The following is a 110839-nucleotide window of genomic DNA, read 5'->3' as shown; positions in this document are numbered from 1 at the left end:
AGGTGAACAAGGCTCATCGGTGTCTCCGTATCGGGGGTGCGCTGGAGCACAGACCTTACACGCAGCGCCGGGTAGCGTGTCTGCATGCACTGGAGCGAACCCATTGCTCAGTGCCTGACAAGGAGTCTCATGAAAAAATCGCCTGCCATTCTGGTCCGCACCGCGTTGCTCGCGGCTTGCGCCCTGTGCACCGCCGCAGCCTCGGCCCAGACCACCTACGAACAGGACCGCGCCGCGTGCCTGCGCAGCGACTCGCAGCACGAGCGCACCAGTTGCCTGCGGGAAGCCGGCGCGGTTCGAGCCCAGGGCAAGAACCGAAAGCCTGCGACGGGTGAAACGACGGAGTCGCGCCTGCAGAACGCCCTGAAACGCTGCACCGAACTGCCCCCCGAGAACAAAGCCATCTGCGAGCGCATGGTGCGCGGCGAAGGCAGCGTGAGCGGCTCGGTGGAGGGCGGCGGCGTGATCCGCGAGCTGGTCACCCCGGTGCCGGCGATCCCGCCGATGCAACCCATGCCGCCTGCGCAGCCGATGCTTCCCGAGCAGCCGATGCCGCCTGCACCGGCGGTGCGTTAAGCGTTCAGCCCGGCAGCGCGCAGGAACGCATTGTTCTCGTCCACGGTGCCCACCGTCACGCGAATGCAGCCTTGCAGCCCGGGCAGGCTGTCTTGCCGGCGCACGAGCACGCCTTGCGCGAGCAGGCTTGCGTGCGCCGCCGCCGCGTCTGGCGTGCGGATGAGCAGGAAGTTGGCGTGCGAAGGCAGCACCTGCCAACCGGGGTGCGCCTGCAGCGCGCTGGCCATGCGTTCGCGTTCACGCAGCGTCGTCGCCACACGCTCCTGCACATAGCCCGGGTGCTCCAGCGCCACCTGCGCGCACACCGTCTGCATCAGCGACACACCAAACGGTGGCACCAGCTTGCGCAGTTGGCGCGCCACCGCGCTTGAGGTCAGCGCATAACCCAGCCGCGCACCCGCCAGCCCCCAGGCCTTGGAGAAAGTGCGCAGCAACACCACGTGTTCATGCCGCCGCGCGAGTGCACGCGCATCATCGGGCGCAAAGTGGTGGTAGGCCTCGTCCACCACCAGCAGCCAGCTCGGGCAGGCCTGGGCCAGGCGCTCCAGCTCGCCCAGCGCACAGAGCGAGCCGGTGGGTGCGTGGGGACGGGGAATGTAGATGACGCCGTGCGGACCCTCGCCCTTGCTGGTCTCCAGCGCAGCGATCACCGCGTCCATGTCCAGCGAGGCGTCGTCGCGCAGCGGTACCTCGGTGAGCGATGCACCGAGCAGTCTGGCGTCCAGCGCATACAGCGCAAAGTTGGGCGTGACCGTGACCACCCGCCCGCCCAGCGCACACAGCTGGATCAACAGGGCGATCAGCACATTGCTGCCGGTGGTGACCACCGTGCCCGAGGCCGACCAGGCGTCGTGTGCTGCGATGGCTTCGCTCAAGGCTTCGGCATTGAGATCGGTGTAGCGGTGCCACGGCAGATGGCGCAGCCGCTCCAGTGCGATGGCCTTCAGCTCGTCGGGAAAGTCGGCAAACGACTCGTTCTGATCGAGCTTGATCGGGGCGTTGACGGGAGTGAAGGGGTAATCCGGGCTGTTGAGCACGGCGCGGCGGATCGGCAGGGTCATGGCCCGATTGTCGGATGACCGGGCTGACCCCCTTCAAGTCCCCGCGTCGTGCTCCCGAGGCTCTGTGAGTGTGAGCAGGATGTCCGCATACCAGGCGCAGTTCAAGCCCAGCGATTCGTCCAGCACCAGATCCCTGTCGCCCATGTCCATGCGCGCCGAGTGAACGCCCAGCAGCTTCCAGGGCAGGGCGGCGGTTGCGTCGCCGGGATTGGGGTCCCGCGCGACCACGGCTGCGCCACTGGTGCCGCGGTGGGTCCGGGCGTCGGTCAGAAAGTAACCCTGGCCCTGGAAACGGATGCCGTAGGGAGAGGCAATCACCGCGTGGCGCAGCACCGGCAGGTGGTGCAGCGCATCGTGGAAGCCCAGCGGGAAGCCCACGACCAGAAGCGATTCACCCGGGTGCACGTCGTTGAATTCGGTGGTCAGGTGGGCCGGGCTGAACGCGCGGATGACCGACTCGGACGGCAGCGCGCTGCGATCGAGCTCGATCACGGCCACGTCGATCTCGCCGCCGCTGTCCTTGCCCTGGCGCCACACGGCCTCGCCTTCGTCGTACAGCAGCATCGAAAAGCCGGTGGAGCGCGTGAGGTTGGCGGCGTCCAGGTGCAGCTCGATTTCCAGCCGGTCGGGGAAGTGCTGCGTGTCTTCGTCGATCACCACGTGGCGGCTGGTCACCAGAAACAACCGGTCGTCGCTCTCGAAGAAGAAGCCGCTGGCGTTGGTGAGCGGCTGCTTGCCGTGGAAGGTGGAGACTCGAGGCGCTGCGAGGAACAGCGGGTCGACCTGCGCGGTGATGGGCGCGATGGCGTCACCAGCCGTGTTACCGGTGGAGGGAGCACCCATCGGCGCGGGTTCGGAGTAGATCGGGGGGCGGTTCATCGGTGGAGTGTCGCACCCTTCAACGGCGGGAGCGCGGGGGCATTGAAGGGCCAGGACAGGTTGAAGGCTGGGCGTGCGGCGGACACCACCCGCTCAGGGGGCTGCCCCACGGCCTGCACCGGCGCAAAGTGTCTGGAAACAAATGCCCAGACCATGCGTGAGGCGTCTGGCCCCTGAGCATCGCTGAAGGGCTGGTTGGCCGCGCCGCCGCTCCACGCGTGGCCAAGTTGCGCCACATGAACCAAGGTGGCGGCGGTCCGGCCCCGGTGTTTGAAGTCGGTCACCTGCGCGGGATGGCGCTGGCCACGCTGCTGGCTGCGCGAGGTGCCCCCCACGGCACCACCGGCCAGGGCCCACGCGCTGGCGGCAGCGGCGCCGTTGCTGGCCGCCACCACCGCGTCGCGCCCGCCCTGGATCACCAGCAGGGGCGGCAGCGCCTGGCCAGGCGGGGTCAACAAGGGCGCGGGCAGACGGTGTCCGCGCATGGCGGCCAGGGCGGTGGCGGTGGATTCGGCCGCGCCCGGCGCTATGCCCGAGTGCATCACCACCGCCTTGAAGCGCGCGGGGTGACGCGATGCAATGAGCGCGGCCATGCTGGCCCCTGCCGACATGCCTGCGAGTGCCACGCACGTGCGGTCCACCGGGTGCAGCAGGCCCACTTGGTCGATGGCGGCCAGTACCGATGCCACCTCGGCGTTTGCGCGCCCGTTGCGGGTGTCAAACCAGTTCCAGCAGCGCTGTGCGCTGGCCAGGCGGTCTTGCTCGGGGTAGAGCACCAGAAATCGCTCGCGCCGGGCGATCGCGTTCATGCGTGTGCTCGACGCAAAGCCGGCAGCGTCCTGGCCGCAACCGTGCAGCATCACCAGCAGCGGCAGACGCTCTCCGGCCAGCAGGTCGGGCGGTCGGTAGAGGTGGTAGCGGCGTGCACCGCCGAGGCCGATCGCCATGCCGCTGAGCCAGTCGCCCGGCGTGGGCGGCGGCTGTTTCGCATTGGCCTTGGCATGCTTCACCACGGCATTCGCGGTGCGCGTCTGCGCTCGCAGCGCGTTGCGGGTGAGTGTGGCCAGGTTGCGCTTGAACACCAGCTCCCAGCTGGACATGGCCGTGCGCTTGCCCATGGTGACGGAGTCCTCAGGCTTTCAGGAACGCCAGCAGGTCCTTGGCCAGACGCTGCTTGTGGCTGACGAACAGGCCGTGCGGTGCGCCTTCGTATTCGATGAGCTGGGCACCCTTGATGCCCGCCACGGCCAGCCGACTGGACGCTGCGATCGGGACGGTCTTGTCTTCGGTGCCGTGGATCAGCAGGGTCGGCACGTCGAAGGCCGCGAGGTCGGGGCGGAAGTCGGTGCTGGAGAAGGTGCGCATGCAGGCCACCGTGGGTCGCAGGCCGGCTTGCATGGCGATGCTGTGGGCCCAGCGCAAGGTCTCGTCGCTGACGCGGCTGTCGGGCGAACCCAGGCCGAAGAAGTCGCGGAAAAAGCCGGTGAAGAATTTCGCGCGGTCATCCGACAAGGCTTTGGCCGTTTTGTCGAAGGCGGAAGCGTCGGCGCCGGTGGGGTTGTCGGCGGTCTTCAGGCGAAAGGGCAACACCGAGGAGATGAGCGCAGTTCTGGCCACGTTTTTGCCGTTGTGGCGCGACATGTAGCGCGCCACCTCACCGCCGCCCATGGAAAAGCCCACCAGCGTGGCGTCCTGCACATCCACTTGTTCCATCACCTCCCACAGGTCGTCGGCCAGCGTGTCGTAGTCGTAACCGTTCCAGGGTTGCGACGAACGCCCGAAGCCGCGCCGGTCGTAGGCGATGACCCTGTGGCCGGCTTCCACCAGCGAGACGGCGAGATCGTCCCAGGAGTCGGCGCTCAGGGGCCAGCCGTGGACCAGCACGACCGGGCTGCCTTCGCCCCAATCCTTGAGGTAAATCGATGTCTGGTCGCTGGTGGTGATGCGGTGCATGCTGTGGGGGCCCGAGTGTTGACGGTTCCCAGTGTTGGATTTGGCTGCTCTTTGCGTCTGTTCGACAGCGCACGCAGCTTCGGTATTTCCGGGACCGCTTCGACAAGGTTCCGGGCGTTGTGCTGAAATTCAACTCCCCGACGAGCATTGACATGAACCTCAACGACGACTTTTCCGTGCGCGTGACCAATTTTGCAGACGCAGCCCCCTGGCTGCCGTCCCCCCTGCCCGGGGTGGATCGCCGTCTGCTCGACCGCGTGGGTGGCGAGGTGGCGCGAGCCACCAGCGTGGTGCGTTACGCGCCCGGCGCGCGCTTCGATGCGCACACCCACGGCGGCGGCGAGGAGATCCTGGTGCTCGAAGGCGTGTTCTCCGACGAGCGCGGTGATCACCCGGCCGGCACCTACCTGCGCAACCCGCCGGGGTCGCGCCACGCGCCTTTTTCAGAGTCGGGGTGTGTGCTGCTGGTAAAGCTGTGGCAGTTCGCCGCGGACGACCTCACGCCGCTGCGCATCGACACACACGCAGAACCCTGGCGCCGTGGTCTGGTACCCGGCATCACGGTGCTGCCCCTGCACGACCACGATGGCGTCAACACCGCGCTGGTGCGCTGGGCGCCCGACACGCAGTTCAATCCCCACCGCCACTCCGGTGGCGAGGAAATCTTCGTGCTCGAAGGCGTGCTGCGCGACGAGCACGGGGTTTATCCCAAACACAGCTGGCTGCGCAACCCGCGCGGGAGCCAGCACACGCCATTCACCGGGCCTGAGGGCGCACTGATCTACGTGAAGCTCGGCCACCTGGGTGCCGTCTTCCTGGAACCAGCGCCGGCAGCCTGATCTGGTGCCGCCGCGCAGCGGCAAGCTGCAACCCGATTCACCCGCGCGGGCTGGATTTTTTGCGTGCGGTGGACCCGGGTGTTGCGCCTTCGTGACGCACAGGCGGCGGCCGGGCCCTACACTGGCCGGGGTATGTGCAACAGGATGTTGCAGGCGATCCTGTGGTGACTGGCCGGACTACAACACGTTCTTATGACTCATGGCTCACGCCCGTCCAGGGCCAGCGACAGGGAAGGACACGATCCGCGAGGCGGTTGGTGCCACCGTGCGTGGCGTTGTGCCGCCGCCGTGGCGCTGCTCGCGCTGGCGGGCTGCGGTGAGCCTGCCACGCCGCCCTTGACCGTGGGCATGAACCCCTGGGTGGGGTACGACCCGCTGGTGCTGGCGCGCGACCGCGGCTTGACCGATCCCAGGCAGCTGCGGGTGGTGGAGCTGCCCTCGGCTTCCGAGTCCTTGCGGCATTTGCGCAATGGCCTGCTGGACGCCGCCACACTCACACTCGACGAAACCTTGCGGCTGGCCGACAGCGGAATCGACGTGCGCATTGTGGCCATGCTGGACGCCTCTGACGGCGGTGACGTGGTGATGGCCGCGCCCCGGATCACCTCGCCGGCGCTGCTCAAGGGCGAGTTCATCGCGGTGGAAAACTCCGCGGTGGGCGCCCTGCTGCTGCAGCGCATGCTGGAGAAAGCCGGTCTGACCCGCGCCGACGTGCGCGTGACCAACCTTGAAGTGGCCCAGCATCTGGCGGCCTTGCAGGCTGGTACGGTGGCAGCGGCCGTGTCCTTCGAGCCCCTGGCCGGCTCCATGGAGGTCGCTGGGTACCGGCGTATTTTTGACAGCAGCCAGATCCCGGGCGAAATCCTGGACGTGCTGGTGGTGCGCGCCGAAGTGATGGAGCAGCGCCCCGGATCGGTGGACGCCCTGCTGCGCGCCTGGTATGCCGGCTTGAACGCCTTCCAGCTCGACATCCCGGGTGCGGCGCAATCGCTGGCGCTGGGCACCGATCTCACACCCAAGGCCTACGAGGCGGTGCTGGGTGGTCTGGCGTTTTATTCTCGGGACGCCTCCGAGCGCGAACTCTCGGGCAACCCGGCCCCGCTGGTGGCTCAGGCCAGCAAGGTGGCCGACGCGCTGATCAACATCGGTCTGATCCAGCAAGCACCGCGCTGGGACCAGCTGATCGACGGCTCGGCCATGAAACGCATTCGCACCAGCGGGTCGGCGCCGTGAAGTCGCTCTCCTCGCGCCTGACCCTGCCGGGGCGCTGGTTGGCGCCGCTGATGCTGGTGCTGTTCGCGCTCACGGCATCGACCATCAACTACGTCGTGCAGGTCCGCAAGGTGGGCGACCAGGTGCTGGATGTGGAGACGCGCCGCCTGCGCGAGCGCCTGAGCGTGGAGCAGAGCCGCCTGAGCGCGCAGACCAACATGGAGAACCGGGCGCTTGTGCGCCGGCTGGTCGGGGGGCTGGGCCTGTACAGCGGCATGCAGCACACCTACCTGCTGCAGCCCGACGGCCTGGTGCAGGCTTCCCTGGTGCGATCCGACATCGGCCAGGCCTTTGGCGAGGTGCTGCGCCAGCGCGCCGATCTGGCTGGCGTCAGGACCCTGGTCTTCAACGGTCCCTCGGATGTCGCCATCAGCGTGGTGCACCTGCCGGCCACGCAGCAACTGGCCGGCGTGGTGCCCTTTGCCAGCGGGCGGCGGCTGATCGCCGTGACCGACCTCAAGCTGCCGCAGGCCGTGCGCTTTGCGGACATGCAGCAGGAAGCCGTGCGCGAGGGCCTGCTGCTGCTGGGCCTGACCATCCTGCTGGCGCTGGTGGTGCACCTGGTGTGGTTTCGCCGCGCGCAGCACCTGGCCCTGGCCCTCAAGCGCATGGGCAATGGCGAGTTGCACTCGCGCGCCGGACTGCACGGCAACGACGAACTGGCCATGATCGGCACCGAGGCCGACCGCATGGCCGAGCGCCTGCAGGCGGGACAGGCGCAGCTCCGGCACCTGTTCGACCTGGTGGACCGCTCGCCCGTGGTGGTGGTCGAGTGGCGCAACGAACCCGGCTGGCCCATGAGTTACGTCAGCCAGTCGGTGGACCAGTGGGGCTACCAGCCTTCTGCGCTGTTGCATGGTGAACTGCGCTACGCCGACCTGATCCACCCGGACGATCTCGCCCGCGTGACGGTCGAGGCGACGCGCTACTTCAAGGACGGACCCGATGATCACCGCCAGGAATACCGGCTGCGCTGTGCCGACGGCAGCTGGGTCTGGGTGGACGACCGCACCACGCTGACCCGCAACGCGCAGGGCGCGCTCACCGGCATCAGTGGCGTACTGCTCGACATCACCCTTCAGAAGGAAGCGCAGCTCGCGCAGCAGGAGCAAGCCGAGTTCCTGCGGCTGTTTTACGAACTGCCCTTCATCGGCATGGCAATCTCTTCGCCGCATTCCACCCGCTGGATCCAGGTCAACAGCCATCTGTGCGAGATCCTGGGCTATACCAGGGACGAGCTGCTTGGCCGCAGCTGGGCCGAGATGACGCCCCAGCCCGATCTGGATGAGAACCTGGCGCTGCGCGACCAGATGGCCGCCAACCTCAGTGACAACTACAAGATGCGCAAGCGTTTCGTGCGCAAGGACGGCAGCTTTGTGCACACCGAGATCGACGTGCGCGCGGTACGCCACGCCGACGGCTCGCTCAAACACCTCTTTTCCACCATCAAGGACGTCACCGAACGGCTGCAGGCCGAGGCGGCGATCCGCGAGCAGACGGATCTGCTGGAACTGGCCGAATCCATGGCGGGGCTGGGCAGCTGGCTCTACGACACGCAGACCCGCAGCATCTGGTGGTCGCGCCAGATGTACCGCAACTTCGGCCGCGAGCCAGCGCTGGGGCCACCGGTCGATCTGAAGGCCTACCTCGATTGCATCCACCCCGATGACCGCGCGCGGGCCGACCACTTCATGCGCTCGATTCCGCGCAACGAGGAGATGATCACCGCCGAGTTCCGCCGCCACCCCGATCTGGGGCCGCTGCGCTGGTTTCGGGGCAGTGTGCAGAGCAAGCCCTTGCCCACCGCCGGCCACTACCGGTACAGCGGCACCGTGCTCGACACCACCCAGCTCAAGCTGGCCCAGACCAGCCTGGAGCAGACCAATGCCGTGCTGGAGCAACGCGTGACCGAGCGCACCGCCCAGTTGAGTCGCCTCAACGAAGAGCTCGAAGCTTTTTCGTACACCGTTTCCCACGATCTCAAGGCGCCGCTGCGTGGCATCGACGGTTACAGCCAGTTGCTGCAGGAAGAACACGGCAACCAGCTCGGCGAAGAGGGGCGCCAGTTCCTGGCCCGCATCCGCCGGGGCGTGCAACAGATGGGTGACCTCATTTCGGGCCTGCTGGACTATTCGCGCATGGAGCGACGCACCATGGAGCACCAGCAGGTGGATGTACCGGCTCTGGTGGCGCAGGTCATCGAGGGCTTCAGCGCCGACATTGAAAGCACCCGCGTGCGGTTGACTTTGTGCCTGGAGCCCATGGTCTTGCAACTCGACCGCGAAGGCATGGCCGTGGTGCTGCGCAACCTGTTGGGAAATGCCGTGAAATTCAGCCGTGCCAAGGATCACCCCGAGGTGGAAATCGGCGCCCGCACCGAAGGCGGGCGGCGTATCCTTTGGGTGCGCGACAACGGCGTGGGCTTCGACATGAAATACCACGACCGCATCTTCGGCATCTTCCAGCGCCTGCAGCGCGCCGAGGACTACCAGGGCACCGGCCTGGGTCTGGCGCTGGTGGCCAAGGCCGTGCAACGCATGGGCGGCCGTGTCTGGGCCGAGAGCCAGCCAAGACACGGCGCCACCTTCTTTCTGGAGTTCCCCGCATGAACATGCCCGCGTCCCCGCCGCCGATCCTGCTGGTTGAAGACAACCCGATGGATCTTGACCTCACGCTGCGTGCCTTCAACAAGAAGAAGCTCTCCAACACCATCCAGATCGCGCGCGACGGTGAAGAGGCGCTGGCGTACTTTGCGCGCTGGGAAGCGGGGGAGACCATGCCGGCGGTCATCCTGCTCGACATCAACCTGCCCAAGGTCAATGGCCTGGAGGTGCTGCAGCGGCTCAAGTCACACCCGGTGTTCCGCCGCATCCCGGTGGTGGTGCTCACCTCGTCGCGTGAGAATTCCGATCTCAAGACCGCCTACGACCTGGGGGTGAACTCCTACATCGAGAAGCCGGTCAGCTTCAACAAGTTCATCGAAGTGGCCGAGCACATCGAGCTCTACTGGTGCCTGCTCAACGAACGACCTGTCTGACCCTTCTTCGAAAGTTGCCATGATCAAGTACCTCATTCCCGTCGATGGCTCTGCCCAGTCCATGCATGCCGCCTACCATGCGATGCGCCTGGTCAGCTCGGGCCTGAAAGCCCGCTTCGTGGTGGCCAATGTGCAGGAAGCCCCCAACCTCTACGAACTGGTGGTGGCACACGATCCCGACGTGCTGCACCAGGTGAGTGATGCAGCCGGCCACGATCTGGTCCGCCCCGCGGTGGCGCTGCTGACGTCGGCCAGCCAGCTGGTGGAGGCGGTGGTGGCCAGTGGCGACCCGGCCCACACGCTGGCCGAGCTGGTCGAGAGCCACGAATGCGACGCGGTGATCATGAGCGCCCACGGTGGTGGTGAAAGCGAGCGTGGTCTGGGTTCGGTGGCGCAGCACATGGTGCAGCATTGCGCGGTGCCGGTCACCATCGTGCGGCCAGCCCCCCTGGAGGCGCCCGACCTGACCTGAGCCGGGCAGGCCCGCCGGTCGTCAGGCCTGCAGGGTGAACAGGAAGGTGGAGCCTTCGCCTGGAACCGAGTGGGTCCAGATGCGCCCGCCGTGGCGCGAAATGATGCGCTTGACGATGCTCAGGCCAATGCCCGAGCCGCTGTACTGGCTGTGGCTGTGCAGCCGGTTGAACGGATCGAACAGGCGGTCGGCGAACTTCATGTCGAAGCCGCAGCCCTCGTCGCGCACGAAGAACACCGGGCAACCGTCCTGCGCGAAGCAGCCCACCTCGATGGTGGTCGTTTCCTTCTTGGAGCTGAACTTCCAGGCGTTGCGCAGCAGGTTGTCGAGCACGCAACGCACCAGCACCGGGTCGGCCAGTGCCCTCAACCCGGGAGCAATCTTCACCTGGGCCAGTCGCCCCGGTTCGGCCTCCATCAAGGCGGCCATCTGCTCGCTGGCCATCTGGCTGAGGTCGACCTCGGCCAGGTTCATGGTCGAGCGCGACAGGCGCGACATCTCCAGCAAGGCATCGATCAGGTCGCCCATGCGCAGGGCCGATGAGCCCATGGTCTGCAGCAGCCGCGTGCCTTTGTCGCCCAGGCCCTCGGCGAATTCCTCCCGCACCACCTCGCTGAGTCCGGCAATGGCGCGGATGGGGGAGCGCAGGTCGTGGGCCGCGGAGTAGGTGAAGGCTTCCAGCTCGCGCAAGCTCTGGCTCAGCTCGCCGGTGCGTTCGTTCACCAGGTGCTCCAGGCCCTCGTTGAGCTTGCGCAGGCGCAGCTCGGCGGTCTTGCGCTCGGTGATGTCCTGCACGATCCCGCTCACGCGGTTGTCGGTCAACGGGCTGGCGTCGATCTTGATCCAGCGCACATCCTGACCCGCTGGCAGCACCCGGAATTCTTCGCTGAACTTCTGCATCGGCACGCCACGCTCCTCCATCTGCACCGCGATGCCCGGCCGGTCGGCATCGTCCACGATGGACAGGAATTCGTTGAGCGAGAGCGCGCGATCAACCGGTTTGCCCATCAGGCTCGCCGAGCGAGGCGAGAGCCGCAGGTCGCCGGTGGCGGTGTTGATCTCCACCGTGCCCATGCTGGCGGCGTCCAGCGCCTGCTGCAGCAGTTGCTGGTTTTCGGCCAGGGCCTTTTCCACTGCGTGGCGCTCCAGCGCCATCTGGATGGTGGCGTGCAGTTCGCGCTCGGAGAACGGCTTGATCAGGTAGCCGTAGGGCCGCGTCTTGCGCGCGCGCTCCAGTGTGGAATCTTCCGAATACGCGGTGAGGTAGATCACCGGTACCGGGTTCGTTTCATGGATGCGCGCAGCCACATCGATGCCATCCATGGCGCCTTCGATGTGGATGTCCATCAGGATCAGGTCCGGACACGACTGCGACAGCAGCTCGAAGGTCTCGCTGCCAGAGACCGCCACGTCGGGCACGTGGTAGCCCATGTGGGAGAGCCGCTGCTGCAGGTTGAACGCGACGATGCTTTCGTCTTCGACGATCAGGATGTGGGCGGAAGAATTCATGTCTTGTCGCCCATGCGAAAGCGCAGGGTGAAACGGGTGGGGTCGCTGCGTCGGACTTCCAGCTGTCCGTGCAGCTGGCGGGTGAGCAGGTTGACCAGTTGCAAGCCGAGCGATTCGGATTTGCCCAGGTCCATGTCATGCGGGATGCCCTGGCCGTCGTCGCTGATGGCGAGCTCGACCACCTGATCCGCGTCCTGGCCGATCTCCACCAGCACCGTGCCCCGGCGGTCCTCGGGGAAGCCGTGCTTGAGCGCGTTGCTCACCAGTTCGTTGACGATCAGGCCGCAAGGAATGGCGTCGTTGATCGGCAGCTTCACATCGGTGGATCGGATGTCGATGCGCACCTGCCGCGAACGCGCGCCGTAGGACTCGGTGAGCCTGGGCAGCAGCTCGCCCAGGAAGCGCTGGAAGTCGACGTGGGCAAAGTCTTGCGACTGGTAGAGCGTCTGGTGAATCAGCGACATGGAGCGGATGCGGTTCTGGCTGTCGCGCAGCAGATCGACCATGTCGGAGTCGCTGATCTTGAGGGCCTGCAGGTCCAGCAGGCTGTGGACCACCTGCAGGTTGTTCTTCACACGGTGGTGCACTTCCTTGAGCAGCAGTTCTTTCTGCTGCAACGCGTCCTGGATGCGTTTCTCGCTGAGCTTGCGCTCGCTCAAGTCCAGGATCACCGACAGGATCATTGGCCCTTCACCGGTCTCCACCGGGTTGATGCCGATCTCCACCGGGAATTCGCTGCCGTCCTTGCGCAGCCCGCTGAGGTCCCGGCCCGCGCCCATGGGCCGGGCACTTGGCTCGGCCAGGAAGCCGCTGCGGTAGCCGGGGTGTTTGTGGCGGTAGCGAGGGGGCAGCAGCACCTCCACCTTTTGACCGATCAATTCTTCGCTGGCGTAGCCAAAGGTGGTTTCCGCCAGCTCGTTGAGGCGGACGATGGTGCCTTCCTTGTTGACCACGATCATGGCCACGGGGATGCGGTTGAATGCCTGCCCGAGGTACTCCCCCAGCGCGATACGAAGGGCCGTCATCTGTTGCCTTTTCTGGTCCGAGGCACCTCTGCCAGCGAGGGGTTCCTCATCGTTATTTTCGGTACGGGTCAGTGTACGCTGGAGAGCGCATGAAGGTTGTGACGCAGTCCACGTGGCCGGGGTTCATGCACCGAAGTACGAACAAATTTTCAGACCGCCTGCTTGCGGTTGTCGAGCCGGAAGATCTTCACGGCGTCGTTCATCACCCGGGCCTGCGCCTGCAGCGAACTCGCGGCGGCCGAGAGCTCTTCGACCATGGCCGAGTTCTGCTGGGTCACCGAGTCGAGTTGGCCCACCGCCTGGTTGATCTGCGCCAGGCCCATCGACTGCTCGTGCGTGGCGCCGGTGATCTCGGCGATCAGGCCATTGACCTGCTCCACCGAGCCCACCACATTGGCCATGGTCTGCCCGGCGCTGTGCACCAGCTGGCTGCCGTGCGACACCTTGGCGGCCGACTCGTCGATCAGCACCTTGATTTCCTTGGCCGCGCTCAGCGTGCGCTGGGCCAGGTTGCGCACCTCGCCGGCGACCACGGCGAAACCGCGACCCTGTTCACCCGCGCGGGCGGCTTCCACCGCAGCGTTCAGCGCCAGGATGTTGGTCTGGAAGGCGATGCCGTCGATCACGCCGATGATCTCGCCGATGCGGCGTGATGATTTGCTGATGTCGTCCATGGTGGTGACGACCTGGCTCATGGCTTCGTTGCCTTCGCGCGCCACGGTGGCCGAGCGCTGCGACAGCACCGAGGCCTCGCGTGAGGAGTTGGCGCTTTGCTGCACGGTGCTGGTGAGCTGCTCCATGGAGGCGGCGGTTTCCTCCAGGCTGCTGGCCTGCGATTCGGTGCGCGAGGACAGGTCCGAGTTGCCGGCGGCGATCTCGTTGGACGCCACCTGCACGCCTTCAACCTCGTGGCGCACGTCGGACACCACCGCCTGCAGATTCACGTTGAGCTGGTTGAGCGCGCGGGCGAGTTCACCGAACTCGCCGCCGCTGGCGCCCTTGAAACGCGCCGAGAGGTCGCCCGCGGCCATCTGGTTGGCAAAGGCCACCGATTGCGCGAGCGGACGCAGGATCTGGCTGCGCAGGCTCAGCGCGGCGAGCGCGGCGATCACCAACAACACCGCACCCGCGGCCACGTGCACACCGGTGCCGTGCGCGGCGGCGTATTCGCCAATCACCAGGCCGGCCGCCGCCAGCCCCACCGACGAGATGCCGATGCGCTTGCCCAGCGTGAGCTGGGCCATGCGCTGCAGCCGGCCTGCCAGGCCGGTGCGCACCACGCGGCCATGGTGCAGCGCCATGCTGGCGTTGCCCGCCGCGTGCTCGCTGCGCATGCGGGCGTAGAGCGCCTCGGCCTCCTGCACCTGCTCGCGCGAGGGGCGGGTGCGCACCGACATGTAGCCCACCGCCTGGCCGTTTTCCATCACCGGGGTGGCGTTGGCCACCACCCAGTAGTGGTCGCCGTTCTTGCGCCGGTTCTTCACCAGCGCCGACCACGGCGAGCCACTGGCCAGCGTGGCCCACATGTCGCGGAAGGCCTCGGCGGGCATGTCGGGGTGGCGCACCAGGTTGTGCGGCTGCCCGATGAGTTCCTCGCGGTCAAAGCCGCTGACCGCCACGAAGGCGGGGTTGCAGTAAGTGATGCGGCTCTGCAGGTCGGTTGTCGACACAAGGGTCACCCCCTCGGGAATGACGAACTCCTGGTGGGTGACGGGCAGGTTGGTGCGCATGGGGATCTCGCAGATACGTTGAGGGTGTGGCCCCTTCAATGCAGTTGCATGTTTCAGGAACCGTACACACCCAGTATCGGCAATACCCACAAGATCTAAAGGGCTGATATTGGCGGCAATACCGGTCCAGTACCGCCCCTTGCGGTCGGTGACCCGGCGGTCTTGCCATTGCCATGCGCCGGGCTGGCGCGATGAACTCAGCCCGCGTAGCCGGGAGGCAGGAGGTTCAGGCGCCCGCGGGCCCTGGCCAGTGCCACCACCTCCGCCTTGTCTGGGGGCAACAGGTCAAGCCGGGTGTGAACCATGGTGTTGATCAGCGCCCGGCAACGCTCTGAATCGTTGCTCCGGATGTGCTGCTTGAGGGCTTCGCGCAGGCATGCGCTGCGCAACTGGACGCCGCTGGCATGGGTGGCCTTGCACAGCAGGGCCATGACGGGGCCGCAATAGACGCGCTCCACGGGGGTGGGCGCAAGGTGGGTCCCCACCAGCGTGCCGAGCTCCCGGGGCGTGCCCATGAGCCGCATGAACGCTTCTGCCGAGCCCAGGATGAACTCCGCCGTGAACCTGAAATGCTGCGCCTGGTTGCGCCGGATCGGTGCCGGCGCGCGCATGTTGAACACGTCCAGCGGCGCGAGTGCGGTGACCGTGTGGTTGTTCCACAGGTCGTCGGTGAATTGCTGCAAGGCGGCGCCCGAGCACATCTGGATGCCCGGGATGTCCAGCGCCTGGAGGGTGGTGTTGGTGGCCAGGCAGTCGGCGACGAGCTGCAGGCACTGGTCATCGAAGTCTGCGTGTTCCTCGTTCGCCAGCCGCAAGGTCAGCTGGGTCACTCCGGTGCGGTCCTGTTTGAGCGCATTGAACAGCAGGGCAGGGTCGGTCTGCGGATCCGGCGCGGGGTGCTCGTCGGGCGCGGGGACTTCGTCCGATGCCAGGAACATGCTCCGGATGCGCTGGTTGGCCAGGAGCACCTGTGTCACCGCCCCGAAATTGATGGGCGCGCCCAGGCTCATCAGCCGCAGGACTTCCAGCCCGGTCCAGGTCGTGGCGGCGGGCAGGAACTGGGACATCTCCAGGGCGGCAGGGGGAGCGTCGTAAATATTGACCCAGCCCATCTCCTGGACCGTGGGTGCGTGGGTGGGAAAGCGCACTTGCGGGTCGGCGAAGTGGCAGTTGGCGAACGACAGGCGGGTGAGCGTGCAGCCCGGGGCCTGCAGCAGGGCCTGGAGCCTGGCGCAGGCCGGCGCGGTCAGGTCCGCGCTGGCGACCATGAGCGAGGTGACCCACGGCACTTCGGGGAGGTGCTGCACCACGTACTCCAGGAGTCCGTCGGGCAGTGAATGCGGGTCGGCCATGCCGTCGAGCGCGCAGTCGAGCTTCACGAAGTCGCTGCGGGTGACCCGGATGAGCTCCAGCAGCAAGGCGGGTTCGTTCGCCAGCACGAACCTGCGCTCCAGGTGGCGGTGGTCGATCTGTTCGGCCCCATGACCGTCCAGAAAGGCGGCCACGTCGGGGTCCGCCAGCAGGGCGGGAACGTGGTGCAGGAGCAGTGCGCGGCGGTTCGATGGGGGTGTGGTCGGGACGGTATCGCTGGAACGTTTCATGGGTGCTTTCAGGCGGTTGATGACACCACTGAGTCACTTCAACGCGGCATGGGTGCCGCTACCCGGCGATCGAGCCCAGGGACGCCCAGAGACCGCCCCCGGCATGGTTCGCAGGCGCTCGGTGGGGTGGATGTGGTCTGAAAAATTCCGGAAAGAGGGCTCAAGTCAGCCTCAAGGGCGCCGATAGAGAGCCAAGAACACCGGGCATGTTTGCGCCTGGTGGCCACTTGAGAGGTCCGCCATGATCAACATCTCCACGTCCAGTCCCGTGTCCTGGCCAACACCGCCGTCCGCTGCCGTGGCGCCGGTGGTGGCCACGCCGGCGGTCAAGCCGGTGCAGTCGGTCGGGCAAGAGTTGCAGACCGATGTGCAGGCCCGGCGTGAGGCCCGTCGGTCCCCGGTCAAGGCCGATGACGAGGCCAGCCCTGCCGCGCCCCTGCTGCCCCGGCCGGCTGCGACCGATCCTCAAAGCCAGGCCGCCGTGCAGGCGCGCCAGGAAGCCGCCGCGCAGCGCGCGGAGCAGGCACTCAAGAAGGCCGAAACCGACAAGGCGAGCCACAAGAAGGCCATGGAGCGGCTGCAGGAAGTGTTTTCCAACATGTGGGCGGCCAGCGCCGCGGTGGTTGACCAGGCATTGGGCGTCGATTCCAGGGGCGAGGCGCTGCCTGGCAACCAGAGCGACACCGCGCCCGACCTCTCGGCCGTGGCCGCCTCCACCCTGTCACGCCGGCTGTTGCCCGGCACCAAGGCCGCCGCATCTCCCGAGCAGGCCACGGCCGACAACATGCCTTGGCCGTTGACGCCGCAGGCTGCCGAAGACGCCGCGGCTGAGGCCGCGCCCGAGGTGCCCGGTGGTGAGGTGATTGCCTACGACGAGCATGGTCAAAGCAGCCTTGCCCCACTGGAAGTGGGCACGCTGCTGAGCGAAAAAGTCTAAGGGTTGAGGAAGCCCCCTCGGGGGGCAGCGACCCGCGCAGCGGGGGAGCGTGGGGGCAACAGTTTCGCCGCCGGGCCGCCCCAAGGCGAATCAGCCCCCTCGGGGGGCAGCGACCCGCGCAGCGGCGGAGCGTGGGGGTGTTCCCCCCCCTCACCCCCGCAGCTTGAACACTGCCACTGCGCTCACCAGATCGGCCGCCTGCGTGCTCAGGCCTGTGGCGGCCGCTGCCATCTGTTCCACCAGTGCCGCGTTTTGCTGCGTGGCCTGGTCCATCTGGGTGATGGCTTCGCCCACCTGACCGACACCGGCGCTCTGCTCGGCGCTGGCGTTGCTGATCTCTTCCATGATGGACGTGACGCGACGGATCGCGGCCACCACCTCGTTCATGGTCACACCGGCGCGGTCCACCAGGGCGGTGCCCTGGCCCACGCGCTCGGCGCTGGTGGAGATCAGTCCCTTGATCTGTTTGGCCGCCTCGGCGCTGCGCTGTGCGAGGTTGCGCACCTCACCCGCCACCACGGCAAAGCCGCGGCCCTGTTCGCCGGCGCGCGCCGCTTCCACCGCCGCATTGAGCGCGAGGATGTTGGTCTGGAACGCGATACCGTCGATCACGCCGATGATCTCGGCGATCTTCTGGCTGCTGTCGTTGATGTCCTTCATGGTCGTGACGACCTGACCCACCACGTCGCCGCCCTGGGTGGCCAGGTTGGATGCCGACTGCGCCAGCTGGTTGGCGGTGCGGGCGTTGTCGGCGTTCTGCCGCACGGTGGAGCCCAGTTCTTCCATGGAAGCCGAGGTTTGCTCCAGCGCGCTGGCCTGGCTCTCGGTGCGGCCCGACAGGTCGGAGTTGCCCGATGCGATTTCCGAACTGGCGTTGGACACGCCTTCTGCCCCCACGCGCACCCGGCTCACCGACTGGGCCAGCCGCTGCGTCATGGTGTGCAGGGCGGACATCGTGCTGGTCGTGTCGCCCGGCTTCAGTTCGATCGTCACGCTCAGGTCGCCTTGCGCCACGGCATCGGCCACGCGCTTGAGCTGGTCGGGGTCGGCGCCGAGCTGCTGAGTGACCCGGTTCAGGTACCAGGTCATGCCCGCCATCGCCAGGGCCACGATCAGCACCGCGCCAATGACCACATCGCGGTCCAGCTCGGAGAACTCCTTCACCTCTTCCACACGGAAATGCAGCCGTTCGCCCTGGCGCTTTTTCTCCTGGGCCAGGGGCAACAGCAGTGCATTGCGGGCGGGGATCGTCTTGTCCACCAGGAAAGCAAAGGCTTCCTCCTTCTTGCCTTCCTGGATCAAGGCCACGTTGGCCGTGCCTTGTTTCCAGAACTCGTCCATCAGTCCGGGCAGCGGGGCAAACGCCTTGCTCCCTTCCTCATCGATCATGCCTTTGCCGAACGCGTCGAGTTTTTCAAACAGAAACTTCTTCTTGGCACCGATGTCGTCCAGCGTGGTCTGCAGTTCCTGCGGATTGCGCGAGAGGATGGCGTGGCGCACCTGCAGCGAGGTTCGGGTGACGTTGAGTTCCAGCTCGGCGATCAGCTCCAGCTGTGGCACGTTGGTCTTGCTGATGCGGTCGGCCGCGGCCATGACCTTGTCCATCATGAACCAGACCGTGAGGGTCACGATGATCAGCAGGCCGATCATCGTGGCGTTGACGAGAAACAGGCGTTTGGCGAGCGTCATGCGATTGGACATGGGGGTTCCTTGGTAGGGCTACCAGGGTTGCCCCCGGGCGGCACTTCGGGTGCCTGGCCAGATCATCCTGCCGTCGTAAACCCGCAAAACCCCGACAAAACAGGATTTCACGGCCCAGATCCTGCGGTAACCCCGGTTACCAGAGGTTTCGACCCACCAGGCGCCAACTTGATGGCCTGGCGCCATTTATATGTTGTGCGGCGAACGCACGGGGTCGTGAACTTGTTCCTCAAGCCCCTGGCGGCGGGGGCCGAAATACAGGTATTTCCCGTCTGTTTTCTGCTCATGACCAACCTGATCCAGCCCCCGGGCGATGCCTCTCTGTTGTTGCTGGGGCACTACGATCCCGCGTTGGTGGTGTTGTCGGTGGGGCTGGCGGTGCTCGCGGGCGTGGCCGCCATGGTGGTGTCCTCGCAGGCAGACCGGTTTCGTGGCGTGCCCGCCCTGGGCATGGTGCTGGCCGGCGGCCTGGCGCTGGGCTCGGGCGTGTGGGCCATGCACTTCGTGGGCATGCTCGCTCTGGACCTGTGCCGGGCAGCAGGCTACCGGCTGGACTTCACCGTGCTGTCCATGCTGCCCAGCGTGCTGGCCTCGTCGCTGGCGTTGTGGTTGCTGATGCTCAAGCGGCAGAGCAACGCCACGCTCTGGCTCGGCGGTGGCTTGTTCGGCCTGGGCGTGGGCGCCATGCACTACACCGGCATGCTGGCCCTGGAAGGCATGGATGGCCTGCACTTCGACCCGCTCCTGGTGGCGGTGTCGGTGGTGGTGGCGGTGCTGCTGGCCGTGTTTGCACTCTGGGTGCGCCAGGCACTGCAGCGTTGGCGGCCCGGGCTCCCGCAAGCCTGGCGCCATGCGGTCTCGGGTGTGCTCATGGGTTTGTCGGTCTCGGCCATGCACTACTGCGGCATGGCCGCTGTTCACTTCGCCGGCACGCCTTCACCCGGCGATGCGTCACAGGCCGGCTCGCCCTGGCTGATGACCGGCATCGCGGTCACGGTGGCCGCGATCTCGCTGCTGGTCGTGCTGCTGTCCATGGTGATCCGTCTGCGCGCCCTGACCGCCCAGCTGCGCTACATGCAATCCGCGGTGGCCAGTTCGCACGACGCGATCGTCACCAAGACCACCGAGGGTGTGGTGCTGACCTGGAACCAGGGCGCCACCGACATCTTCGGCTACAGCGCCGACGAGATGGTGGGGCAGCCCATCACCCGCCTGTTCAAGCCCGAAGACGTGCACACCGAAAAAGACTTGCTGCGTCGCGTGCTGGCCGGTGAATCGGTGCCCAACGCCGAAGCCGTCCGCCTGCGCAAGGACGGAAGCGAGGTCCACCTGTCGGTGACGATCTCGCCCATCCGCGACGAAGCCGGTCGCATCATGGGCGCGTCCAAGCTGGCGCAGGACATCTCGGATCGCAAGGCCATTGCCGACCTGCAGCTGGCCAAGCTGCAGGCCGAGAAGATCGCCGAGGCACGCGGCAGCTTTCTGGCCAACATGAGCCACGAGGTGCGCACGCCCATGAACGCCATCCTGGGCTTCATCAGCGTGTTGCTGGCCGGCCCGCTGCAGACCGAGCAGCGAGAACAGTTGAAGGTCGTCGAAGACTCCGCCCGCTCACTGCTGCGTCTGCTCAACGAAATCCTGGACACCGCCAAGCTCGACAAGGGCCTGGTGGAGTTCGAGATTTGCCCGTTCAGTGTGGACGCCCTGGTCAGCGAGCTCGCCCTGGTGTACGGGGCCTCGGCGCGCTCCAGGGGCATCGAGCTGCAGGTGGCGCAGCAGCCCGGGGTGGCGCCGTGCTACGAGGGAGACGGTTTTCGCATCCGCCAGGTGCTGGGCAACCTGCTGGACAACGCCATCAAGTTCACCCCGGTCGGTCGAGTGAGCCTGGACATCCGTGCGGAGCGCGGTGGCCTGGTGTTCGAGGTCGGCGACACCGGCGTGGGCATGCCCGCGACGTACCTTGACCAGATCTTCGAGCCGTTCAGCCAGGTCGATTCGTCCACCACACGGCGCTTTGGTGGCACCGGCCTGGGCACGACCATCTGCAAGAAGCTGGTCGAGCTCATGGGCGGCACGATCGACGTGGTGAGCGCGTTGCACCAGGGCAGCACCTTCACCGTGTGGCTGCCCTTGCCCGTGGCCTCGATCGAGGTGCAGGCCGACCTGCCAGCGGCGGGAGCGGTGGCCTTGCCGAGGCTCAACATCCTGATTGCCGACGACGTGCTGCTCAACATGGAGGTGCTGCGCCTGCTGCTGGGCAAGGCGCACCACGTGACCTGCGTTGGCGGCGGTGCCGAGGCCGTCCGTGCCGCGGCCGACGAGCGTTTTGATGTGGTGCTGATGGACATGCAGATGCCCGAGGTCGACGGCCTGGAGGCCAGCCGGCGCATCCGGGCCCAGGAGAAGGCCGAACACCGCCTGCCTGTGCCCATCATTGCGCTGACCGCCAGCGCGCTGGCGCAGGACATGGCGGCCGCCAGTGCTTCGGGCATGAACGGCTTTGTCACCAAGTCCTCGAAACTGCCCGTGTTGCTCGCCGAGATCGCCCGCGTGCTGGACCTTGCGAAGGCCGTGCCCGAGGCCGTGTGCTGACCGGGCTCAAAACCCCGGTCAGCCCAGGCTGCGCACAGCCCGGGCCGATCTCAGGCCGGTGACACCGTCTGAAACTGGCGCAGGGCTTGCTGCGTGCGTTCCATGTCGGCCCGCAACTGCGTGCTCAGTTCGGGTGCGAACGTGGCGCCTTCCTGCTTGGCCAGTTGCTCGATCTGGCCCGAGATGCGCACCAGCGCCCGGAAACCCAGCAGCATGGCCGTCCCCTTGAGCTTGTGCGCGTCGTAGCCAATTTGTGCAGCCTGGCCCGAGGCCAGTGCCGCCAGCAGCACGTGCACGCTGCCTTCGGGCGGCTCGAACAGGGTGCGCAGCAACTCGTCCATGGTGTCGGCGGGCATCATCGAGACGATCTCGGTGTAGGACTCGGAGTCGATCAGGCCGGCTGCGCTGGAGCGGATGTCCTGCTGTTCAGGCATCACCGGCGCGGGCGCTACAGGGGCTTCATCGCCCACCAGCACGGTGGAGCCGTCGAGCAGGCCGCAGTGTTCCAGTGCGCGTTGCAGGTCCTGCGCCTGCAGGGGTTTGCTGGCGAACTCGTTGACACCCACGTCGAGCGCGCGCTTGCGCGTGTCGTTCACCACGTCGGCTGTCACCAGCACGATCTTGATGTCCTTGTTCGTGCCATCGAGGGCGCGGATTGCCGCCGTGGTGGCCAGGCCGTCGAGCACGGGCATGTGGAAATCGAGCAGCACCACGTCGAAGCGCTGGAGTTCGAGCAACTGCAGGGCTTCCTGGCCGTTTTCGCAGAACACCGCCTCGTGGCCCATGCGATCGAGCAGGATGTGCATGTACTTGAGGTTGATCGGGTGGTCTTCGGCCACCAGCACCCGCAGCTTGCGTTTCTGTCCAGTCTGTTCGGGTGAACGCGCCGCCTGTGCGGGGGCTTCGGTCGTGGGCAGGACCAGCTTCACGGTGAACAGCGAACCGCGCGCGGGCTCGCTGCTGACATCGATGCTGCCGCCCATCATGCGGGCCAGGTTGCGCGAGATCTCCAGGCCCAGCCCGCTGCCACCAATGCGCCGGCGCACCGAGTTGTCGGCCTGGTAGAAGCGGGTGAACAGCTGCGCCACCGTGGCGGCGTCCATGCCCATGCCGGTGTCCTGCACGGTGATGCAGATGCCGCCGGGCGTGTCGGCCAGGGGCCGCACGCTGGCCGTGATGCTGCCTTCGTGGGTGAACTTGACCGCATTGCCCAGCAAGTTGAAGAGGATCTGGCGCACCCGCGTCGGGTCGGCCATCACCCATTCGGGCAGGTCGGGCGCGGCGTCGACTTCCAGCGACACGCCTTTTTCGCGAGCGGCGGCGCGCATCAGGCCCTCCACCTCTTGCACCAGTGTGCGCAGGCGCACCGGCTCGGGTGCCAGGCTCAGGGTGCCCGACTCCATGGTCGAGACATCCAGGATGTCGTTGAGCACGCCCAGCAGGTGTTGCGCCGAGTCGCGCGCGGTCTGCACGTAGTCGCGCTGCTGGCCCGAGAGCTGCGTCTCGTCGAGCAGGTTGAGCATGCCCAGCACCCCCTGGAACGGCGTACGGATTTCGTGGCTCATGTTGGCCAGGAACACGCTCTTGCCGTGGTTGGCGGCATCGGCCTGGTCCTTGGCCACGCCCAGTTCGCGGGTGATGTGCTGCAGTCTTTCGTACTGCGTCACCTGGCGGCGCAGGTGGCGCACCAGCAAAACCACGAACAGCAGCAGCACAGCGGCCTGCACGCCGGCCAGGCCGATCACCAGCCGGCCCTGGTCGCGCAGCTGGTCGTTGCGTTCGTCCACGAAGCGCGCGGTGGCGCGGTTGGCTTCACGTGTGAGGTCGCCCAGTGCGGGTTCGAGCTGTTCGATGGACCGGATCAGCGCCAGGCGCAGGTCGCGCTGGGCCAGCTTGCCCTTGGGATCTTCAAACACCGGGTCGGCCTGTGCGACGAATTCATTGACCTGGCGCATCGCGTCCAGGTAGGCCTTCGTGGTGTTGAGCAGGTCGCTGCGCGGCATGTCGGTCACCAGCGAGATGCGGCTGACGAACACCTCGTAGCGCTCCACCAGGTCGTCTCCGCTCACGGTGGATGCGGGATCGACCGACGCGTGCACCGCGTAAGCGAGGTGGCTGAGTTCGCGCTCAAGCTGGTAGGCCTGCCACATGATCGAGTCGATCTGGTTGATCGCCACGTCCTGCATCAGGTTGAACTGTTTCCACTGGATGTAGCTCAGCGGCGTGAGGGTAACGAGCAGCGCAGCGCCTATGGCCGCCACCCAGTGGACGACCCGCCATCCACTCAGGCCAGTGGGCTGGGCGTTCATTGCAGGTCCAGTGCCTTGAGCTGCCAGATCGAGCGTTCGTAATAGACGGAATTTCGCAGCTCGGCGGCGTTGTCGAACGGGTAGACCACGAACAGCGGGCCCTTGCTGCGCACGGGGATCGGCTTGTCGTCCATCAGACGGGCCATGAGGATGCCGTGCTGGCTCACGTCCTGCATCGGGATGTTGATCTTGTAGTCGTTGATCGCCACCGCGCTCAACGTGGTGCCGCTGGCCTTCACGGCGGCCAGCACGTCGGCCAGCAGCGGGCCGGTGAACTTCACCGGCTTGTCGTACCACGGCGTGCGGGTGGTGAAGCTGTGCTGCGGCAGGGCTTCGATCATGGCCATGTCGAACACGGCGATGTCACCCTTGTTCTTCACGCCGATCTTGCCGCTCACGCTGAGGATGGTCTTGCCCTGGGGAGCGCTCAGGCCCTGGGCGAATGTCAGGGGGGTGGCTGCGACCAGGGCCAGCAGCACGGTGAAGAGGCGACGTGTGTTCATGGGAGTTCTTGTTGAATGGGATGGGGAAGTGGATGGATCCGATGCGCTGGCGCCCGGTCCGCAGGGTGGAACTTGATTCAATTTCGTATCGGCCATCTGGACTGCAACTTGAGCCCGTATGGCCTGGTCGGCGAGCAAGAGACAGGCGGTACAACCGCCGTGAATGCAAGGGTAAAGACCACTGGCTTGTGGTCGATAACACTTTGAACCCTGCAGAACATGCAATTGCAAGGCGGTGAACATTGAACATTCAGACGCAGGTCGAACGAATCGCGACCCGCTCTCACACAAGGCAGGTGGCCCATGAAAATCCTCATCGTGGATGACGACGAAATCTCCCGATTCCCGCTCGTGTCGTTGGTCGATCGCATGGCGGGCGTCACCGAGATTGTTCAAGCTTCGGACGGTGAAGAGGCGTGGTCCCTGCTGCGGGAGGGGTTGCGCCCATCGCTGTGTTGCTGTGATCTGGCCATGCCGCACCTCGATGGCGTGGGGCTGCTGCAGCGTGTGAAAGGCGATCGCTTGCTGGCGCCCACTCCGTTCGTGATGATTTCCTCGTCGGCGGACCGGGAGTCGGTGACCTGCGCGGTCCAGGCCGGCGCGGTTGGCTTCATCGTCAAGCCGTACTCTTTCGCGGTGACCACCCGAACGCTTGAACGCGTGCTGCGCGAGAGCCAGGCCGGTTTGGTGGAGCCGGTCGCCCAGGTGGCTCGCCGGCTCGGCATCACCAAGTTCGAGGTGGCTCGCCTGATGCGCAAGCTGCAATCCGATGTGTCTGTCTGTGCAGACCTGCTCGATGAAGCAGGGGCGACTGCGGCGCCGCACATGGCGGAAATCCAGCGCATGCAGGGCAGTTGCGCCATGCTGGGCCTCAAGCACTGTGCGAACCTGTTGCGGATCCGTCCGGGCGAGACGCCCTCGCTGGAGGACACCTGCCTCACCTCCCTGCGCGAGGTCAGTCTGCAGCTGTCGCTTGTGATGGAGGGGGCGTTGCTGGAGGCATAGGCGGGGCCGTTGCGCGCCTGCGGGGCTCAGCCGCCGCTTGCCTGCACAGACGCTTGCCACGCGCCGATCTGGACCAGCAAGCTGTGCAGCACATCGCCCACGCGCTGCACCGCTGCCTGAGGCTGCTCCTGGTCTTCCTTGAGGGATTGCTCAACCTGGCCCGCCACCAGGGCGAGGCGGTACGCCCCCATCAGGCCGGCGCTGCCGCGCAGTTTGTGCAGGCTGGCGCACAAGGCGGCCTTGTCCGACGCATGGCCGGTGCTGGTGGCCAGGAGCCATTGCTCGCTCCAGCCGCCGTAGTTCTTCTGCAGCAACCCCAGCAGTCGCTTGAAGAGTTCGAGGCTGTCGCCGCAGCACTGCCGAGCCGCGGCCGTGTCGATGTCGGGCAGCTCGGGCCACGTGTCGGCCTCGGCGGATGAAGGGCGAAGGGTGGTGGGGTTCATGCAGGCCTCGCGTCGGGCATGGCCCGGGTCGTCAGATGCGGTGGCGCACGCCCGCCGGTGCGCTGGCCAGGCGGGTCAGCACGGCGGGCGCGATCTGCGAGAGCGGCAGCACCTCGTGCGCCGCACCGCACTGGATGGCCATGCGCGGCATGCCGAAGACAACGCAGCTGGCCTCGTCCTGCACGTAGTTGTAGCTGCCGGCGTCCTTCATCTCGCGCATGGCCTGCGCGCCGTCGGCGCCCATGCCGGTGAGCATGATGCCCAGCGCGTTGGGGCCGAGCACGCGCGCGGCCGACTTGAACAGCACCTCCACCGAAGGGCGGTGGCGGTTGACGGGTTCGGTGTCTTCCACCACGGCCACGTAGTTGGAGCCGCTGCGGTCGATGCGCAGGTGGTGGCCACCCGGTGCGATGTAGGCGTGGCCGGGCAGGATGCGCTGGCCGTGCTGGGCTTCCTGCACGCGGATGCGGCACAGCGTGTTGAGCCGGTTGGCAAAGCTGGTGGTGAAGCCCGGCGGCATGTGTTGCGTGATCACGATCGCAGGTGCGTCGGCCGGCATGGGCATGAGCACCTCGCGGATGGCTTCGGTGCCGCCGGTGGAGGCGCCGATGCAGATGATCTTTTCGGTGGACACGCGCGGGAGCGCGGCGCGCGGCTGCTCGGTGGTGCCGCTGACCTGGGGCGCGGCCGCAGCGGCCGGCGCCGCCGGCAAACGCTTGACGTGGGCCGAAGCCGCCACGCGGATCTTGTCCACGATGTCACCGGCCAGCTCCTGCAGGCCACTGCTCACGCCGATACGTGGCTTGGCCACGAAGTCCACCGCGCCCAGTTCGAGTGCGCGCATGGTGGATTCGGCGCCTTGCTCGGTCAGTGTGGAGACCATCACCACCGGCATGGGCCTCAGTCGCATCAGGCGGGAGAGGAACTCCAGCCCGTCCATGCGCGGCATCTCCACGTCCAGCGTGATCACGTCGGGGTTGGTCTCGCGGATCATCTCGCGCGCCACCAGCGGATCGGCCGCTGCGCCCACGCAGGTCATGTCGGCCTGGCGGTTGATGATTTCGGTGAGCAGGCTGCGCACCAGTGCGGAATCGTCCACCACGACCACTTTGATTTTTGCCATGGTCCTCTCCTTGTCTTCTTGTCGATTCGTTCAGAACAGGTCGACCGAGCCGCCGGTGATCGCCTTGGCGACCACGGACGCGCTGCTCTTGCGTTCCTGCGTTTCCAGTGTCTCGGGGTGCGAATGGGCCAGCCGCTTGACCATGGCCTTGCCGGTGGCCGGGAAGTAGCAGACCTTGCGCGGGTGGATGTCCAGCACGTCCTTGGAGATGACGGCGATGCGTTCGGTCTGCAAATAGTCCAGCACGAACTGCGTGTTGCGCTCGCCGACGTTCATGGTGGTGAAGGTGTGCATCACCTGCCCGCCGCCAAACACCTTGGCCTGCATGGTCTCGCGCCGGGCGCCGAGTTTCATCATTTCGTTGATGAGCAGTTCCATGGCGTAGGAGCCGTAGCGCCCACCCGCGTCATTGCCGCCATCGGGCAGCATGAAATGGTTCATGCCGCCAACCCGCACGCGCGGGTCGTAGATGCAGGCGGCGATGCAGGAGCCCAGCACCGTCATCACCATCATGTCGTCGTCGGTCACGAAGTACTCGCCGGGCAGCACCTTCACTGCGTCCTGGTGGAAGTGGTGGTCGTGGTAGAAAAAACTGGCCTCGCCGGGCTTGCCCTTGCGCGCCTTGAGGGCGTCCAGGTTGGAGCGCGCGGGCGCCGCGCGCGCGACGAGGATGGCGTCAGAGGCGCTCATACACCGTCTTTCCACGCAGCGCGAACAGATTGCGTGCGTCGCTGAAGTTCTCGGCGTGTCCCACAAACAGCATGCCGCCGGGCTTCATCACGCGGTGGATGCGCTCCAGCACGGCGCGCTGCGTGGCGGCGTCGAAATAGATCATCACGTTGCGGCAGAACACCACGTCGAAGGGTTCGCGAAACGGCAGGTCCTGGATCAGGTTGACGGTCTGGAAACTCAGGCTTTTCTGCAGCTCGGGTTTCACGCGCATGAAGCCTTCGTTGCTGCCTTTGCCGCGCATGAAGAAGCGCTGCATGCGCTCGGGGCTCAGGCCCTTGGAGCCGTCGGCCTTGTAGACACCGCGCTGCGCGGTGGCCAGCACCTTGGTGTCGATGTCGCTGTTGACGATTTCGTACGAACCACTGGTGCCGAGGTTCTCCTGGGCCGTCATGGCGATCGAATAGGGCTCTTCGCCGGTGGAAGCCGCCGAGCACCAGATGCGCCAGTTGTGCGAGCGTTTGGCCGCAAACATCTGCGCCAGGATCTCGAAGTGGTGCTGCTCGCGGAAGAACGCCGTGAGGTTGGTGGTCAGCGCGTTGATGAACTCCTGCCACTCCGCACCGTCGTGGTGTTCGAGCCAGTCGAGGTAGGTCTTGAAGCTGTCGTGGCCGGTTTCGCGCAGGCGGCGCGAGACGCGGCTGTAGACCATGGCGTGCTTGCCGTCGTGCAGGCTGATGCCGGCCTTCTTGTAGATCAGCGCCTTGATGCGCGAGAAGTCGGCGTCGGACCAGACGAACTCACGCCCCTCGGCCAGCGGGCCGTCTTCGGAGGCCGCCGCGCGTGGCGGAGGCACCGGGCGCGCGGCGCGTTGTGGGGTGGTGGTCGGGTGCAGCATCGGGAGTCCTGGCCAGTGGTGGGCGGGAGCGCGCAGGGCGCGCTTGGAAGAGAACGGGAGCCGCTCAGTGTCTTGAGCGGCGCACCAGGCTGGAGGTGTCCAGGATCAGTGCGACCTTGCCGTCGCCCAGGATGGTGGCGCCCGACACATTGGGCACGCGCCGGTAGTTCGACTCCAGGTTCTTGATCACCACCTGTTGCTGGCCGAGCAGCTCGTCGACCATCAGCGCCACGCGCTGGCCGTCGGCCTCCACCACGACCATGATCGGGCTGGCGCCGTTGTGCTCGAAGCGCGGCACGTCAAAGACGCGCTCAAGTTCGATCACCGGCATGTATTCGTCGCGCACCTTGACCACCTGCGCGCCTTGCGCGAGGGTGTTGATGTCGGTGGGCTTGATCTGGAACGATTCGATCACGCTGGACAGGGGCAGGATGTAGACCTCGTCGCTCACGCGCACCGACATGCCGTCCATGATGGCCAGTGTCAGGGGCAGGCGCACCGAGACGCGCATGCCGTAGCCTTCGGCCGAATCGATTTCCACCGTGCCGTTGAGCGCGGTGATGTTTTTCTTGACCACGTCCATGCCCACGCCACGGCCGGACACGTCGGTCACTTCCTCTGCGGTGGAGAAGCCGGGCGCGAAGATCAGGTTCCAGACCTCGGTGTCGGTGAGCGAGTCGGGTGCATCGATGCCCTTTTCGCGCGCCTTGGTCAGCAGCTTCTCGCGCGAGAGGCCCTTGCCGTCGTCGCGCACCTCGATCAGGATCGAGCCGCCTTCGTGCGTGGCCGACAGGGTGATCGTGCCGTGCTCGCTCTTGCCCTTGGCTCGGCGGTCTTCCGGCATTTCAATGCCGTGGTCGCAGCTGTTGCGGATCAGGTGGGTCAGCGGATCGGTGATCTTCTCCACCAGGCCCTTGTCGAGTTCGGTCGATTCGCCCTGCGTGACCAGCTCGACCTTCTTGCCCAGCTTGCTGGCGAGGTCGCGCAGCATGCGCGGGAAGCGGTTGAACACCACCGACATCGGGATCATGCGGATCGACATCACCGCTTCCTGCAGGTCGCGGGTGTTGCGGTCGAGGTCGGCCAGGCCGGCCAGCAGCGGCTGGTTGGCGCCGTCGTCGAGCTCGCGGCTTTTCTGCGCCAGCATGGCCTGGGTGATGACGAGTTCGCCCACCAGGTTGATGAGCTGGTCCACCTTGCTCACCGAGACGCGCAGCGTGCTCGACTCCATCGCAGCCGGTGCGGCGGCGCGGACCTCGGGCTTGGGGGCAGCGGGCTTGGCGGTGTTGTCCGTGGCGGTGGTCACTGCCGAAGTTGAGGCCACGGCCGCATGGGCGGGCACGCCGGGTGCGCCGTCGAAGAAGCCGAAGTCCTGACCGTCGGCCAAGACCGGCACGGCGTGCACCGCTGCGTCGTCGGCGGGCGCCGCGCAGTCAATGATGCGAATCTCTTCCTTGCTCACATGGAAGGTGAAGAGGTCCATCAGGTCGGCGTCGGACGAGGTGGTGGTGGCGCGGTAAACGCGCTTGTCGGCCTGGTCGCAGGGCAGGGGCTCGATGGTGCCCAGGCCGGGGATGTCGCGGAAGAGCTCGGCCACACCGTCGGCTTGTGCCACGTTATCCAGCGGGCCGATGTGGATTTCGAGTTCGCGGGTGGCCTTGGCCACCGGCTTGTTGATCACGCGGGCCGGGGCGGGAGCGGGTGCTTCCACCACCACGGGTGCGACCAGCACCGGAGCGGGCGCCGCTGCTTCGGTCTCTTCGCCGTTGGCCAGCGCATAGATGCGGGCCACCAGGCTGCTGGTGACAGGTGTGTCGTTGCCGCGGCCCTGGTGGTGGGCGAGCTGCAGGCGCAGCGCGTCACTGGATTCGAGCAACACGTCCACCATGGCGGCGGTCGGGTTGAGTTCGTGGCGGCGCAGCTTGTCCAGCAGCGACTCCATCTGGTGCGTGAGTTCGGCCACGTCGGCAAAGCCGAAGGTGGCAGCGCCCCCCTTGATGGAGTGGGCGCAGCGGAAGATCGCGTTGAGCTCCTCGTCGTCGGCCTTCTCCACGTCCAGCGCGAGCAGCATCTGCTCCATCTGGTCCAGGTTTTCACCCGCCTCTTCAAAGAAGATTTGGTAGAACTGGCTCAGGTCAATGTCGTTGGCCAGGCTCTGGCCTTCGTTCATCATTTCACCCATGTGGGATCTCCTTGGCTGCTTGAGAGCGGCGCGCGTTTATCGGATGACTTTTTGAATCACTTCGATCAACCGGCTGGGATCGAAGGGCTTGACCAACCAGCCTGTGGCGCCCGCGCTGCGGCCGGCCTGCTTCATCTGGTCGCTGGACTCGGTGGTCAGGATCAGGATGGGCGTGGTCTTGAATTTGGGGTGCTCGCGCAGCTTGCGCGTGAGGCTCAGTCCGTCCATGACAGGCATGTTCTGGTCGGTGAGCACCAGATCGATGCTGTGGGTCTGGGCTTTCTCGAAGGCGTCCTGACCATCCACCGCTTCGACCACGTGGTAGCCCGCTCCAGTGAGGGTGAACGACACCATTTTTCGCATGGAAGCCGAGTCGTCGACGGCAAGAATGGATCGCATGGCTTACTCCGTGTTTCGGTCAAATATCGGCAGATACCGAAGGGTCTTGAATCGGGGATTCGGGAAAATCAGAACAGGTCGATGGAGCCGGCGTCCATCTCGCTTTGGGTCACCGGGCTGGGGCGCTCGGGCATCGGGTCCAGCCCCAGCGGTATCTCGCCCTCTTCGGGCTCCATGGCTTCTTCGGCCAGGCGCCAGGCGCAGCTCTGCAGCACCTTGCCGGTGTGAACGATCAGCTGGGTGGCCATGTCGTGGAACTGCAGCTCGGTCACGGCCTGGTGCAGGCTGTTCCTGATCGGACCCAGTTCACCCTGGCGCATTTCGGGCAAGGCGCCCAGGGCCTGGTTGGCGGTGCCAAAGCGCTCCATCAGATTGGCGGTGGCGTGGTCGAGCAGGCCTTCCAGGCGCTGCAGGTCGGTCACGGCCATGAGCAGCGAGTCCTGGAGGTTGGCCACCAGATTCACGGGCAGGGAGACGCACGGCGGGGGATGCTGCATCGTCAGGTGGTCCATGTTGTTGCTCGGGTAGGGCGGAACGGAATAGGGGGGGCAGTACAATTTTCAAGGTCTGTAAGAAGCTGTATCGGCAGATAACCGCCCAAATTCAGCACCATTTCCCGGGTTGTCCCTTCGCTGTCGCCAGCCACCGGAGAACCCCGGCCGATTCCGACACCACCGCAACATTCCACCAGGCATGTCCGAGAACCTCGATAAACCACCGGTTCACATCCTGCATCTGGAGGATTCGCGCGTGGACCATGCGCTGGTGAAGTTCGCCCTGCAGCGCAGCAAGCTGCCCAGCGAAGTGGTGCTGGTCGACACCATGGACGACTTCAGGCGCGAACTGCTCAGCGGGCGTTTCGACGTGGTGCTGGCCGACTACCACCTGCCCGGCTTCACCGGCATGGACGCCTGGGACGTGGTGCGCGAATTGGGCATCGAGATTCCCTTCGTCATCCTCTCGGGCGCCATTGGCGAGACGGCGGCGGTGGACGCCATGCACCGTGGCGTGAGCGACTATTTGCTCAAAGACAGCATGCACCGCCTCTCGCATGTGATCGAGCGGGCGATCGAGGTTTCCGAGACACGGCGCGAGCGAGCGCGCGCGGCCGCCGAGCTGGCCGAATCGCGCCAGCGCCTGGCCGAGCTGGCCGAGCACCTGCAGACCAGCATCGAACAAGAGCGCGCCAACATCGCGCGCGAGATCCACGACGACATCGGCGGTGCACTGGCGGCTGTGAAGCTCGACCTGGCCTGGGTGGGCCGGCGTGAAACCGCCCCCGAGGTGCTCAAGCATGTGAGCACCGCCATGGAAATGCTCCAGCACGCCCTGGGTGCGAGCCAGCGCATCATGATGAACCTGCGCCCGCCCATCCTCGACCAGGGCCTGGTGGCCGCGGTGCAGTGGCTGGCTGGCGGCTTCGAGCGCCGCAGCGGCCTGCGGGTCACCATCCGCCGATCGTCCGACCAGATCGATGTCCCGATGGATGTGCAACTCGTGGCGTACCGCACCGCTCAGGAAGCCCTCACCAACATCGCCAAGCACACCAAGGCCACTGCGGTCGAGATCGATCTGAGCGACGGCGAAGGCGTGTTGACCCTGGAGGTCACCGACAACGGCCAGGGCATGGGCCCGGAGGCCTTGCGCAAGACCAAGTCGTTCGGGCTTCTCGGCCTGCGCGAGCGCGCCGCCAAGGTCGACGGCTGGCTCGACGTGAGCTCTTCCAGCAAAGGCACGTCGGTCATTCTGTCGGTGCCCCTGACATCACCCCAAACCCCGGACAACGCGGCGAAAGCCACAGAGGAAGCCCATGATCAAGGTGATTTTGTGTGACGACCACGCGGTGGTGAGACGCGGCATCCGCGACACCATCTCGGAGGCCACCGACATCCAGGTGGTGGGCGAAGCCGGCAGCTACCCCGAACTGCGCGAAGCCATGCGCAAGACCGAGTGCGACGTGCTCGTGCTCGACCTCAACATGCCCGGACGCGGTGGGCTGGAGGTGCTGGCGGCCTTGAAGGAAGAGGGCTCCACCGTGAAGGCGCTGGTGGTCTCCATGTACCCGGAAGACCAGTACGCCATCCGCTGCCTGCGCGCGGGTGCGCGCGGCTACCTCAACAAGGCGGGTGAACCGGCCGAGCTGGTGGCCGCCATCCGCACCGTGATGCAGGGCCGCAAATACGTGACCGCCGACGTGGCGCAGATGCTGGTGGACAACCTGCACGCGCCCGAGAGCGAGGAGCTGCACGCCAGCCTGTCCGAGCGCGAATTGCAGACCCTGCAGAAGATCGCGTCGGGCAAGAAGCTCTCGGACATCGCCGAAGAACTCATGCTCAGCCCCAAGACCGTGAGCGTGTACCGGGCCCGCGTGCTGGAAAAGCTGCACCTGGCCAACAACGCCGAACTCACGGTGTATGCGATCCGCAACGGCATCGTGTGAATATCCGGCTCGGGTGGCCCGGTAAGTGTCGGAAAACTTGACACTTACCGGTTGTTTCTTCCGTTTCAAAGTGCCTTGAATTCGCAACTGGTTCGTACATAGAAGAAATAGTTCGCTGGCACGCAACGTGCGCTACGTGTCTGCAGTTGGTTTCCTCTGATTTCCAGAGCGGCCTCAATTGGACTTTGAGGACATCTCACGTGAACATTCTTTTCAAAGCAGCTTCGGGCGCGGTCCTGTCGGCTGTGACCTTGTCGGTCGCAGCGCTGTCGGTGCCTTCCATCAAGGCACAGGCGTTGAAGTTGATCGAGGCGTTTCCCACCGTCCAGGCGCTGGTGAAGCAGGTCACGCTGGATCTGAAAGTTGTTTGGGGTGCAGAAGCGCTGGGCGAATCCGTCGGGCTCGCAGTTTCAGATCTGGACCTGGGAGGATTGCTCTCTGTCGCCGACGAAAACGCCGCTGGTGTCGCGAATGTGTATGCCGGGGTGGTGGCGGCAGGGATGTCCAGCAACCTGGACGCCGCGCAAGGTGGCTCCGGCTTGATCCGCCTGGACGGCATCCCTGCGGCCAGCGGGCTCGTGGTGGCTGGTCCGGGCACTGGCGGCCTCGGCAACAACCCGGCTGGCTCCGGTGTTCCGCTGGTCGAGGCGATTGCCCCCGATGAGATCGTGTCGCTGGCCCGTGATGCGGACGCCCCGTCTTTGCCCGGCGGTGTCGGCCCCCAGGTTCTTGCACCGGAGGAAATCGCCAGCGGCGCTCCTGAAAATGACATCTTTGAGGACGTCGCTGCCCTCCCGCTGTTGCCCAGCGATGATTTCGGCATGAAGCCCGACGGCGATCTGGTTCTTGTTGCGGCAGCGCCCTCCCTCGCCGCACTGTCTGAAATTCCGGAACCCGGCACGTTGGCCTTGCTGGGTGTCGCATTGTTTGGGTGGGGCGCATTCCGTCGCCAACGCACCCACCGCTGAGGCGGTCGGTTGGATCGAAAAATGGCGGCCCCAGGGCCGCCATTTTTTTGGTTCAAATGGATTTCGCTTCGCGCGGAAACGCCAAGGCATGACTGGATTCATGGCGGCATTGGGAGGTGCCGGGCGTTGGGGGCTGTGCCCGGGCAGCGTGCGGAATAATGTCCCATGACCACCTCCCCCTCGATCTGGAGCCCCCTGCGCCAACCCGCCTTTCGGGGCCTGTGGATTTGCGGAGCGGTTTTCTTCATCGGCGCCGGCATGCAGACCATGGCGGCTGCCTGGCTCATGGTGGAGCTCACCGGTTCGTCGTTTCTCGCCGCGCTGGTGCAGACGGCGGTGTTCCTGCCCATGTTCCTGCTGGCCTTGCCCGCGGGTGTGCTGGCCGACACCACCGACCGCCGTCGCCTGATCTCGGGCGCGTTGAGTGCGCAGGTGGCGGCCTGTGCCTTGCTGGCTGCGCTCGTGCTGGCCGGTTGGGGCGGGCCGGGGTCGGTGTTGTTTCTGGTGTTCGTGTGCGGTTGTTGCACAGCGGTGCTCACGCCGGCCTGGAATTCCTCGGTGGTCGATCCGGTGCCGCGAGACGAATGGCCGCAGGCCATCACCGCCATCGGCATCGCCTACAACGCGGCGCGCGCCATCGGCCCCACGCTGGCTGGTCTGCTGTTTGCGCGGCTGGGCGCGGGCTGGGTGTTCGTGGTCACCGTGTTCACCACGCTGGTGATGTGGGAGTCGATCCGGCGCTGGCCGCCGCGGGCGCACCCACCGTCCAGTCTGCCGCCCGAGCGGCTGTGGGGCGGCACGCTGAGCGGCCTGCGCTTTGCCTGGCACTCGCGCATCATCCTGGCGCAACTGGTGCGGGTGATGGCGTTCAGCGCGGCCGGCTCGGCGCTGTGGGCGCTGCTGCCCGTGATCGCGCAGCGCCAGCTGGGCACCGGCGCCGAGGGTTTTGGTCTGCTCATGGGTTGCCTGGGCACCGGCGCGGTGGCCTCGGGCCTGGTGATTGGCCGGTTGCGCGCGCGGTTCGCGCTGGACGTGATCGTCTCCATCAGCTGCGTGGTGTTCGCCGTGGTCATGCTGCTGGCCGCGTGGGTGCGAGTGCCCTGGGTGGTCTACGTTGCCATGGCCTTTGGCGGTGCTGCCTGGATGGCCACCATGTCCACCTTCAACACCGCCACCCAGGCCAGCGCGCCGCCCTGGGTGCGCTCGCGTGCGGTGGCGCTGCACATCGTCTCCGCGCTGGGTGCGTTCGCCATCGGCTCGGCCTTCTGGGGGGCGGTGTCCGACATCGCCGGGCTCACCGCCGCGCTGGTGGCCGCGGGCGTGGTCATGGCCGCGGGCTTGTTGCTGGTGCGCCCGTTTCCGCTGCGCATGGGCGCGCTGCACGAGGTGACGCAGGGCACGCCCTGGGACGAACTCTTCGTGGTGGACGAGCCCAGCCCGGCGGCCGGACCGGTGGCGGTGGAGGTGGGCTACCGCATCCAGTCCGGCGTTGATCAGGCCTTTCTCGACACCATCAGCCGCATGAAGGACCCGCGCCGTCGCGACGGCGCGAGCTTCTGGCGCGTCTACCGGGACCTGGGCGAACCTTCGCGCTATGTGGAGCGATTCATCGTGGACTCGTGGGCCGACTACCTGCACCAGCGCGCCCGCGCCACCGTGGCCGACCACGCACTGGAGACCGAGATCCGTGCATTCCTCGCCGAGGGTGAGAGCGCGACCATGTCGCACTACATCGCCGAGCGGTGAGGACGCACCCGCCGGGCATCAGGTGGTCGTGCCCGGTGGCAGGTCTTCGTGAAGGCAGAGGTAGTTGCCCTCGGTGTCCTTGAACCAGGCGGCCTTTTCCGAGCCCAGCACGCACACGTGATCGATCGTCTTCAATCCCGGGAAGTCGTAGTTCTCGAAGACCACACCCTTGCGCTGGAGCTCTGCGATGCTGGCGTCGATGTTGGTCACCTGGAAGCTGATCGCGGTGTGGTCGGCCTTGGTTCCTTCAGGCTTGGGAAACAGCGCCAGGGTGCTGCCTCCCACCGCGTAGACAAACTTGCCGTCGGGCTTGAAGCCGCCGGGTTGCAGACCCAGCGAGCCCTCGTAGAAAGCGCGGGCGCGTGCCATGTCGATGACAGGCAGCATGGTCGTGACGGATGCATTGGTCAGCATGTGCAATCCTTTCGCCCAGCTCGGTCACACCGGCTGCAGACAGCAGACCACCGGTTGCTTTGCCGGGTCTGCGAGCATAGGCCGAACGGCTGCGCGTGACCAGTGCCGGCAGCGGCAAGAATGCGGTGATGCCTTCGCCTTGTTCGTTCCCTCGTTCAACGCCTTCTTCTGAAAGTCCGCCCATGATTCGCCGCATGTTCCTGAACCTCCTGTTCCCCGCATGACACCCGAACTCTGGTTGCTGGTGGTTGGCGCGGCCGTGGCCGGTTTTGTGCAGGGGCTCTCGGGCTTCGCCTTCAGCATGGTGGCCATGTCGTTCTGGGTCTGGGGCATCGACCCGCGCGTGGCCGCGGTGCTGGCGGTGTTCGGTTCGCTCACCGGGCAACTCGTGGCGGTGTTCACCACCCGGCGCGGCTTTCGCTGGCCCGCGCTGTGGCCTTTTCTGGCCGGCGGGGCGGTGGGTGTTCCCATCGGCGTCGCCGTGCTGCCGCACCTCAATGCCGATCTCTTCAAGCTGATCCTGGGCGGCGTGCTGGTGGTGTGGTGCCCGGCCATGCTGGTGTCGTCGCGCCTGCCGCGCGTTTCGCGCGGGGGTCGCCTGGCCGATGGCGTGGCCGGCGCGGCGGGCGGCTTCATGGGCGGCATCGGCGGCTTCACCGGCGTGGTGCCCACGCTGTGGTGCACGCTGCGCGGCATGGAGAAAGACCGCCAGCGCGCCATCGTGCAGAACTTCAACCTCGCGGCCCTGTCGTTCACCATGCTCGGCTATGTGGCCACCGGCGCGGTCACGCGCGAGATGTTGCCGCTGCTGCCGGTGGTGGCGGTGGCGCTGCTGGTGCCGGTGATGCTGGGCGCCCGGCTCTACGTGGGGCTGAGCGAGGTGGCGTTTCGCAAGCTGGTGCTGTCGCTGCTGGCGCTCTCGGGCGTGACCATGCTGGTGGCGGCGGTGCCGCGCCTGCTGTCTTAGCCGCCAGTGAAGATCTCGGTGGCCAGCTTCATGAGCGCGAGCACCGGTGCGTCCAGCATGGGCAAGGTGAACGCGATGCCCACCAGACCGGCCGACAGCGTGAGCGGGAAGCCGATGGCAAAGGCGTTCATCTGCGGTGCGATGCGTGAGACGAAGCCCAGCACGATGTTGACGAAAAGCAGCATGCCGATCATGGGCAGGGCGATCCACAGGCCGTAGCGGAACACCACGGCGCCCAGCTCGTGCAACTGCATGCGGTTGATCGAATCGAGCGCGCCGCCGCCCACGGGAAAGGTGTTGAAACTGGCGATCACCGCCTGCAGCAGCATGAGGTGGCCGCCCATGACCACGAACAGCAGCATGGTGGTATTGCCGAAAAACCGGCCTACGGTGCTCGACTGTGCGTTGGTCGAGGGATCGAAGAAGCCGGCGAAGTTCAGGCCCATCTGCAGGCCGATGATCTCGCCGGCCAGCTCCACCGAGGCGAACACGATGCGCACGGCCAGACCGATGGCGATGCCCACCACCACCTGCTGCATGACCACCGAGAACGCCTGCGGATCGTTGATCGCGATCATGGGCTGTCCGGACAGGCCAGCCTGGGCGCACACCGCCACCAGGAAGGCCAGCGCCACACGTGTGCGCAGCGGCACCGAGCGCGAGGAAAAGATGGGCGCGCTGGAGAAGACGGCGAGGATGCGCAGGAAGGGCCAGAACACCGGGGAGACCAGCGCCATCACCTGCGCTTCGGTGAACGTCGGCATGGTCAACCTGCCCGGAGCGAAATGTCCAACCCAGTGGCACCGAGGAACCGGCTTTGCCGGGCCTCAGGTGCCGCCCCCTGGAGGGGGTCGCGCGCAGCGCGGCGGGGGTGTTCCATCTAGATGGCGTAGTTGGGGATCGACAAAATCGTGCTGCGGATGAACTCGACCATGGTGGTCATCATCCAGGGCCCGGCGATGGCGAACACCGCGATGGCCGCGATCAGCTTGGGCACGAAGGCCAGCGTGGCCTCGTGGATCTGCGTGATGGCCTGGAACAGGCTCACCACCAGACCCACTGCCAGCACCGTGGCCAGCACGGGCGCGGCCACCATGAGCAACATGAAGAGCGCGTTCTGCGCCATCGTGAGAGCGGCTTGGGGATCCATGATTCACCTACTGTGCAAACGAAGCAGCGAGAGAGCCAATGAGCAGGTTCCAGCCATCGGCCAACACGAACAGCATCAGCTTGAACGGCAGCGCCACCAGCACTGGCGACAGCATCATCATGCCCAGCGACATCAGCACGCTGGCCACCACCATGTCGATCACCAGGAAGGGGATGAAGATCATGAAACCGATCTGGAACGCGGTCTTGAGTTCGCTGGTGACGAAGGCCGGCACCAGCACCCGAAACGGCGCGTTCTCGGCGGTCACATCGTTTGGCAGCTTCGCCAGCTTGGCGAAGAGCTCAAAGTCGGACTGGCGCGTCTGCTTGAGCATGAAGGCGCGCATGGGGCCCTGGCCGCGCTCCAGCGCCTGGTCAAAGGTGATGGCGTTGCGCGAGTAGGGCTCGTAGGCGTCGGCATACACCTTGTCCAGCGTGGGGCCCATCACGAACAGCGTGAGGAACAGCGAGAGACCCACGATCACCTGGTTCGGCGGGGCCGACTGCGTGCCCAGGGCCTGGCGCAGCAGCGAGAGCACGATCACGATGCGGGTGAAACCCGTCATGAGCAGCAACACGGCCGGCAGGAACGACAGCGCGGTGAAGAACAGCAGGGTCTGGATCGGCACCGAGTAGCTGGTGCTGCCACTGCCCTGGCCGATCATCAGGGGCAGGGACGGTCCGGTGCCTGCCGCCGCCGCGGGCACGGCGGGAATGGGCAGCGCCTGCGCCCACGCACCGGCGGCGCACAGCGCCAGTGCGCCAAAGACAAGACCGCCTTGCAGCCAGTTAACGCGGCGCATGGGGAGCCTTCATGAGTTGGGTCAAACGTGCCGCGAAGCCGGCGGCGGGTGCCGTGGGATCTGCAGGCACCACAGGCAGTTCGGCCGGCAGCGGCATCTGGTGCAGCGCGGTCACGCTGCCCGAGGCCACACCCAGCACCAGGCAGATGCGCTCGGCGCCGTCACCCACCTGCACCGTGACCACGCGTTGCTGTGGTCCCAGCGAGAGACTGGAGAGCACGCGCAACGCCGGGCCGCTGTGGCCGGCGATGCCGGGCAGGCGGCGGCGTGCCCACTTCAGGGCGAAGGCCAGGCCCACCATCAAGGCGAGCAGCAGCAGCGCGGGCATCGCGTTTTGCAACATGGGTGTACTCGGTTGGGACAATCAGGTCCGGCTCACACGCCGCATGCGTTCGGAAGGGGTCACGATGTCGGTCAGGCGGATGCCGAACTTGTCGTTGACCACCACCACCTCGCCCTGGGCGATCAGGTAGCCGTTGACCAGCACGTCCATGGGTTCACCGGCGAGCGCATCGAGCTCGACGATGGAGCCCTGCGCGAGCTGCAGGATGTACTTGATCGGCACGCGCGTGCGACCGAGTTCCACCGAGAGCTGCACCGGGATGTCCAGCACCATCTGGATGTCGTGCATCGGGTTGCCGCTGTTGTTGCCCGTGCCCGCCGGAACGGTCGTGGCGGTGGCGTCGAACACGTGCGGGCCGTCGTTGCCGGCGCTGGTGATCGACTGTTCTTCCAGGGCCTGGGCCCAGTCGTCGGCGATGGAGTCTTGAGAGGTGTCAGTGGACATGGTTTTCTCCGAGCCAGTTCGTATCGATGCCGCGCAGATTGCGCTCCACGCGAAGTGCGTATTTGCCTTTGTGGGTGCCGTATTGGCCTTCAAAGATCGGAACCCCGTCCACATGGGCCTGGATGGTGGGGTTGCGATCCAGTTCGATGAAGTCGCCGATCTGCATGGCCAGCAGCTGCTCCACCGTGGCCTCGGTCTGGGCCAGCTCGGCGACCATGGTCACCTCCGCGGCCTGGATCTCGTGGCTGAGCAGCTTGACCCAGCGACGGTCCACCTCGATGGCGTCGCCCTGCACGCTGGAATACAGCACGTCGCGGATCGGCTCCAGCGTGGCGTAGGGAATGCAGATGTGCAGCGAGCCGGTGATGTCGCCAATCTCCAGCGTGAAGCTGGTGGAGACCACGATCTCGCTGGGGGTGGCGATGGTGGCGAACTGGGGCTGCATTTCCGAGCGCTGGTAGTGCAGCTCGATCGGGTACACGCCGCGCCAGGCCTTCTTGTATTCCTCGGCCACCACGTCCACCAGGCGGTTGATCACGCGCTGCTCGGTGGGCGAGAAGTCGCGGCCTTCGATGCGGGTGTGGAACTTGCCGTTGCCGCCAAAGAGGCTGTCGATCACGCCAAACAGCAAGGTGGGCTCGCACACCACCAGACCGTTGCCGCGCAGGGGGCGGATGGCCATGATGTTGAAGTTGGTCGGCACCACCAGCTCGCGCAGGAACGCGCTGTACTTTTGCACCTGCACCGCGCCCACCGAAATCTCGGGGCTGCGGCGGATGAAGTTGAAGAGGCCCAGGCGCAGGTTGCGCGAGAAACGCTCGTTGACGATCTCCATGGTGGGCATGCGCCCACGCACGATGCGCTCCTGACTTTGCAGGTTGTAGTCGCGCACGCCGCCGCTGGGCGCGTCTTCCTTGGCGAGCTTCTGGCTCTCGCCGGTGACGCCTTCGAGCAGGGCGTCGATCTCTTCCTGGGACAGAAATGCGTCGGCCATGGTGTGTCGTTCCGGTTACTGAACGATGAGACTGGAGAACAGGACGGCCTGCACCGGGTTCGGCGGCGCCTTGGATTTTTTCTTCTTCTTCGGCGCGTCTTCGCCGGCTTCGGCCTCGTGCGCGGCCACGTCGTAGCCCATCTCCTGGGAGATCACCGCGATGATGTCGCTGGCCAGCTTGGCCTTGCCCTGCACCTGCAGCATCTCGTCGGCCGTGCGCTGCGAGATCAGCAGCAGGATGTCGCTGCGGATGCTGGGCATGTAGGTCTTCACATCGGCTTCGGTCTTGGCGTCCTGCAGTTGCAGCGTCAGGCCGAGCTGGATGAACCGTGCGCCGCCCGGGTCGGCCAGGTTGACCACCATGTTCTCCAGCGGCAGGAAGGCCGGGGCATGTTTCGGGTCCTTGGCCTGGTGGGTGACCTCGGGTTCCTCGTCGCCCATGTCCTCGTCGGCCGCGGCGTTCTTCTTCATGACGAACAGGGCAGCGCCGGCACCGATGGCGGCCAGCAACACCACGCCGACGATGATGAACAGCAGTTTCTTGCTTTTCTTCGGCTTCTCGGCGGGAGCAGCGGTGGCGGTGGCGGCAGCAGACATGGGCATCCTTCAAAGAGCCCTCGCTGGGAGGAGGGCGTCACACGCGGAAGACGTGTGGGGTTTGAAGAATTATTGGGCGGGGGGCTTGGCGGTGGTCGCCAGATAAGCGGCTGAAAAGGCGCTTATTCCCGGTTTCGCCTGGGGGGGTCAGCGACCCGCGAAACGGCGGAGTGTGGGGCCGGTGAACCTGTTCAGGCGAACACGTCCAGCGGCTGGCTGCCGTCGGCGCGGGGGCTGGTCTGGGCTTGTCTGGCTGGCGTTGCTGATGATGCGTTGATCGCCTGTGCCACCCCCCGCACACCGTTCTGCCGCGCTGAGCCAGCCTCGCTGCGCGCTCCTGGCTGACCCTGGGCGCCCACCGACACGCCACCCAGCTGAATGCCGCTCCTGCCCAGCAGGTCGCCCAGCGATTCGCCAGCGTTCTCGCGCAGCGAGGCGCGCGCTTCGGCGCTGTCGGTCTTGAACTCCACCTGCACCTCCTGGCCCTTCATGGAGAGCTGGATGTCGATGGCTTGCTCGCCCGCTTCGCCGCCCACTCGCAGGCTGGCGTGGCGCAGGTGCTGGTTGCCCCAGTGGGTCACGGTGGGTTCGTCGCCGGCGTTGGCCTCGGCAAAGGGGTTGTCGGCTTGTCCATCCGACTGGCTGGAGGTGCCGGCGTCCGCGCCGGTGTTGTCCGAACCGGCCGCGCCCTCGCCAGAAACAGCGCCGGGCAGGGCCGTGGTCGCTTCCGGTGCTCGGCCGCCCGCCGAGGTGGTCAGGCCAAAACCTTCGGTGGTGACTTCGCGCTGTTCGGTGGAGGCCAGTGGCACGCCGGGGGCCGCGCCAAAGCGTTCGTCGAGCGCCACGGTGCTGCGCACGGAGGCGGTTTGTGCGGCCTGGTGGGCCGCTTGCTGGATGGCCAGGGTCTCGGTGCTGGCCAGTGAAGCGTGGCGCCACGGCGTGCCCGCCAGGTTGCCGGCCGCCGCGTCGGGCGCGCGCACCGTGGGCACAAAGGCGGAGCCCGGGCGCACGGCGTTGGCCGGCAGGGCTACAGCGCCCTTGGGGGCGAACTCCAGCGGGGTGGACTCCACCGGGGTCATGTCCGAGATGTCGATCTGGCCGTCGGCACGAAGGGTGGCGCTGTCGATGGTGGCGGTGGCGGTGCGGTCGATCGACCAGGCCGCGCCGGGCAAACCGATGTTGTCATCAGCGCCCTGGCCTGCGGCCCGGTGGCCCAGGGCGGCGTCGGCCGCGCCGGGCAGGCCCCAGCCCAGGAGCGCTGCCAGCGGGTTCTCGGTGCTGTCCGGTTCTTCCTTGTCGTTGGTGGCGGTGGCGTCCAGCGTTGTGCCGGGTGCCGTGGCGGCCTCGGGCAGCACCTGGGTGTTGGCCAGCAGGCTGAGCAGGCTGGCAAAGATGTCGCCGCCCTCGGGCTTGTGGTCCTGCGCGCGCGCGCCGGCCTGGGCCGGCTTGGCGCTGGCTTCCACGGGCCTGGGTGCGCTGGAAGTAGCGGTGGTGGTGCTCATGTGCGCATGCCTTCCTGTTGTGCCCGCGCCAGACTCTGGCGCAGGTGGATGGCCAGAGCCATCTCGTCGGTGTTTTTCTGGTCCTGGCGCTGCACGCGGTGTTGCACCGCGAGCTGTTTGCGTTCGGTGAACTTGCGCAGGCCGGCCACGTCGCGTTCGCACACGTGCACCTGCCCCTGGGCGTGCTCGATGAGACCCGCACGCTCGCGCAGCACGCCGCGCTGGAAGTCCAGCGCGTGGTCGATCTTGGCCATGAACTGGCGGTGGTGCATCAGCAGCGCGGTGTCGATGCCGGCCGCGGCGCGCATGGCCCAGCGTTGCTCGGCCTCCTGTGCGTAGGCCTGCAGCTGGTCCATCTGGTCCTGCGCCTGTTGCAGTTCGCGCTGCATCTGGCCCAGCGCACCCAGCGCCTCGTCGCGGCGCTTCTCGGCGATTTCAACGACCTTGTTGAGCGTCTGGATCGTGGTCATGCCTGCTTGCCTTCATAGGGGTTGTGGTGGGGGCGGGACTGGCGCTGCGGGTTGCCCGGCCGGTCTTCCTGCAGCGCGCCCTGCAACTGCTGCAGGCTCTCGGGCAGGGTGGCCGCTTCGTTCATGTCCTGCATCAGGAAGCGCTGCAATGCCGGATACAACACGATGGAGCGGTCGGTCTCGGGGTCGCTGCCCGGCACATAGGCGCCGAGCTGGATCAGGTCGCGGCTCTTGATGTAGCGCGAATACGCACCGCGGAACTTGCGCGCCAGCTCCAGGTGCACGGCACCCGCCACGTTGTGCATCACGCGCGAGGCCGAGGCCTCCACGTCGATGGCCGGAAAGTGGCCCGACTCGGCCAGCGAGCGCGAGAGCACGATGTGCCCGTCCAGGATGGCGCGCGCCGCATCCGCGATCGGGTCCTGCTGGTCATCACCCTCGGAGAGCACGGTGTAGAAGGCGGTGATCGAGCCCACGCCGTTGAGGCCGTTGCCGCTGCGCTCCACCAGCTGCGGCAGCTTGGCGAAACACGACGGTGGGTAGCCCTTGGTGGCGGGCGGCTCGCCAATGGCGAGCGCGATCTCGCGCTGTGCCATGGCGTAGCGGGTGAGCGAGTCCATGAGCAGCAGCACATCGAGCCCGTCGTCGCGGAAGCGCTCGGCAATCGCCGTGGCGTAGGCAGCGCCCTGCATGCGCACCAGCGGTGGCGCGTCGGCCGGAGCCGCCACCACCACCGAGCGCTTGCGGCCCTCCACACCCAGGATGTCTTCAATGAATTCCTTCACCTCGCGGCCGCGCTCGCCGATCAGGCCGACCACGATCACGTCGGCCTTGGTGTAGCGCGCCATCATGCCCAGCAGCACGCTCTTGCCCACGCCGGAGCCGGCGAACAGGCCGATGCGCTGGCCACGGCCCACGGTGAGCAAGGCGTTGATCGCGCGCACCCCGGTGTCCAGCGGCGTGCGCACCGGGTCGCGGTCCATCGCGTTGAGTGGCGCGCGGTCCATCGGCTCGATGTCCACGTTGGTGATCGGACCCTGGTGGTCCATCGGGTTGCCGTGCGAGTCGACCACACGGCCGAGCAGGCCCTTGCCCAGCGGCAGGCGCAGCGTGCCACGGTCGTCGGGCGAAGGGGGCTTGTTGGCGTGGCCCACGCGCGGCACCGTGCGGTAGGGCGCCAGCGGGGTCACGCTCGCGCCGCTGGACAGGCCATGCGTGTCGCCCGCGGGCATGAGGAAGGCGCGGTCGTTTGAAAAGCCCACCACCTCGGCCAGCACCGGCGCCTTGCTGCCGTTGCTGATCAGGCACTGCGAGCCCACCGGCACCTTCAGGCCCACGGCCTCCAGCACCAGACCGGCCAGGCGGGTGAGTGTGCCGCGCACCTCCAGCGGGGTCTCCACGCTGGCGTTGACGCGCACGTCGTCCATGAAGTTGCCCCAGCGGCTCTCGGTGCCAAAGGTGCTGTCAGACATCGGTATTTCCCGGGTTCCAGGCCATGTTCATGCCGAGGTTGCCCACGGCGCGCGACCATCGCTTTTCGATCGTGGCGTCCACCGCCGAGGTGCTCGACTCGATCAGGCAGCCACCGGGGCTGATCTGGGCGTCGGCCACGAACTCGGGCAGCGGGCTGTTGAGCGTCTCCTGCAGCACGCCCTTCATGAGCGCGAGGTCGCCCGGGTTCATGCGCACGGTGGCGGGCAGGCCGTCGTCAACCAGTTGCGACAAGGCCTCCGCGATCACCGGTTTGAGGTGCTGTGGGTCGATGGCGATGGTCTGGCGCACCACCTGGCGGGCCAGGTCACAGGCCAGTTCCAGGATGTGGCGCGAGATCTTCTCCTCGCTTTTGTGCAGGTGGTCCTTGGTGTTGTGCAGCAGCTGCGCCATGCGCACGGCGGTCTCTTCGGCGGTCTTGCGCACCGTGGCTTCGAGGGCATCGCGCACCTCCTGGCCGCCGGCATCGTGACCCCGGGCAAAGCCCTCGGCATGGGCTTGCTGGCGCGCTTCCAGCAGGGCTTCGCTGGTCACGCTTTCGGTGTTGTCGGCGCCGGGCTGCTGCAGGTTGTCCTCGCTGCCGTCCACCGCCGAGAAGTGCCAGGCGGCCACGCCTTCGATTTCCTCGCGCGGAATGAAGCGCGAGTGCGGGCTGGACTTCGGCGTGGGCTTAAACGAAGGCTTCATCTTCGCCTCCGCCACCGATCATGATCTGGCCTTCGTCGGACAGGCGGCGCACGACCTTCAGGATTTCCTTCTGCTGCGTCTCCACCTCCGAGAGCCGGATCGGGCCGCGCGACTCCAGGTCTTCGCGCAAGGCTTCGGCCGCGCGCGTGGACATGTTGGCCAGCACCAGTTCGCGCAGTTCGTTGGTGGCGCCCTTGAGCGCGACCACCAGCGAGTCGGTGGCCACTTCCTTGAGCACCATCTGCACCGCCTTGCCGTCGAGCTTGAGCAAGTCCTCGAACACGAACATCTTGTCCATGATCTTCTGCGCCAGTTCGGCGTCGAATTCGCGGATCGAATCGATCACCGAGGTCTCGATCTGCGTGCCCATCATGTTGATGATCTCGGCGGCGGTCTTCACGCCGCCCATGGAGGTCTTGCGGATCTTGTCGCCACCGGCGAGCACCTTGAACAGCACCTCGTTGAGGTCTTTCAGGGCCGTGGGCTGGATGCCTTCGAGCGTGGCGATGCGCAGCATCACTTCGTTGCGGGTGCGCTCGGTGAAGTTCTTGAGCACGCCGGCGGTCTGGTCGGATTCGAGGTGCACCAGGATGGCGGCCACGATCTGCGGGTGTTCGTTGCGCAGCAGTTCGGCAATGGACGCCGGGTCCATCCACTTCAGGCTCTCGATGCCCGAAACGTCGCCGCCCTGCAGGATGCGGTCGATCAGCAGCGAGGCCTTGTCGTCGCCCAGTGCCCGCTTGAGCACGGCGCGCACGTAGTTGTCGGTGTCGGACACCAGCAGGCTCTGCGAGGAGGCCGCGCCGGTGAACTTCTGCATCACCTGGTCCACGCGTTCGTGCGAGACCGAGCGTGTCTTGGCGATGGTCTCGCCGAGCTTCTGCACTTCCTTGGGGCTGAGGTGCTTGAACACCTCGGCCGCCTCTTCCTCGCCAATGGACATGAGAAAGATCGCGGCGTCCTGGATTCCCTGGTCTTCCATGTTCTTGTTCCTTGTCTATGCGCAGCAGAAAAATGAAGTCGGAGCGATGTGCCCCACACCAGGGGCACCACGGCACCGGCTTTGCCGGACCGTAGGTGCCGCCCCCTTGAGGGGGTCGAGCGAAGCGAGGCGGGGGTGTTTCATGGTTCTAGGCGGGCGATTCGCCGTTCACCCAACCTTTGACGATGTTGGCGACGGCCATGGGGTTCTCCAGCGCCAGGCGCTTGGCGTCGCTGATGCGCTGGCTCTCCGGTGTCGGCTCGTTGCTCGGCATCGGCAGGCCAGGGCGCTCGGGCGCCTCGTTGAGCATGGCGTTGAGGGGTTGCAGTTCGGTCTGGTCGCGGCGCACCGGGGACTTGATCAGCTTGAGGCCGGGGCGCACCATGCCCATGAGCACCAGCAGACCCAGGCCCACCATGCCGATCGGCCACGCCAGACCGCGCAGGAATTCCTGGTTGTCGGCCTGCTGCCACCAGGCGGGTTCCGCCACTTCGCTGGTCTTCTCTACATTGAAGGGTGCGTTGACCACGTTGACCGAATCGCCCCGTTCCTTGCTGAAACCGATGGTCTCGCGCACCAGGGCGGTCATCTGCTCCAGCTGCGCGGCAGGGATGGCCACGGTGGTCTCCTTGCCGGCCTTGTCGGTCGTGGTGCGGTGGTTGATCACCACGGCGGCGCTCAGGCGCTTGATCTGGCCGCTGGACTCGCGCACCACCTTCACCGTCTTGTCCACTTCGTAGTTCACCACCGACTCGCGGCGCATGGTGCCGGGTTTGTCGGCGCCGCCCTGAGCGTTCACGCCCACCGGAGCTGCCGCGCCGTTGACAGGCGCGGTGCCGGTGACGGGGGGCTGGTTGCTCACCGCGCCGGGCACGCCCGAGGGGGTGGCGCTGGCGGCGGCGCCGTCCACCACGGTCTGCTGGCTGCGCACCGCGCTGGTGTCGGGGCTCTGGTTGGGCTTGTGCTCTTCGCTGGTGGACTCGACCATGGAGAAGTCCACGTCGGCGCTGACCTGGGCCTTCACATTGTTGCGGCCCACCAGGGGCTCCAGCATCTCCATGATGCGGCGCGTGTAGAGCTGTTCGATCTGCTGGGTGTACTGCAGCTTCTGCGTGTCGGCGCCCTGGGCTTGCGCGTCGGCCGGGGCCGAGAGCAGGCTGCCGGCGTCGTCCACCACGCTCACCGCCTTGGGGTTCATCTCCGGCACGCTGGAGGCCACCAGGTGCACGATGCCGGCCACCTGGGCGCGGTCGAGCGTGCGGCCGGGGTGCAGCGTGAGCAGCACCGAGGCGCTGGGTTTCTGCTGTTCGCGAAAGAAGCCGTTCTGGTTGGGCAGGGCCAGGTGGATGCGCGCGCTCTGCACCGAGGAGAGCGACTGGATCGAGCGGGTGAGTTCGCCTTCGAGGCCGCGCTGGAAGGTCAGGCGTTCCTGGAACTGGGTCATGCCGAAGCGGTTGGACTCCATCTGCTCGAAGCCGGTGACCGAGCCTTTGGGCAGACCTTGCGAGGCCAGGCGCAGACGCGTGTCGTGAACCTTGTCGGCCGGCACCAGGATGGCCTGGCCACCCTCGGCGTGTTTGTAGGGCACGTTCATCTGCGAGAGCTGGGCTACCACGGCGCCGCCGTCCTTGTCGCCCAGATTGGCGTAGAGCACGCGGTACTCGGGCTGGCGGCCCATGAAGAAGAAGGCCAGGGCGATCGCCAGCAGGGCGAAGGCACCCAGACCGAGCTTGATCTTCTGGGCTTGGTCCATGCGCGAGAGGCCTTCGCCGAAAGCGCTGCGGCTCGCGGGCTGGAGTTCTATCGGTGCCAGGGTGGTGCTCATGGGTGCAGGGCTCGGGTAGAGGGTCTGTTTCGGGACGAAGAACATCCCGTTGCAACCGATTATTCGGCCCCACCCCCTGCGCCATAGCCTTGATAAGGCCGTGCTTTGTGCCCTTATTCCCGCCGCGTGCGCGCCGCTCGCCGCCTAGCATCGACGCATCCCATTTTGTGGAAGGAATCTGCCATGGACATGCGCATCTCCCCTATGACCAGCCAGGCGCTGACCGGCGTTGGCCAGACCAACCTGAAACGCCCCGGCGGCGTGGGCGGCGTCGAGGGTGGCTTTGCCGCCAACTTCAAGGACGCGCTCAAGAGTGTGAGCGCCTCACAGGACGAGGCCTCGCGCCTGCAGACCCAGGTGCAGCTGGGCAACCCCAAGGTGAGCCTGGAAGAAACCATGCTGGCCATGCAGAAGGCCCAGGTCGGGTTTCAGGCGACTCTTCACGTGCGCAACCGCATGGTCCAAGCCTACACAGACATCATGAACATGGGGGTTTAGAAGCCCCCCCTGCGCCGCTCACGCGGCTTCCCCCCGTTGGGGGGACGATGCCTGCGGCCTGGCAAAGCCAGTTCCGCGGCATCTCTGGGTTCGGGCATTTCGCGCCGGACCCATTTTTCCTTCCCCGTTCTCCTGTCGTTTTCAATGCATCGGCTGGGGCTGATTTCTGTCGATGAGTTGCGCCAGGTCGTTCAACCACGGCTCGGCCAGGTTGCGGATCTCGGCATCCGTGCGCAGGATGCGCTGCATGATCTTGGTCTTTTCCTTGCGGTCTTCGGGCGCCAGCTCGTCGGTTTTCGACTTGTAGCGCAGCTGCGCGATCAGCACCGCACAGGCGCCTTCCAGGCGCACCACCTGGTCCCAGTTTTCGGTCTTGGCCGCGTCGAGCATCTGGCTGCTCGTGCGCTCGATCGCTTTGTAGTAGTCCAGCAAGGTGTGCTCCATGTCAGGCCCCTTGGCCCGTGGCGGGCGCAGCGGCGGCGGTGCTGCGGATCTGCTTCCACGAATCGGCCAGCGGCTCGATCAGGCCGATCACTTCGGTCACCAGCGCGCGGTCGTTGCGCAGGTTGGCCAGGGTCAGGCGCTGCACGGCGTAGCTGTACAGACCACTCAGGTTCTTGGCCAGGTCACCGCCTTGGGCCATGTTCAAACCGCCCTTGAGGCCTTCTTCGAGGATGCGCACGGCCTTGCCGACGGCCATGCCCTTGGCTTCGATCTCGCCACGCTCCATGGCGCCGCGTGCGGCGTTGAGCGACTGGATGAGGCCGTCAAACAGCATGCCCACCAGCTGGTGCGGGTCGGCGGTGGTCACGCCGGTGTCGGCGGAAACCCGTTTGTAGGCGGAGGCGGCTCGTGAATTCACAGAGGTAAACATGGCTTCGGTTCCTTGTGGCTGATACCTTTCAGTATCGGCACGCACCGTGGGGACTGTAGGCGCCTTGGCGGGGAAATGGGGGGTGAATTTCATGTTGTCGTGTTCCATCGTGTAACCAGACACCAGGCGTGAAAAACCCGACCGTGCAGGGGGTGCGCAGGGTCGGGTTGGCGAGGTCCTGATCGGGCTTTATCCGGAGCTTTTGTTCCACATCGTCACCTGCTGGTTCACGAAGGCGCCCAGGCCGCTCAAGCGTCCCACGGCGGCGTCCATGGCGTTGTATTGCGCCAGGTAGCGGACCTCGGCCCGGGCGGCGCGATCGTTCACGCGGTCCTGTTCCTTGCCATTTCGGGTCACCGCCTGCTTCAACGAGTCGGTTCTGGCGTTCAGCGTACCGGCTGTGCCCGCAATACCGTCCGCGAACGCCTTGACCTTCAAGCCAAATCCCACGGTCGTTGCATCGCCATCTTCAGACGTGAACAGGTTGCGAACCGCCGAAAGATTCTCCATGGCAGCGGTGAGTTTGTCGGCCTTGACCTCCAGCGTGCCGTTCTGCGCCGCGACGATACCGATGTCGGCCAGCCTGGTGAAAGAGCCGTTGCCGGTGACGGAGCGCATCATGCCGCGCAGGGCGTTCTGCAGGCCAACGGCGGTGCTGTCGCCCTGCAGGGATCCCGCCGTCTTCGTGGTTTCGTTGTAGGCCGTGGCCGTGGTCAGCAAGGTGCTGATGCTGTTGTAAGCATCGACGAAAGCCTGGATGTTCTTTTTCATGCCTTCGGTGTCGGCGCTGATGTTGATGTCCACCGCAGCCGTTGTGGGCTTCTTGAGCGTGAGCGTCAACCCGGGCACGGTGTTCGAGAGCTGGTTGGTGGAACTCTCGAGATCCACGCCATCGATCGAAAACTTCGCGTTGGCCGCAGGCTGGGCCTGGGTCATGCCGCCCAGGGCCCCGCCGCCGAAAGCCAGTTTCTGCAAGCCGTCTGCGTTCCCGCCCGTGACCGCCACGGTGAAGGTGTTGGCCGCGCCGGTTTCCTTGCCACGCATGACGATGCGTTCGCCGGAAGCATCTTTGAGAACGGTTGCGGTCACTCCAACGTCGCTGCTGTTGATCTTCGCGGCAATCGCCGCAGGGCTGTCCTCACCCGCCAGGATCTCGACGTCCTTGATCGCTCCACCCGCGACCGAAAAACTCAGCGTGCCGGTACCGAGTCCGCTGGCCGTGTTGAGCACACCGCTGGCTGCAGACTGCGAGGAAGCCAGCGAAGCCACCGACAGCGAGAACCGCCCGGCCGTTGCCGTGGAGGTCGCTGAAACCGCCACCTCTGCAGCATTGCTGGAGGTGGCGTTGAAGCCGCTCCAGTTTTTGGGATCGCCCAGCTTGGCAGCCAGCGTGCCCAGGTTGTCGATGCTGGACTTGATCGTGCTGAGGATGGAAATCTTCGACTGGAAGCTGGTCGCCTGTCGCTGCAAGGGCTGCAGCGGAGCACGCTCCAGAGCAACCAGCTGCGACACGATGCTTTTGACGTCGATGCCGCTGGCAAGACCGGGAGAGGTGATGGAGGCCATGGATTTCCTTCTCGGGATATGCAGGGAGCACGAACACTTTCATGCACCCTGGATATCCCGCAAGCGCCGAAGCAGCGGGGCGGTTTTCACCACCACCGCCGCCCCGGTTGCCGCACCCGAAGGTGCGGCTCTTGCGGTCAAGCGATCAACGCAGCAGGGACAGAACGCCCTGGGGTGCCTGGTTGGCCTGGGCCACCATGGCGGTACCAGCCTGTTGCAGGATCTGTGCGCGCGACAGGTTGGACGTTTCCTTGGCGAAGTCGGCGTCCACGATACGGCCGCGGGCGGCAGAGATGTTTTCCGACTGGATCTGGATGTTGCTCACGGCGTTCTCGAAACGGCTCTGCAGGGCGCCCAGGTTGGCGCGCGAGCTGTTGATCGCGTCGAGTGCGCTGTCGATCTGCGTCAGCGCGGCGGTGGCGCCAGCGGTGGACGACACGTCCAGCACGTCCAGGGCGCCGGTGGTGCCGGCGGTGGAGGTCAGGCCCGTGGCGGCGTCGATGCCGGTCAGGGTGCCGTCGTCAGCGCCGCCGACGGTGAAGGAGCCGTCCCAGGTGCCTTCTTCGGTGGCGGTGAAGTCGATCGAATCGGTGGTCGAGTTGTAGGCTGCGTTCACACCGGTTTCGCCGGACTTGGCGTTGATGGCGCTGACCACCTGGTTGATGCGGTTGGCGGCGCTGCCCGAGGCGGGAATGATGCCGATGTCCACGGCAACACCGCTCTTGCCGGTGATCGTCAGGTCACCGATGGCGGTGGCCGTGCCGAAGGCGGTGGCGGCAGCTGCTGCGCCCGTTGCCGAAGCAGCACCGGTGTCGGCGTTGCCCAGCGAGGTCAGGTTGGCATCGGCGATCGAAGCCACGTTGATCGACTCGCCAGCGTTGGCGCCGACCTGGAAGGTCTGGTTGGTGAAGCCGCCGTTGAGCAGCTTGGTGCCGTTGAACTGGGTGGTGTCGGCAACACGCTGGATCTCTTGCTTGAGCTGGCTCACTTCGGCCTGCAGGGCGGTGCGGTCGGTGTCGCTGTTGGTGGCGTTGGCCGACTGCACAGCCAGTTCACGCATGCGCTGCAGCATGTCGCCGACTTTGCCGAGCGAACCTTCAGCGGTCTGCGCCAGCGAGATGCCGTCGTTGGCATTGCGGGCTGCCACGTTCAGGCCGCGAACCTGGGCGCTCATGCGCTCCGAGATCGCCAGGCCAGCAGCGTCGTCCTTGGCGCTGTTGACACGCAGACCCGAGGACAGGCGCTGCATGGAAGTGGCCAGTGCGCCTGCCGAAGAGGACAGGTTGCGCTGGGCGGTCATCGACATCACGTTCGTATTGATGGTGGTCATAACTAACTCCTAAAGGATGGATAAAAAGTAATCCGGCATTGCTGCCAATCTCAACGCCAGCCAGAAGGCTGGCCGCCATGACCGGAGCTGGCTGCACGCGCCGGATGGACCCCAGGTCTCTTCCAACTCGCCGCTTCACTTGCCGGACGACGAACCTTTCTAGAAGTCCGTTGAGTTCAATTTCGGAGACCTGGGCAGATTCTTTAGCCCTGCTTGAAATTCGTTTCGCAGATAAGACGGTGCACAGGGGTCCTGTTCGGTGCTTTGCCGCGTGGCGCCTGCAGAGGCAGGACCGCTTTGAGAACCAAAGACGTAGGTGATTGGATGACACGCGGGTGCTGAACTCCTGACACCCGGTACAGCCGTTTACCGATTCAAGTTTTTTTACGCCTCGACACAATTACATACATCGGGTCAGGAGTTGTAAGCAAGTCGCCAACAGCACTGACCCCACCACCGAAGGAAACATCATGGACAGCGAACAACTCCTGGCAGAAATCCGCGAAGCCAACCTGACCTATCTGATGCTGGCTCAGAACCTGATCCGCAAGGACCGCGCCGAAGCGCTGTTCCGCCTGGGCCTGACCGAAGAAGCCGCCGACTTGCTGGGCATGCTGTCCACCGCGCAACTGCTGAAGATCGCGTCTTCCAACATGCTGCTGTGCCGCTTCCGTGTGGACGACGACCTGGTGTGGAACCTGCTGACCAGCCACAACGTGAAGAAGGTGGACAACGCCACCACCACGCAGCTGCACGCCAGCATCCTCATGGCTGGCAAGTTCGCCGAGTCCATGGCCGCCCACTGATCTGCGCGGTTACAAGTTTTCCTTCCCTCACGCTCCAGGAGCACACCATGGCCGTCGGCAAAAGCATCCTCAACGAGTCCCGCGACATCGAACGTGCGGTGGCCCTGATCCAGCTCGGTGCGCGCCTGCAGGTGCTGGAGTACGAAACTTCTCTGTCGTATGAGCGCCTGTTGCGCCTGTACAAGGAAGTGGCGGGCAAGAGCCCCTCGAAAGGCCAGTTGCCTTTCTCCACCGACTGGTTCCTGACCTGGCAGCCCAACATCCACGCCTCGCTGTTCCTCAACATCCACGAGTACCTGAGCAAGACCAGCGAACTCGAAGAGATCGACACGGTGATCAAGGCCTTCCGCCTGTACAACGACCAGATGACGGCCAGCTCGATCGAGCCCATCCTCTCTGTCACCCGCGCCTGGCGCCTGGTGAAGTTCGTGGACAACGGCATGCTGACCCTGACCAAGTGCACCTGCTGCGGTGGCAACTTCGTCACCGAGCCCTACGAGAACCGCCACTTCGTGTGCGGCCTGTGCCAGCCTCCGGCGCGTGCCGGCAAGGGCGCGGCCTCAGGCGGGCTCCGCTTGCACTGAAACTTGAGCCCCCACGCTCCGCCGCTGCGCGGGTCGCTGCTCCCCCGAGGGGGTGCGGCCTTGCTTGGGGGGCCCGGCGCGGCGGCCACGGCCTTCAAAACATGAAATGGACCCCGATGCGGGTCCATTTCGCGTTTATGGGTCCCTTCAATCGCACCTAGAGTTGGTCGATAGATAAGGCATTCCCCCAAAGTCACGCGTCACCCGGGTGCCGCGTCCTCTTTCAGGCCCAAACACATGTTCGTCATCATCGGTTTTGTCGTTTCGATGCTTTGCATCTTCGGCGTCTACATCTTCCACGGCGGCAACATCGGCGTGGTGCTCAAGGCTTTGCCGTTCGAGATGACCACCATCCTGGGCGCGGCCTTGGGGGCTTTCCTGATCAACAACCAGATGAAGGTGGTCAAGGCCTCGTTCAAGGGCCTGGCCGGTTGCTTCAAGGGCAGCCGCTACACCAAGGCGCGCTACATGGAGCTCATGGCGCTGCAGTTCGACATCTTGCAGAAGGCGCGCAAGGAAGGCCTGATGGCGATCGAGCAGGACGTGGAGAACCCGCACGACTCGGCGGTGTTCAAGAAGTACCCCACCATCGCCGCCGACCACCACGTGGTCGAGTTCATCACCGACTACCTGCGCATGATGGTCTCGGGCAACCTGAACGCACACGAGATCGAGTCGCTCATGGACAGCGAGATCGAAACCCACCACCAGGAAGCGCACGCGCCGGTGGCCGCCATCGGCCGCCTGGCCGGTGGTCTGCCGGCCTTCGGCATCGTGGCCGCCGTGCTGGGTGTGGTGAACACCATGGGCTCGGTGGGCCAGCCGCCCGCGGTGCTCGGCGGCATGATCGCCTCCGCCCTGGTCGGCACCTTCCTGGGCATCTTGCTGGCCTACGGCGTGTTCGAGCCGCTCGGTGGCCTGATGGACCAGAAGGTGGAAGAGAGCAGCAAGGAATTCCAGTGCATCAAGACCACGCTGCTGGCCAGCATGCAGGGCTACGCGCCTGCCACCGCCATCGAGTTCGGCCGCAAGGTGCTGCTCTCCGACGTGCGCCCGACCTTCAATGAGTTGGAAGCCCACGTCAAAGGCAAGAAGTAATCCAGCGGAAAGCACAGCATGGCGGACGGCAAAAAACTTCAACCCATCATCATCAAGCGCATCAAGAAGAGCGGCCATGCCGCTCACGGTGGCGCCTGGAAGATCGCCTACGCCGACTTCGTGACGGCCATGATGGCTTTCTTTCTGCTCATGTGGCTGCTGGGCTCCACCGCCAAGGGTGAGCTCGACGGCATCGCGAGCTACTTCCAGTCGCCGGTGAAGGTCTCGCTCATGGGGGGGCCGGGTACCGGCAACAGCAGCAGCATCCTGCCCGGCGGTGGACGCGACCTGAGCAAGTCGTTTGGCCAGATGGACAGCGGCGAGGCCGAGCGTGCCGCCAAGATGATGGGGGCCCAGATGGCCCAGGAGCTCAAGGCCCGCCAGGAATCCGCGCGGCTGGACGCGCTGGAGAAGAAGATCACCGTGTTGATCGAGAAGAGTCCCAAGCTCGCCGAATTCGGCTCGCAGATCCAGCTGGAGAAAACCACCGACGGCTTGCACATCCAGATCGTGGACCAGCAGAACCGCCCGATGTTCGACACCGGCAGCTCGCTGGTGAAGCCCTACATGCGCGACATCCTGCACGAGATCGGCAAAGCGTTGGGCGACGTGGAAAACAGCATTGCTCTCGCGGGCCACACCGACGCCACACCCTATGGCAGCGGCGAGCGCGGTTACAGCAACTGGGAGCTCTCGGCCGACCGGGCCAACGCCTCACGCCGCGAGCTGGTCTCGGGCGGTCTGCCCGACAACAAGCTGCGCCGCGTGGAAGGCCTGGCCTCCAGCCGGCTGCTGCGGCCCGAGACGCCCACCGATCCGATCAACCGGCGCATCAGCATCGTGGTGATGACGCAGGCGGCCGAGGACCGCATGACGCCCAGCCCCATCCCTGCGGTCGTAGCGCCAGGCGCTGCCGCGACGGTCGTTGAAACATCCATGGCACCCGCGCTTCAGATTCCCGCCGAAGTGACGAAATCAACTTCAGGGAGCGGCGGCTGAACGGCCACCGTCTCCACCCCATCGACCCACCCGCCCTCGGAGGCTTGCATGTCCACCCCGATGAAATTCCTGATCGTTGACGACTTCTCCACCATGCGCCGCATCGTGCGCAACCTGCTGAAAGAAATCGGTCATACCGATGCGGACGAGGCCGAAGACGGCGCCATCGCCCTGGCCAAATTGCGCAACGGTGCGTTCAATTTCGTGGTCTCCGACATCAACATGCCCAACATGAACGGTTTCGAGCTGCTGGCTGAAATCAAGAAAGACGAAAAGCTCAAGCACCTTCCGGTGCTGATGGTGACGGCCGAAGCCCGCAAGGAAGACATCGTGCTGGCGGCCCAGAGTGGCGCGGCTGGCTACATCGTCAAGCCCTTCACCAAAGCGACGCTGGAAGACAAGCTGGCCAACATCTTCAAGAAGCTCGGCATTTAAAGGACCGATGCCATGAACCACGATGACGCAGCGAACCCCGGCCATCCGCAGATGTTCCAGCAACTCGGCTCGATCACGCGCCAGTTGCACGACGCACTGAAAGAACTCGGCTACACCGACAAGCTCAAGGGCACGGTCGACCAGTTGCCCGATGCACAGAGCCGCCTGTCCTACATCGCCCGCCTCACCGGCGAGGCGGCCGACAAGGTGCTCAACCATGTTGAACTCGGCAAGACCGAGCAGGGCCTGATCGCCGAGCGCGGTCGCCAGCTGGCCGACACCATTTCCCGCGTGCCGGCGCTGGCCAAGGCCATGCCCGAGCTGATGGAGTGGACGAACGACATCATCCAGACCAGCGAGCAGACCGATGCGCGCTTCACCGACATCATGATGGCGCAGGATTTCCACGATCTCACCGGCCAGGTGATCGCCCGTGTGGTGCAACTCGCCGGCACCATCGAAGAGCAGTTGCTCGGCCTGCTGCTGCAATCCGCGCCTTCGGGCCAGCCGGGCCAGGACCACGCCTACGAACTGGCCGGTCCGGTGGTCGATGGCACCGGTCGCACCGATGTGGTCAATGACCAGCAGCAGGTGGACGATCTGTTGGCCTCCCTCGGTTTCTAACGGTTTTGATCAGCGGGGTTCCTCCCCGCTTTCTCAAAAGTGGTTTTGATAAGCGGGGTTCCTCCCCGCTTTATCCCCCTTTAGTTTTGCGGCCAGCCTCGCAGAATGGGCTCATCAAATCGATGAGCTCATTGCGATGGATTCCTCCAGTCAAGACAAGAACCTGCCAGCCACCGCGCAGCGCCTGAAGAAGGCGCGCGACGATGGCCAGGTGCCGCGTTCCAAGGACTTGTCCAACCTGTCGGTGCTCGGTGGCGGCTGCTTGCTGCTGCTGGCGCTGGCCCCCACGGGCTTCGAGAAACTGCGCGGGGCGTTGCAGAGCCAGCTGCGCTTTGACCACGCGTCGCTGCAGCAGCCGGGCCAGATGCTGCAGCGCCTGGCCGATGTGTTTGCCCAGGGCCTCATGCTCTATTTGCCACTGGGCGTGCTCGTGCTGGCCGTGGCCATCGGGGCCACCGTGGCCTCGGGTGGCTACGCGCTGAGCACCAAACCCCTGATGCCCGACTTCAGCCGCGTCAACCCGCTCAAGGGCATCGGGCGGCTGTTCTCCAAACAGCAACTGGTCGACACCTTCAAGCTCGCCGGCGTGACCGCCGTGGTGGCCTTTGTCGCCTGGCAGTTCATCCGCTCGCACGTGGAGCTGTTCGGCACGCTGGTGATGCAGCCCCTGGAGTCCGGCATTGGCCAGCTCGGCAACTGGATCGTGGCCGGCGTGGGCCTGCTGCTGCTGGTGGTGGCGTTCTTTGCGATCGTCGATGTGCCGCTGCAGAAGTTCCTGCACGGCAACCAGCTCAAGATGTCCCTGCAGGAAGTCAAGCAGGAACACAAGGAAGCCGAAGGCGACCCGCATGTGAAATCGCAGCGGCGCGCGCGCCAGCGCGAGATGGCCCAGCGCAACAGCGTGGGCGCAGTACCCAAGGCCGACCTGGTGGTGATGAACCCGACCCACTACGCGGTGGCGATCCGCTACGACGATGCCTCCATGAACGCGCCGCGCGTGGTGGCCAAGGGCGCCGATCTGATCGCCATGAAGATCCGCGATGTGGCCAAGGCGCACAACGTGCCGGTGCTGCAGTCGCCCATGTTGGCGCGTGCGCTCTATGCGCACGCCGAGATCGACGGTGAGGTGCCCTCGGCCCTGTACACCGCCGTGGCCCAGGTGCTGGCCTACGTGTACCAGCTCAGGGCCGCCCTCAAGGGCCAGGGCGCCATGCCGGGCGAGATGCCGGTGCCGCAGGTGCCGCCCGAGCTGGATCCGCACTTCAAGAAATCCGCTTCCAAGGACGCCGAATGAACGCCCTCGCTCCCCTGCAGCAATGGTTTGCGCGCAACGCCGGCTGGGCCGGTGGCCTGGCCGCCCCGATGCTGGTGATCACCATCCTGTCGATGATGGTGTTGCCGCTCCCGCCCTGGGTGCTCGACACGTTCTTTACCCTCAACATCGCGCTGGCCCTGGTGGTGATGATGGTGGCGGCCTACATGCGCCGCCCGCTCGATTTCTCGGTGTTCCCCACCGTGCTGCTGCTCACCACGCTGCTGCGCCTGTCGCTCAACGTGGCGTCCACCCGCGTGGTGCTGCTCGAAGGCCACACCGGCCCGGGCGCGGCCGGCGCGGTGATCGAGGCCTTTGGACACTTCCTGATCGGCGGCAACTTCGCGGTCGGCTTCGTTGTGTTCGTGATCCTGGTGGTGATCAACTTCATCGTGATCACCAAGGGCTCGGAGCGCATTGCCGAGGTGTCGGCCCGCTTCACGCTGGACGCCATGCCCGGCAAGCAGATGGCGATCGACGCCGATCTGAACGCCGGCCTGATCGACGAGAAGCAGGCCAAGAAACGGCGCCAGGAAGTGGGCGACGAGGCCGAGTTCTTCGGCTCCATGGACGGCGCCTCCAAGTTCGTGCGGGGCGATGCCATTGCCGGCATCCTGATCCTGGTCATCAACATCATCGGCGGCTTCGCGGTGGGCGTGATGCAGCACGGCCTGTCGGCCAGCGAAGCGGCCAGCACCTACATCCTGCTGGCGGTGGGCGATGCGCTGGTGGCGCAGATTCCCTCGCTGCTGATCTCGGTGGCCGCGGCCATGGTGGTCTCGCGCGTGGGCAAGGACGAGGACCTGGGCGCGCAGGTGATGCAGCAGATGTTCATCTCCGCCAAGGTGATGGGCATCGTGGCCGCGGTCATGTTCCTGCTGGGCGTGATCCCGGGCATGCCGCACGTGGTGTTCCTGGCCTTCGCCGCGATTTTTGGTGGCCTGGCCTGGTGGCGCGTGCGGGTGGATGCCCGCCCCGTGGTCGAGCCCGAAGCACCCGCCGCGCAGAGCGACGGAGAAGCCACCTGGGACGACCTGCAGCCGGTGGACCTGCTCGGCCTGGAACTGGGTTACCGCCTGATCGCCATGGTCGACAAAACCCGCCAGGGCGACCTGCTCACCCGCATCAAGGGCGTGCGCAAGAAATTCGCGCAGGAGGTGGGTTTCCTGCCGCCGGCCGTGCACGTGCGCGACAACCTCGAACTGCGCCCCAGCGCCTACCGCATCACCCTGCGCGGCGTGGTGGTGGGCGAGGGCGAGGTGTTCCCCGGCATGTTCCTGGCCATCGATCCGGGCGGTATCGGCACGCCGCTGATCGGCACCCCCACCACCGACCCGGCGTTTGGTCTGCCCGCGCACTGGATCGAAGACAAGCAACGTGAAAACGCGCAGATGGCCGGTTTTACCGTGGTTGATTCCGAGACTGTGCTGGCCACGCATCTTTCACACTTGATGCAAGTCCAGGCAGCCAAGTTGCTGAGCCGGACGGAGACCCAGGACCTGGTTGAACACGTCACCAAGCTGGCCCCCAAATTGATCGAAGAAGTCGTGCCCAAGATGATCTCCGTTGCCTCCTTCCAGAAAGTGCTGCAGCTGCTGCTGGAAGAGTCGGTGCACGTGCGTGACATCCGCACCATCATCGAAGCCATCGCCGAGCACGCCACCGCCACCACCGACCCGCAGGAGCTGGCCCGCCGCGTGCGCATGGCGCTCTCGCCGGCCATCGTGCAGCAGATCTACGGCCCGGTGAAAGAGCTCGAAGTGATCGCCATCGAGCCGGGCCTGGAGCGCCTGCTGATGCAGGCCCTCAGTGGCGCGGCCAACGGAGCGCTGGACCCCGGCGTGGCCGAGATGCTGAGCAAGTCGGCCACCGACATCGCCAACCGCCAGGAAGAGAAGGGCGTGCCCGCCTGCCTGCTGGTGCCCGACGCGATCCGCAACGCCATGGCGCGCCTGCTGCGCCGTGCCGCTCCCCGCCTGCAAGTGCTGGCGCACAGCGAAATTCCTGAAACCCACCTGATCCGCATTGGCCCGATTCTTGGAGAACTTGCATGAACATCCAGCGCTTCACCGCCCCGACCTCCCGCGAAGCCATGGCCAAGGCCCGCAACGCCTTCGGCGACAGCGCCGTCATCCTCTCCACCCGCTCCACCAGCGAAGGTTTTGAGGTGATGGCCGCGGCCGAGGAAAGCCTGGCCTCGCTGGCCGACAACGCCAGCCCCGCGCCGATCGCCACCCGCCCGCCCGCCGCGCCGAGCTCCTTTGCCGCCCGCGCCAAGGCCGCCGCCACGCAGGCCCAGCCCGAGTCGGTGGAGGGCGACACCGAAGCCCTGGCCATGAGCACGCTGTCGTTCCAGGAATATGTGCGTGAACGCATGCTGCGCAAGCGCCGCGAGTCGATGCAGGAAACCGCACCCGCCGAGCAACCCGCACCGCAGCGCCGCGCCCCGGTGCAAGCCGCGCCGGTGCAGCCTGCGCCGATGCCCGCTGCCGAGCCCATCGTGGTGCCGGTGCAGCGATTCAACGAGCCGGTGCAGGCCGCCTTCGGCAGCCGCCTGGGCCAGCAGCCTATCCGCACCCGCGAAGCAGAACCGTCGTGGGAAGACTCGCAGCCCTCGGTGCGTTTCGCCAGCAACGAAGACACCCGCATGGCGGTGGAGCTCTCCGCGCTGAAGGAGATGATCGAAGAGCGCTTCAACACGCTGGCCTGGCTGGGCTCTTCCAAGCAGAACCCGATCCAGTCCAACCTGATGCTGAAAATGATCCGCGCCGGTTACTCGCCCGCCATGGCCCGCGCCGTGCTGGACCGTGTGCCCGCCGACGCCGCAGCCCCGGAAGCCTTCCGCTGGCTCATGGACGTGATCACCCGCAACCTCAAGGTGAGCGCTTCCACCGCCGGCCTGTGCGACGAAGGCGGCGTGGTCTCGCTGATCGGTGCCACCGGTGTGGGCAAGACCACCACCGCGGCCAAGCTCGCGGCGCAGTGCGTCAAGCAGTACGGCGCCGCCAGCGTGGGCATGATCACGCTCGACACCTACCGCGTCTCGGGTTACGAACAGCTGCGCGCCTACGGCCGCATGCTCGGTGTGGTGGCCCACCTGGCGCACGACCGCGCCGCGCTCAAGGACCTGCTCAACCTGCTTTCGGGCAAGCGCCTGGTGATCATCGACACCGCCGGCCTGGGCCAGCGCGACCAGCGCATCCAGGACATGCTCGACGTGCTGGACATGCCCAAGGTCAAGAAGACCCTGGTGCTCAACGCCGGCTCGCAAGGCGACACGCTGGACGAAACCCTGACCTCGTTCAAGGCCAGTTCGCTGCACGGTGTGGTGCTCTCCAAGGTGGACGAAGCCGTGAAGCTCGGCCCGGCCCTGGACGCGCTGATCCGCCACCAGGTGACGCTGCGCGGCGTGGCCAACGGCCAGCGCGTGCCCGAAGACTGGCAGAACCCCGATGCCTCCGCCCTGGTGCGCATGTCCATGGGAACGGCCGGCAAGTCGGCCTTCGATCCGGTGGCCACCGACATGGGCTTCTACTTCGCCCCCACCAACGCACGCGGTGTGAACCTGGGAGCCTCGCATGTTTGAACACGGCTTTGATCAAGCCGCCGGCCTGCGCGGCGAGAGCCGCAGCGGCAGCGCTGCCTTGCTGGCGGTGGCCAGCCCGGCGCAGCCTGCGCGCGGCTACGAGTGGCTTTGCATGCTGGCCGGCTGCCTCACGAACCAGGGCCGCTCGGTCGTCATCGTTGACGGCACGGCCACCGAATCCAGCGGTGCCCAGCGCGGGAACGGCAGCCACCTTGGCCTGCTGCGCGCGCTGCAAGACCCCTCCATCGGCCACCTTGAGCAACCCGCGGACAACGCCGACTGGCTGGTGATGCCCGGTGCGCGTGGCCTGCAGGCCCTGCAGGAAACCGCGCACGCCGCGGGCGCACCGGTGGCGCTCGCGCGCCTGCTGGCGCCGTTTGCTCCGGGCGTGATCGTGCTGCTGTTCGCGCCGGCCTTTGGCCTGGCCGGCGTGTTGCCCGGTCTCAATGCCCGCACGATGGTGCCGGTGCTCGACCAGCCGCAGGCCGCCATCGACGCGTACGGTGCGGTCAAGCTGCTGCACTCGGCCGGTTTGTCGCCGGTGCTCGCGCCCCTGGCCGCCGGCGGCGCGCAGGTGCTGCAGCCACTGGTGACCTCGGTCACCGACTGCGCGGCACGCCACCTCGGGCTCACGCTGGAGAGCTGGCCCGCCCACACCTGGGGCCACCGTGCCCAGGCCTGCGCCATCACGCCGCAGGCTGAAACAGACACACACGGGTACCACGGCCTGGTCCGCGCCGCCCCGACACCACTCTGGAGCTGAAGATGTACACCGCCAAAGGCACGCTCAACCGCGACGAGCAGCTGCGCAAATACAGCCCGCTGGTGCGGCGTCTGGCCCACCACATGATCGCCAAGCTGCCGCCCAGCGTGGAGCTCGACGACCTGATCCAGGTCGGCATGATCGGCCTGACCGAAGCGATTGCGCGCTTCGAGCCCACGCAGGGCGTGCAGTTCGAGACCTTCGCCAGCCAGCGCATCCGCGGCGCGATGATCGACGAACTGCGCGAAGGCGACTGGATGTCGCGCGGCTCGCGCAAGAGCCAGAAAGACATTGAACAAGCGGTGAGCCGCCTGCAGCAGAAACTGCAGCGCGTGCCCAAGGAATCTGAAATCGCCGCCGAGCTGGGCATGCCACTGGCCGACTACCAGCACCTGCTGGCCAAGGTGCGTGGCACGCAGCTGGTGTACCTGGAGGACATCAGCGGGAACAGCGACGACGAAGACGGTTTCCTGGACCGCCACATGGGCGACAGCGAAGCCGACCCGTCGGCCAAGCTGCAGGATCACCGCATGCGCACCGCCCTGGTGGCTGCCATCAAGGTGTTGCCCGAGCGCGAGCAGCAGATCATGAGCATGTACTACGAGCACGACATGAACCTGAAGGAAATCGCAGCCGTGCTCGGTGTGACCGAATCGCGCATCTGCCAGTTGCACAGCCAGTCGATTGCGCGCTTGCGCTCGAAGCTGCGCGAGCACTGAAACAGGCGCAATACCGCAGAGGCAGTAGCCGTTGGCGAGCGGCAACGGCCACTGGTGCCAGGGGAGGGGCGTGGCTAGCATGGGCCGCCCACCCTCGACACCCACATGCCATGACCGACGCCAAACGCCCTTCGCTCGACGAGAACCCAGACCGTGCTGCCATCGATGCCACCCACGACATGGCGTCTGTTGTTGAAAACCTGATCTGGTACGGCTTTCAATCGGCCGCTGACATCGATGCGCTGATCGACGAGGGGGTCACAGCGGGTGACGGCTTCGACGTCGCCCGGGTCAAGGCCTTCGCCGCCACGACACTGGCGAAGAAACGGGCCGCCGAGGCCACTTGGCCACACGCCACCGACTGCGACAAGCTCGATCGCGCCTTTGCCCGATTGCATGAGCAGGGCATCTGCGCCCTGCATTGCACCGGTGACACCCAGGACGACGGCTTTGAAGCCGTGATCGATGCACTGAGTGACGACGGGGTTCCGGAAGACCGGTACCACGGCTACTGCTTCTATTACAGCCAGGACATCGACCGCGCCCTCGACGAAGAAGGCTTGCTGCTGGCCTATGGCCATCTCGGCCGCAGCGAAGTGAAGGAGAGGGAGCACCTCGCGGTGGGGCAGCTGGTCTGTGAAGCCCTGCGGCACGAGGGCCTCACAGTCGCGTGGAACGGTTCAACGAAGCGCCGCATTTCGCTGGCCCAGCTGGACTGGCAGCGGCGCACACCGGGCTGAGCGCAGCGCCAACCGGCAAAAAAACAAGGCCTGCCGGCGTCTCATGACGCCGGCAGGCCTTGTGCTGTGTGGGTTGATCGGGTCAGGGCTTGAGCTGGGCGCGGATCTCGCCGCCCTTGTTGGCGTTCGAATGCACGTTCACGTACAGCGAACCCCCGTTGTAGGCCGCGAGCTGTGCCGGCGTGAGCTTGGCGCCGGCTGGCACCACGTAGGTGTTGTCCCCGGTTTTGGTCAGTGTCACGATGACCGGGCCGTTCTGACCGGCCGGGGCGATGTGGATGTGCGCCATGGTGCTCACCAGGCCGGCGGTGGTGACGCTGCCGCTCACGGAGCCGTCAGCGGTTACCTTGATGTTGGCGGTGCCGCTGGCGGTGGTGGTCACGGGGGGCACTTCCTGGGCGCCATTGAGCTTCTCGTCACCGCGCACGGCGCTGGTCACCGTGTTGGTCATCTTGTCGACCGTTGCGCAGCCCATCAGGGTGGTGAGTGCGGCGGCGGCCACCAGGCCGAGCAGGGTTTTGGTGTGGAAAACAGATGTCATGGGAGCTCCTTGCTGTTTGTGAATCGGACCTGATCAGTATGGGTTCGCCACGCGAGCAGGTCATGGGGGTTGACCCGAACACGGTCCCCGGTGGGGCTCACCAGCTGCCGCTGTTGGCCATGTCCACCCAGGGCTGGCTGGGGGGCAGGGCGTCGCCTTTTTGCAGCAGCTCGATGGAGATGTTGTCGGGCGAGCGCACGAAGGCCATGTGGCCGTCGCGCGGGGGGCGCAGGATGGCCACGCCGTGGGCCTGCAGGCGCTCGCAGGTGGCGTAGATGTCGTCCACCTGGTAGGCCAGGTGGCCGAAATTGCGGCCGCCGGTGTAAGCCTCGGGGTCCCAGTTGTGGGTGAGCTCCACTTGCGCGCTGTGGTCGCCGGGTGCGGCGAGAAACGCCAGCGTGAAGCGGCCTTGGGGCACTTCACGGATGCGAATCACCTCCAGGCCGAGCGCGTCGCGGTAGAACTTCAGGGAGGCCTCCAGGTCGGTCACGCGGACCATGGTGTGCAGGTATTTCATGAGGGCTTTCGGAGTGGGATCGGGATGGTCTTTTGATTGGACCGAAGTTGCAAAACCTTGTCAGGGGCCGGCTTTTCGCGAGCGCAGAAGGTCGTCCACCGTGGGTACCAGCGCGAGTACCGCCAGCACCAGCGCCAGCGGCACGGTGAAGCCGTAGCCCACCTGTTTGAACCCATAGGCGCCGGCGATGCCTCCGGTGGTGAAGGCCGCCAGCAGGCCCGCCAGCACCGCCATGCGCGGGCGGTCGGCACGCACTTTCAGGGGATGGTCGGGGTTGTGGTTCCAGTAGATGAGCTTGCCCAGCTCGATGCCCAGGTCGGTCACGATGCCCGTCATGTGGGTGGTGCGGATCACCGCGTTGGAGAGCTTGGTGGCGATCGCGTTCTGCAGCCCCATGATGAAACACAGCAGCACCACGGTGAAGGGGATCAACAGGCCCTCGAAGGTGGAGAGTTGCGCACCAAGCAGGCCAAAGCACAGGATGAGCGAAGCCTCCAGCAGCAGGGGCAGGGCGTATTCGCTGGAGAGCTGGCGCCGCCGCGCGAAGTTGACCATGACCGCGCAGCACATGGCGCCCATCAGGAACGACAGCACGCCCACGGCGGCGTCCACCACCAGGCCCATCTGGCCCAGCGCCAGGTTGTCCGCCAGCGAAGACACCATGCCCGTGACGTGCGAGGTGTATTGCTTCACCGCGAGGAATCCGCCTGCGTTGATGGCACCGGCCACGAAGGCCAGCACGAAGCCGAGTTCCCGGTTGGACTCGGCGGTGCGCTGGGTGCCGATCAGGTAGCGGGCGTAGTTGGCGGGCATGGAGCCGACACGTTACACCAGCGCCGCTGAAAGACGCTCAGTGCCCCAGCAGGTTGTGTCGCACGTGCAGCAGGTGGTCCAGGGTGCTGGTCTTGGCGCGCGCCGCGTCGCGGTCGCGCAGGGCGTCCACCAGCTGGCGGTGCTCTTGCTGGTAGGCCAGCCGGCGCTCGGGCGTCACGCTTTTCTTCTTCAGTTGCCCCCAGTCGCCCTGGGCGCGCACCTGTTTCATGAGCTTGAACACGCTGGAGACAAAGGTGTTGTGCGCCGCATCGGCAATGGCCTCGTGCAGTTCACCGTCCCAGTGCTCGAACTCCTCCAGGCTGCTGGCGCGTTCGGCGCTGGTGCAGCAAGCCAGCATGCGTGCGAAATCGGCGGTGGTGGCGTTGCGCACCACCAGGTCGATGATGGCAGGCTCCAGCGCCAGGCGCGCTTCCATCAGCTCGGCCGGGCTGGTGTGTTGCGCGGAGTCCTGCTGGATCAGGCGGTCCAGGCTGGACGGGGCTTGTTGCGCCACGAAGGTGCCACTGCCCACGGTCTGCTCGATCAGGCCTTGCTGCTTCAGATCGGCCAGGGCCTTGCGCACCGTGGTGCGGCTCACGCCATAGCCCTCCGAGAGTTCACGCTCGGTGGGCAGTCGGTCGCCGGCCTTCCAGTGCCCGGCCTGCAGCTGGGTCAGGATGGTCTCGCGCAGGGAGGTCGAAATGGTCATGGTGGCCGGAAATATACCAAAACAGACCAATCACCGCCATTGGGCGGTGACCTCGGCGACATCGGTGAAAACCCGCTGTGGTCGTGTCCCGGTATGGTCTAACATCGGCCCGTTCTGGTATCTATTGGTACTTATTGGTATTAACTCAAGGAGTCTGTGTGCGCATCGCTACGTTTGTTCATGAAGGTCAACGCCGTGTCGGGCAGGTTTCTGGCGATGGTCAGAGCGTCACGGCTTTTGCGCTGGACGCTGCCCAGGCGGCGCGCGGGGCCTTGCCTCTGATCGAAGCCGCGGCGCAGGGTGCGGCTTTGCCGGCGCTCACGGGCCCGGCCATTGCGCTGGCTTCGGTGCGCCTGGAGGCGCCGCTGCCGCTGCCGCGACGCAACCTCTGGTGTGTGGGCCGCAATTACCACGAGCACGCCAAGGAACTGCAGGCCTCGGTGTTCAAGGACAACAACGCCAACCCGGCCACCTGGCCGATCGTGTTCACCAAGGTGCCCGAGTGCGTGGTTGCCACCGGCGACAACGTGGTGCTGCCGGGCGCGGCGGTGTCGGAGCAGATCGACTACGAAGCCGAGCTGGCGGTGGTGATCGGCGTGGGCGGCAAGAACATCGCACGCGCCGACGCCATGAGCCACGTGTACGGCTACACCATCGTCAACGACGTGACCGCGCGCGACGTGCAGATGCGCCACCAGCAGTGGGACATGGGCAAGTCGTTCGACACTTTCTGCCCCATGGGTCCGTGGATCGTCACAGCCGACGAGCTGGACGGTCAACACACCCGCGTGCGCTGCTGGGTCAACGACTCGCTGCGCCAGGACGGCCGCACCGAAGACCTGATCTTCGACATTCCGACGCTGATTGAAACCATCTCGCGCGGCATCACGCTCTACCCCGGCGATGTGATCGCCACCGGTACACCCGCCGGCGTGGGCCTGGGCCTGAAGCCGCCGGTGTTCCTGCGCGCGGGCGACGTGGTGCGCATCGAGATCGACGGCATCGGCAGCCTGCAGAACGCCTTCGTCTGAACCCCGCAACAACAGGAGAATTCTTGATGAACCGACACTTTCGCAGCCTGTGCCTGGCCGCCCTGACCGTCACGGCCGCGTGTGCAGCCGTGGCGCAGTCGGCCTACCCGACCAAGCCCGTCACCATGGTGGTGCCGTTCCCGCCCGGCGGCGTGGCCGACACCGTGGGCCGACCGATCGCCGAAGCCATGGGCAAGGTCCTCAACCAGCCAGTGGTGGTGGTCAACCGGGGCGGCGCCGGTGGTGGCATCGGCATGGCCCAGGTGGCCAAGTCGGCGCCCGACGGTTACACCCTGCTGATGGCTCTGTCGTCGGTGGTGGTGCTGCCCGAGGCCGACAAGATCCTCAAGCGCGCGCCGATGTTCGAGCTGGACCAGCTGGTGCCGATCGCCCGCATCACGGCCGACCCGACGGTGCTGGTGGTGCGCGCCGACAGCCCGTGGAAGACCTACGCCGAGTTCATCGCCTTTGCCAAGGCCAACCCGAGCCGCATTTCGTTTGGTTCGTCGGGCAACTACGGCACCATGCATGTGCCGATGGAGCAGCTCAAGGGCGCGACTTCCAGCTTCATGCTGCATGTGCCCTACACCGGCGCCGGCCCGGCCATCCTGGGTCTGCTCAGTGGCCAGGTCGATGCCCTGGCCAGCGGTCCGGCCAGTGTGGCGGGCCAGATCAAGGCGGGCAAGCTGCGCGCGCTGGCGCACTGGGGCGAAGGCCGCCTGGCGCTGCTGCCCGACGTGCCGAGCTTCAAGGAACTCGGCGTGCCGATCGTCTACTCGCAGTGGTCGGGCATCTTCGTGCCGGCCGGCACGCCGCCCGACGTGGTGGCCAAGCTGCGCGAGGCCGCGCGCGCTGCCACCCGGGATGAGCGCACCATCCAGATCATGACCACCGCGGGTACCTCGTTCCAGTACCAGGACGCCCCGGAGTTCGACCGCTTCGTCAAGGAAGACGCGGGCACCATGGTCAAAGTGGTGCGCCAGATCGGGCAGGTCAATTGAGTCCGTGTCGCTGTCCTGGGCGCGACTGAACAGGGGTGGATTCCCTAGGTTGAGAAATCTGTAAGTCCACTAACAATCGCTCCAACGCAGACATCCGCTTGTCGGCCTTTCACAGCACCGACAACGCAAGACACAGGAGGACGGATTTCCAGCGACCCCGCCGACCGAAAGGCCCACGGGGTTTTTGATGGTGATCGACATTCATGAGCACCGAATACATTCTCGAAACGCAGGACCTCACCCGCGAATTCAAGGGGTTTGTCGCGGTTGACAAGGTCAACCTCAAGGTCAAGCGCGGTTCCATCCACGCGCTGATCGGCCCCAACGGTGCCGGCAAGACCACCATGTTCAACCTGCTGACCAAGTTCCTGCCCGTGACCTCGGGCAAGATCGTCTACAAGGGCGAAGACATCACCAGCCACAAGGCGGCCGAAGTGGCGCGCACCGGCATGGTGCGGTCGTTCCAGATCTCGGCCGTGTTCCCGCACCTCACGGTGCTGGAGAACGTGCGCATCGGCCTGCAGCGCAAGCTGGGCACCAGCTTCCATTTCTGGAAGCCCGAGTCCAGCCTGTACGCGCTCAACGACGAGGCCATGGCGCTGCTGGAGCAGGTCGATCTGGGCAGCTTCGCGCAGACGCAGACGGTGGAGTTGCCCTACGGCCGCAAGCGGGCGCTGGAGATTGCCACCACGCTGGCGCTCGACCCCGAACTCATGCTGCTCGACGAACCCACGCAGGGCATGGGCCACGAAGACGTGGGCCGTGTCGTGGAGCTCATCCGCAAGGTGGCGGCCAACCGCACGGTGCTCATGGTGGAGCACAACATGAACGTGATCGCCAACCTCTCCGACACCATCACCGTGCTGGCGCGCGGCTCGGTGCTGGCTGAAGGCCCTTACGCCACGGTGTCCAAAGATCCCCGTGTGCTCGAAGCCTATGTGGGCACGGTCGAGGAAATCGAATGAGCGCCGCGCCGGGCCGCCCCAAGCCAGCTCGCACCGCAGTGCGTCGCACGGAGGTTTCCAAATGAGCAAAGTCCTGCTGAAGGTCGCCGACCTCAACACCTGGTACGGCGAGTCGCATGTGCTGCACGGCGTGAACTTCGAGATCCGCGAAGGCGAACTGGTCACGCTGCTGGGGCGCAACGGCGCGGGCCGCACCACCACCGTGAAGTCCATCCTGGGGCTGGTGGGCAAGCGCACCGGTTCGATCCAGATCGACGGCGTGGAAACCATCCACATGCCGACCAACAAAATAGCGCGGCTCGGCCTGGGCTACTGCCCCGAGGAGCGCGGCATCTTCTCGTCGCTGAGCTGCGAGGAAAACCTGATGCTGCCACCCAAGGTGGGCGAGGGCGGCATGAGTGTGGACGAAATCTACGAGATGTTCCCCAACCTCAAGGAGCGCCGCCACAGCCAGGGCACGCGCCTGTCGGGTGGTGAACAGCAGATGCTGGCGATGGCGCGCATCCTGCGCTCGGGCGCCCGCATCCTGCTGCTCGACGAGATCACCGAAGGCCTCGCGCCCGTGATCGTGCAGACGCTGGGCCGTGTGATCCGCGCGCTCAAGGCCAAGGGCCTGACCATCATCCTGGTCGAACAGAACTTCCGGTTTGCCGCACCCCTGGCCGACCGCCACTACGTGATCGAACATGGCCAGATCGTGGCCACGGTCAACAAGAACGAGCTCGAGAGCAAATCCGACATGCTCAATGAGTATCTGGGCGTCTGACGCCCGTCCACCAAGAGGAGACTTTCCACATGAAACGCAAACTGATTTCAACCGCCGTGACCACCGCCATTGCCACCGTGCTGGCCGGCGGTGCGTCTTTTGCCGTGGCCCAGCAGGGCAAGCTGACCGGTGATGCCGTGAAGATCGGCGTGCTGACCGACATGTCCGGCGTGTACGCCGACTACGGCGGCCCCGGTGCCGTGGCAGCAGCCCGCATGGCCGTGGCCGACTTCGGCGGCACCATGTTCGGCAAGCCGATCGAGGTGGTCAGTGCCGACCACCAGAACAAGCCCGACATTGCCAAGAACGTGGCCCAGGGCTGGTTCGACCGCGACGGCGTGGACATCTCGGTGGAAAACCTGAACTCCGCCGTGGCCCTGGCCGTGCAGGCACTGGGCAAGGAAAAGAACAAGATCACCATCACCACCGGTGCCGCCTCGGCCCGCCTGACCAACGCCGACTGCGCACCCACCACCGGCATCCACTACCTGATGGACACGATCGCGCTGTCCAACGTGGTGGGCAAGGCCATCGTGAAAGATGGCGGCGACAGCTGGTACTTCCTGACCGCCGACTACGCCTTTGGCCATTCGCTGGAGAAAGACACCGGCGACGTGGTGAAGGCTGCTGGCGGCAAGGTGCTGGGCGCGGTGCGCCACCCGCTGTCCACCGGTGACTTCTCGTCCTTCCTGCTGCAGGCGCAAACCTCCGGCGCCAAGGTGGTCGGTCTGGCCAACGCCGGTGGCGACACGGTGAGCAGCGTGAAAGCCGCGGCCGAGTTTGGCCTGACCAAGAAACAGAACCTGGCCGCGCTGCTGATGCTGCTGACCGACGTGCACGCCATCGGCCTGCCCACGGCACAAGGCCTGTACCTCACCGAAGCCTGGTACTGGGACCTGAACCCCGAGACCCGCGCCTGGGCCGACAAGTACAGCAAGGTCATGAACGGCCGCAAGCCCAACTCCAACCACGCCTCCGTGTACTCCTCGACCATGCATTACCTCAATGCCGTGAAGGCCGCCGGCACCGACGACACCGCAGCCGTGATGGCCAAGATGAAGGAAACGCCGATCAACGACATGTTCGCCAAGGGCGGCAAGATCCGCGAAGACGGCCGCATGGTGCACGACATGTACCTGTTCCAGGTCAAGAAGCCTTCGGAATCCAAAGGCGCCTGGGACTACTACAACCTCAAGGGCACCATCAAGGGTGACGATGCGTTCCAATCGCTGGCATTGAGCCAGTGCCCCGGCATCAAGAAGTGATCCTGGGTTGAATTGAACTGAGCCGACCGGGCGGGCCGTGATTCACGGCCCGCCCCTTTTCACCGGACTGCAATGACTGAAATATTTGGTGTGCCGATCGTGGCCTTCATGGGGCAACTCATGCTGGGGCTGGTCAACGGCTCGTTTTACGCGATCCTTTCGCTGGGCCTGGCCGTGATCTTCGGCATGCTCAACATCGTCAACTTCGCGCACGGCGCCCTCTACATGGTGGGCGCCTTCGTTGCGTGGATGCTGCTCAACTACGCCGGCGTGAACTACTGGTTCGCGCTGTTGCTCGCGCCCATCGCCGTGGGGGCCATCGGCGCCCTGATCGAGATGACCATGTTGCGCCGGTTGCAGCAGCTGGATCACCTCTACGGTCTGCTGCTCACCTTTGGCCTGGCGCTGATCTTCGAGGGTGCGTTCCGCGAGTTCTACGGTTCGTCCGGCCTGCCTTACGAACTTCCCGAGATCTTCCGCGGCGTGTTCGACCTGGGCTTCATGATGTTGCCCAAGTACCGCGCCTGGGTGGTGCTTGTTTCCATCTTCCTGTGCCTGTTCACCTGGTACGTGATCGAGAAGACCAAGCTGGGCGCGTATTTGCGCGCTGGCACCGAAAACCCCAACATGGTTCGCGCTTTCGGCATCAACGTGCCGCTGATGGTCACGCTCACCTACGCCTTCGGCGTGGGCCTGGCCGGTCTGGCCGGTGTGATGGCCGCGCCCATCTACCAGGTGAGCCCGCTGATGGGCTCCAACATCATCATCGTGGTGTTTGCCGTGGTCGTCATCGGCGGCATGGGCTCCATCCTGGGCTCCATCCTCACCGGCCTGGCGCTGGGCCTCATCGAAGGTCTCACCAAGGTCTTCTACGCCGAGCTCTCGTCCACCGTGGTCTTCATCATCATGGTCATCGTCCTCATGATCCGTCCGGCAGGTCTGTTCGGCCGGGAGAAATAATGTCCAAAGCCACCCGCAACGTATTCCTGGTGCTGTTCCTGGCACTGCTGGCGGCCCCCTTCGTGGGCTACCCCATCTTCCTCATGAAGGTGCTGTGCTTCGCACTGTTCGCCTCCGCGTTCAACCTGCTGATCGGCTTCACCGGCCTGCTCTCGTTCGGCCACGCCATGTTCTTCGGCTTCTCGGCCTACGTGGCCGGCCACGCCGCCAAGGTGTGGGGCCTCACGCCCGAGGTGGCCATCCTGGCCGGCACGCTGAGCGCGGCTTTCATCGGTCTGGTCACCGGCTGGCTGGCGGTGCGCCGCCAGGGCATCTACTTCGCCATGGTCACGCTGGCGCTGGCGCAAATGATCTATTTCATCTGCGTGCAGGCGCCCTTCACCTACGCCGAAGACGGTATCCAGAGCATTCCGCGCGGCAAGCTGTTCGGCGTGATCGACCTGACCAACGACATGGCGATGTACTACGTGGTGGCGGCCATCTTCGCGGCGGCCTTCGCGCTCATCTACCGCATCATCCATTCGCCATTCGGGCAGGTGCTCAAGTCGGTGCGCGAGAACGAACCCCGCGCGCTCTCGCTGGGCTACAACGTCGACCGCTACAAGCTGATGGCCTTCGTGCTCTCGGGCACCATCGCGGGCCTGGCCGGCGCCACCAAGTCCATCGCCTTCGGCATCGCGACGCTGACCGACGTGGGCTGGCAGATGTCGGGCGAGGTGGTGCTGATGACACTGCTCGGCGGCATGGGCACCATCCTCGGCCCCACCGTGGGCGCGGCCGTGATCGTCACCATGCAGAACTACCTCTCGGGCCTGGGCTCCATGGTCTCGATCATCATGGGAGCGACCTTCGTGGTCTGCGTGCTCATGTTCCGCCGTGGCATCGTGGGCGAGATCGAGCACCGCTTCGGCGCCAAGAAGAACTGAAGCCTTCTGGCCCAGACAACAAAAAACCGGCCTTGGCCGGTTTTTTGTTGTCTGGAGGTGCCCGGACTCAGGCCACCACCGCCTGCTGCGCTACCGCCTCGCGCGAGATGTGCGCCACGGTTTGCTGCGGTGAGCATTCCGACCACAGCGCGCGGGCACAGCCTTCGCACTGGCCGCACTGCGTGGCCACGCCGAGTTCGAGCTGGATGTCGTCAAACCCCATGCCCGAGCGGGCGCAGTGGGCAATGGTCTTGTCGCTGATGCGGCGGCAGATGCAAACGATCATGGTGCTGGGCGGGCGTCGTGAAACTGAACGAATGATAATGAATCGCATTCAGACTCGCAACACCGCTCAGCGGATGAACACCCTCAGCTGACCGAACCCATCTGGCTTTGCAGGTAGTTCTGCAGACCCACCTTGTCGATCAGGTCGATCTGGGTTTCAAGGAAGTCGATGTGCTCCTCGGTGTCGTCCAGGATGCCCTGGAGCAGGTCGCGCGAGACGTAGTCACGCACCGTTTCGCAGTGGGCGATGCCGGCCTTGATGGTGTGCTGCGCGCCGGTTTCCAGTGCCAGGTCGCTCTTGAGGATTTCGGGCACGTCCTCGCCGATGCTCAGCTTGCCCAGGTCCTGCAGGTTGGGCAGGCCGTCCAGCGTGAAGATGCGGTCCATGAGCTTGTCCGCGTGCTTCATTTCACCGATCGATTCTGCGTATTCCTTGGCCGCCAGCTTGTCCAGGCCCCAGTGCTTGAGCATGCGGTAGTGGACGAAGTACTGGTTGATCGCGGTCAGCTCGTTCTTGAGTTGCGCCTGCAGATGCGTGATGGCCTGGGGGTCGCCTTTCATGGGAGTGCTCCTTGGGTCGGGTTGGGTGTGAGGCCTCGATTGTCACCCGCGCCTTTTTCAGGCACAAAAAAACCGGCCTGAGCCGGTTTTTGCCGAGCCGAGCGATCTGCTTCAGGCCGAGAGAAAGGCACGCCCCGCACCACCCATGGAAGGTGCGCCGACCTGGCGGCCGTAGGTGGGTTGCTGTGTGTGCTGGGGCAGCAGGCTGGACACGGCGCGCTGGCTCTGGGCGTTGGCGCGCAGCACAGCCTGGCGCAGGCGGGCGAAACGTTCGGCGGCGGTCAGCAAGGCGTGCTGCTGGTCGCTGCCGGGTGGCGCCATGGCGACGGACTTGGGGGCTTGCTGCAACACCCGCTGCATGGCGGCACTGGCCAGTTCCACGGCGGGCGCATCACCGCGCACCAGTGCGGCTTCGAGCGCGTCCAGCTCCACCTGCAGCGAATCGATCCAGGGGTGGGAGGTCGTTGCAAAGGTCATGGGGCAGCCTTGTGGGATGGGAAGAATCAGGTGCGCGTGCCGCCGAGCATCTCGGCTGCGTTGGCCAGCATCTTGTCGGCAATGGCTTCGGCGTTGACCTGGAAACTGCCGTTGGCAATGGCCGCCTTCATGGAGGCCACCTTGTCGGCGTTGAACACGTCGCCACCCGAGACCGAGCGGGCCTCGGTGGTGGAGGCCGACAGCGTCACGGTCACGCCCGGCTGGGCCTGCCCCGCGCTGGCCACAGACGCGGCTGCGCTGGCCTCGGCCGCCGCGGGCGCGGTGGCCTTCTGGGGGCCGCCTGCCACTGAACCAATATAGGAATCCGGTGATGAATCGACTTTCATGTCACGCTCCAAACCCCGAAGTCAGGGCCTTGTTCAGACTGTATCGGCCCGGCGTTTGAGAACTTTAATCAAAGTCTTGTGGTGTTCGTCACGATTTTTCGACCGTCTGTGCGCCGCGGTGCGAAGCCGGCCCGTCTCACAGCGCCAGTTCAACCGTCTGGGCGTCGCGGACCACCCCGGTGACGACCCGCCCGCCCGGCAGTTTGACGCGGGCTGGCTCGCCCACCATGCCGGCGGTGAGCGCCTGGCCAGTGGCTGAAATGCTGAAGCCGCCGCCCTGGCCGCTCACCCGCACCTGCGCGCCCGCCGCGAAGGCCTGCGGCACGCGCACCATGTTCTCGCGCAGCGCCATACCGGCGGTCAGCGGAAAGGCCGCCAGCTGGCCGACCCAGCGCTCGGGCAGGGCCAGCACGCTGGAACGCTGCTCCGCCCAGTCGATTTCGGCGATTTCAGCGTCTTCTTGAGTGAGGGCGTCGCCCGCGGCCACCGCGCGCTTGAGCACCCAGGCCGGCCCCCAGGCTTTCACCGTGACCGGCACGAAGACATTCCAGCGTGTGGGCCCATCCACGCAGCGCAGGCCGATGCGGCTTCGGCCCCACAGGCGGGTGCCGGGGGGCAGGTAGGGCTCGACCTGGTTGCACGGCGCCAGCTTCAGGCGCGCGTCGAGCGAGCCCATCACCACCTCGGCACGCAGCGGCGAGTCCGCGTCTTTGGGCAGGGCGGCGGCCAGGGCGGGTGTCAGGAAGTCGTGCGCCATCTTCTCCAGCGCGGCGGGCTCGTTGGCCCGTGCGCTCCAGCCGCACAGCAGCAGCGCCACCAGGGCAATCAGGCGGGCGGTGAGGGGCGACAACAAGGAGGGCAGCAGCGTGGGCATGGCCTGCACTGTAGGGCGCCGCCGGTTGTGGGAAAGCCGGGAAAAGGCCGCTTTAGGGGTCTTTGTTCCGGCCATTGAAGACCCTCAAGATTTCCATAATTCGTTCAACGCCCCGGTGTCCGTGCCCTCTGAGGAAGGCCAGTCACCCGCCCCGCAACCCTTGCCTTGAGGTGAACATGCTTGAACAGATGACCGCCCGGCTGGATTTCCATGCCAACGCCCTGCTGCTGCGCTCACAGCGCCAGCAGGTCATCGCCAGCAACATCGCCAACGCCGACACCCCTGGGTACATTGCGCGCGATTTCGACTTTGCCGCTGCGCTCAAAAATGTCTCGGGCATGCAGGGCGGCGCTGGCGTGAACGTCACCAGTGCCGGCCACATGACACTGGGCACCACCAGCGCGCAAGACCCCAAGCTGGCCTACACCGTGCAGACCCAGGCCAGCCAGGACGGCAACTCGGTCGACCTCGACCGCGAGCGCGCCAGCTTCGTGGACAACAGCGTGCGCTACGAGTCCACGCTGCGGTTCATCAATTCCCACGTCAAGACCATGCTCAGCGCCATTCAAGGCCAATGAGTTGAAAGGAATCGATCATGTCGATGTTCTCCATCTTCAACGTGTCGGGCAGCGCGGTCAGCGCGCAGTCCCAGCGCCTCAACGTGGTGGCCAGCAACCTGGCCAACGCCGACGCCGTGGCCGGGCCGGACGGCCAGACCTACAAGGCGCGCCACATCCAGTTCCAGACGCTGCCCATGGGTGGCCAGGGCAATGCCGGGGTGAAGGTCAAGGACATCACCGAGAGCCAGGCTCCCGGGCGCCGCGAACTCAACCCCACCCACCCCAGCGCCGACGCCGAAGGCTATGTGAACCATTCCAACGTGAACCCGGTGGAAGAAATGGTCAACATGATTTCGGCATCGCGCTCCTACCAGAACAACGTCGAGGTCATGAACACGGCGAAGTCGCTGCTGCTCAAGACGCTGCAGATGGGTCAATAAAGAAAGCACATCCCATGTTCGCCACACCCCTCGACACCTCCAGCCTCGGCACCACCGTGGGCAGCACCACGGGCACATCGGCCAAGAACAACATGGACCCGGCTGCCTCGCAGGACCGCTTCCTCAAGCTGCTGGTCGCGCAGCTCAACAACCAGGATCCGCTCAACCCGATGGACAACGCGCAGATGACGACCCAGATGGCGCAGATCAACACGGTCAGTGGCATCCAGGAACTCAACGCCACGCTCAAGGGCATGGCGGCGCAGTTCGGCTCCATGCAGACGCTGCAAGGCACCTCGTTGATCGGCCGCGAGGCGCTGGTCGAAAGCAACAAGCTCGGCTTCGACGGCACCATCGGCAAAGGCGCCATGCGCCTGGACGCCAGCGCCAGCCAGGTCTCGGTGGAGGTGGTAGGCAAGAACGGTGAGGTGCTCGACACCCTCGATTTCGGCGCGCTCACCGCAGGCCAGCACTCGTTCAACTGGGACGGCACCGGGATCGACCCGAACCAGGTGGCCGGCTTCCGCGTGAAAGCATCTGATGGTGGCCAGCCCGTCAAGTCCACCACCTACAGCCGCCAGACCGTGACCTCCGTGGGCTTTGCCAACGGCACCATGAACCTTCAACTGCAAGACGGCAGCACCCTGGGCTACGACCAGGTCGCCACCTTCCTGTAACCCGCCTCCATCACCCCCAAGGACAACACCATGGCATTCCAGCAAGGACTCTCCGGCCTCAACGCCGCCAGCCGCAACCTCGACGTCATCGGCCACAACATCGCCAACTCCAACACCGTGGGCATGAAGAGCTCGCGCGCCGAGTTCGCCGAGATCTACGCCAGCTCGGTCAACGCCTCGGGTGGCATGGCCAACGGCATCGGCGTGGCCGTGGCGGCGGTGGCGCAGAGCTTCACGCAGGGCAACATCAGCGTCACCGGCAACGAGCTCGATGTGGCCATCAACGGCAACGGCTTCTTCGAGCTCACCCAGCCCAACGGCTCCACCGCGTACACGCGTGCCGGCATGTTCAAGCTCGATCGCGAGGGCAACGTGGTCACCAACGATGGCAGCAACCTCATGGGTTACCCCACCGATGCGCAGGGCAACCGCCTGAGCTTCGACACCCAGCCCCTGAACCTGCCCACCGGCGGTCCGATCCCCGCGCAGCAGACCAGCGCCATCACCGCCGAGTTCAACCTCGACACGCGCGCCGACGTGTGGAACGCGGTCACGCCCAACGTACCGTTGGCCACCTACGGCACCTCGCTGGTGGCCCACGATGCGCAGGGTGTCGAGATCCCGGTGGCCATGGCCTTCCGCAAGACGGCAGCCAACACCTGGACGGTCTACACCAGCGGTGACGGAACCGCGCCCACCACCGCCAGCCCGTCGTTCACGCTCAACTTCAATGCCGACGGCACGCTCAACCCCGCGTCCATCACGCCCGCGCCCACCGTGGCACTGACCTCGGCCAACGGCACATTCAACGCCACGCTGGATGTGTCCGATGTCACGCAGTTCGGCACAGCGTTTGCAGTCACCAACCTCATCCAGGACGGTTACCGCCCGGGCGAGCTCACCAGTCTCACGATCGACGAGGACGGCGTGGTGGTTGGCCGTTATTCCAATGGCGAGTCACGCGCGGCCGGCCAGATCGCGCTGGTGAACTTCCGCAATGCGCAGGGCCTGGCGCCCGGCAGCAACGGCATCTGGCAAGCCACCCACGCCTCGGGCGACCCGCTGCGCGGCGAACCTGGCGCTGGCAACTTCGGCGTGCTGCGCTCCGGTGCGCTGGAAGACTCCAACGTCGACCTCACCGCCGAGCTCGTCAACATGATGACGGCGCAGCGCGCCTACCAGGCCAACGCCCAGACCATCAAGACGCAAGACCAGGTTCTCAGCACCCTGCTGAACATGCGTTGATCGCAAGCCTGAACTGAACGAAGGAGCCCCGCATGGACCGCATGATCTACACCGCGATGACCGGCGCCAATGCCGCGCAGCATCGCCAGACGGTGCTGGCCAACAACCTGGCCAACGTGTCCACGCCGGGCTTTCGTGCCGAACTCTCCACCTTCCGCGCCGTGCCGGTGCGCGGCGACGGTGCCAGCACCCGCGTGTTTGCGCTCGAAGCCACCGCCGGCCACTCCGACACACCCGGCGCCATCACCTCCACCGGCCGCAACCTGGACGTGGCCGCGCGCGGCAACGCCTACTTTGCGGTGCAGGGGCTGGACGGCACCGAGGCCTACACCCGCGCCGGCGCGCTCGAAGTCAACCAGGACGGCACGCTGGTCAACCCCCAGGGCCTGCCCATGCTGGGCGACGGCGGCCCGATCGTGGTGCCGGCCAATGCGCGGGTGGACATCGCCGCCGACGGCACCGTGAGCACGCGCGTGGGCAACCAGCCTTCGCAGCAGGTGGGCAAGCTCAAGATGGTTCTGCCCGACGCAGACAACCGCCTCAAGCGCGGCGAAGACGGCCTGTTCCGCGGCCCGCAGGGCGACCCGCTGCCCGCCAGCGACGTGGCCCGGCTGCAGGACGGCTCGCTCGAAGGCTCCAACGTGAACCCCATGGAGGCCATGGTCGGAATGATCGCCGTGGCCCGCCAGTTCGAGGTGCAGATGCGCATGCTGCAGAACGGCGAAACCAACGACAAGACCGCCAGCCAACTCCTCAGCATGAACGGCTGATCCCCTTAATTTCGCGGAGCACACCATGATCAACTCGCTGATGATTTCCAAGACCGGCATGCAGGCGCAGCAGACGCAGCTGGACGTGATTTCGAACAACCTGGCCAACGTGTCCACCAACGGCTTCAAGCGCGCCACGGCGGTGTTTGAAGACCTGATGTACCAGAACCTGCGCCAGGTGGGCGCCAACACCGCCGAGCAGGCCGAGCTGCCCACCGGCCTGCAGGTGGGTCTGGGTGTGCGCACCGTGGCCACCTCGCGCAACTTCACGCAGGGCAGCCTGCAGCAGTCTGGCAATGCGCTCGATCTGGCCGTCAACGGCGGCGGCTTCTTCCAGGTGCAGATGCCCGACGGCACCACCGGCTACACCCGCGACGGCAGCTTCCAGCTCGACGCGCAGGGCCGCATGGTCACCTCCAGCGGTTACCCGCTCACCGCCGGCATCACGCTGCCGGCCGAGTCACAGAGCATCACCGTTTCCAGCGACGGTGTCGTCACCGCCAAGCTGCCTGGCAACCCCGTGCCGCAGCAGGTGGGCAACATCGAACTCGCCAACTTCATCAACGCCGCCGGCCTGGAGCCGCTGGGCCAGAACCTGTTTGCCGAGAGCCTGGCCTCGGGCAACCCTCTCACCGGCGCACCCGGTTCGGCCGGCCTGGGCACGGTGATGCAGGGCATGGTGGAGACCTCCAACGTCAACGTGGTGCAGGAGCTGGTGACCATGATCCAGACCCAGCGCGCCTACGAGATGAATTCCAAGGCGATCCAGACATCCGACCAGATGCTGCAGCGCCTGAGCCAGCTCTGATCCTGAACGGAGAACCCACCATGTTGCGTCTCGTCTGTGTGCTGACTCTTGCCGTGCTCGCCAGCGGTTGCGAAACCATGAGCTCCAAGGTTGACCTGGAGCCGGTGCAGCCGGTGCGCTACGTGCAGGCCGCGCCGGTCAGTGCGGTGCCCAGCGGGGGCCTGTTCCAGGCCGCCAGCTACCGGCCCGCGTTTGAAGACCCGCGCGCGCGCATGCCCGGCGACACGCTCACGGTGCAGATCACCGAGCGCCTGAACGCCAGCCAGACCTCGTCGGCCTCGATCGACCGCAGCGCCGACATCTCGGCCGGTGTCTCGGGCTTCCCCTTCCTCAAGGCACCGCTGCTGGACAAGCTCAAGCTGGGCGCGCAGTCGGAGAACAGCTTCTCCGGCGACGGCAAGAACCAGAACAACAACACCTTCTCGGGCTCGATCACCACCACCGTGCAAGAGGTGCTGCCCAACGGCCACCTGGTCGTGGTGGGCGAAAAACAGATCGGGGTGAACCAGAACGTGGACGTGCTGCGCTTCTCCGGCACGGTCGACCCCAAGCAGATCAAGCCCGGCAACACCGTTGCCTCGACCCAGATGGCCAACGTGCGCGTGGAGTCGCGCGGACGCGGCGCGCAGGGCGAAGCGATGGCAATTGGCTGGTTGGCACGGTTCTTTTTGAGCGTTATCCCCTTCTGATCCCCGCCCACAATGGGTTTCGATCTGCCCACTGAGGAATTTGCGGTGAAGTCATCTCTCTCGTCCCTGCTCGTTGCTCCCCTGCGCCTTCTGGCCCTGGCCCTGGTTTCACTCACCATGGTCTGGCCTGCCGCCGCCCAGTCGATCCGCATCAAGGAGATCGCAGCGGTGCAGGGCGTGCGCAGCAACCAGCTCACCGGCTATGGCCTGGTGGTGGGCCTGGACGGCACGGGCGACCAGACCACGCAGATGCCCTACACCTCGCAGAGCCTGAACAACTACCTGCAGCAGCTCGGCCTCTCGCTGCCACCCGGCGCCAACATGCAGCTCAAGAACGTGGCGGCCGTGCTGGTCACCGCACAGCTGCCCGCCTTTGCCCAGCCCGGCCAGATGATCGACGTGACCGTGTCCTCGGTCGGCAACGCGAAGTCGTTGCGCGGCGGCACGCTCATCACCACGCCGCTCAAAGGTGTGGACGGTGAAATTTACGCACTCGCCCAGGGCAACCTGCTGGTGGGTGGCGCCGGTGCGTCTGCCGGCGGCAGCAAGGTGCAGATCAACCACCTGAGCGCGGGCCGTGTGCCCGGCGGCGCGCAGGTGGAGCGCGCGGTGGCCTCGCCGTTTGCGCTGGGCGAGACCATCGACCTCGGTTTGAATTCGAGCGACTTCCAGACCGCCAGCCGCGTGACCGACGCCATCAACCGCGTCATGGGTTCGGGTGTGGCCAGCGCGGTCGATGGCCGTGTGGTGCGCCTGCGCGCCCCGGCCGACCCGGGCGCCCGCGTGGGCTTCCTGGCCCGGGTCGAGGAGATCCGCCTGGACGCCGCCATTCCCATGGCCCGCGTCATCATCAATTCGCGCACCGGCTCCATCGTGATGAACCAGGCCGTGAGCCTGGGCGCTTGCGCGGTCTCGCACGGTAACCTCTCGGTGAGCATCAGCTCCACACCCGTGATCAGCCAGCCCAACGCCTTGTCCACCGGCGGCCAGACCGTGGTGGCCGAGCAGGCCAACATCCAGATCAGCCAGGACAAGGGCGCGCTCATCAAGCTCGACACCGCGCCGCAGCTCGCCGACGTGGTGCGCGCGCTCAACTCGCTGGGCGCCACGCCGCAAGACCTGCTGGCCATTTTGCAAGCCATCAAGGCCTCGGGCGCGATGAACGCGGAACTGGAGGTGATCTGATGTTGTACGGAACACTGGTTTCAATGAACCCGCATTCGGGCGAGGGCTTCGACAGGCTCAGCCCGAACGGAGGTTTCTTCGCTCGCTGGATTTCGTTCCCGCTCCGGCTGAACTCCGACCCGTTCGGGCTGAGTCTGTCGAAGCCTTCGCGCCATTTCCGCCAGCCATGAACCCGATGAATGCCCTGTCCAGCGGCGGCCTCGCGGCCGACCCCACGGCGCTCAATGCGCTGCGCTACGGCGCGGGCAAGGACGGCAACGACAAGGCCGCGCTCAAAGAGGCGGCCAAGCAGTTTGAGTCGCTCTTCATGCGCGAGCTGATCAAGAGCATGCGCGAGGCCACGCAGAAGTCGGGTCTCATGGAAGGCGAGGGCGCCGACCTCGGCACAGATTTGCTCGACCAGCAGTTCGCGGTGCAGCTCTCGGGCTTGCCGGGTGGTCTGTCCGAGGCCATCGAGCGCCAGCTCGGCAAACAGATGCAGAACAACGCCGCCGAGAAAGCGGGCGCATCGAATGCCTCGTCTGCCGCCAGCACCGTGGGCCGCGCCAGCGCAGGCCCGCGCCAGGCCGGCTTCGTGGATCAGCACAGCCAGGCCGCAGCAACGGTGGCGCGGGAGTCGGGCATTCCGGCCAGCTACATGATCGGCCAGGCCGGCCACGAGACCGGCTGGGGCAAGAGCGAGATCCGCCACGCCGACGGCACGCCGTCGCACAACCTCTTCGGCATCAAGGCCACCGCCGCCTGGAAGGGCAAGGTCGCCGAGATCACCACCACCGAATACATCAACGGCGAGCCACGCAAGGTCACGGCCAAGTTCCGCGCCTACGACTCCTACGCCGACTCGTTTCGCGACTACGCCAAGCTCATCGGCAACAGCCCGCGCTACGACAAGGTGATGGACCAGATCGGCTCGGTGCAGGGTTTTGCAGCGGGTCTGCAGAAGGCCGGCTATGCCACCGATCCACAGTACGCCGCCAAGCTCAGCCGCGCCATCAACACCACGCTGAGTCTGCAGCGCGCCCAAGCCTGAGGACCCCCTATCCATGTCAGCCCTCAACATTGGCGCTCGCGCCCTCACCACCAACCTCGCGGCCTTGCAGGTCATTGGCCACAACATCGCCAACGCCAACACGGTGGGTTACTCGCGCCAGAACGTGCAGCTCACCACCGCCGGTGCGCAGGCGTTCGGCAACGGCTACATCGGCAAGGGCGTGGACATGGCCACGGTGGAGCGTTCGCACAGCGCCTACCTCACGCGCGAAGCGCAGCTCACCGGCTCGGTGGCGGCAGCGGACGCCGTGCGCTACTCGCGCCTGCAGGCACTTGAGAGCGCGTTTCCGCTCGGCGCGGGGGGGCTGGGCTCGGCGCTCAACGACACCCTCAATGCCTGGGCCGACGTGGCCTCCTCACCCAGCAACCTCACCGCCCGCGTGGTGGTGATCGCCAAGGGAGAAGAGTTCGCCAGCCGCCTGCGCAACACCGCCGGCCAGCTCGATGCGCTTGCGCGCAGCACGCAGCAGCAGGTGGAAGGTTCGGTCAATGTGATCAACGGCCTGGCGCAAGACCTGGCCCGGGTGAACCAGAAGATCGTCGAATCGGCCGGTGGCGAGCACACGCCCAACGACCTGTTTGACCAGCGCGATCAACTGCTGGGCGAGATCAACAAACACATCCAGACCAGCACCATCTTTGACAAGGACGGCTCGGTGAGTGTGTTCGTGGCTGGCAGCCAGCCTCTGTTGCTGGGCCAGCGTGCCAACCAGCTCGCCGTGACCCGCGACGCCACCGACAACTCGCGCATCGCGCTGGCTTTTGTGCAGGGCGGCGTGTCGACCCCGCTGGCCGACAACACGCTGGGCGGCGGCGAGCTGTCCGGCCTGATGAATTTTCTGAACAAGGACATGGTCGCGGTGCAGAACCTGCTCGGTCGCATGGCGCTGGCCTCGGCCACCACGGTGAACAACCAGCACGCGCTGGGCATCGACCTGCAGGGCAACCCCGGGCAAGACTTCTTCATTCCGCCGGCCGCTGCCGTGGGCATGGCCGACCCGGCCAACACCGGCACCGCCAGCGTGAGTGCCAGCGTGAACGACCCGGCCGCGCTGATGGCGTCGGACTACGAGCTGCGTTTCTCGGCCGGCAGCGTGAGCGTGGTGCGCCTGTCCGACGGCGACAGCACCTCGTTTGCCATGCCACCCACCGCCTTCGACAAGGACGGCCTCACCTTCAACATCGACGCCGGCACCGCCGCCGCGGGCGACCGCATTCTGGTGCGCCCCTTCGAGGCCGCCGCGCGCAACATGCAGGTGGCCATCGGCTCGCCCGACCGCCTGGCCGCCGCCAGCCCGGTGATGGTGACGCCCGGCGTGAACAACGCAGGCGGCCTGAGCGTTGAGAGCCTGTACGCCGTATCCGGCTCGGCCAACCTCACCGACCCGGTGACCCTGACCTTCCAGGCCGATGGCACCTATGTGGCCGACGATGGCGTGAATCCACCCGCCACCTACAACTTCGCGCCCGGTCAGCCCATCGTCATCAACGGCTGGAGCCTCACCTTGCGCGGCAGTCCGAGCGCCGGGGACACCTTTGCCATCGGCGCCGCGCCTCCCGGCTCCACCGCACAGAACGCTGGCAATGCCAGCGCAGTGCTGGCCCTGCGCGACCGCCCGACCTTTGAAGGCGTGGCCCTGGCCGATGGTTATGTGAGCCTGTTTTCCGAGGTTGGCACCCGCGTGCAGGGCGCCAAGTTCGCCACCGAGTTCTCCAGCCAGATCGCCACCACGGCGGAGACCGCCCGCACCAATGTGTCGGGCGTGAACCTGGACGAAGAAGCCGCGCGCCTGCTGCAGTACCAGCAGGCCTACCAGGCCTCGGCCAAGTTCCTGCAGGTGGCGCAAAGCACCTTCGACAGTTTGCTGGCCACCGTGGGCCGGTGAGCCTGAACGTTTGAGGAACATCCATGCGAGTCTCCACCGCCAACAGCTACGACAACACCGTGAGCCTGCTCGCCCGGCGCCAGGCCGAGCTGGCGGCCCAGCAGGAAAAGATCGCCACCGGCAAGCGCGTGCTCAAGCCCAGCGACGACCCCGTGGCGGCCACGCTGGCCGAAACCGCGCAGAACCGCCTTTCGCGCACCCAGGCCGACCTGCGCTCGCTGGAGACGGCGCGCAGCAGCCTGCAGCAAGCCGAGAGCGGCCTGGCCGAATCGGGCGAGCTCATCCAGAAAGTGCGCGACCTGCTGGTGAGTGCGGGCAACGCCACCTTCGGGCCGAGCGAGCGCGAAGACATTGCGCGCCAGCTCGAAGGCCTGCGCGAACAACTGATCGGCGTGGCCAACCTCAAGGACAACTCCGGGCGCACGCTCTTTGGTGGCCTGGGGGGCGCCGCCACCCCGTTTGTGGACCTGTACGGCCCGGGCGGCAACGGCGTTCAGTTCAGTGGCCAGCGTGGACAGGCCGCGGCGGGCAGCACCTCGCTGCCGCAGGCGCTCGATGGCAACGCGATCTGGATGCGCGTGCCCCAGGGCAACGGCAGCTTCTCGATCAGCCTGGGCGCGGGCAACACCGGTGGTGTGAGCACCAGCGTGGGCGAAGTGATCGACCCCAGCGCCCTCACCGGCGATAACTACCGCATCGACTTTGCCGATGTCGGCGGCGTCAAGCAGTACACCGTGACCAACCTCACCACGCCCGCGGCCAACCCCATGCCCGGCCAGACCGGCGTGGCCTACACCTCGGGCATGACGATCGAATTCGATGGGCAGTCGTTCCAGTTGAACGGTCAACCCGCCGCAGGCGACCAGATCGACCTGGCACCCAGCGGCAAGACCGACATCTTCAGCGTGGTGCAGGGCGCCGTGGATGCGCTGCGCTACACCGGTGCCAACAGCAGCGCCCAGCGCACACAGGAACTCGCCCGCGCCACGACCGAGCTCGACGCCGGGCACGACCGCGTGTTGCTCGCGCGGGGGCGCGCAGGCGAATGGCTCAACCGCGCCGACTCGCTCGACACCCTGCTGGAAGACCGCGGCGTCGACCTCAAGGAGGAACGGTCGCGCCTCGAAGACCTCGACCTTGTTCAGGGCATCTCGGACTTCCAGACCCAGCAACTGGGGCTGGAGGCGGCCCTCAAGTCGTATGCCCAGGTGCAGCGCCTGTCGCTGTTCCAGATCATTTGATGGCGCGATCTTCACCATGATGAGTCACACTGTCCTGGACAGCCTGGCACTGGGCTACGAACCGGTGTGGAACCGCGAACGCCAGCTGGCCGCGGTGCGCCTGTGCGTGCACCCCGTTCATGCGGCGGCGGTCGACGCCGCCCACCTCATGCAGGCGCTGGGCGACGACTGGCCCGAGAGTGCGCCCGTGCTCATCATCTCGCTGGACTCGCCCCGGCTGCTGCAGCAGGCCCTGTCCAGCGCGCCGGTGCACAACACCTGGCTCGAAGTGCCCGCAGCTCCGTTCGACGCACCCGAGACCCTGGCCGCCCTCTCGGTGGCCAACCGGCGCGGGCACCGCTTGCTGCGCCGCACCGATCTGGTTTCGCTTCAGCAGGGCAAATCGCCCGGCTTTGACGTGCGCAACCTGCTGCGGCCCAGCCCACAGGAAGCCGCCGACATCCTGCAAGCGCAGAGCACTCCCGGCCTGCACCAGCGCGGCCTGGGCGTGCCACCGGCGCAGGTGTTTGAAGCTGTGCAAACCCAGACCTTCGCCCGCTACCTGCTCGACGATGCCGGCGCCTGGGGCCTGCTCGGCTGGCCCGACGCCGACGTGTTGCAGGCCCACCGCCACCAAGCCATTTCGTGCGACCCGCGCGTCATCCGCCAGATCCTGCAAGCCATCGACGACGACTGCTCGCTCGAACGCCTGGAGCGCCTGGTGCGCCAGGACCCGGTGCTGGTCTACCGCATCCTGCTGCTGGTGAATTCGGCCGCCTACGGCCTGCGCCAGGAAATCGGCTCGCTGCGCCACGCGCTCATGCTGCTGGGTTTTCGCGAACTCGGTCGCTGGCTGTTCGAGCAGTTGCCCGGCAGCGAACCCGACATCGACCTGCAGCCCGTGCGCGCCGCCATGGTCATGCGCGCGCGGCTGGCGCAACACATGCTCGCCACCGGCTCCGAGGACAACCTGCGGCTGGAGGTCTACACCACCGCACTGTTTGCCCACCTCGACAAACTGCTGCACGCACCGCTGGCGGACCTGCTTCACAAACTGCCACTCTCGGGCCGGCTGTACGACGCCGTGCTGCGCCACGACGGCCCTTACCACCCCCTGCTCGACGTGGCCCGCGCGCAAGGCGAGCCCGGCCAGCTTCACCGCCTGAGCGCGGTGTGCGACCGCAACGAAGTGAGCCTGGAGCAGGCCAACCGCGCGCTCATCAGAATGCTCGCCACCAGCCGCGACCACGCGGGCGTGCGTTCCGAAAGAATGGTTTAGGGGACCGGGTTTTACTCCCTCTCCCTCTGGGAGAGGGCTGGGGTGAGGGCCCGCGCGCTACCATGCCGCCCATGACTGCAGCCTCCCACAACACCCCCCACCACACCAGCGCGCTGGTGCTGTTCTCCGGCGGGCAAGACTCCACCACCTGCCTGGCCCACGCGCTCGAACGCTTCCCGCGCGTGGAAACCCTGGGCTTCGACTACGGCCAGCGCCACAGCGTCGAACTGCAAGCCCGTCCCGTGGTGCTGCGTGAGCTGCGCGAGCGCTTTCCGGCCTGGGCCGATCGACTGGGCGAAGACCATGTGCTTGACCTTGCCGTGCTCGGCAAGGTGAGCGAAACCTCGCTCACGCGCGACATGGCCTTTCGCATGGAGGCCAGCGGCCTGCCCAACACCTTCGTGCCCGGCCGCAACCTGCTGTTTCTCACACTCGCCGCCGCCCTGGCCTACCGCCGCGGCATCCAGGTCATCGTCACCGGCGTCTGCGAAACCGACTTCTCCGGCTACCCCGACTGCCGCGACGACACCATGAAAGCGCTGCAGGTGGCCCTGTCCCTGGGCATGGACCACCGCTTCCTGATCGACACCCCGCTCATGTGGATCGACAAAGCCGCCACCTGGTGCCTGGCCGAGAGCCTGGGCGGCCCAGCGCTGGTGGACCTGATCGTGGAACACACCCACACCTGCTACCTCGGCGACCGCGAGCACCGGCAGGCCTGGGGCTATGGGTGCGGGAGCTGCCCGGCTTGTGAGTTGCGGGCTCGGGGGTGGGACAACTACGCCTCCCCGCTGAGCTGATATTCAAACTTCCCTTCTTTCTGAGGGACGGGGTAGGGGTTAGGAAATTCTCAAGATTGGTGAGCTTCCCGTTCGACCGAGCTTGGCGAAGCCTTGCGCGGTCGAAGAACTCGAAGGGTTGACCACGCCCACCTCAGGGCACTACTGCATTCGAGGTATGCCCGCCTGGCTGGCATTCGATCCCACAACGCTCACCTTCACCGCTGCCGCAGGCGCATCGGCTGCCGGTTTGCTGTCGCTTCGCCTACTGGCCACCGATGCAGCAGGCCTGAGCGTGACGACACGCTTCAGCCTGGACGTGCAGAGCGTCAACCATGCGCCCACCGTGAACAGTCCGCTGGCACCGCAGCTGGCATTGGCCAACAGGTCGCTGAGCTACGTGATCCCGACAGACAGCTTCGTGCTGCAACTCTTCGCACTCATCACACCGCTCTTCTTCCAGGTGGTGATGGACAAGGTGCTGGTTCACCGGGGTTACACCACGCTGGACGTGATTGCCATCGGCTTTGTGGTGGTGGTGGTGTTTGAGGTGACGCTCACCGCACTGCGCAGCTTCGTGTTTGCCCACACCACCAGCCGGATTGATGTGGAGCTCGGCGCACGGCTGTTTCGGCATTTGCTGGGTCTGCCGCTGGCGTACTTTCAGGCGCGGCGCGTGGGCGACTCGGTGGCGCGGGTGCGCGAGCTGGAGAACGTGCGGGCTTTTCTCACCGGCAATGCGCTCACCGTGGTACTCGATCTGTTGTTCTCCGTGGTGTTCATTGCCGTCATAGCCTATTACAGCAGCTGGCTCACGCTGATCGTGGTGATTTCGCTGCCGTGTTACGCCATCCTCACAGCGGTATACACGCCGGTGCTGCGCGCGCGCCTGAACGAAAAGTTCAACCGGGGCGCGGAGAACCAGGCTTTTCTGGTGGAGACTATCAGCGGCATCGACACCGTGAAAAGCATGGCGGTGGAGCCGCAATGGACTCGCCGCTGGGACAACCAGCTGGCCGCCTACGTGTCGTCGAGCTTTCGCACGGCCACCATCGGCACGGTGGCCAACGGCGGCGTCACGCTCATCTCCAAGCTGGTGACGGTGGCCACGCTGTACTTCGGCGCGCGGCTGGTCATTGAAGGCCAGCTCAGCGTGGGCCAGTTGATCGCCTTCAACATGCTGGCCGGCCAAGTAGCGCAACCGGTGATGCGACTGGCGCAGCTGTGGACGGACTTCCAGCAGACCGGCATCTCGGTGCAGCGCCTGGGCGACATCTTGAACAGCCGCACCGAGGTGGCTGGCGCCAAGAGCGCGCTGCCTCCGCTCACCGGTCGCATCACGCTGGACGACGTGGTCTTCCGTTACCGGCCAGACGCCCCGGAGGCATTGAGGAACCTCTCGATCGACATCGCGCCGGGCGAGGTGATTGGCGTGGTGGGCAGATCCGGCTCGGGCAAGAGCACGCTGACCAAACTCATCCAGCGGTTGTATGTGCCCGAGCGTGGGCGGGTACTGGTCGATGGCATGGACCTGGCGCTGGCAGACGCCAGCTCGCTGCGCCGCCAGGTGGGCGTGGTGCTGCAAGAAAACGTGCTGTTCGCCCGCAGCATCCGCGACAACATCGCCCTGGCCGACCCCGGGGCGCCGCTGCCTGCCGTGGTAGCCGCCGCGCGCCTGGCCGGTGCGCACGACTTCATCACCGAGCTGCCCGAAGGCTACGACACGCTGGTGGGTGAACACGGCTCCACGCTCTCGGGTGGCCAGCGCCAGCGCATTGCGATTGCGCGCGCGCTCATCTCGAACCCCCGCATCTTGATCCTGGACGAGGCCACCAGCGCGCTGGACTATGAGAGCGAACGCATCATTCAGGACAACATGAAGGCCATTGCCAGGGGGCGTACGGTGATCATCGTGGCGCACCGTCTGAGCGCTGTGCGCGACGCGAACCGAATTGTGGTGATGGAGCGTGGGCAGATCGTGGAGACAGGCTCGCACGCCGAGCTGCTGCAGAACCCCTCGGGCGTGTATGCAGCCTTGCACCGACTGCAACAGGGTTGAGGCCATGAGCATGACCATTCGACTTCAAGCGCTGAGCGACCTCCTCAAGCGATACGGCGCCGCGTTCCAGTCCGCCTGGCAACACAGGGCCGAGATGGTTTCCACACCCCGTTTGCCGCACGAAGCCCAGTTCCTCCCCGCTGCGCTTTCGCTGCAGGAAACGCCCGTGTCCCCCGCGCCCCGAGTGTCCATGTGGCTGCTGATCGGCTTCATGTTGATCGCACTGCTCTGGGCCATCTTCGGCCACATAGACGTGGTGGCCACCGCGCAGGGAAAGATTGTGCCCAACGACCGCACCAAGACCATCCAGTCCTTCGATACTGCCTCGGTGAAAGCGATTCACGTGACTGATGGCCAGCGTGTGAAGGCAGGTGACCTGCTCATCGAGCTGGACGCCACCAGCACGCAGGCCGACACCGAGCGTGTGGTGGGCGAGCAAGCCGTCGCGTTGCTGCAAGTGGCGCGCGGACGGGCGCTGCTCGAATCCCTGCGGTTGGGTCAAGAGCCGCGACTCACCCGGCCTCCCGGTGTGGACGATACGCGCTTTCTGGAGGCCCAGCGATTGCTGGCTGGGCAACACGCCGAGTACACGGCTCGTCTGAGCCGCATCAGTGCCGACACCGCCCGGCGCGAAGCCGAGCTGCGCTCCACCCAGGCGCTGGTACGCAAGCTGGAGCAGACGCTGCCCATTGCTCAACAGCGCGCGCACGACTTCAAGAACCTGGTGGACCAGAGCTTCGTCTCGCGCCACGGCTACCTGGAGCGCGAGCAGGTTCGCATCGAGCAGGAGGCCGATCTGGCCAATCAGCGCAGCCGCTTGCGCGAAACGGAAGCTGCCCTGCGCGAGGTGCAGGGGCAGCGCCAGGCCCTGATGGCCGAGACCCACCGCGCAACGCTGGACAGCACCGCCGAAGCCCAGCAGAGGCTCGACGCGCTGGATCAGGAGTGGAAGAAGGCCGACTCGCGCGGAAAGCTCATGCGCCTGACGTCACCCGTGGATGGCACGGTGCAACAGCTGGCGGTGCACACCCAAGGCGGCGTGGTCACCGAGGCACAACCCCTGATGGTGATCGTGCCCAGTGACAACCCGCTGGAGGTGGAAGCATTCTTCGAGAACAAGGACATCGGTTTCGTGAAAACCGGGCAGGTGGCCGAGGTGAAGATCGAGACCTTCCAGTACACCAAGTACGGCACGCTCGACGCTGAATTGGCTACGGTCTCGCACGACGCCATCACCGACGAAAAGCGCGGGCTGATCTACTCCAGCCGCGTTCGCATGGCCAAGACCACGCTGATGGTGGACGGCACCGAGGTCAGCCTCTCCCCGGGCATGGCGGTGACCGTCGAGGTCAAGACCGGACGGCGGCGGGTGATCGAGTATTTCCTTGCGCCGTTGATTCAACACGGAAGCGAGAGCCTGAGAGAACGTTGAAATCCTCTGCGTTCGTGTTTCTTTTGCCCTCCGCTCCGTTCAGGCTGAGCCCTGTCGAAGCTCGAAGCCGGGCTACACAGCCGTTGACTCCAACCGGTAACGCGCCTCGCCCGTCGCATCCGGCGTGAACGTCCACTGCGTTCGGTGAAACGCCGCCACCCCCGGCCGGTGGGCAATGGACACCAGCGCGCCGTTGCTCTCTTTCACCAAGGCTTGCAGCCGCGCATACACCGTGGCCTCGGCCGCTTCGTCGAGCGCGCTCGTGGCTTCGTCCACGAACAGCCAGCGGGGTTTCTTGAGCATCGCGCGGGCGATGGCCAGGCGCTGCTGCTCTCCGCCCGAGAGCTTCTGGCCCCAGGCGTCGTGCTCGTCCAGCCGGGTGGCCAGGTCGGGCAGCAGGGCATCCCTCAGGGCTTGCTGCAGGTCGTCGTTGCTGTAGCGCTCGGCGGGTTCGGGGTAGGCCAGGGCGTCGCGCAGCGAGCCCAGCGGAAAGTAGGGCCGCTGCGGCAGGAACATCACCTTGTCCGCAAAACCAGTGGGCGTGCGCAGGGTGCGTTGTGACCAGGGCCAGATACCGGCCAGGCCGCGGAACAAGGTGGATTTACCGCTGCCCGACGGGCCTTTGACCAGCACGGTGTCGCCCGGCGACACCTTCAGGCCGTGCACCGCCAGCAGCGCCACGCCGCCGGGCAGGGCGAGTTGCAGGTTGTCGATGGCCAGCGCGTCGTCGGTGTTGGTCTGCGGGGCGGCGATGTGTTCGGAGGCTTCCAGCGCCTGGAAGCTTTCTTCAAAGCTGGTGATGCGGTCGGTGGTGGCGCGCCAGGCGGCCAGGCTGCTGTAGTTGTCTACGAACCACGAGAGCGAGTCCTGCACGCGGCCGAAGGCCGACGAGATCTGGATCAGTTCACCGAGCTGGATCGCGCCGCTGAAAAAACGCGGCGCGGCCACGATGAAGGGGAACACCACCGCGGCCTGGCTGAAGCCCACGGTGAACCAGGTCAGGCGTTTCTGCGCGTTGATGAGCTGGAGGTAGTTGGTGATGACGGCGCCGAAGCGCCCGCCGAGCTGCTGGCGCTCCACCGGTTCGCCCTTGTCCAGCGCAATGGATTCGCTGTACTCCCGCACGCGCACCAGGTGGTGGCGGAAGTCGGCTTCAAAGCGCTGCTGCTTGAAGTTGAGCGCGATCTGCGAGCGACCCAGGTAGTGCGTGATCACGCTGCCGAGCGCGCAGTAGAGCACCGCCATCCACACCATGAAACCGGGGATGGTGTATTGGCCGCCGTTGAACGAGAAGGCAAAGCTGCCCGAGAGCGCCCACAGGATGCCGACGAAGCTCACCAGCGTGACCACCGCGTTGAGCAGACCCATGGTCAGGCTCACGGTGTAGCTGGTGAACAGGTTCATGTCTTCCGCGATGCGCTGGTCGGGGTTGTCGGGCGGGGCGTCCTGGCCCTGGGCAAAGCGCGCGAGTTCCAGGTGGTAGAAGGCCTTGTTGGCGAGCCAGCGGTCGAGGTAGTGGCCGGTCATCCAGGCGCGCCAGCGCATTTCGAGCAACTGCGTGAGGTAGAAGCGGTAGACCGCGATGATGATGAAGCCGAACGCGAGGTAGGTGAAGCGGCCGAGCTCGCGCCAGAACACGGCAGCGTCCTTGTTTTGCAGGGCGTCGTAGAACACGCGGTTCCACTCGTTGAGCAGCACCAGCATGTACACCGAGCCGAGGTTGAGCGCCACGATGGCGGCCAGCAGCGCGCGCGCCTTCCATTTCTGGTCGGACCGGAAGTACGGCATGGTGAGACGACCCACCTTGCGGGCGAACACGCGGAAGCCTTGAAATTTTTCGCTCAGGGTCATGTTGACCTTCAGGGTGGGAGTCAGGGATTGGAGATGCCACTGGCCACGTGTCCGGCGGGCACGTGCAGCGAGGCCGACTCGATGTGGCCAGTCTGGTCGTCAAAGAAGAAGTCGGGCTCGAACTCGCGCAGGAACTCGCCCTTGGGCAGGCCGCCGAGGAACATGGCTTCATCGACCTCGATGTTCCAGTTCATCAGCGTGCGGATGGCGCGCTCGTGGGCCGGTGCACTGCGTGCCGTGACCAGTGCGGTGCGCACGCGCATGAGCGGCGTGCCTTCGCTCTGCAGGCGGTGCAGGGCTTCGAGCAGTGGTTTGAACGGACCACCGGCCAGCGGCATGCCGGCTTTGCTGGCTTCGTGTTCCTGGAACGCCGACAAGCCTTCCGATTGGTAGACGCGCTCGGCTTCGTCGGAGAACAGCACTGCATCGCCGTCAAACGCGATGCGCACCTCGTGCGGGTGCGCGTCGCTGGCGTGTACCGAGTGGGGATACACCTGAGCGGCGGGCACGCCGGTGTCCAGCGCGGCGCGCACATCGGCCAGGTGGGTCGAGAGGAACAGGTTGGCGCGCAGCGGGCGCAGGTAGCGCCACGGTGGCTGGCCGCGCGTGAAGCTGCCGCGCTGGATCGGCAGGCCGTAGTGTTGCGCCGAGCGGAACACCCTCATGCCCGAAACCGGGTCGTTGCGCGAGAGGATGACCACCTCCACCCGCTGGGCGTCGACGTCGTTGAAGGCGAGCAGCTTGTGCACCAGCGAAAACGCCACGCCGGGCAGGGCCGGCGTGTCGAGTCGGTCAAGCTGCAGTTTCATGTAGGCACGGTCATCGCCGGTTTCAAACAGCCGGTTTTCCTCCTCGAAATCGAACAGCGCCCTCGATGAGATGGCGACAACGAGTTTGCCTTCGAGAGATACACCCATGGTCAAGTCACCCGTTGGTTCGGTTGGAGGAGGGCCAGTCACTCAGACGCCAGCCGGATGTACACCCGACAACCTGTTGGAACTTCACACCTAGCGTTCCAGCAAGCTCTGCGCCGCCAGCAACATGGGCCACGCCAACAATGCCCCCGTGCCCTGACCGATGCGCAGGCCCATGTCGAGCAGTGGTTGCGTCTGCATGTGGATGAGCAGCAGGCGGTGCCCGACATCGGCAGCGCGGTGGGTGAACACCAGGTAATCCACCACATCCGGGCACAGGCCACGGGCCACCAAGGCCGCGGCACCGGCCACGTAACCATCCACCAGCACCACGCGCCGCTCGCTGGCCGCCTGCAGCATGGCGCCGGTCATCATGGCAATCTCGAATCCGCCCAGCGCCGCCAGGGCTTCAAACGGGCTGATGGCATGGCGGTGGCGTGCGGCTGCCGCTGAAAGCTTCTCCACCCGCTGCACATGCTGGGAGTCGTCCAGGTTGCGGGCCTCGGCATCGTCTCGGCTGAAGGCGTCCACCAGCGGCACGCCGCACAGGCGCGACAGCAGCAAAGCCGCGCTCACCGAATTGGCCACGCCCACATCACCCAGCGCGATGACGTTGCCCGGCAGGTGGCGCACCACATCCATGCCGGCATGCACCGCCGACACCGCCTGTGCGGTGGACATCGCCGGTCCGAGCAAGACGTTGCGTGTGCCGTAAGCGATCTTGCGCAGCAGCAGGGCGCCGCGCAGCCTGGTGTCGTTGGGCGGCGAGATCGGCTTGGCCATGCCGGCGTCCACCACGGTGAGATCAAAACCATGCGATGCGGCGAGCGCGTTCACGGGCGATTGACCGCGCAACAGCTGCATCACCATTTGCTCCGTCATCGACGGCCCCATCGACGACATGCCTTCGTCTGCGATGCCGTGGTCGGCTGCAAACACCACCAGCTGTGGTGAATCAAACGCCAGCAGATCGAATTCGATCGACGTGCCGTTTTGCACACGCGCCAGCTGCAGCACCAGGGATTCCATGCGACCCAGGGCATGCTCTGGCAAGCCTTCGGGTGCCAGGCGCTGGCGCAATGCGAACTCCAGCATGGTGTCTGTCGTGCCCGCCACCATGGGCAGCTTCAGCGCCTCGGGCAGCGCCGTCGAGCGCCTGGAGATGGATCCAAAGATGGGGTCGTGTGGCATGGTGCGATCCGTCGCTCTCAACTCCGCAGAAACAGGCGATAGACCGGGTTGTTGGTCTCTTCCACGCAGGGGTAACCCAGGGTTTCCAGAAAATTGTCGAAAGCCTTGTGGTCTTTGGCCGGCACCTGAAGGCCCACGAGGATGCGCCCGTAGTCCGCGCCCTGGTTGCGGTAATGAAACAGGCTGATGTTCCAGCCCGGACGCATCAGGTTCAGGAACTTGAGCAGGGCGCCCGGGCGTTCGGGAAACACGAAGCGCAGCAAACGCTCGTCATGCGCCAGCGGCGAATGCCCGCCCACCATGTGGCGGATGTGTTCCTTGGCCAGGTCGTCGTGGGTCAGGTCCAGTGTCTGGAAGCCATGCTTGATCAGGTTCTTCGCGATCTTGGCCGACTCGCCCTTGCCCTGCGTGGTGAGCCCGACGAACACATGGGCCTCGCTGCCATCGTGGATGCGGTAGTTGAACTCGGTCACGTTGCGCGGGCCACCCGGCAGGTCGCCAATGAGTTCGCAAAAGCGCCGGAAGCTGCCGCGCTCCTCGGGGATGGTCACTGCGAACAGCGCTTCGCGCTCTTCGCCCACCTCGGCGCGCTCGGCCACGAAACGCAGGCGGTCGAAGTTCATGTTCGCCCCGCACAGAATCGCCGCATAGGTCTGCCCGCGGGTCTTGTGCGTGGCCACGTACTGTTTGATGGCCGCCACCGACAGCGCGCCGGCTGGCTCCACGATGCTGCGCGTGTCCACGAACACATCCTTGATGGCGGCACACACCGCGTCCGTGTCCACGGTGATGAATTCGTCCACCAGGCCGCGTGCGATGCGAAAGGTTTCTTCGCCCACCAGCTTCACCGCTGTACCGTCCGAAAACAGACCCACATCGGCCAGCGTGGTGCGCTCGCCCTCGCGCACCGAGCGGATCATCGCGTCCGAGTCGTTCATCTGCACGCCGATGACCTTGATCTCCGGGCGCAGCGCCTTGATGTAATTGGCCACGCCCGAAATCAGGCCACCGCCGCCAATGGCCACGAACACCGCATCCAGGTGGTCCGAGCCCAGGCTTTGCAGCTGTCGCAGGATTTCCATGGCAATCGTGCCCTGCCCGGCGATCACGTCCGGATCGTCGAAAGGATGCACAAAAGTGAGTCCCTGTTTCTTTTGCAGTTCAACCGAGTGGTTGTAGGCGTCCGTGTAGCTCTCACCATGCAACACCACCTCGCCACCGAAGCCACGTACCGCGTCAATCTTGACCTGCGGCGTGGTGGTCGGCATGACGATCACCGCCCGCGTGCCCAGCTTGCGCCCGCTCAGCGCCACACCCTGGGCATGGTTGCCAGCCGAAGCGCAGATCACGCCCTTCTTGAGTTGCTCCGGCGTCAGGTGCGCCATCTTGTTGTATGCGCCGCGCAGCTTGAAGCTGAACACCGGTTGCTGGTCTTCGCGCTTGAGCAGCACCGTGTTGTGAAGCCGTTCGCTCAGGTTGCGCGCTGGCTCCAGCGCAGACTCCACCGCCACGTCATACACGCGCGCGGTCAGGATTTTCTTGAGGTAGTCGGCCGGCCCCATGGTGGTGACGGGTGAGGGCAGGGGCTGGGTTTTGGGTTTGGCGGCGCGGGCTGTCATACGAATGTTCTCCAACCCCATCATATCGGGGCGAAAAAAAGCCCGGACTGGCAGAACCGGTCCGGGCTTGAATCCACCCAGGGAGGGTAGAGGAGACAACCTTACATACAATGCCGCCAGTATAACGAAGCCATGCTGCGACGCAACATGCGCCGTCGTTTTTTTAGCGCTTCTAGGGCGCTGCCCCCAACTCTGTTGACCATTTCACGACTGGACACTTTCCATGGAATGCACCGTCACCTGGACCGGCGCGACCGGCACCCGTTCCCGCATGGGCTTTGTGGCAGAAACCGGCAGCGGGCACGTGATCACCATGGACGGTGCCCCCGACGCCACCAAGCCTGAGAACGGGGGCGCCAACATGGCGCCGCGCCCCATGGAAACCGTGCTGGCCGGCACCGGCGGCTGCACCGCCTACGACGTCGTGCTCATCCTCAAACGGGGTCGTCACGATGTGCGCGGTTGCAGCGTCAAGCTCGAAACCGAGCGCGCAGAAACAGACCCGAAGGTCTTTACCAAGATCCACATGCACTTCACCGTGAGCGGCAAAGCCATCCCGACTGTTGCGGTCGAGCGCGCCATTGCCATGAGCCACGACAAATACTGCTCGGCCAGCATCATGCTGGGCAAGACGGCGGCCATCACCACCAGCTTTGAGGTGCTGGAAGCCTGATCCAGCGCTTCAGATGCGGTGCGCCACCGTCGTCATGACCTTGGCCGCCAGCTTCATCAGCCCTTTGACCGGCGCAGGCAACTCCGCCGCTCCCGCTGTTTGAGCTTCTCGCGCATGGCGGGCCTCGTCCAGCTTCATTTGCGCCACGATGGCGCGCGATGCGTGGTCCCCAGCCGGCAAACGCTCCATGTGCTCGGCCAGATGGGCCTCCACCTGCCGCTCGGTCTCCACCACGAAGCCCAGGCTCACCGCCGGCCCCAGGCACCCAGCCATCAGCCCCAGACCGAAAGCTCCCGCGTACCACAAGGGGTTCAGCAACGAAGCGCGCGCTCCCAGCTCGTCCAGTCGGGTCTGGGTCCAGGCCAGGTGATCGGTTTCCTCCTTGCCAGCCGCTTCCAGTTGAGCCGCCAGGGCCCTGTTGGGCTGGCCTGAGCTCCCAGGCCAGCGGGCGGTGAGGGCTTGCGCCGTGTAAAGCGCCTGGGCGCACACCTCGCCCACATGGTTCACCCGCATCAAGGCACCAGAGAGGTGCTTGTCCGCTTCGCTGAGTTCGTGGTCAGTGGCTCGCTCGGGCACCGTTGGGCAATCGCGCGATGCCCTGGGGGTCACGAACAAGGTCCTCAAGGCCGAGTCGGCGGCATTGATCAAGGCGTCTGTGGCTGTGGTCATGGTTGGACTGTGCTCATGAAGTGAAATCAGATGCTGCCCATCTCCGGCGATTGCGACAACGCGGCGGCAACGCATGTTCGGCTCATGGGGAATACCGGTGTTCTGTGCTGGGTCGAGTATCTGCGAACAAACCGCCTACGGGTTACTACCGAGTGCGTCGCGGTGGTGCAACAGAAGCACCGTCACGGGGCAGAAATGCGGCTTTCACCGTGGCGCCCTCCATAACTTTCTGATGCAATCCATTCAGCTTCCTGATGGAGGTCGGCTCGGCGGCAAAGACCACCAGTCCCTATTCAACCCTTGGAGAACCCTTCCATGAAAAAGACCCTGATCGCTCTGGCCGCCGTGGCAGCCACCAGCGCCTCCTTCGCACAATCCACCGTGACCCTGTCGGGTACCGTTGATGTGGGCCTTGAAAAGCGCTTTTCGGGCGACGCACTGCGTATGACCTCCAGCCGTAGCGGCACCAGTAACTGGACGCTGTCCGGTGCTGAGGACCTCGGCGGCGGCTTGAAGGCTGTCTTCCAAGTCTCTACGGCCTTCAATGCCGACGATGGCACTTTGACCGCAGCTAACACGCTGGGCAACAACGGCATGTTCGTTGGCCTGACCGGCGGCTTCGGTACCCTGCGAGCTGGCCGTCCGGTCAACACGCTGTACGGCAACGCCATGTTTGCCAACGGCACCAAGGGTGTTTCACTGCATGACTCCAACAGCGTGGTGAACGGCAACGCAGCGGCCAACGCCAAGAACTCGGGCGCTTCGAACTCCGTGTACGTGCCCAACGCAGTGCAATACCACACCCCCCGTTTTGGCGGTGTGCAGGTTCAGTTTGAATACGCACCGTCCGAGTCCAGCGCTGTTGGCAACAAGGCCGGCACGGGTATTGCTGTTCGTTACGACGGTGGTCCTCTGAGCGTGTCGTTCACCAACTACACGGGCGCGAAGGCTGCAACCAGCACCCTGAAGTCGGTCAACCAGATCGCTGCCGCCTATGATTTCAGCGTTGCCAAACTGTTCTTCACGTACCGCGACCAAGGCGGCCTTGCTGCTGATATGGACACGTCCTACGCTTTGGGTGTAACCGCTCCTGTTGGCCCTGGCGCTCTGTACGCTGCCTACAACGTGAACGAGCAGGCTGGTTCCGATGGCCGTACTGTCATCGCTGGCTACAAGTACAACCTGAGCAAGCGCACCCAAGCTTATGTGAACCTTGCACGACGCAATGCAGCATGGGTTCCTGGCTTCGCGCCTGCCAACGGCAACACCGTTCCTACCGGATCCAGCACCGGCTACGGCTTCGGTCTGACACATAACTTCTGATTGATCGAGCTGGTTTAGGCCAGCTGATCCAAAAGCAAAAGCCGCCTGTCGTCATGACAGGCGGCTTTTTTTCGTCTGCTGAAAGCCGCGTTGCACTGGCTTCGCACCCGAAGTCTTTCTGTTGCAGAGCTGCAACAAACTGAGCCTGATTCGACCCGTTTTTCAGGGCTTACCCTGACCGGTACCGTCTTTCACCCCTAATATTCACAGGTCGGTTTTATCAACTCGTGGTGCTGTACCACGGTATTTTTAAGGAAATCTTTATGAAAAAGTCCCTGATTGCTCTGGCAATTCTTGGTTCGGTTGCTGGTGTTGCACAAGCCCAGTCCACTGTGACCCTGTACGGTATCGCTGACGTGTGGCTCGGCTCTGAAAAAGACGGCCTGAATGCCAAGTCGGTTGCCAAGGTGAACTCCGGCGGCTTCAACGGCAGCCGTTTTGGTTTGACAGGTTCTGAAGACCTCGGTGGCGGCCTTAAAGCCGTGTTCAAGCTCGAGCAAGGCTTCGCCATCGACACCGGCACCCAATCCGCCGCAGGCACCGCATTTGGCCGTCAGGCTTACGTCGGTCTGGCCGGTGGTTTTGGTACCGTGACCTTCGGTAACGTGTGGTCTTCGATGGACGACGTCCTCGGCGCATCGAACGGTGCGTTTGATTCGGCATTCTCGCCAGCTGGCTTGGTCAACGGCGTGAACACGTCTTATGTTGATCGTCCGAAAAACGCCATCAAGTACCAGTCGCCCAGCTTCGGCGGCTTCAGCGGTGGCTTCACCTACGGCCTCGATGAAAACACTGCCGTCAGCCAGGACGTGGTTGACTTCAGCCTGTCGTATGGCGCAGGTCCCGTCGGCGTGAACTTCGCTTACCAGGTTCAAAACGGCGTGACCGACACGAAGCTGACCCACCTGGGCGGTTCTTACGACCTGGGCGTTGCTAAGCTGCTGGCCAGCTACGGTCAAGTCAAGGAAGACGCTGCAAAAACGACCGACTACCAGTTTGGCGTTGATGTGCCTTTGTCTTCGGCTCTGACGCTGTCGGGCAGCTATGCTCGTTCCAAGGACAATGCATTCTTGGGCAGCTCGAAGCGTGATGGCTTCGGCATCGCAGCCAAGTACAGCCTGTCCAAGCGCACGTTCACCTACGCAGGCGTGGTTTCTGGCAAACAGAAAGATGCCGCTGGCGTGAAAAACGACGAGTACCGTCTGTACGCAGTCGGCATGCAGCACTCCTTCTAAATCGCCTGCTGACTTCGGTCAGCTGGAGAGTTGAAGAAAAAAAACCCACCGTGGTGACACGGTGGGTTTTTTCATGGATGGGCCTTTTTGATCACTTGACCGCTGGCGCTGGCGCCTTCTCTGCTGGTTTCTTGGCTGTGGCCTTCTTCTCCGGCGCGGGTTTGACGGTGGGTTTGAATGCGTCACCGTTCACGGTGAGGCCCTCTGCTGACAGCTTGGCGGCGCGTTTGTCGCCAATGCCAGGTACCCTTTGCACGAAATCAGCCCAGTCTTTGAATGGCGAGGCCTTGCGCTCATCAAGGATCTTGGTGGATGTGCTGGGGCCTATGCCTTTGATGCTGTCGAGGTCGGCCTGGGTGGCTTTGTTGATGTCGACAGCGGCGAAGCTGGCCGCCGCGAGCAATGCCAGCATGCCGGCGAGAAATTTCTTGAACATGAGTCCTCCGTTTTGAAGTGGTTTGAACGCATCAGACCCGAAGAGCTGATTTGCCACATCGGATCTGCTGCGGAAGCCTGATGGCAGGCCTCGGTTGAAAAATATAGTTCAAAAATACTCAATAAATGTCGGTGCAATCTCTGATGTACAAAGTTTGTAGTTTTATTTGACACATTTTCACCATGTTCTTTTTGCCTCGTTTGATGAACATCACGGTGGTCGTCTTCTCTTCGTCACTCGTGAAGGGCCTCGCGGCGTTTGCGTTGGCTTTGGGTTTGGTGGGGTGCGCGGTGTCTGCACCGGGGCACGAAGACCTGGCTGCGAACGATGCGGCGAACACGGCCCGTGAGGCGGCCTTGAGTGCCGCCACGGCGCAGCTGTTGTTCACGCCGCCTTCGGCGCTGCCCTGGCAGCCATTCGCGTTGCCTGGAAAACGCTATGAAGTGTTCGAGCCGGTTGCCGTGCAGGCGCGGCCGGCGTTGCGCGTGCGGGCGCAGAGCTCGGTGAGCATCTTGCGGCGCCAGTTTGAGCCCGCTTTGCTTGCGCCGGGTCGTCTGGCGTTTTCCTGGAAGGTGGATGCGCTTCCCCTGGCGGCCGATCTGGCTGCGGCCGATGCGGCGGACTCACCGGTTCGTATCGTCCTGGGCTTTGAGGGCGACCGCTCGCGCTGGACGCCGAAGATGCACCGGCTCTCGGAGATGAGTCGCCTGCTCACGGGCGAAGAATTGCCTTATGCAACGTTGATCTACGTGTGGGGCAACCAGGAGGCGTTGGGCACCGTGGTGGTGAATCCACGCACCGATCGCATTCGCAAGCTGGTGCTCGACAGCGGCACGAGCCAGCTCGGTGTCTGGCGCGACCATGTGCGCGACGTGCAGGCGGATTTCAGACAGGCGTTTGGCGAGGAGCCGGGGCCCTTGCGTGTGGTGGCCCTGATGACGGACACCGACAACACCCGCAGCGCGCTCACCGCCTGGTACGGCGCGCTGACGCTGGAGGCCGCAGCGCCGGCACGTTGAGTCGACGCTGGTTTGCCCCCTGGATGCGGGTTACCCCGGTTCGGAGGCGGGAACGTTTGTTGCATAGTCCCTGCGTGTTCTTACTTTCAGGGATTTCCTCATGAATTCACGCGTCTCGAATCTGCACCTTGCTGTCCTGTCTGCTGCGCTCGCAATGGGTGCTGGCAGCCTGCAGGCGAAGACCTTCAAATGGACCAGCGCCAGCGATATTCCAACCTGGGACATCCACTCGCAGAACAACGCGCTGGCCAATGGCATTCATGCGTCGGTGTACGAGTCGCTCGTGTACTACAACAGCAAGACCTTCAAGCCCGAGCCGGTGCTGGCCACGGGCTGGAAGCAGGTCACGCCCACGCAACTGCGCCTCAATCTGCGCACCGGCGTGAAGTTCCACGATGGCTCCACGTTCTCGGCCGACGATGCGGTGTTCTCGATCGAACGCGCCATGACCAAGACCTCGAACTTCGGTATCTATGCCCAAGGCATCGACAAGGTGGTCAAGGTGGATGCGAACACCATCGACATCTTCACCAAAGACCCCAACCCGGTGCTGCTGAACCAGCTCACCGAGCTGCGCATGATGAGCAAGGCGTGGGCCGAGAAAAACAACTCGACCTCACCCAAAGACATCAAGACGCAAGACGAAAATTTTGCCCACCGCAATGCCAACGGCACCGGGCCGTTTGTGTTGAAAGAGTGGCAGCCCGACCAGAAGATGGTGCTCACGCGCAACCCGAACTGGTGGGGCAAGGCTGAAGGCAATGTCACCGAGGTGATCTACACGCCTGTGAAAGCGGTGGCCACACGCATGGCCGCGCTGCTCTCGGGCGAGGTGGACCTGGTGCTCGACCCCAGCCCGCAAGACTTGCCGCGCGTGCGCTCCGAGGGCACCTTGAAGGTGATTGACGGCATCGAGAACCGCACCATCTTCTTCGGCATGGACCAGTTCCGCAACGAACTGCCGGGCAGCAACATCAAGGGCAAGAACCCGCTGAAGGACCAGCGCGTGCGCAAGGCGCTTTACCAGGCGATCGACATGAACACGATTGCCCGCGTAACGCTGCGCGGGCTGGGTCAGCCCACCGGCGCACTGGTGGCGCCGCAGGTCAATGGCTGGACCGAGGCGGTGCACAAGCGCTACCCGTTTGACGTGGCCGCTGCGCAAAAGCTGCTGGCCGACGCGGGCTACAAGGACGGTTTCGAGGTGGACTTTGCCTGCCCCAACAACCGCTACATCAACGACGAGCAGATCTGCCAGGCGGTCACAGCCATGTGGGCACGCATCGGCGTGAAGGCCAAGCTGCGCACGCTACCGCTGTCGACCTACTTTCCGATGATCCAGCGCTATGAAGCCAGCATCTACATGCTGGGCTGGGGCGTGCCGACATTTGACGCGCTCTACAGCCTTCAGTCGCTGGTGCGCTCGGTGGGCGCGGGTGGTGATGGCAACTACAACGTGGGCCGCTACAGCAACCCGCAGATGGATGCGCTGGTGGAGCGCACCAAGAAGGAAACCGACCTGAAGCTGCGCACCGAACTGCTGACCAAGGCACTGGCCCTGCAGAACGAAGACGTGGCGCACATCCCACTGCACAACCAGGTGATTCCGTGGGCCATGAAGAAGAACATCGACGTGGTGCATCGCGCCGACAACCGGCTGGACTGGCGCCTGATCAAGGTAAACTGATTTCAGCCCATCTGCAGAGGGTCGCTCACCTCAGGTTGCGACCCTCTCTTCATTTGTACCCACGATGTTTGCATTCATTCTCAGGCGACTCGCGCAAGCCGTGATCGTCATGATCAGCGTCGCGCTGATCGCGTTCATGCTGTTCCAGTACGTGGGCGATCCCGTGGTGTTCCTGCTGGGGCAGGACGCCACGGCCGAGCAGGTCCGCGAACTGCGGGCCGATCTCGGTCTCGATCAGCCATTCTTCGTGCAGTTCTGGTATTTCCTCGCCAACGCGGTGCAGGGCGAGTTCGGACTGAGCCTGCGCCAGGGTGCCAAGGTATCGCGCTTGATCGCGGAGCGCTTCCCGGCCACACTGGAACTTGCCATGGTGGCTGCGGTGCTGGCACTGGCTGTGGGCATCCCCATGGGCGTGTATGCCGCGCTCAAGCGCGGCTCCTTCATGAGCCAGCTGTTCATGACCGTCTCGCTGCTCGGCGTGTCGCTGCCCACTTTCCTGATCGGCATTTTGCTGATCCTGGTGTTTGCCGTGAACCTGGGCTGGTTTCCCAGCTTCGGTCGCGGCGACGTGGTCCAGATGGGCTGGTGGTCCACGGGTTTGCTCACGGCCAAGGGCTGGCTGCACATCACCTTGCCGGCGATCACGCTGGCGATTTTCCAGCTCACGCTGATCATGCGGCTGGTGCGTGCCGAGATGCTGGAAGTGCTGCGCACCGACTACATCAAGTTCGCGCGCGCAAGAGGCCTCACCGACCGCGCCGTGCATTTCGGCCATGCGCTGAAGAACACCCTGGTGCCGGTGATGACCATCACGGGCCTGCAACTGGGTGGCCTGATTGCGTTTGCCATCATCACCGAGACGGTGTTCCAGTGGCCGGGCATGGGCCTGCTGTTCATTCAGGCGGTCACATTCGCCGACATTCCCGTGATGGCCGCCTACCTGTGTCTGATCGCGCTGATCTTCGTGGTGATCAATCTGATCGTGGACTTGCTGTACTTCGCCGTCGACCCTCGCTTGCGCGCCGAAAAATCGGGTGGACATTGAGCCCTGCACAGACATGCTGACCTCCCGCATCAAGGCCCATGGTCGCGCGTTCGCGCACATCGTGGCGTTTCACCCGGAGCTCACCGCGCTGCGCCGGGATCTGCACGCGCACCCCGAAATCGGGTTTGAAGAGCACTACACCGCGCAGCGCGTGGTGGAGTCGCTCAAAGTGTGTGGGGTGGACGAGATCCACACCGGCATCGGCAAGACCGGCGTGGTCGCGGTCATTCACGGACGGCGCCGCGAGAGCGGCCGCATGATCGGCCTGCGCGCCGACATGGACGCCTTGCCCATGACCGAGCACAACGACTTTGCGTGGAAGTCCACCAAGCCCGGGATGATGCACGGCTGCGGCCACGACGGACACACCACCATGCTGGTGGGCGCCGCGCGCTACCTGGCCGAAACGCGGCAGTTTGACGGCACGGCGGTGCTGATCTTCCAGCCCGGCGAAGAAGGCTTTGCGGGCGCCAAGGCCATGATCGAAGACGGCCTCTTCGAGCGCTTCCCGGTGCAGTCGGTCTACGGCATGCACAACTGGCCGCAGATGAAACCCGGCACGGTGGGGGTGAACCCCGGGCCGATGATGGCGTCGGCCGACCGCATCACCATCGAGATCACCGGAAAGGGTGGCCATGGCGCGCACCCGTACCAGACGGTGGACCCGGTGCTGGTCTCGGCCCACATCATCACTGCTGTGCAGAGCATCGTCTCGCGCAATGTGCGCGCCATCGACAGCGCGGTCATCAGCATCTGCGCCATGCAGGCCGGTGACATGGGCGCCTTCAGCGTGATGCCGGGCAAGGCCACGCTGGTGGGCACGGTGCGCACCTTCAATGCCGAGGTGCAGAACCTGATCGAGCAGCGCCTGCAAGAGGTGTGTTCTGGCGTGGCGCTGGGCCTGGGCGCTGCCGCTCACGTGAAGTACGAGCGCGTTTACCCGGCCACGATCAACAGCGCCGCCGAGGCCCGCTTCGCCGCCGACGTGGCGCAAAAGCTGCTCGGGCACGACCACGTGGACCGCAACATGGACCCGAGCATGGGGGCAGAAGATTTCTCGTTCATGCTGCAGGCCAAACCCGGTGCCTACCTGCGCCTGGGGCAAGGCCTGGAGAGCGGCATGGGCGGGTGTTACCTGCACAACAGCCGCTACGATTTCAACGACGAGGTGCTGCCTCTGGGCGCAGCGCTGCATGCTGGCCTGATCGAACAGGGCATGCCGCTGGCCGACGCCCCTGGCAAACCCGCTCAATCGACTTCCACAATTTCCAACCACGCAAGGAGTGATGCATGAAGTTCAACAAGACAGTGGTCAGCGGTCTGGTGATGTCCGCGGCCTTCGCCGTGGGTTCGGCCAGCGCGCAGACCATCCGCATCGGCAACCAGGGCGATGCGCTCTCGATGGACCCGCATTCACTGAACGAGTCGTTGCAGCTCAGCGTGACGAACAACGTTTATGAGCCGCTGGTGGGTCGCAACAAGACGCTCGGCCTGGTGCCGGCATTGGCCACGAGCTGGAAGCAGACCTCGCCGAGCGTGTGGCGCTTCGAGTTGCGCAAGGGCGTGAAATTCCATGACGGCGCGCCGTTCACGGCCGATGACGTGCTGTTCACCTTTGCCCGTGCCTCGGGCGAAGGCTCGGACATGAAGAGCTACACCAACGATGTGAAGGAGGTCCGTAAGGTCAACGACTTCACCATCGACATTGAAACCAAGGGGCCTTTCCCCATCCTTCCCGACGTGCTCTCGCTGCTGTTCATCATGAACAAGAAGTGGTCTGAAGAAAACCAGGCCACGCGCCCTGTGGACCGTCGCAAGGGCATCGAGAACGCGGCGTCGTTCCGCGCCAACGGCACCGGCCCATTTCGCCTGCGCGAGCGCCAGCCCAACATCAAGACCAGCTTCGTGCGCAACGGCAACTACTGGGGCAAGATCGAAGGCAACGTGATCAACGTGGAATACACGCCGATTGGCAACGACTCCACACGCGTGGCTGCGCTGCTCTCAGGCCAGGTCGACGTGATCGAGCCGGTGCCGCTGCAGGACGTGGCGCGCATCAACGCCAGCGGCAAGAGCAAGGTGATGCAAGGCCCTGAGCTGCGCACCATCTTCCTCGGCATGGACCAGAAGCGCGACGAACTGCTGTTCTCCAACGTCAAGGGAAAAAATCCCTTCAAGGACAAACGCGTGCGCCAGGCCTTCTACCAGGCAATCGACATCAACGGCATCCAGCGCACCGTGATGCGCGGTGCGTCCAAGCCCACGGCGTTGATGGTGGGTCCGGGCATCAACGGTTTTGACGAACCAATGAACGCCCGCCTGCCCTACGACCCCGAGGTGGCGAAGAAGCTGCTCACCGAAGCCGGCTACCCCAACGGCTTCGAGGTGGCCATGAACTGCCCGAACGACCGCTACGTGAACGATGGCGCAATCTGCCAGGCGGTGGCGGCCAACCTCGCACGGGTGGGCGTGAAGATCCTCCTGCAGGCCGAGACCAAGGGCACCTACTTCCCCAAGATCCTCAAGCGCGACACCAGCTTCTACATGCTGGGCTGGACCCCGGGCACCTACGACTCGCACAACGCCCTGAATGCGCTGATGCGTTGCGTGGACGAGAAGGGCAGTGGCCAGTTCAACCTGGGTGCGTACTGCAACCCCAAGATCGACGAGTTGACCGTGCAGATCCAGTCGGAGACAGACAAGGCCAAGCGTGACGCATTGATCAAGGAGGCTTTCAAGCTGCATTCCGACGACATCGGTCACCTGCCGCTGCACCAGCAAGCGCTGGCCTGGGGCGTGGCCAGCAATGTGGAGCTGGTCCAGCTGGCCGACAACTTCATGCCGTTTCGCTACATGTCTGTGAAATAGAAGCCCCCCGTGCGCCGCCTGCGGCGGCGTCCCCCCGGAGGGGGGACGCCCGCTGAGGCCGGCGGAGCCGGACCCGCGCGGGCCCTGGGCGGGCGCGCTCTCACTCGTTGCACTCTTAGGACTTTCCGTTGACCTCACTTCTGCACCGCTGGTTCGACAGCGATGTCGGCCACAGCTTCCGCACCTCTCCCACCGCCATCGTGGCGGCGGTGATTGCGCTCATCTGCGTCTTTTGCGCCGTGTTTGCGCCATGGGTGGCCCCGCACAACCCGTTCGACCTGGCCACGCTCGAACTCTCCAACGCGCGCCTGCCGCCCGCCTGGAGTCCGGAGGGCTCGCGCAACTTCCTGCTGGGCACGGACGACCAGGGCCGCGACATCCTCTCGGCGCTCATGTACGGCGCGCGCATCTCGCTGGCGGTGGGGCTGGCCTCGGTGCTGCTCTCGGTGGTGATCGGTGTGTCGTTTGGTCTGGCTGCGGGTTTCCTGGGGGGCTGGGTCGACAGCGTGCTCATGCGTCTGTGCGACGTGATGTTGTCGTTCCCTGCCATCCTGGTGGCGTTGCTGATCGCCGGTGTGGGTCGCGCGCTGTTTCCGAATGCGCACGAAGCGCTGGCCTTTGGTGTGCTCATCATCTCGATCACGCTCACCGGCTGGGTGCAGTACGCGCGCACCGTGCGCGGCTCCACGCTGGTGGAGCGCAACAAGGAATACGTGCAGGCCGCGCGCGTGACCGGTGTGGCGCCGCTGCGCATCATGCGCAGCCATGTGCTGCCCAACGTCATGGGCCCGGTGCTGGTGCTGGCCACCATCCAGGTGGCCACCGCCATCATCACCGAGGCCACGCTGTCTTTTCTGGGTGTGGGCGCACCGCCCACCTCACCGTCGCTGGGCACGCTCATCCGCGTGGGCAACGACTACCTGTTCTCCGGTGAGTGGTGGATCACCATCTTCCCGGGCGCCATGCTGGTGCTGATCGCACTCAGCGTGAACCTGCTGGGTGACTGGCTGCGCGATGCATTGAACCCGCGACTCCGGTAAACCCATGAGCCTCCTCCAAGTCAAGAACCTCGTCGTCGAGTTCCCCGGCCGCCGTGGCACATTGCGCGCACTGGACGACATTTCCTTCGACATCGCGCCCGGTGAAATCCTCGGTGTGGTGGGCGAGTCCGGCGCGGGCAAGTCGCTCACGGGCGCCTCCATCATCGGGTTGCTTGAACCCCCAGGCCGCGTGGCCTCGGGTGAAATTTTGTTGCAGGGCCAGCGCATCGACAACCTGCCACACGAAGACATGCGAAAGGTGCGTGGACGCAAGATCGGCGCGATCTTCCAAGATCCGCTGACCTCGCTCAACCCGCTGTATTCGGTGGGCCGCCAGCTCATCGAGACCATCACCACCCACCTGCCCGTCACGCAGGCCGAAGCACGCAAGCGCGCCATCGAACTGCTGAAAGACACCGGAATCCCCGCGGCCGAACAACGCATCGACCACTTCCCGCACCAGTTCAGTGGCGGCATGCGCCAGCGGGTGGTGATTGCGTTGGCACTCGCGGCCGAGCCGCAGCTGATCGTGGCCGACGAACCCACCACCGCGCTGGACGTGTCCATCCAGGCGCAGATCATCACGTTGCTCAAGACCATCTGCAAACAGCGTGGCGCGGCGGTGATGCTGATCACGCACGACATGGGTGTGATCGCCGAAACCTGCGACCGTGTGGCCGT

The 110839-nt window shown here is 65.4% G+C and carries 111 protein-coding genes (2 of these 111 only partly in view); 59 read left to right on the top strand and 52 right to left on the bottom strand.

Annotated elements, in window-relative coordinates; all coding sequences use genetic code 11:
- Positions 1-17 carry the 5' portion of an AMP-binding protein gene (locus tag F9Z44_RS17585; RefSeq protein ID WP_159608005.1) on the bottom strand. The gene continues 1507 nt to the left of window position 1, outside the view, so only the first 17 of its 1524 coding nucleotides appear in the window; its start codon is at positions 15-17; its stop codon lies beyond the left edge, outside the window.
- A 112-nt stretch (positions 18-129) separates the two neighbouring features.
- On the opposite strand from F9Z44_RS17585, the gene F9Z44_RS17580 reads away from it, so the two are divergent.
- The gene (locus F9Z44_RS17580; protein ID WP_159608004.1) at positions 130-576 is read left to right on the top strand and encodes a hypothetical protein; all 447 of its coding nucleotides are present in this window, start codon (positions 130-132) and stop codon (positions 574-576) included.
- On the opposite strand, the gene F9Z44_RS17575 is transcribed toward F9Z44_RS17580, so the two are convergent.
- Genes F9Z44_RS17575 through F9Z44_RS17560 form a run of 4 tightly spaced genes read right to left on the bottom strand, consistent with a single transcriptional unit; the run spans position 573 to position 4469 of the window.
- On the bottom strand, positions 573-1637 hold the full coding sequence (locus tag F9Z44_RS17575; RefSeq protein ID WP_159608003.1) for a pyridoxal phosphate-dependent aminotransferase: 1065 nt from the start codon (positions 1635-1637) through the stop codon (positions 573-575). The two genes, F9Z44_RS17580 and F9Z44_RS17575, sit on opposite strands and share 4 nt — an antisense overlap.
- A 33-nt stretch (positions 1638-1670) precedes the next feature.
- Positions 1671-2516 carry a S1 family peptidase gene (locus F9Z44_RS17570; RefSeq protein ID WP_442907216.1) on the bottom strand — a complete coding sequence of 282 codons (846 nt, stop codon included), beginning with the start codon at positions 2514-2516 and terminating at the stop codon, positions 1671-1673.
- Positions 2513-3634 carry an extracellular catalytic domain type 1 short-chain-length polyhydroxyalkanoate depolymerase gene (locus F9Z44_RS17565; protein WP_159608002.1) on the bottom strand — a complete coding sequence of 374 codons (1122 nt, stop codon included), beginning with the start codon at positions 3632-3634 and terminating at the stop codon, positions 2513-2515. Before F9Z44_RS17565 ends, F9Z44_RS17570 begins: the two co-directional genes overlap by 4 nt.
- 13 nt (positions 3635-3647) lie before the next feature.
- Positions 3648-4469: an alpha/beta fold hydrolase gene (locus F9Z44_RS17560; RefSeq protein ID WP_159608001.1), complete on the bottom strand. Its 822-nt coding sequence runs from the start codon at positions 4467-4469 to the stop codon at positions 3648-3650.
- A gap of 152 nt (positions 4470-4621) precedes the next feature.
- Between F9Z44_RS17560 and F9Z44_RS17555 the strand changes: the two genes are divergently transcribed.
- From F9Z44_RS17555 to F9Z44_RS17535, 5 genes are all read left to right on the top strand, one after another.
- The gene (locus F9Z44_RS17555; RefSeq protein WP_201449982.1) at positions 4622-5308 is read left to right on the top strand and encodes a cupin domain-containing protein; all 687 of its coding nucleotides are present in this window, start codon (positions 4622-4624) and stop codon (positions 5306-5308) included.
- A 288-nt stretch (positions 5309-5596) separates the two neighbouring features.
- Positions 5597-6541, top strand: a complete 945-nt coding sequence (locus F9Z44_RS17550; protein ID WP_159608000.1) for an ABC transporter substrate-binding protein — start codon at positions 5597-5599, stop codon at positions 6539-6541.
- Positions 6538-9189, top strand: coding sequence for a PAS domain S-box protein (locus F9Z44_RS17545; RefSeq protein ID WP_159607999.1), 2652 nt, complete (start codon positions 6538-6540; stop codon positions 9187-9189). The genes F9Z44_RS17550 and F9Z44_RS17545 overlap by 4 nt, the downstream gene beginning before the upstream one ends.
- A complete protein-coding gene (locus F9Z44_RS17540) occupies positions 9186-9617 on the top strand; it encodes a response regulator (protein WP_236574175.1) in 432 nt (143 codons plus the stop codon). Before F9Z44_RS17545 ends, F9Z44_RS17540 begins: the two co-directional genes overlap by 4 nt.
- 19 nt (positions 9618-9636) lie before the next feature.
- Positions 9637-10089, top strand: coding sequence for a universal stress protein (locus tag F9Z44_RS17535; RefSeq protein WP_159607998.1), 453 nt, complete (start codon positions 9637-9639; stop codon positions 10087-10089).
- Between the two features lie 21 nt (positions 10090-10110).
- Here the strand turns inward: F9Z44_RS17535 and F9Z44_RS17530 are convergent, their stop codons facing one another.
- The 4 genes from F9Z44_RS17530 to F9Z44_RS17515 form a co-directional block, all read right to left on the bottom strand.
- Positions 10111-11598, bottom strand: a complete 1488-nt coding sequence (locus F9Z44_RS17530) for a hybrid sensor histidine kinase/response regulator (RefSeq protein ID WP_159607997.1) — start codon at positions 11596-11598, stop codon at positions 10111-10113.
- Positions 11595-12623, bottom strand: a complete 1029-nt coding sequence (locus tag F9Z44_RS17525) for a sensor histidine kinase (RefSeq protein ID WP_159607996.1) — start codon at positions 12621-12623, stop codon at positions 11595-11597. The genes F9Z44_RS17530 and F9Z44_RS17525 overlap by 4 nt, the downstream gene beginning before the upstream one ends.
- A 149-nt stretch (positions 12624-12772) precedes the next feature.
- On the bottom strand, positions 12773-14353 hold the full coding sequence (locus F9Z44_RS17520; protein ID WP_159607995.1) for a methyl-accepting chemotaxis protein: 1581 nt from the start codon (positions 14351-14353) through the stop codon (positions 12773-12775).
- A 197-nt stretch (positions 14354-14550) separates the two neighbouring features.
- Entirely contained in the window at positions 14551-15954 is a 1404-nt protein-coding gene (locus F9Z44_RS17515; RefSeq protein WP_159607994.1) for a hypothetical protein, read from the bottom strand.
- Positions 15955-16195: 241 nt separating this feature from the next.
- Here F9Z44_RS17515 and F9Z44_RS17510 point away from each other — a divergent pair, with 241 nt between their 5' ends.
- Positions 16196-16891: a hypothetical protein gene (locus F9Z44_RS17510; RefSeq protein ID WP_159607993.1), complete on the top strand. Its 696-nt coding sequence runs from the start codon at positions 16196-16198 to the stop codon at positions 16889-16891.
- Positions 16892-17041: 150 nt separating this feature from the next.
- On the opposite strand, the gene F9Z44_RS23180 is transcribed toward F9Z44_RS17510, so the two are convergent.
- Positions 17042-18592 carry a methyl-accepting chemotaxis protein gene (locus F9Z44_RS23180; protein ID WP_159607992.1) on the bottom strand — a complete coding sequence of 517 codons (1551 nt, stop codon included), beginning with the start codon at positions 18590-18592 and terminating at the stop codon, positions 17042-17044.
- A 285-nt stretch (positions 18593-18877) separates the two neighbouring features.
- Between F9Z44_RS23180 and F9Z44_RS17500 the strand changes: the two genes are divergently transcribed.
- Positions 18878-21184, top strand: a complete 2307-nt coding sequence (locus F9Z44_RS17500; protein WP_159607991.1) for an MHYT domain-containing protein — start codon at positions 18878-18880, stop codon at positions 21182-21184.
- Positions 21185-21234: 50 nt separating this feature from the next.
- Here the strand turns inward: F9Z44_RS17500 and F9Z44_RS17495 are convergent, their stop codons facing one another.
- Positions 21235-23493, bottom strand: a complete 2259-nt coding sequence (locus tag F9Z44_RS17495) for an ATP-binding protein (RefSeq protein WP_159607990.1) — start codon at positions 23491-23493, stop codon at positions 21235-21237.
- Entirely contained in the window at positions 23490-23996 is a 507-nt protein-coding gene (locus F9Z44_RS17490; protein WP_236574174.1) for a hypothetical protein, read from the bottom strand. The genes F9Z44_RS17495 and F9Z44_RS17490 overlap by 4 nt, the downstream gene beginning before the upstream one ends.
- A 303-nt stretch (positions 23997-24299) precedes the next feature.
- On the opposite strand from F9Z44_RS17490, the gene F9Z44_RS17485 reads away from it, so the two are divergent.
- Positions 24300-25001, top strand: coding sequence for a response regulator (locus F9Z44_RS17485; RefSeq protein WP_159607989.1), 702 nt, complete (start codon positions 24300-24302; stop codon positions 24999-25001).
- Positions 25002-25027: 26 nt separating this feature from the next.
- Here the strand turns inward: F9Z44_RS17485 and F9Z44_RS17480 are convergent, their stop codons facing one another.
- From F9Z44_RS17480 to F9Z44_RS17450, 7 genes are all read right to left on the bottom strand, one after another.
- The gene (locus F9Z44_RS17480; RefSeq protein ID WP_159607988.1) at positions 25028-25444 is read right to left on the bottom strand and encodes an Hpt domain-containing protein; all 417 of its coding nucleotides are present in this window, start codon (positions 25442-25444) and stop codon (positions 25028-25030) included.
- 31 nt (positions 25445-25475) lie between these two features.
- The gene (locus tag F9Z44_RS17475; protein ID WP_159607987.1) at positions 25476-26567 is read right to left on the bottom strand and encodes a protein-glutamate methylesterase/protein-glutamine glutaminase; all 1092 of its coding nucleotides are present in this window, start codon (positions 26565-26567) and stop codon (positions 25476-25478) included.
- Positions 26568-26597: 30 nt separating this feature from the next.
- Positions 26598-27257, bottom strand: coding sequence for a chemoreceptor glutamine deamidase CheD (gene cheD / locus F9Z44_RS17470; RefSeq protein ID WP_159607986.1), 660 nt, complete (start codon positions 27255-27257; stop codon positions 26598-26600).
- Entirely contained in the window at positions 27244-28134 is an 891-nt protein-coding gene (locus tag F9Z44_RS17465) for a CheR family methyltransferase (RefSeq protein WP_159607985.1), read from the bottom strand. The genes cheD and F9Z44_RS17465 overlap by 14 nt, the downstream gene beginning before the upstream one ends.
- 64 nt (positions 28135-28198) lie before the next feature.
- The gene (locus F9Z44_RS17460; protein ID WP_159607984.1) at positions 28199-30316 is read right to left on the bottom strand and encodes a chemotaxis protein CheA; all 2118 of its coding nucleotides are present in this window, start codon (positions 30314-30316) and stop codon (positions 28199-28201) included.
- Between the two features lie 36 nt (positions 30317-30352).
- The gene (locus tag F9Z44_RS17455; RefSeq protein WP_159607983.1) at positions 30353-30715 is read right to left on the bottom strand and encodes a response regulator; all 363 of its coding nucleotides are present in this window, start codon (positions 30713-30715) and stop codon (positions 30353-30355) included.
- A gap of 68 nt (positions 30716-30783) precedes the next feature.
- A complete protein-coding gene (locus tag F9Z44_RS17450) occupies positions 30784-31227 on the bottom strand; it encodes a hypothetical protein (protein ID WP_159607982.1) in 444 nt (147 codons plus the stop codon).
- Between the two features lie 181 nt (positions 31228-31408).
- On the opposite strand from F9Z44_RS17450, the gene F9Z44_RS17445 reads away from it, so the two are divergent.
- From F9Z44_RS17445 to F9Z44_RS17430, 4 genes are all read left to right on the top strand, one after another.
- A complete protein-coding gene (locus tag F9Z44_RS17445; RefSeq protein WP_159607981.1) occupies positions 31409-32548 on the top strand; it encodes a hybrid sensor histidine kinase/response regulator in 1140 nt (379 codons plus the stop codon).
- Positions 32526-33155: a response regulator gene (locus F9Z44_RS17440; protein ID WP_159607980.1), complete on the top strand. Its 630-nt coding sequence runs from the start codon at positions 32526-32528 to the stop codon at positions 33153-33155. Before F9Z44_RS17445 ends, F9Z44_RS17440 begins: the two co-directional genes overlap by 23 nt.
- A gap of 200 nt (positions 33156-33355) precedes the next feature.
- Positions 33356-34123, top strand: coding sequence for a PEP-CTERM sorting domain-containing protein (locus F9Z44_RS17435; RefSeq protein WP_159607979.1), 768 nt, complete (start codon positions 33356-33358; stop codon positions 34121-34123).
- Positions 34124-34288: 165 nt separating this feature from the next.
- Positions 34289-35869 carry an MFS transporter gene (locus F9Z44_RS17430; RefSeq protein ID WP_159607978.1) on the top strand — a complete coding sequence of 527 codons (1581 nt, stop codon included), beginning with the start codon at positions 34289-34291 and terminating at the stop codon, positions 35867-35869.
- 18 nt (positions 35870-35887) lie between these two features.
- Here F9Z44_RS17430 and F9Z44_RS17425 read toward each other — a convergent pair whose 3' ends face one another.
- A complete protein-coding gene (locus F9Z44_RS17425) occupies positions 35888-36283 on the bottom strand; it encodes a VOC family protein (protein WP_159607977.1) in 396 nt (131 codons plus the stop codon).
- Between the two features lie 220 nt (positions 36284-36503).
- On the opposite strand from F9Z44_RS17425, the gene F9Z44_RS17420 reads away from it, so the two are divergent.
- On the top strand, positions 36504-37250 hold the full coding sequence (locus F9Z44_RS17420) for a sulfite exporter TauE/SafE family protein (RefSeq protein WP_159607976.1): 747 nt from the start codon (positions 36504-36506) through the stop codon (positions 37248-37250).
- Here F9Z44_RS17420 and fliR read toward each other — a convergent pair.
- The 13 genes from fliR to fliF all read right to left on the bottom strand — a co-directional run bounded on the left by fliR (position 37247) and on the right by fliF (position 48537).
- Complete coding sequence (gene fliR / locus F9Z44_RS17415; RefSeq protein WP_159607975.1) at positions 37247-38014, bottom strand: flagellar biosynthetic protein FliR; 768 nt, start codon at positions 38012-38014, stop codon at positions 37247-37249. The two genes, F9Z44_RS17420 and fliR, sit on opposite strands and share 4 nt — an antisense overlap.
- A gap of 116 nt (positions 38015-38130) precedes the next feature.
- On the bottom strand, positions 38131-38400 hold the full coding sequence (gene fliQ / locus F9Z44_RS17410) for a flagellar biosynthesis protein FliQ (RefSeq protein ID WP_056268638.1): 270 nt from the start codon (positions 38398-38400) through the stop codon (positions 38131-38133).
- A 7-nt stretch (positions 38401-38407) separates the two neighbouring features.
- Positions 38408-39202: a flagellar type III secretion system pore protein FliP gene (gene fliP / locus F9Z44_RS17405; protein ID WP_159607974.1), complete on the bottom strand. Its 795-nt coding sequence runs from the start codon at positions 39200-39202 to the stop codon at positions 38408-38410.
- Positions 39189-39545: a FliO/MopB family protein gene (locus F9Z44_RS17400; protein ID WP_159607973.1), complete on the bottom strand. Its 357-nt coding sequence runs from the start codon at positions 39543-39545 to the stop codon at positions 39189-39191. Before F9Z44_RS17400 ends, fliP begins: the two co-directional genes overlap by 14 nt.
- A 21-nt stretch (positions 39546-39566) precedes the next feature.
- Complete coding sequence (fliN, locus tag F9Z44_RS17395; RefSeq protein WP_159607972.1) at positions 39567-39989, bottom strand: flagellar motor switch protein FliN; 423 nt, start codon at positions 39987-39989, stop codon at positions 39567-39569.
- Positions 39979-40983 carry a flagellar motor switch protein FliM gene (gene fliM, locus F9Z44_RS17390; RefSeq protein ID WP_159607971.1) on the bottom strand — a complete coding sequence of 335 codons (1005 nt, stop codon included), beginning with the start codon at positions 40981-40983 and terminating at the stop codon, positions 39979-39981. The genes fliN and fliM overlap by 11 nt, the downstream gene beginning before the upstream one ends.
- A gap of 15 nt (positions 40984-40998) precedes the next feature.
- Positions 40999-41580, bottom strand: coding sequence for a flagellar basal body-associated FliL family protein (locus tag F9Z44_RS17385; protein WP_159607970.1), 582 nt, complete (start codon positions 41578-41580; stop codon positions 40999-41001).
- A 191-nt stretch (positions 41581-41771) separates the two neighbouring features.
- Positions 41772-43082 (bottom strand): flagellar hook-length control protein FliK, encoded by a 1311-nt coding sequence (locus tag F9Z44_RS17380; RefSeq protein WP_159607969.1) that lies wholly within the window; start codon positions 43080-43082, stop codon positions 41772-41774.
- Positions 43079-43552 carry a flagellar export protein FliJ gene (fliJ, locus tag F9Z44_RS17375; protein WP_159607968.1) on the bottom strand — a complete coding sequence of 158 codons (474 nt, stop codon included), beginning with the start codon at positions 43550-43552 and terminating at the stop codon, positions 43079-43081. Before fliJ ends, F9Z44_RS17380 begins: the two co-directional genes overlap by 4 nt.
- Positions 43549-45024 (bottom strand): flagellar protein export ATPase FliI, encoded by a 1476-nt coding sequence (fliI, locus tag F9Z44_RS17370; protein WP_159607967.1) that lies wholly within the window; start codon positions 45022-45024, stop codon positions 43549-43551. Before fliI ends, fliJ begins: the two co-directional genes overlap by 4 nt.
- Entirely contained in the window at positions 45017-45730 is a 714-nt protein-coding gene (locus F9Z44_RS17365; RefSeq protein WP_159607966.1) for a FliH/SctL family protein, read from the bottom strand. Before F9Z44_RS17365 ends, fliI begins: the two co-directional genes overlap by 8 nt.
- Positions 45714-46712 (bottom strand): flagellar motor switch protein FliG, encoded by a 999-nt coding sequence (gene fliG, locus F9Z44_RS17360; protein ID WP_159607965.1) that lies wholly within the window; start codon positions 46710-46712, stop codon positions 45714-45716. The genes F9Z44_RS17365 and fliG overlap by 17 nt, the downstream gene beginning before the upstream one ends.
- Positions 46713-46860: 148 nt before the next feature.
- Complete coding sequence (gene fliF / locus F9Z44_RS17355) at positions 46861-48537, bottom strand: flagellar basal-body MS-ring/collar protein FliF (protein ID WP_159607964.1); 1677 nt, start codon at positions 48535-48537, stop codon at positions 46861-46863.
- A gap of 183 nt (positions 48538-48720) precedes the next feature.
- Between fliF and fliE the strand changes: the two genes are divergently transcribed.
- Positions 48721-49035 carry a flagellar hook-basal body complex protein FliE gene (gene fliE / locus F9Z44_RS17350; protein WP_159607963.1) on the top strand — a complete coding sequence of 105 codons (315 nt, stop codon included), beginning with the start codon at positions 48721-48723 and terminating at the stop codon, positions 49033-49035.
- Positions 49036-49176: 141 nt separating this feature from the next.
- On the opposite strand, the gene F9Z44_RS17345 is transcribed toward fliE, so the two are convergent.
- The 4 genes from F9Z44_RS17345 to F9Z44_RS17330 form a co-directional block, all read right to left on the bottom strand.
- Positions 49177-49479 carry a flagellar protein FliT gene (locus F9Z44_RS17345; RefSeq protein WP_159607962.1) on the bottom strand — a complete coding sequence of 101 codons (303 nt, stop codon included), beginning with the start codon at positions 49477-49479 and terminating at the stop codon, positions 49177-49179.
- A gap of 1 nt (position 49480) precedes the next feature.
- Entirely contained in the window at positions 49481-49909 is a 429-nt protein-coding gene (gene fliS, locus F9Z44_RS17340) for a flagellar export chaperone FliS (protein WP_159607961.1), read from the bottom strand.
- A gap of 189 nt (positions 49910-50098) precedes the next feature.
- Positions 50099-51475: a flagellar filament capping protein FliD gene (gene fliD / locus F9Z44_RS17335; protein WP_159607960.1), complete on the bottom strand. Its 1377-nt coding sequence runs from the start codon at positions 51473-51475 to the stop codon at positions 50099-50101.
- Positions 51476-51620: 145 nt separating this feature from the next.
- The gene (locus F9Z44_RS17330; protein ID WP_159607959.1) at positions 51621-52805 is read right to left on the bottom strand and encodes a flagellin; all 1185 of its coding nucleotides are present in this window, start codon (positions 52803-52805) and stop codon (positions 51621-51623) included.
- Between the two features lie 470 nt (positions 52806-53275).
- On the opposite strand from F9Z44_RS17330, the gene flhD reads away from it, so the two are divergent.
- From flhD to F9Z44_RS17270, 12 genes are all read left to right on the top strand, one after another.
- On the top strand, positions 53276-53611 hold the full coding sequence (gene flhD / locus F9Z44_RS17325) for a flagellar transcriptional regulator FlhD (RefSeq protein WP_056268595.1): 336 nt from the start codon (positions 53276-53278) through the stop codon (positions 53609-53611).
- 47 nt (positions 53612-53658) lie between these two features.
- A complete protein-coding gene (gene flhC, locus F9Z44_RS17320) occupies positions 53659-54195 on the top strand; it encodes a flagellar transcriptional regulator FlhC (RefSeq protein ID WP_159607958.1) in 537 nt (178 codons plus the stop codon).
- Between the two features lie 237 nt (positions 54196-54432).
- Positions 54433-55293, top strand: a complete 861-nt coding sequence (motA, locus tag F9Z44_RS17315) for a flagellar motor stator protein MotA (RefSeq protein ID WP_159607957.1) — start codon at positions 54433-54435, stop codon at positions 55291-55293.
- 18 nt (positions 55294-55311) lie between these two features.
- On the top strand, positions 55312-56292 hold the full coding sequence (gene motB / locus F9Z44_RS17310) for a flagellar motor protein MotB (protein ID WP_159607956.1): 981 nt from the start codon (positions 55312-55314) through the stop codon (positions 56290-56292).
- 48 nt (positions 56293-56340) lie between these two features.
- Positions 56341-56727: a chemotaxis response regulator CheY gene (gene cheY, locus F9Z44_RS17305; protein ID WP_159607955.1), complete on the top strand. Its 387-nt coding sequence runs from the start codon at positions 56341-56343 to the stop codon at positions 56725-56727.
- A gap of 12 nt (positions 56728-56739) precedes the next feature.
- Positions 56740-57351 (top strand): protein phosphatase CheZ, encoded by a 612-nt coding sequence (locus F9Z44_RS17300; protein WP_159607954.1) that lies wholly within the window; start codon positions 56740-56742, stop codon positions 57349-57351.
- A gap of 136 nt (positions 57352-57487) precedes the next feature.
- Positions 57488-58645 (top strand): flagellar biosynthesis protein FlhB, encoded by a 1158-nt coding sequence (flhB, locus tag F9Z44_RS17295; protein WP_159607953.1) that lies wholly within the window; start codon positions 57488-57490, stop codon positions 58643-58645.
- Positions 58642-60717, top strand: a complete 2076-nt coding sequence (flhA, locus tag F9Z44_RS17290; RefSeq protein ID WP_159607952.1) for a flagellar biosynthesis protein FlhA — start codon at positions 58642-58644, stop codon at positions 60715-60717. The genes flhB and flhA overlap by 4 nt, the downstream gene beginning before the upstream one ends.
- On the top strand, positions 60714-62249 hold the full coding sequence (gene flhF / locus F9Z44_RS17285; protein ID WP_159607951.1) for a flagellar biosynthesis protein FlhF: 1536 nt from the start codon (positions 60714-60716) through the stop codon (positions 62247-62249). The genes flhA and flhF overlap by 4 nt, the downstream gene beginning before the upstream one ends.
- Positions 62242-63012: a ParA family protein gene (locus F9Z44_RS17280; RefSeq protein WP_159607950.1), complete on the top strand. Its 771-nt coding sequence runs from the start codon at positions 62242-62244 to the stop codon at positions 63010-63012. The genes flhF and F9Z44_RS17280 overlap by 8 nt, the downstream gene beginning before the upstream one ends.
- A 2-nt stretch (positions 63013-63014) precedes the next feature.
- The gene (locus F9Z44_RS17275; protein WP_159607949.1) at positions 63015-63731 is read left to right on the top strand and encodes an RNA polymerase sigma factor FliA; all 717 of its coding nucleotides are present in this window, start codon (positions 63015-63017) and stop codon (positions 63729-63731) included.
- 110 nt (positions 63732-63841) lie between these two features.
- On the top strand, positions 63842-64471 hold the full coding sequence (locus F9Z44_RS17270; RefSeq protein WP_159607948.1) for a DUF6891 domain-containing protein: 630 nt from the start codon (positions 63842-63844) through the stop codon (positions 64469-64471).
- Positions 64472-64553: 82 nt separating this feature from the next.
- Here F9Z44_RS17270 and F9Z44_RS17265 read toward each other — a convergent pair whose 3' ends face one another.
- The 4 genes from F9Z44_RS17265 to F9Z44_RS17250 all read right to left on the bottom strand — a co-directional run bounded on the left by F9Z44_RS17265 (position 64554) and on the right by F9Z44_RS17250 (position 67051).
- Entirely contained in the window at positions 64554-65012 is a 459-nt protein-coding gene (locus F9Z44_RS17265) for a CHRD domain-containing protein (protein ID WP_236574173.1), read from the bottom strand.
- A gap of 97 nt (positions 65013-65109) precedes the next feature.
- A complete protein-coding gene (locus F9Z44_RS17260) occupies positions 65110-65529 on the bottom strand; it encodes a VOC family protein (RefSeq protein ID WP_159607947.1) in 420 nt (139 codons plus the stop codon).
- A gap of 60 nt (positions 65530-65589) precedes the next feature.
- On the bottom strand, positions 65590-66342 hold the full coding sequence (locus F9Z44_RS17255; protein WP_159607946.1) for a YoaK family protein: 753 nt from the start codon (positions 66340-66342) through the stop codon (positions 65590-65592).
- Positions 66343-66379: 37 nt separating this feature from the next.
- Positions 66380-67051, bottom strand: a complete 672-nt coding sequence (locus F9Z44_RS17250; RefSeq protein WP_159607945.1) for a FadR/GntR family transcriptional regulator — start codon at positions 67049-67051, stop codon at positions 66380-66382.
- A 158-nt stretch (positions 67052-67209) separates the two neighbouring features.
- Between F9Z44_RS17250 and F9Z44_RS17245 the strand changes: the two genes are divergently transcribed.
- From F9Z44_RS17245 to F9Z44_RS17215, 7 genes are all read left to right on the top strand, one after another.
- The gene (locus F9Z44_RS17245; RefSeq protein ID WP_159607944.1) at positions 67210-68082 is read left to right on the top strand and encodes a fumarylacetoacetate hydrolase family protein; all 873 of its coding nucleotides are present in this window, start codon (positions 67210-67212) and stop codon (positions 68080-68082) included.
- 26 nt (positions 68083-68108) lie between these two features.
- Entirely contained in the window at positions 68109-69083 is a 975-nt protein-coding gene (locus F9Z44_RS17240) for a tripartite tricarboxylate transporter substrate binding protein (protein WP_159607943.1), read from the top strand.
- A 203-nt stretch (positions 69084-69286) separates the two neighbouring features.
- A complete protein-coding gene (locus F9Z44_RS17235; RefSeq protein WP_159607942.1) occupies positions 69287-70048 on the top strand; it encodes an ABC transporter ATP-binding protein in 762 nt (253 codons plus the stop codon).
- A 61-nt stretch (positions 70049-70109) separates the two neighbouring features.
- Positions 70110-70814 carry an ABC transporter ATP-binding protein gene (locus tag F9Z44_RS17230; RefSeq protein ID WP_159607941.1) on the top strand — a complete coding sequence of 235 codons (705 nt, stop codon included), beginning with the start codon at positions 70110-70112 and terminating at the stop codon, positions 70812-70814.
- 29 nt (positions 70815-70843) lie between these two features.
- The gene (locus tag F9Z44_RS17225; protein ID WP_159607940.1) at positions 70844-72079 is read left to right on the top strand and encodes an ABC transporter substrate-binding protein; all 1236 of its coding nucleotides are present in this window, start codon (positions 70844-70846) and stop codon (positions 72077-72079) included.
- A 72-nt stretch (positions 72080-72151) separates the two neighbouring features.
- Positions 72152-73039, top strand: coding sequence for a branched-chain amino acid ABC transporter permease (locus F9Z44_RS17220; RefSeq protein ID WP_159607939.1), 888 nt, complete (start codon positions 72152-72154; stop codon positions 73037-73039).
- A complete protein-coding gene (locus F9Z44_RS17215; protein ID WP_159607938.1) occupies positions 73039-73965 on the top strand; it encodes a branched-chain amino acid ABC transporter permease in 927 nt (308 codons plus the stop codon). The genes F9Z44_RS17220 and F9Z44_RS17215 overlap by 1 nt, the downstream gene beginning before the upstream one ends.
- 67 nt (positions 73966-74032) lie before the next feature.
- On the opposite strand, the gene F9Z44_RS17210 is transcribed toward F9Z44_RS17215, so the two are convergent.
- The 5 genes from F9Z44_RS17210 to flgA all read right to left on the bottom strand — a co-directional run bounded on the left by F9Z44_RS17210 (position 74033) and on the right by flgA (position 76509).
- Positions 74033-74251 carry a (2Fe-2S)-binding protein gene (locus F9Z44_RS17210; protein WP_159607937.1) on the bottom strand — a complete coding sequence of 73 codons (219 nt, stop codon included), beginning with the start codon at positions 74249-74251 and terminating at the stop codon, positions 74033-74035.
- Between the two features lie 83 nt (positions 74252-74334).
- Complete coding sequence (gene bfr, locus F9Z44_RS17205; RefSeq protein WP_159607936.1) at positions 74335-74811, bottom strand: bacterioferritin; 477 nt, start codon at positions 74809-74811, stop codon at positions 74335-74337.
- A gap of 111 nt (positions 74812-74922) precedes the next feature.
- The gene (locus F9Z44_RS17200; protein ID WP_159607935.1) at positions 74923-75288 is read right to left on the bottom strand and encodes a hypothetical protein; all 366 of its coding nucleotides are present in this window, start codon (positions 75286-75288) and stop codon (positions 74923-74925) included.
- A gap of 26 nt (positions 75289-75314) precedes the next feature.
- A complete protein-coding gene (flgM, locus tag F9Z44_RS17195; protein WP_159607934.1) occupies positions 75315-75635 on the bottom strand; it encodes a flagellar biosynthesis anti-sigma factor FlgM in 321 nt (106 codons plus the stop codon).
- A gap of 136 nt (positions 75636-75771) precedes the next feature.
- Positions 75772-76509 (bottom strand): flagellar basal body P-ring formation chaperone FlgA, encoded by a 738-nt coding sequence (gene flgA, locus F9Z44_RS17190; RefSeq protein ID WP_159607933.1) that lies wholly within the window; start codon positions 76507-76509, stop codon positions 75772-75774.
- 176 nt (positions 76510-76685) lie between these two features.
- On the opposite strand from flgA, the gene flgB reads away from it, so the two are divergent.
- From flgB to F9Z44_RS17115, 15 genes are all read left to right on the top strand, one after another.
- Positions 76686-77087 carry a flagellar basal body rod protein FlgB gene (gene flgB, locus F9Z44_RS17185; protein ID WP_159607932.1) on the top strand — a complete coding sequence of 134 codons (402 nt, stop codon included), beginning with the start codon at positions 76686-76688 and terminating at the stop codon, positions 77085-77087.
- Between the two features lie 17 nt (positions 77088-77104).
- Positions 77105-77509 (top strand): flagellar basal body rod protein FlgC, encoded by a 405-nt coding sequence (gene flgC / locus F9Z44_RS17180; protein WP_159607931.1) that lies wholly within the window; start codon positions 77105-77107, stop codon positions 77507-77509.
- Between the two features lie 14 nt (positions 77510-77523).
- Complete coding sequence (locus F9Z44_RS17175) at positions 77524-78186, top strand: flagellar hook assembly protein FlgD (RefSeq protein ID WP_159607930.1); 663 nt, start codon at positions 77524-77526, stop codon at positions 78184-78186.
- A gap of 30 nt (positions 78187-78216) precedes the next feature.
- A complete protein-coding gene (flgE, locus tag F9Z44_RS17170) occupies positions 78217-79431 on the top strand; it encodes a flagellar hook protein FlgE (protein ID WP_159607929.1) in 1215 nt (404 codons plus the stop codon).
- 32 nt (positions 79432-79463) lie between these two features.
- On the top strand, positions 79464-80201 hold the full coding sequence (gene flgF / locus F9Z44_RS17165) for a flagellar basal-body rod protein FlgF (protein WP_159607928.1): 738 nt from the start codon (positions 79464-79466) through the stop codon (positions 80199-80201).
- 25 nt (positions 80202-80226) lie between these two features.
- A complete protein-coding gene (flgG, locus tag F9Z44_RS17160; RefSeq protein WP_159607927.1) occupies positions 80227-81009 on the top strand; it encodes a flagellar basal-body rod protein FlgG in 783 nt (260 codons plus the stop codon).
- Positions 81010-81029: 20 nt separating this feature from the next.
- On the top strand, positions 81030-81698 hold the full coding sequence (locus F9Z44_RS17155) for a flagellar basal body L-ring protein FlgH (RefSeq protein WP_159607926.1): 669 nt from the start codon (positions 81030-81032) through the stop codon (positions 81696-81698).
- Positions 81699-81710: 12 nt separating this feature from the next.
- Complete coding sequence (locus F9Z44_RS17150; protein WP_159607925.1) at positions 81711-82883, top strand: flagellar basal body P-ring protein FlgI; 1173 nt, start codon at positions 81711-81713, stop codon at positions 82881-82883.
- A gap of 166 nt (positions 82884-83049) precedes the next feature.
- Entirely contained in the window at positions 83050-83913 is an 864-nt protein-coding gene (gene flgJ, locus F9Z44_RS17145; RefSeq protein WP_236574172.1) for a flagellar assembly peptidoglycan hydrolase FlgJ, read from the top strand.
- A 13-nt stretch (positions 83914-83926) separates the two neighbouring features.
- Positions 83927-85819, top strand: a complete 1893-nt coding sequence (flgK, locus tag F9Z44_RS17140; protein WP_159607924.1) for a flagellar hook-associated protein FlgK — start codon at positions 83927-83929, stop codon at positions 85817-85819.
- A 23-nt stretch (positions 85820-85842) separates the two neighbouring features.
- Positions 85843-87060 carry a flagellar hook-associated protein FlgL gene (gene flgL / locus F9Z44_RS17135; RefSeq protein ID WP_159607923.1) on the top strand — a complete coding sequence of 406 codons (1218 nt, stop codon included), beginning with the start codon at positions 85843-85845 and terminating at the stop codon, positions 87058-87060.
- Between the two features lie 19 nt (positions 87061-87079).
- Positions 87080-88318, top strand: coding sequence for an HDOD domain-containing protein (locus F9Z44_RS17130; RefSeq protein WP_159607922.1), 1239 nt, complete (start codon positions 87080-87082; stop codon positions 88316-88318).
- Between the two features lie 71 nt (positions 88319-88389).
- A complete protein-coding gene (queC, locus tag F9Z44_RS17125) occupies positions 88390-89118 on the top strand; it encodes a 7-cyano-7-deazaguanine synthase QueC (RefSeq protein WP_442907214.1) in 729 nt (242 codons plus the stop codon).
- A 157-nt stretch (positions 89119-89275) separates the two neighbouring features.
- Positions 89276-91156, top strand: coding sequence for a type I secretion system permease/ATPase (locus F9Z44_RS17120; RefSeq protein ID WP_268894197.1), 1881 nt, complete (start codon positions 89276-89278; stop codon positions 91154-91156).
- Between the two features lie 4 nt (positions 91157-91160).
- Positions 91161-92588: an HlyD family type I secretion periplasmic adaptor subunit gene (locus tag F9Z44_RS17115; RefSeq protein ID WP_159607920.1), complete on the top strand. Its 1428-nt coding sequence runs from the start codon at positions 91161-91163 to the stop codon at positions 92586-92588.
- A 72-nt stretch (positions 92589-92660) separates the two neighbouring features.
- Here F9Z44_RS17115 and F9Z44_RS17110 read toward each other — a convergent pair whose 3' ends face one another.
- From F9Z44_RS17110 to ilvA, 4 genes are all read right to left on the bottom strand, one after another.
- A complete protein-coding gene (locus F9Z44_RS17110) occupies positions 92661-94439 on the bottom strand; it encodes an ABC transporter ATP-binding protein/permease (RefSeq protein WP_159607919.1) in 1779 nt (592 codons plus the stop codon).
- Between the two features lie 20 nt (positions 94440-94459).
- Entirely contained in the window at positions 94460-95356 is an 897-nt protein-coding gene (locus F9Z44_RS17105; protein ID WP_159607918.1) for a 5'-nucleotidase, read from the bottom strand.
- A 90-nt stretch (positions 95357-95446) separates the two neighbouring features.
- Positions 95447-96544 carry a nicotinate-nucleotide--dimethylbenzimidazole phosphoribosyltransferase gene (locus F9Z44_RS17100; protein WP_159607917.1) on the bottom strand — a complete coding sequence of 366 codons (1098 nt, stop codon included), beginning with the start codon at positions 96542-96544 and terminating at the stop codon, positions 95447-95449.
- 17 nt (positions 96545-96561) lie between these two features.
- Positions 96562-98106, bottom strand: a complete 1545-nt coding sequence (ilvA, locus tag F9Z44_RS17095) for a threonine ammonia-lyase, biosynthetic (RefSeq protein ID WP_159608788.1) — start codon at positions 98104-98106, stop codon at positions 96562-96564.
- Positions 98107-98386: 280 nt separating this feature from the next.
- Here ilvA and F9Z44_RS17090 point away from each other — a divergent pair, with 280 nt between their 5' ends.
- A complete protein-coding gene (locus F9Z44_RS17090; RefSeq protein WP_159607916.1) occupies positions 98387-98836 on the top strand; it encodes an OsmC family protein in 450 nt (149 codons plus the stop codon).
- 9 nt (positions 98837-98845) lie between these two features.
- Here F9Z44_RS17090 and coq7 read toward each other — a convergent pair whose 3' ends face one another.
- Positions 98846-99505: a 2-polyprenyl-3-methyl-6-methoxy-1,4-benzoquinone monooxygenase gene (gene coq7 / locus F9Z44_RS17085; RefSeq protein WP_159607915.1), complete on the bottom strand. Its 660-nt coding sequence runs from the start codon at positions 99503-99505 to the stop codon at positions 98846-98848.
- Positions 99506-99820: 315 nt separating this feature from the next.
- Between coq7 and F9Z44_RS17080 the strand changes: the two genes are divergently transcribed.
- Positions 99821-100828 (top strand): porin, encoded by a 1008-nt coding sequence (locus F9Z44_RS17080; RefSeq protein WP_159607914.1) that lies wholly within the window; start codon positions 99821-99823, stop codon positions 100826-100828.
- Positions 100829-101091: 263 nt separating this feature from the next.
- Positions 101092-102063, top strand: a complete 972-nt coding sequence (locus F9Z44_RS17075) for a porin (RefSeq protein WP_159607913.1) — start codon at positions 101092-101094, stop codon at positions 102061-102063.
- 91 nt (positions 102064-102154) lie between these two features.
- Here the strand turns inward: F9Z44_RS17075 and F9Z44_RS17070 are convergent, their stop codons facing one another.
- Positions 102155-102499, bottom strand: coding sequence for a ComEA family DNA-binding protein (locus tag F9Z44_RS17070; protein WP_159607912.1), 345 nt, complete (start codon positions 102497-102499; stop codon positions 102155-102157).
- Positions 102500-102681: 182 nt separating this feature from the next.
- Between F9Z44_RS17070 and F9Z44_RS17065 the strand changes: the two genes are divergently transcribed.
- The 7 genes from F9Z44_RS17065 to F9Z44_RS17035 form a co-directional block, all read left to right on the top strand.
- A complete protein-coding gene (locus F9Z44_RS17065) occupies positions 102682-103518 on the top strand; it encodes a DUF3047 domain-containing protein (protein ID WP_159607911.1) in 837 nt (278 codons plus the stop codon).
- A gap of 100 nt (positions 103519-103618) precedes the next feature.
- Positions 103619-105205: an ABC transporter substrate-binding protein gene (locus F9Z44_RS17060; protein WP_159607910.1), complete on the top strand. Its 1587-nt coding sequence runs from the start codon at positions 103619-103621 to the stop codon at positions 105203-105205.
- Positions 105206-105269: 64 nt separating this feature from the next.
- A complete protein-coding gene (locus tag F9Z44_RS17055; RefSeq protein WP_159607909.1) occupies positions 105270-106250 on the top strand; it encodes an ABC transporter permease in 981 nt (326 codons plus the stop codon).
- Between the two features lie 13 nt (positions 106251-106263).
- Positions 106264-107544 (top strand): M20 aminoacylase family protein, encoded by a 1281-nt coding sequence (locus tag F9Z44_RS17050; RefSeq protein WP_159607908.1) that lies wholly within the window; start codon positions 106264-106266, stop codon positions 107542-107544.
- Positions 107541-109118, top strand: coding sequence for an ABC transporter substrate-binding protein (locus F9Z44_RS17045; RefSeq protein WP_159607907.1), 1578 nt, complete (start codon positions 107541-107543; stop codon positions 109116-109118). Before F9Z44_RS17050 ends, F9Z44_RS17045 begins: the two co-directional genes overlap by 4 nt.
- Positions 109119-109246: 128 nt before the next feature.
- Positions 109247-110158, top strand: a complete 912-nt coding sequence (locus tag F9Z44_RS17040) for an ABC transporter permease (protein WP_159607906.1) — start codon at positions 109247-109249, stop codon at positions 110156-110158.
- Positions 110159-110162: 4 nt separating this feature from the next.
- On the top strand, positions 110163-110839 hold the 5' portion of the coding sequence (locus F9Z44_RS17035) for an ABC transporter ATP-binding protein (RefSeq protein ID WP_159607905.1). 298 nt of this gene lie beyond the right edge of the window; 677 of the gene's 975 nt are visible here — the first part of the coding sequence; the start codon lies at positions 110163-110165; its stop codon lies off the right edge, out of view.

The organism is Hydrogenophaga sp. PBL-H3 (genome assembly GCF_010104355.1).
Classification (GTDB): Bacteria; Pseudomonadota; Gammaproteobacteria; order Burkholderiales; family Burkholderiaceae_C; genus Hydrogenophaga.
Note: the sequence above shows the minus strand (reverse complement) of the source record. Positions and strands in the feature narration are given on the sequence as shown.

Excerpts from the sequence above, each read along its gene's own strand:
- F9Z44_RS23180 (WP_159607992.1), bottom strand. The coding sequence starts at position 18,592 with ATGTCCAATCGCATGACGCTCGCCAAACGCCTGTTTCTCGTCAACGCC.
- F9Z44_RS17580 (WP_159608004.1), top strand. The coding sequence starts at position 130 with ATGAAAAAATCGCCTGCCATTCTGGTCCGCACCGCGTTGCTCGCGGCT.
- F9Z44_RS17380 (WP_159607969.1), bottom strand. The coding sequence starts at position 43,082 with ATGAGCACCACCACCGCTACTTCCAGCGCACCCAGGCCCGTGGAAGCC.
- fliN (WP_159607972.1), bottom strand. The coding sequence starts at position 39,989 with ATGTCCACTGACACCTCTCAAGACTCCATCGCCGACGACTGGGCCCAG.
- F9Z44_RS17540 (WP_236574175.1), top strand. The coding sequence starts at position 9,186 with ATGAACATGCCCGCGTCCCCGCCGCCGATCCTGCTGGTTGAAGACAAC.
- fliP (WP_159607974.1), bottom strand. The coding sequence starts at position 39,202 with ATGCGCCGCGTTAACTGGCTGCAAGGCGGTCTTGTCTTTGGCGCACTG.
- motA (WP_159607957.1), top strand. The coding sequence starts at position 54,433 with ATGTTCGTCATCATCGGTTTTGTCGTTTCGATGCTTTGCATCTTCGGC.
- fliR (WP_159607975.1), bottom strand. The coding sequence starts at position 38,014 with ATGCCGACGTTCACCGAAGCGCAGGTGATGGCGCTGGTCTCCCCGGTG.
- F9Z44_RS17055 (WP_159607909.1), top strand. The coding sequence starts at position 105,270 with ATGTTTGCATTCATTCTCAGGCGACTCGCGCAAGCCGTGATCGTCATG.
- fliF (WP_159607964.1), bottom strand. The coding sequence starts at position 48,537 with ATGAGCACCACCCTGGCACCGATAGAACTCCAGCCCGCGAGCCGCAGC.
- F9Z44_RS17105 (WP_159607918.1), bottom strand. The coding sequence starts at position 95,356 with ATGGGTGTATCTCTCGAAGGCAAACTCGTTGTCGCCATCTCATCGAGG.
- F9Z44_RS17115 (WP_159607920.1), top strand. The coding sequence starts at position 91,161 with ATGAGCATGACCATTCGACTTCAAGCGCTGAGCGACCTCCTCAAGCGA.
- F9Z44_RS17130 (WP_159607922.1), top strand. The coding sequence starts at position 87,080 with ATGAGTCACACTGTCCTGGACAGCCTGGCACTGGGCTACGAACCGGTG.
- F9Z44_RS17515 (WP_159607994.1), bottom strand. The coding sequence starts at position 15,954 with ATGAAACGTTCCAGCGATACCGTCCCGACCACACCCCCATCGAACCGC.
- F9Z44_RS17500 (WP_159607991.1), top strand. The coding sequence starts at position 18,878 with ATGACCAACCTGATCCAGCCCCCGGGCGATGCCTCTCTGTTGTTGCTG.
- F9Z44_RS17530 (WP_159607997.1), bottom strand. The coding sequence starts at position 11,598 with ATGAATTCTTCCGCCCACATCCTGATCGTCGAAGACGAAAGCATCGTC.
- F9Z44_RS17385 (WP_159607970.1), bottom strand. The coding sequence starts at position 41,580 with ATGTCTGCTGCCGCCACCGCCACCGCTGCTCCCGCCGAGAAGCCGAAG.
- F9Z44_RS17510 (WP_159607993.1), top strand. The coding sequence starts at position 16,196 with ATGATCAACATCTCCACGTCCAGTCCCGTGTCCTGGCCAACACCGCCG.
- fliG (WP_159607965.1), bottom strand. The coding sequence starts at position 46,712 with ATGGAAGACCAGGGAATCCAGGACGCCGCGATCTTTCTCATGTCCATT.
- F9Z44_RS17240 (WP_159607943.1), top strand. The coding sequence starts at position 68,109 with ATGAACCGACACTTTCGCAGCCTGTGCCTGGCCGCCCTGACCGTCACG.
- flhD (WP_056268595.1), top strand. The coding sequence starts at position 53,276 with ATGGACAGCGAACAACTCCTGGCAGAAATCCGCGAAGCCAACCTGACC.
- F9Z44_RS17215 (WP_159607938.1), top strand. The coding sequence starts at position 73,039 with ATGTCCAAAGCCACCCGCAACGTATTCCTGGTGCTGTTCCTGGCACTG.
- fliS (WP_159607961.1), bottom strand. The coding sequence starts at position 49,909 with ATGTTTACCTCTGTGAATTCACGAGCCGCCTCCGCCTACAAACGGGTT.
- F9Z44_RS17495 (WP_159607990.1), bottom strand. The coding sequence starts at position 23,493 with ATGAACGCCCAGCCCACTGGCCTGAGTGGATGGCGGGTCGTCCACTGG.
- bfr (WP_159607936.1), bottom strand. The coding sequence starts at position 74,811 with ATGAAAGGCGACCCCCAGGCCATCACGCATCTGCAGGCGCAACTCAAG.
- F9Z44_RS17445 (WP_159607981.1), top strand. The coding sequence starts at position 31,409 with ATGTCCGAGAACCTCGATAAACCACCGGTTCACATCCTGCATCTGGAG.
- F9Z44_RS17075 (WP_159607913.1), top strand. The coding sequence starts at position 101,092 with ATGAAAAAGTCCCTGATTGCTCTGGCAATTCTTGGTTCGGTTGCTGGT.
- F9Z44_RS17065 (WP_159607911.1), top strand. The coding sequence starts at position 102,682 with ATGTTCTTTTTGCCTCGTTTGATGAACATCACGGTGGTCGTCTTCTCT.
- F9Z44_RS17525 (WP_159607996.1), bottom strand. The coding sequence starts at position 12,623 with ATGACGGCCCTTCGTATCGCGCTGGGGGAGTACCTCGGGCAGGCATTC.
- motB (WP_159607956.1), top strand. The coding sequence starts at position 55,312 with ATGGCGGACGGCAAAAAACTTCAACCCATCATCATCAAGCGCATCAAG.
- coq7 (WP_159607915.1), bottom strand. The coding sequence starts at position 99,505 with ATGACCACAGCCACAGACGCCTTGATCAATGCCGCCGACTCGGCCTTG.
- F9Z44_RS17365 (WP_159607966.1), bottom strand. The coding sequence starts at position 45,730 with ATGAAGCCTTCGTTTAAGCCCACGCCGAAGTCCAGCCCGCACTCGCGC.
- F9Z44_RS17480 (WP_159607988.1), bottom strand. The coding sequence starts at position 25,444 with ATGAACCCCACCACCCTTCGCCCTTCATCCGCCGAGGCCGACACGTGG.
- F9Z44_RS17220 (WP_159607939.1), top strand. The coding sequence starts at position 72,152 with ATGACTGAAATATTTGGTGTGCCGATCGTGGCCTTCATGGGGCAACTC.
- flgM (WP_159607934.1), bottom strand. The coding sequence starts at position 75,635 with ATGAAAGTCGATTCATCACCGGATTCCTATATTGGTTCAGTGGCAGGC.
- F9Z44_RS17230 (WP_159607941.1), top strand. The coding sequence starts at position 70,110 with ATGAGCAAAGTCCTGCTGAAGGTCGCCGACCTCAACACCTGGTACGGC.
- fliE (WP_159607963.1), top strand. The coding sequence starts at position 48,721 with ATGGACATGCGCATCTCCCCTATGACCAGCCAGGCGCTGACCGGCGTT.
- F9Z44_RS17440 (WP_159607980.1), top strand. The coding sequence starts at position 32,526 with ATGATCAAGGTGATTTTGTGTGACGACCACGCGGTGGTGAGACGCGGC.
- F9Z44_RS17050 (WP_159607908.1), top strand. The coding sequence starts at position 106,264 with ATGCTGACCTCCCGCATCAAGGCCCATGGTCGCGCGTTCGCGCACATC.
- flgC (WP_159607931.1), top strand. The coding sequence starts at position 77,105 with ATGTCGATGTTCTCCATCTTCAACGTGTCGGGCAGCGCGGTCAGCGCG.
- F9Z44_RS17210 (WP_159607937.1), bottom strand. The coding sequence starts at position 74,251 with ATGATCGTTTGCATCTGCCGCCGCATCAGCGACAAGACCATTGCCCAC.
- F9Z44_RS17420 (WP_159607976.1), top strand. The coding sequence starts at position 36,504 with ATGACACCCGAACTCTGGTTGCTGGTGGTTGGCGCGGCCGTGGCCGGT.
- F9Z44_RS17330 (WP_159607959.1), bottom strand. The coding sequence starts at position 52,805 with ATGACCACCATCAATACGAACGTGATGTCGATGACCGCCCAGCGCAAC.
- flgF (WP_159607928.1), top strand. The coding sequence starts at position 79,464 with ATGGACCGCATGATCTACACCGCGATGACCGGCGCCAATGCCGCGCAG.
- F9Z44_RS17535 (WP_159607998.1), top strand. The coding sequence starts at position 9,637 with ATGATCAAGTACCTCATTCCCGTCGATGGCTCTGCCCAGTCCATGCAT.
- flgB (WP_159607932.1), top strand. The coding sequence starts at position 76,686 with ATGCTTGAACAGATGACCGCCCGGCTGGATTTCCATGCCAACGCCCTG.
- F9Z44_RS17560 (WP_159608001.1), bottom strand. The coding sequence starts at position 4,469 with ATGCACCGCATCACCACCAGCGACCAGACATCGATTTACCTCAAGGAT.
- fliJ (WP_159607968.1), bottom strand. The coding sequence starts at position 43,552 with ATGACCACGATCCAGACGCTCAACAAGGTCGTTGAAATCGCCGAGAAG.
- F9Z44_RS17345 (WP_159607962.1), bottom strand. The coding sequence starts at position 49,479 with ATGGAGCACACCTTGCTGGACTACTACAAAGCGATCGAGCGCACGAGC.
- F9Z44_RS17430 (WP_159607978.1), top strand. The coding sequence starts at position 34,289 with ATGACCACCTCCCCCTCGATCTGGAGCCCCCTGCGCCAACCCGCCTTT.
- F9Z44_RS17250 (WP_159607945.1), bottom strand. The coding sequence starts at position 67,051 with ATGACCATTTCGACCTCCCTGCGCGAGACCATCCTGACCCAGCTGCAG.
- F9Z44_RS17175 (WP_159607930.1), top strand. The coding sequence starts at position 77,524 with ATGTTCGCCACACCCCTCGACACCTCCAGCCTCGGCACCACCGTGGGC.
- flgK (WP_159607924.1), top strand. The coding sequence starts at position 83,927 with ATGTCAGCCCTCAACATTGGCGCTCGCGCCCTCACCACCAACCTCGCG.
- F9Z44_RS17520 (WP_159607995.1), bottom strand. The coding sequence starts at position 14,353 with ATGCGCACCAACCTGCCCGTCACCCACCAGGAGTTCGTCATTCCCGAG.
- F9Z44_RS17200 (WP_159607935.1), bottom strand. The coding sequence starts at position 75,288 with ATGACCTTTGCAACGACCTCCCACCCCTGGATCGATTCGCTGCAGGTG.
- F9Z44_RS17270 (WP_159607948.1), top strand. The coding sequence starts at position 63,842 with ATGACCGACGCCAAACGCCCTTCGCTCGACGAGAACCCAGACCGTGCT.
- F9Z44_RS17450 (WP_159607982.1), bottom strand. The coding sequence starts at position 31,227 with ATGGACCACCTGACGATGCAGCATCCCCCGCCGTGCGTCTCCCTGCCC.
- flgL (WP_159607923.1), top strand. The coding sequence starts at position 85,843 with ATGCGAGTCTCCACCGCCAACAGCTACGACAACACCGTGAGCCTGCTC.
- F9Z44_RS17090 (WP_159607916.1), top strand. The coding sequence starts at position 98,387 with ATGGAATGCACCGTCACCTGGACCGGCGCGACCGGCACCCGTTCCCGC.
- F9Z44_RS17425 (WP_159607977.1), bottom strand. The coding sequence starts at position 36,283 with ATGCTGACCAATGCATCCGTCACGACCATGCTGCCTGTCATCGACATG.
- flgG (WP_159607927.1), top strand. The coding sequence starts at position 80,227 with ATGATCAACTCGCTGATGATTTCCAAGACCGGCATGCAGGCGCAGCAG.
- F9Z44_RS17120 (WP_268894197.1), top strand. The coding sequence starts at position 89,276 with ATGCCCGCCTGGCTGGCATTCGATCCCACAACGCTCACCTTCACCGCT.
- F9Z44_RS17060 (WP_159607910.1), top strand. The coding sequence starts at position 103,619 with ATGAATTCACGCGTCTCGAATCTGCACCTTGCTGTCCTGTCTGCTGCG.
- queC (WP_442907214.1), top strand. The coding sequence starts at position 88,390 with ATGACTGCAGCCTCCCACAACACCCCCCACCACACCAGCGCGCTGGTG.
- fliD (WP_159607960.1), bottom strand. The coding sequence starts at position 51,475 with ATGGCCTCCATCACCTCTCCCGGTCTTGCCAGCGGCATCGACGTCAAA.
- F9Z44_RS17070 (WP_159607912.1), bottom strand. The coding sequence starts at position 102,499 with ATGTTCAAGAAATTTCTCGCCGGCATGCTGGCATTGCTCGCGGCGGCC.
- F9Z44_RS17555 (WP_201449982.1), top strand. The coding sequence starts at position 4,622 with ATGAACCTCAACGACGACTTTTCCGTGCGCGTGACCAATTTTGCAGAC.
- F9Z44_RS17080 (WP_159607914.1), top strand. The coding sequence starts at position 99,821 with ATGAAAAAGACCCTGATCGCTCTGGCCGCCGTGGCAGCCACCAGCGCC.
- F9Z44_RS17275 (WP_159607949.1), top strand. The coding sequence starts at position 63,015 with ATGTACACCGCCAAAGGCACGCTCAACCGCGACGAGCAGCTGCGCAAA.
- F9Z44_RS17280 (WP_159607950.1), top strand. The coding sequence starts at position 62,242 with ATGTTTGAACACGGCTTTGATCAAGCCGCCGGCCTGCGCGGCGAGAGC.
- F9Z44_RS17235 (WP_159607942.1), top strand. The coding sequence starts at position 69,287 with ATGAGCACCGAATACATTCTCGAAACGCAGGACCTCACCCGCGAATTC.
- flhB (WP_159607953.1), top strand. The coding sequence starts at position 57,488 with ATGGATTCCTCCAGTCAAGACAAGAACCTGCCAGCCACCGCGCAGCGC.
- F9Z44_RS17255 (WP_159607946.1), bottom strand. The coding sequence starts at position 66,342 with ATGCCCGCCAACTACGCCCGCTACCTGATCGGCACCCAGCGCACCGCC.
- flgJ (WP_236574172.1), top strand. The coding sequence starts at position 83,050 with ATGAACCCGATGAATGCCCTGTCCAGCGGCGGCCTCGCGGCCGACCCC.
- F9Z44_RS17565 (WP_159608002.1), bottom strand. The coding sequence starts at position 3,634 with ATGGGCAAGCGCACGGCCATGTCCAGCTGGGAGCTGGTGTTCAAGCGC.
- flhC (WP_159607958.1), top strand. The coding sequence starts at position 53,659 with ATGGCCGTCGGCAAAAGCATCCTCAACGAGTCCCGCGACATCGAACGT.
- F9Z44_RS17155 (WP_159607926.1), top strand. The coding sequence starts at position 81,030 with ATGTTGCGTCTCGTCTGTGTGCTGACTCTTGCCGTGCTCGCCAGCGGT.
- flgA (WP_159607933.1), bottom strand. The coding sequence starts at position 76,509 with ATGCCCACGCTGCTGCCCTCCTTGTTGTCGCCCCTCACCGCCCGCCTG.
- flhA (WP_159607952.1), top strand. The coding sequence starts at position 58,642 with ATGAACGCCCTCGCTCCCCTGCAGCAATGGTTTGCGCGCAACGCCGGC.
- F9Z44_RS17475 (WP_159607987.1), bottom strand. The coding sequence starts at position 26,567 with ATGGCAAAAATCAAAGTGGTCGTGGTGGACGATTCCGCACTGGTGCGC.
- ilvA (WP_159608788.1), bottom strand. The coding sequence starts at position 98,106 with ATGGGGCCGGCCGACTACCTCAAGAAAATCCTGACCGCGCGCGTGTAT.
- F9Z44_RS17100 (WP_159607917.1), bottom strand. The coding sequence starts at position 96,544 with ATGCCACACGACCCCATCTTTGGATCCATCTCCAGGCGCTCGACGGCG.
- F9Z44_RS17045 (WP_159607907.1), top strand. The coding sequence starts at position 107,541 with ATGAAGTTCAACAAGACAGTGGTCAGCGGTCTGGTGATGTCCGCGGCC.
- F9Z44_RS17260 (WP_159607947.1), bottom strand. The coding sequence starts at position 65,529 with ATGAAATACCTGCACACCATGGTCCGCGTGACCGACCTGGAGGCCTCC.
- F9Z44_RS17110 (WP_159607919.1), bottom strand. The coding sequence starts at position 94,439 with ATGACCCTGAGCGAAAAATTTCAAGGCTTCCGCGTGTTCGCCCGCAAG.
- fliI (WP_159607967.1), bottom strand. The coding sequence starts at position 45,024 with ATGTCTGACAGCACCTTTGGCACCGAGAGCCGCTGGGGCAACTTCATG.
- F9Z44_RS17150 (WP_159607925.1), top strand. The coding sequence starts at position 81,711 with ATGGGTTTCGATCTGCCCACTGAGGAATTTGCGGTGAAGTCATCTCTC.
- F9Z44_RS17485 (WP_159607989.1), top strand. The coding sequence starts at position 24,300 with ATGAAAATCCTCATCGTGGATGACGACGAAATCTCCCGATTCCCGCTC.
- F9Z44_RS17300 (WP_159607954.1), top strand. The coding sequence starts at position 56,740 with ATGAACCACGATGACGCAGCGAACCCCGGCCATCCGCAGATGTTCCAG.
- cheY (WP_159607955.1), top strand. The coding sequence starts at position 56,341 with ATGTCCACCCCGATGAAATTCCTGATCGTTGACGACTTCTCCACCATG.
- F9Z44_RS17225 (WP_159607940.1), top strand. The coding sequence starts at position 70,844 with ATGAAACGCAAACTGATTTCAACCGCCGTGACCACCGCCATTGCCACC.
- fliM (WP_159607971.1), bottom strand. The coding sequence starts at position 40,983 with ATGGCCGACGCATTTCTGTCCCAGGAAGAGATCGACGCCCTGCTCGAA.
- flgE (WP_159607929.1), top strand. The coding sequence starts at position 78,217 with ATGGCATTCCAGCAAGGACTCTCCGGCCTCAACGCCGCCAGCCGCAAC.
- F9Z44_RS17575 (WP_159608003.1), bottom strand. The coding sequence starts at position 1,637 with ATGACCCTGCCGATCCGCCGCGCCGTGCTCAACAGCCCGGATTACCCC.
- F9Z44_RS17400 (WP_159607973.1), bottom strand. The coding sequence starts at position 39,545 with ATGTTGCAAAACGCGATGCCCGCGCTGCTGCTGCTCGCCTTGATGGTG.
- F9Z44_RS17455 (WP_159607983.1), bottom strand. The coding sequence starts at position 30,715 with ATGCGATCCATTCTTGCCGTCGACGACTCGGCTTCCATGCGAAAAATG.
- F9Z44_RS17490 (WP_236574174.1), bottom strand. The coding sequence starts at position 23,996 with ATGAACACACGTCGCCTCTTCACCGTGCTGCTGGCCCTGGTCGCAGCC.
- cheD (WP_159607986.1), bottom strand. The coding sequence starts at position 27,257 with ATGAGCGCCTCTGACGCCATCCTCGTCGCGCGCGCGGCGCCCGCGCGC.
- F9Z44_RS17465 (WP_159607985.1), bottom strand. The coding sequence starts at position 28,134 with ATGCTGCACCCGACCACCACCCCACAACGCGCCGCGCGCCCGGTGCCT.
- F9Z44_RS17265 (WP_236574173.1), bottom strand. The coding sequence starts at position 65,012 with ATGACATCTGTTTTCCACACCAAAACCCTGCTCGGCCTGGTGGCCGCC.
- F9Z44_RS17570 (WP_442907216.1), bottom strand. The coding sequence starts at position 2,516 with ATGAACCGCCCCCCGATCTACTCCGAACCCGCGCCGATGGGTGCTCCC.
- flhF (WP_159607951.1), top strand. The coding sequence starts at position 60,714 with ATGAACATCCAGCGCTTCACCGCCCCGACCTCCCGCGAAGCCATGGCC.
- F9Z44_RS17460 (WP_159607984.1), bottom strand. The coding sequence starts at position 30,316 with ATGGGTGAAATGATGAACGAAGGCCAGAGCCTGGCCAACGACATTGAC.
- fliQ (WP_056268638.1), bottom strand. The coding sequence starts at position 38,400 with ATGGATCCCCAAGCCGCTCTCACGATGGCGCAGAACGCGCTCTTCATG.